Annotated in this window: 93 protein-coding genes, 1 tRNA gene, 1 other RNA gene and 8 pseudogenes (1 of these 103 only partly in view); 26 read left to right on the top strand and 77 right to left on the bottom strand. The window is 37.2% G+C overall.

From position 1 onward, the window contains the following. Positions 1-590 precede the first annotated feature (590 nt). From HBN42_RS08540 to HBN42_RS08490, 10 genes and pseudogenes are all read right to left on the bottom strand, one after another. On the bottom strand, positions 591-1,289 hold the full coding sequence (locus tag HBN42_RS08540) for a hypothetical protein (RefSeq protein WP_165994624.1): 699 nt from the start codon (positions 1,287-1,289) through the stop codon (positions 591-593). Positions 1,290-1,305: 16 nt separating this feature from the next. After that, a complete protein-coding gene (locus tag HBN42_RS08535; RefSeq protein WP_165994623.1) occupies positions 1,306-1,638 on the bottom strand; it encodes a PadR family transcriptional regulator in 333 nt (110 codons plus the stop codon). Positions 1,639-2,540: 902 nt separating this feature from the next. Beyond that, positions 2,541-3,041, bottom strand: a complete 501-nt coding sequence (locus HBN42_RS08530) for a DUF2127 domain-containing protein (RefSeq protein WP_165994622.1) — start codon at positions 3,039-3,041, stop codon at positions 2,541-2,543. Between the two features lie 372 nt (positions 3,042-3,413). Further along, a pseudogene (locus HBN42_RS10005) lies at positions 3,414-3,928 on the bottom strand (transposase); the annotation flags it as partial. Positions 3,929-4,174: 246 nt separating this feature from the next. Beyond that, positions 4,175-4,873, bottom strand: a complete 699-nt coding sequence (locus HBN42_RS08515) for a TraX family protein (RefSeq protein ID WP_165994621.1) — start codon at positions 4,871-4,873, stop codon at positions 4,175-4,177. Between the two features lie 35 nt (positions 4,874-4,908). Further along, on the bottom strand, positions 4,909-6,786 hold the full coding sequence (locus HBN42_RS08510) for an FtsX-like permease family protein (RefSeq protein ID WP_165994620.1): 1,878 nt from the start codon (positions 6,784-6,786) through the stop codon (positions 4,909-4,911). Continuing rightward, positions 6,773-7,528: an ABC transporter ATP-binding protein gene (locus HBN42_RS08505; protein ID WP_165994619.1), complete on the bottom strand. Its 756-nt coding sequence runs from the start codon at positions 7,526-7,528 to the stop codon at positions 6,773-6,775. Before HBN42_RS08505 ends, HBN42_RS08510 begins: the two co-directional genes overlap by 14 nt. 105 nt (positions 7,529-7,633) lie before the next feature. Next, complete coding sequence (locus tag HBN42_RS08500; RefSeq protein WP_165994618.1) at positions 7,634-8,626, bottom strand: sensor histidine kinase; 993 nt, start codon at positions 8,624-8,626, stop codon at positions 7,634-7,636. Then, the gene (locus tag HBN42_RS08495) at positions 8,616-9,308 is read right to left on the bottom strand and encodes a response regulator transcription factor (protein ID WP_165994617.1); all 693 of its coding nucleotides are present in this window, start codon (positions 9,306-9,308) and stop codon (positions 8,616-8,618) included. The genes HBN42_RS08500 and HBN42_RS08495 overlap by 11 nt, the downstream gene beginning before the upstream one ends. An 11-nt stretch (positions 9,309-9,319) precedes the next feature. Further along, positions 9,320-10,336, bottom strand: a complete 1,017-nt coding sequence (locus HBN42_RS08490; protein ID WP_165994616.1) for a YdcF family protein — start codon at positions 10,334-10,336, stop codon at positions 9,320-9,322. Positions 10,337-10,778: 442 nt separating this feature from the next. Here HBN42_RS08490 and HBN42_RS10345 point away from each other — a divergent pair. Next, a pseudogene (locus tag HBN42_RS10345) lies at positions 10,779-10,959 on the top strand (site-specific integrase); the annotation flags it as partial. A gap of 126 nt (positions 10,960-11,085) precedes the next feature. On the opposite strand, the gene rpsI reads toward HBN42_RS10345, so the two are convergent. The 13 genes from rpsI to HBN42_RS08420 form a co-directional block, all read right to left on the bottom strand. Then, the gene (gene rpsI, locus HBN42_RS08480) at positions 11,086-11,478 is read right to left on the bottom strand and encodes a 30S ribosomal protein S9 (RefSeq protein ID WP_018366814.1); all 393 of its coding nucleotides are present in this window, start codon (positions 11,476-11,478) and stop codon (positions 11,086-11,088) included. Positions 11,479-11,498: 20 nt separating this feature from the next. After that, positions 11,499-11,945 (bottom strand): 50S ribosomal protein L13, encoded by a 447-nt coding sequence (gene rplM / locus HBN42_RS08475; protein WP_165994615.1) that lies wholly within the window; start codon positions 11,943-11,945, stop codon positions 11,499-11,501. A 220-nt stretch (positions 11,946-12,165) separates the two neighbouring features. Next, on the bottom strand, positions 12,166-13,026 hold the full coding sequence (locus HBN42_RS08470) for a DegV family protein (RefSeq protein ID WP_165994614.1): 861 nt from the start codon (positions 13,024-13,026) through the stop codon (positions 12,166-12,168). A 217-nt stretch (positions 13,027-13,243) separates the two neighbouring features. Then, on the bottom strand, positions 13,244-13,756 hold the full coding sequence (locus HBN42_RS08465) for an NYN domain-containing protein (protein WP_165994613.1): 513 nt from the start codon (positions 13,754-13,756) through the stop codon (positions 13,244-13,246). 9 nt (positions 13,757-13,765) lie between these two features. Continuing rightward, the gene (gene rlmB / locus HBN42_RS08460; RefSeq protein ID WP_165994612.1) at positions 13,766-14,515 is read right to left on the bottom strand and encodes a 23S rRNA (guanosine(2251)-2'-O)-methyltransferase RlmB; all 750 of its coding nucleotides are present in this window, start codon (positions 14,513-14,515) and stop codon (positions 13,766-13,768) included. Between the two features lie 121 nt (positions 14,516-14,636). Continuing rightward, positions 14,637-15,080, bottom strand: a complete 444-nt coding sequence (locus tag HBN42_RS08455; RefSeq protein WP_165994611.1) for a hypothetical protein — start codon at positions 15,078-15,080, stop codon at positions 14,637-14,639. A gap of 198 nt (positions 15,081-15,278) precedes the next feature. Then, a complete protein-coding gene (locus HBN42_RS08450; RefSeq protein WP_165994610.1) occupies positions 15,279-15,674 on the bottom strand; it encodes a Mini-ribonuclease 3 in 396 nt (131 codons plus the stop codon). Then, positions 15,667-17,010: a cysteine--tRNA ligase gene (gene cysS / locus HBN42_RS08445; RefSeq protein WP_165994609.1), complete on the bottom strand. Its 1,344-nt coding sequence runs from the start codon at positions 17,008-17,010 to the stop codon at positions 15,667-15,669. Before cysS ends, HBN42_RS08450 begins: the two co-directional genes overlap by 8 nt. Positions 17,011-17,043: 33 nt before the next feature. Then, positions 17,044-17,628 (bottom strand): serine O-acetyltransferase, encoded by a 585-nt coding sequence (cysE, locus tag HBN42_RS08440; RefSeq protein WP_165994608.1) that lies wholly within the window; start codon positions 17,626-17,628, stop codon positions 17,044-17,046. 11 nt (positions 17,629-17,639) lie between these two features. Beyond that, positions 17,640-18,395, bottom strand: coding sequence for an SseB family protein (locus HBN42_RS08435; protein WP_165994607.1), 756 nt, complete (start codon positions 18,393-18,395; stop codon positions 17,640-17,642). Then, on the bottom strand, positions 18,382-20,580 hold the full coding sequence (gene pnp / locus HBN42_RS08430) for a polyribonucleotide nucleotidyltransferase (RefSeq protein ID WP_165994606.1): 2,199 nt from the start codon (positions 20,578-20,580) through the stop codon (positions 18,382-18,384). Before pnp ends, HBN42_RS08435 begins: the two co-directional genes overlap by 14 nt. 1,482 nt (positions 20,581-22,062) lie before the next feature. Then, positions 22,063-22,332, bottom strand: a complete 270-nt coding sequence (gene rpsO, locus HBN42_RS08425; RefSeq protein WP_008087108.1) for a 30S ribosomal protein S15 — start codon at positions 22,330-22,332, stop codon at positions 22,063-22,065. A gap of 133 nt (positions 22,333-22,465) precedes the next feature. Next, entirely contained in the window at positions 22,466-23,641 is a 1,176-nt protein-coding gene (locus HBN42_RS08420; RefSeq protein WP_165994605.1) for an MFS transporter, read from the bottom strand. Between the two features lie 87 nt (positions 23,642-23,728). Here HBN42_RS08420 and HBN42_RS08415 point away from each other — a divergent pair, with 87 nt between their 5' ends. Continuing rightward, positions 23,729-24,394, top strand: a complete 666-nt coding sequence (locus HBN42_RS08415) for a Crp/Fnr family transcriptional regulator (protein WP_165994604.1) — start codon at positions 23,729-23,731, stop codon at positions 24,392-24,394. Positions 24,395-25,205: 811 nt separating this feature from the next. Next, positions 25,206-25,820, top strand: coding sequence for a peptide deformylase (gene def, locus HBN42_RS08410; protein ID WP_165994603.1), 615 nt, complete (start codon positions 25,206-25,208; stop codon positions 25,818-25,820). Positions 25,821-26,025: 205 nt separating this feature from the next. Here the strand turns inward: def and HBN42_RS08405 are convergent, their stop codons facing one another. From HBN42_RS08405 to HBN42_RS08390, 4 genes are all read right to left on the bottom strand, one after another. Beyond that, a complete protein-coding gene (locus HBN42_RS08405) occupies positions 26,026-26,640 on the bottom strand; it encodes a nitroreductase family protein (RefSeq protein WP_165994602.1) in 615 nt (204 codons plus the stop codon). A 129-nt stretch (positions 26,641-26,769) separates the two neighbouring features. Continuing rightward, positions 26,770-27,195 carry a MarR family winged helix-turn-helix transcriptional regulator gene (locus HBN42_RS08400; protein WP_165994601.1) on the bottom strand — a complete coding sequence of 142 codons (426 nt, stop codon included), beginning with the start codon at positions 27,193-27,195 and terminating at the stop codon, positions 26,770-26,772. Between the two features lie 108 nt (positions 27,196-27,303). Beyond that, the gene (locus HBN42_RS08395; protein ID WP_165994600.1) at positions 27,304-31,701 is read right to left on the bottom strand and encodes a PolC-type DNA polymerase III; all 4,398 of its coding nucleotides are present in this window, start codon (positions 31,699-31,701) and stop codon (positions 27,304-27,306) included. 286 nt (positions 31,702-31,987) lie between these two features. After that, entirely contained in the window at positions 31,988-32,788 is an 801-nt protein-coding gene (locus HBN42_RS08390) for a DUF975 family protein (RefSeq protein ID WP_165994599.1), read from the bottom strand. 300 nt (positions 32,789-33,088) lie between these two features. Here HBN42_RS08390 and HBN42_RS08385 point away from each other — a divergent pair, with 300 nt between their 5' ends. Genes HBN42_RS08385 through HBN42_RS08370 form a run of 4 tightly spaced genes read left to right on the top strand, consistent with a single transcriptional unit; the run spans position 33,089 to position 36,454 of the window. Further along, complete coding sequence (locus HBN42_RS08385; protein ID WP_165994598.1) at positions 33,089-34,231, top strand: betaine/proline/choline family ABC transporter ATP-binding protein; 1,143 nt, start codon at positions 33,089-33,091, stop codon at positions 34,229-34,231. Next, positions 34,231-34,863 carry an ABC transporter permease gene (locus tag HBN42_RS08380; protein WP_165994597.1) on the top strand — a complete coding sequence of 211 codons (633 nt, stop codon included), beginning with the start codon at positions 34,231-34,233 and terminating at the stop codon, positions 34,861-34,863. The genes HBN42_RS08385 and HBN42_RS08380 overlap by 1 nt, the downstream gene beginning before the upstream one ends. Positions 34,864-34,865: 2 nt before the next feature. Further along, positions 34,866-35,789 (top strand): osmoprotectant ABC transporter substrate-binding protein, encoded by a 924-nt coding sequence (locus HBN42_RS08375; protein ID WP_165994596.1) that lies wholly within the window; start codon positions 34,866-34,868, stop codon positions 35,787-35,789. Beyond that, positions 35,786-36,454 carry an ABC transporter permease gene (locus HBN42_RS08370; RefSeq protein WP_165994595.1) on the top strand — a complete coding sequence of 223 codons (669 nt, stop codon included), beginning with the start codon at positions 35,786-35,788 and terminating at the stop codon, positions 36,452-36,454. The genes HBN42_RS08375 and HBN42_RS08370 overlap by 4 nt, the downstream gene beginning before the upstream one ends. 63 nt (positions 36,455-36,517) lie before the next feature. On the opposite strand, the gene HBN42_RS08365 is transcribed toward HBN42_RS08370, so the two are convergent. From HBN42_RS08365 to HBN42_RS08325, 9 genes are all read right to left on the bottom strand, one after another. Then, positions 36,518-38,371 carry a proline--tRNA ligase gene (locus HBN42_RS08365; protein WP_165994594.1) on the bottom strand — a complete coding sequence of 618 codons (1,854 nt, stop codon included), beginning with the start codon at positions 38,369-38,371 and terminating at the stop codon, positions 36,518-36,520. A 21-nt stretch (positions 38,372-38,392) separates the two neighbouring features. Beyond that, complete coding sequence (gene rseP, locus HBN42_RS08360; protein ID WP_165994593.1) at positions 38,393-39,652, bottom strand: RIP metalloprotease RseP; 1,260 nt, start codon at positions 39,650-39,652, stop codon at positions 38,393-38,395. 33 nt (positions 39,653-39,685) lie between these two features. Further along, positions 39,686-40,480 (bottom strand): phosphatidate cytidylyltransferase, encoded by a 795-nt coding sequence (locus HBN42_RS08355; protein WP_165994592.1) that lies wholly within the window; start codon positions 40,478-40,480, stop codon positions 39,686-39,688. Between the two features lie 11 nt (positions 40,481-40,491). After that, entirely contained in the window at positions 40,492-41,241 is a 750-nt protein-coding gene (locus tag HBN42_RS08350) for an isoprenyl transferase (RefSeq protein WP_165994591.1), read from the bottom strand. Positions 41,242-41,423: 182 nt separating this feature from the next. After that, positions 41,424-41,849 (bottom strand): preprotein translocase subunit YajC, encoded by a 426-nt coding sequence (yajC, locus tag HBN42_RS08345; RefSeq protein ID WP_165994590.1) that lies wholly within the window; start codon positions 41,847-41,849, stop codon positions 41,424-41,426. An 81-nt stretch (positions 41,850-41,930) separates the two neighbouring features. Next, positions 41,931-42,275, bottom strand: a complete 345-nt coding sequence (locus HBN42_RS08340) for a DUF6568 family protein (RefSeq protein ID WP_235925347.1) — start codon at positions 42,273-42,275, stop codon at positions 41,931-41,933. 99 nt (positions 42,276-42,374) lie between these two features. Beyond that, positions 42,375-43,376: a UDP-glucose 4-epimerase GalE gene (gene galE / locus HBN42_RS08335; RefSeq protein ID WP_165994588.1), complete on the bottom strand. Its 1,002-nt coding sequence runs from the start codon at positions 43,374-43,376 to the stop codon at positions 42,375-42,377. Further along, positions 43,376-44,854 carry a UDP-glucose--hexose-1-phosphate uridylyltransferase gene (gene galT / locus HBN42_RS08330; protein WP_165994587.1) on the bottom strand — a complete coding sequence of 493 codons (1,479 nt, stop codon included), beginning with the start codon at positions 44,852-44,854 and terminating at the stop codon, positions 43,376-43,378. Before galT ends, galE (HBN42_RS08335) begins: the two co-directional genes overlap by 1 nt. Before the next feature lie 13 nt (positions 44,855-44,867). After that, positions 44,868-46,031 carry a galactokinase gene (locus tag HBN42_RS08325; RefSeq protein WP_165994586.1) on the bottom strand — a complete coding sequence of 388 codons (1,164 nt, stop codon included), beginning with the start codon at positions 46,029-46,031 and terminating at the stop codon, positions 44,868-44,870. A gap of 149 nt (positions 46,032-46,180) precedes the next feature. On the opposite strand from HBN42_RS08325, the gene HBN42_RS08320 reads away from it, so the two are divergent. Continuing rightward, positions 46,181-47,179, top strand: a complete 999-nt coding sequence (locus HBN42_RS08320) for a LacI family DNA-binding transcriptional regulator (protein ID WP_165994585.1) — start codon at positions 46,181-46,183, stop codon at positions 47,177-47,179. Positions 47,180-47,322: 143 nt separating this feature from the next. Here HBN42_RS08320 and HBN42_RS08315 read toward each other — a convergent pair whose 3' ends face one another. The 12 genes from HBN42_RS08315 to HBN42_RS08260 all read right to left on the bottom strand — a co-directional run bounded on the left by HBN42_RS08315 (position 47,323) and on the right by HBN42_RS08260 (position 62,140). Continuing rightward, on the bottom strand, positions 47,323-48,942 hold the full coding sequence (locus HBN42_RS08315; protein WP_165994584.1) for a glycoside hydrolase family 13 protein: 1,620 nt from the start codon (positions 48,940-48,942) through the stop codon (positions 47,323-47,325). Positions 48,943-49,025: 83 nt separating this feature from the next. Continuing rightward, positions 49,026-50,159 (bottom strand): ABC transporter ATP-binding protein, encoded by a 1,134-nt coding sequence (locus HBN42_RS08310; RefSeq protein WP_165994583.1) that lies wholly within the window; start codon positions 50,157-50,159, stop codon positions 49,026-49,028. 141 nt (positions 50,160-50,300) lie between these two features. Further along, positions 50,301-51,149: a helix-turn-helix domain-containing protein gene (locus HBN42_RS08305; protein ID WP_165994582.1), complete on the bottom strand. Its 849-nt coding sequence runs from the start codon at positions 51,147-51,149 to the stop codon at positions 50,301-50,303. Positions 51,150-51,252: 103 nt separating this feature from the next. Next, a complete protein-coding gene (locus HBN42_RS08300; RefSeq protein ID WP_165994581.1) occupies positions 51,253-52,293 on the bottom strand; it encodes an aldose epimerase family protein in 1,041 nt (346 codons plus the stop codon). 218 nt (positions 52,294-52,511) lie between these two features. After that, on the bottom strand, positions 52,512-54,230 hold the full coding sequence (locus tag HBN42_RS08295; RefSeq protein WP_165994580.1) for an ABC transporter ATP-binding protein: 1,719 nt from the start codon (positions 54,228-54,230) through the stop codon (positions 52,512-52,514). Continuing rightward, complete coding sequence (locus tag HBN42_RS08290) at positions 54,220-55,968, bottom strand: ABC transporter ATP-binding protein (protein ID WP_165994579.1); 1,749 nt, start codon at positions 55,966-55,968, stop codon at positions 54,220-54,222. The genes HBN42_RS08295 and HBN42_RS08290 overlap by 11 nt, the downstream gene beginning before the upstream one ends. After that, entirely contained in the window at positions 55,955-56,557 is a 603-nt protein-coding gene (locus HBN42_RS08285) for an MptD family putative ECF transporter S component (RefSeq protein ID WP_165994578.1), read from the bottom strand. Before HBN42_RS08285 ends, HBN42_RS08290 begins: the two co-directional genes overlap by 14 nt. Continuing rightward, a complete protein-coding gene (locus HBN42_RS08280) occupies positions 56,541-57,962 on the bottom strand; it encodes an ABC transporter ATP-binding protein (RefSeq protein WP_165994577.1) in 1,422 nt (473 codons plus the stop codon). Before HBN42_RS08280 ends, HBN42_RS08285 begins: the two co-directional genes overlap by 17 nt. Next, complete coding sequence (locus tag HBN42_RS08275; RefSeq protein ID WP_268895599.1) at positions 57,959-58,606, bottom strand: energy-coupling factor transporter transmembrane component T family protein; 648 nt, start codon at positions 58,604-58,606, stop codon at positions 57,959-57,961. Before HBN42_RS08275 ends, HBN42_RS08280 begins: the two co-directional genes overlap by 4 nt. Before the next feature lie 40 nt (positions 58,607-58,646). Next, positions 58,647-59,234, bottom strand: coding sequence for a TetR/AcrR family transcriptional regulator (locus HBN42_RS08270; RefSeq protein ID WP_165994576.1), 588 nt, complete (start codon positions 59,232-59,234; stop codon positions 58,647-58,649). Between the two features lie 217 nt (positions 59,235-59,451). Continuing rightward, positions 59,452-59,895, bottom strand: a complete 444-nt coding sequence (gene dtd / locus HBN42_RS08265) for a D-aminoacyl-tRNA deacylase (protein ID WP_165994575.1) — start codon at positions 59,893-59,895, stop codon at positions 59,452-59,454. Positions 59,896-59,920: 25 nt separating this feature from the next. Beyond that, positions 59,921-62,140, bottom strand: a complete 2,220-nt coding sequence (locus tag HBN42_RS08260; protein WP_165994574.1) for a RelA/SpoT family protein — start codon at positions 62,138-62,140, stop codon at positions 59,921-59,923. Between the two features lie 254 nt (positions 62,141-62,394). Here HBN42_RS08260 and HBN42_RS08255 point away from each other — a divergent pair, with 254 nt between their 5' ends. From HBN42_RS08255 to HBN42_RS08235, 5 genes are all read left to right on the top strand, one after another. Beyond that, a complete protein-coding gene (locus HBN42_RS08255; protein WP_165994573.1) occupies positions 62,395-64,842 on the top strand; it encodes a bifunctional 2',3'-cyclic-nucleotide 2'-phosphodiesterase/3'-nucleotidase in 2,448 nt (815 codons plus the stop codon). 302 nt (positions 64,843-65,144) lie between these two features. Then, on the top strand, positions 65,145-65,450 hold the full coding sequence (locus tag HBN42_RS08250; protein ID WP_165994572.1) for a Spi family protease inhibitor: 306 nt from the start codon (positions 65,145-65,147) through the stop codon (positions 65,448-65,450). Positions 65,451-65,598: 148 nt separating this feature from the next. Beyond that, positions 65,599-66,069 carry a class Ib ribonucleoside-diphosphate reductase assembly flavoprotein NrdI gene (gene nrdI, locus HBN42_RS08245; protein WP_165994571.1) on the top strand — a complete coding sequence of 157 codons (471 nt, stop codon included), beginning with the start codon at positions 65,599-65,601 and terminating at the stop codon, positions 66,067-66,069. Positions 66,070-66,158: 89 nt separating this feature from the next. Continuing rightward, on the top strand, positions 66,159-67,196 hold the full coding sequence (locus HBN42_RS08240; protein WP_165994570.1) for a M42 family metallopeptidase: 1,038 nt from the start codon (positions 66,159-66,161) through the stop codon (positions 67,194-67,196). A 3-nt stretch (positions 67,197-67,199) separates the two neighbouring features. Beyond that, positions 67,200-67,712 carry an AAA family ATPase gene (locus tag HBN42_RS08235; protein WP_165994569.1) on the top strand — a complete coding sequence of 171 codons (513 nt, stop codon included), beginning with the start codon at positions 67,200-67,202 and terminating at the stop codon, positions 67,710-67,712. Positions 67,713-67,775: 63 nt separating this feature from the next. On the opposite strand, the gene HBN42_RS08230 is transcribed toward HBN42_RS08235, so the two are convergent. The 6 genes from HBN42_RS08230 to HBN42_RS08210 all read right to left on the bottom strand — a co-directional run bounded on the left by HBN42_RS08230 (position 67,776) and on the right by HBN42_RS08210 (position 72,376). Then, the gene (locus tag HBN42_RS08230; RefSeq protein WP_165994630.1) at positions 67,776-68,801 is read right to left on the bottom strand and encodes an ArsR/SmtB family transcription factor; all 1,026 of its coding nucleotides are present in this window, start codon (positions 68,799-68,801) and stop codon (positions 67,776-67,778) included. A 14-nt stretch (positions 68,802-68,815) separates the two neighbouring features. After that, entirely contained in the window at positions 68,816-69,538 is a 723-nt protein-coding gene (locus tag HBN42_RS10165; RefSeq protein ID WP_235925349.1) for a hypothetical protein, read from the bottom strand. Between the two features lie 31 nt (positions 69,539-69,569). Then, the gene (locus HBN42_RS10160; RefSeq protein WP_235925350.1) at positions 69,570-70,076 is read right to left on the bottom strand and encodes an MFS transporter; all 507 of its coding nucleotides are present in this window, start codon (positions 70,074-70,076) and stop codon (positions 69,570-69,572) included. A gap of 117 nt (positions 70,077-70,193) precedes the next feature. Further along, entirely contained in the window at positions 70,194-70,937 is a 744-nt protein-coding gene (locus tag HBN42_RS08220; protein WP_165994568.1) for a 16S rRNA (uracil(1498)-N(3))-methyltransferase, read from the bottom strand. Then, positions 70,937-71,890, bottom strand: coding sequence for a 50S ribosomal protein L11 methyltransferase (prmA, locus tag HBN42_RS08215; protein ID WP_165994567.1), 954 nt, complete (start codon positions 71,888-71,890; stop codon positions 70,937-70,939). The genes HBN42_RS08220 and prmA overlap by 1 nt, the downstream gene beginning before the upstream one ends. Positions 71,891-71,905: 15 nt before the next feature. Beyond that, the gene (locus HBN42_RS08210; RefSeq protein WP_165994566.1) at positions 71,906-72,376 is read right to left on the bottom strand and encodes a DUF3013 family protein; all 471 of its coding nucleotides are present in this window, start codon (positions 72,374-72,376) and stop codon (positions 71,906-71,908) included. Positions 72,377-72,558: 182 nt separating this feature from the next. On the opposite strand from HBN42_RS08210, the gene HBN42_RS08205 reads away from it, so the two are divergent. From HBN42_RS08205 to HBN42_RS08170, 8 genes are all read left to right on the top strand, one after another. After that, a complete protein-coding gene (locus HBN42_RS08205) occupies positions 72,559-72,846 on the top strand; it encodes a 50S ribosomal protein L7/L12 (protein WP_165994565.1) in 288 nt (95 codons plus the stop codon). 670 nt (positions 72,847-73,516) lie between these two features. Next, positions 73,517-73,720, top strand: a complete 204-nt coding sequence (locus HBN42_RS08200; RefSeq protein WP_165994564.1) for a cold-shock protein — start codon at positions 73,517-73,519, stop codon at positions 73,718-73,720. 167 nt (positions 73,721-73,887) lie between these two features. Continuing rightward, the gene (locus tag HBN42_RS08195) at positions 73,888-75,951 is read left to right on the top strand and encodes an amidase family protein (protein ID WP_165994563.1); all 2,064 of its coding nucleotides are present in this window, start codon (positions 73,888-73,890) and stop codon (positions 75,949-75,951) included. A gap of 101 nt (positions 75,952-76,052) precedes the next feature. Further along, the gene (gene pabB, locus HBN42_RS08190) at positions 76,053-77,816 is read left to right on the top strand and encodes an aminodeoxychorismate synthase component I (protein WP_165994562.1); all 1,764 of its coding nucleotides are present in this window, start codon (positions 76,053-76,055) and stop codon (positions 77,814-77,816) included. Beyond that, positions 77,800-78,372, top strand: a complete 573-nt coding sequence (locus tag HBN42_RS08185) for an aminodeoxychorismate/anthranilate synthase component II (RefSeq protein WP_165994561.1) — start codon at positions 77,800-77,802, stop codon at positions 78,370-78,372. Before pabB ends, HBN42_RS08185 begins: the two co-directional genes overlap by 17 nt. 31 nt (positions 78,373-78,403) lie before the next feature. Further along, a complete protein-coding gene (locus HBN42_RS08180) occupies positions 78,404-79,672 on the top strand; it encodes a replication-associated recombination protein A (RefSeq protein ID WP_165994560.1) in 1,269 nt (422 codons plus the stop codon). Between the two features lie 87 nt (positions 79,673-79,759). Beyond that, positions 79,760-79,955, top strand: a non-coding RNA gene (gene ssrS / locus HBN42_RS08175) — 6S RNA. Continuing rightward, positions 79,956-80,028 (top strand) — tRNA-Lys (locus HBN42_RS08170). 84 nt (positions 80,029-80,112) lie between these two features. Here the strand turns inward: HBN42_RS08170 and HBN42_RS08165 are convergent. From HBN42_RS08165 to HBN42_RS08085, 17 genes and pseudogenes are all read right to left on the bottom strand, one after another. Beyond that, positions 80,113-80,625 carry a GNAT family N-acetyltransferase gene (locus tag HBN42_RS08165; RefSeq protein ID WP_165994559.1) on the bottom strand — a complete coding sequence of 171 codons (513 nt, stop codon included), beginning with the start codon at positions 80,623-80,625 and terminating at the stop codon, positions 80,113-80,115. Positions 80,626-80,642: 17 nt separating this feature from the next. Continuing rightward, positions 80,643-81,203, bottom strand: coding sequence for a histidine phosphatase family protein (locus tag HBN42_RS08160; protein ID WP_165994558.1), 561 nt, complete (start codon positions 81,201-81,203; stop codon positions 80,643-80,645). 22 nt (positions 81,204-81,225) lie between these two features. Continuing rightward, positions 81,226-82,080 (bottom strand): aminoglycoside 6-adenylyltransferase, encoded by an 855-nt coding sequence (locus tag HBN42_RS08155; RefSeq protein WP_165994557.1) that lies wholly within the window; start codon positions 82,078-82,080, stop codon positions 81,226-81,228. 379 nt (positions 82,081-82,459) lie between these two features. Further along, on the bottom strand, positions 82,460-82,984 hold the full coding sequence (locus tag HBN42_RS08150) for a GNAT family N-acetyltransferase (RefSeq protein WP_165994556.1): 525 nt from the start codon (positions 82,982-82,984) through the stop codon (positions 82,460-82,462). A gap of 70 nt (positions 82,985-83,054) precedes the next feature. Further along, the gene (locus tag HBN42_RS08145) at positions 83,055-83,606 is read right to left on the bottom strand and encodes a GNAT family N-acetyltransferase (RefSeq protein ID WP_165994555.1); all 552 of its coding nucleotides are present in this window, start codon (positions 83,604-83,606) and stop codon (positions 83,055-83,057) included. Between the two features lie 194 nt (positions 83,607-83,800). Beyond that, positions 83,801-84,280: pseudogene (locus tag HBN42_RS08140) on the bottom strand (tyrosine-type recombinase/integrase); the annotation flags it as partial. Between the two features lie 57 nt (positions 84,281-84,337). After that, the gene (locus tag HBN42_RS08135; RefSeq protein WP_165994554.1) at positions 84,338-84,787 is read right to left on the bottom strand and encodes a methyltransferase domain-containing protein; all 450 of its coding nucleotides are present in this window, start codon (positions 84,785-84,787) and stop codon (positions 84,338-84,340) included. A 129-nt stretch (positions 84,788-84,916) separates the two neighbouring features. Continuing rightward, positions 84,917-86,488 (bottom strand): ATP-binding cassette domain-containing protein, encoded by a 1,572-nt coding sequence (locus tag HBN42_RS08130; protein ID WP_165994553.1) that lies wholly within the window; start codon positions 86,486-86,488, stop codon positions 84,917-84,919. Positions 86,489-86,510: 22 nt separating this feature from the next. Then, positions 86,511-86,855 (bottom strand): hypothetical protein, encoded by a 345-nt coding sequence (locus HBN42_RS08125; RefSeq protein ID WP_165994552.1) that lies wholly within the window; start codon positions 86,853-86,855, stop codon positions 86,511-86,513. A 96-nt stretch (positions 86,856-86,951) separates the two neighbouring features. Further along, positions 86,952-87,941, bottom strand: coding sequence for a UDP-glucose 4-epimerase GalE (galE, locus tag HBN42_RS08120; RefSeq protein ID WP_165994551.1), 990 nt, complete (start codon positions 87,939-87,941; stop codon positions 86,952-86,954). A gap of 459 nt (positions 87,942-88,400) precedes the next feature. Further along, positions 88,401-89,540, bottom strand: a pseudogene (locus tag HBN42_RS08115) (IS256 family transposase). A 452-nt stretch (positions 89,541-89,992) separates the two neighbouring features. Further along, positions 89,993-90,358: a PTS glucitol/sorbitol transporter subunit IIA gene (locus HBN42_RS08110; protein ID WP_165994550.1), complete on the bottom strand. Its 366-nt coding sequence runs from the start codon at positions 90,356-90,358 to the stop codon at positions 89,993-89,995. A 32-nt stretch (positions 90,359-90,390) separates the two neighbouring features. Further along, complete coding sequence (gene srlE, locus HBN42_RS08105) at positions 90,391-91,380, bottom strand: PTS glucitol/sorbitol transporter subunit IIB (RefSeq protein WP_165994549.1); 990 nt, start codon at positions 91,378-91,380, stop codon at positions 90,391-90,393. An 18-nt stretch (positions 91,381-91,398) separates the two neighbouring features. Beyond that, complete coding sequence (srlA, locus tag HBN42_RS08100) at positions 91,399-91,947, bottom strand: PTS glucitol/sorbitol transporter subunit IIC (protein ID WP_165994548.1); 549 nt, start codon at positions 91,945-91,947, stop codon at positions 91,399-91,401. A gap of 19 nt (positions 91,948-91,966) precedes the next feature. After that, a complete protein-coding gene (locus HBN42_RS08095) occupies positions 91,967-92,443 on the bottom strand; it encodes a transcriptional regulator GutM (RefSeq protein ID WP_165994547.1) in 477 nt (158 codons plus the stop codon). Then, positions 92,443-94,311, bottom strand: a complete 1,869-nt coding sequence (locus HBN42_RS08090) for a BglG family transcription antiterminator (RefSeq protein WP_165994546.1) — start codon at positions 94,309-94,311, stop codon at positions 92,443-92,445. The genes HBN42_RS08095 and HBN42_RS08090 overlap by 1 nt, the downstream gene beginning before the upstream one ends. Positions 94,312-94,333: 22 nt before the next feature. Continuing rightward, positions 94,334-95,134, bottom strand: coding sequence for an SDR family oxidoreductase (locus tag HBN42_RS08085; protein WP_165994545.1), 801 nt, complete (start codon positions 95,132-95,134; stop codon positions 94,334-94,336). 123 nt (positions 95,135-95,257) lie between these two features. Here HBN42_RS08085 and HBN42_RS08080 point away from each other — a divergent pair. Then, positions 95,258-95,947, top strand: a pseudogene (locus tag HBN42_RS08080) (lantibiotic protection ABC transporter ATP-binding subunit). Beyond that, positions 95,944-96,267, top strand: a complete 324-nt coding sequence (locus HBN42_RS08075; protein ID WP_165994544.1) for an ABC-2 transporter permease — start codon at positions 95,944-95,946, stop codon at positions 96,265-96,267. The pseudogene HBN42_RS08080 and the gene HBN42_RS08075 overlap by 4 nt, the downstream one beginning before the upstream one ends. 155 nt (positions 96,268-96,422) lie before the next feature. Here the strand turns inward: HBN42_RS08075 and HBN42_RS08070 are convergent, their stop codons facing one another. From HBN42_RS08070 to HBN42_RS08060, 3 genes are all read right to left on the bottom strand, one after another. Beyond that, the gene (locus tag HBN42_RS08070; RefSeq protein WP_165994543.1) at positions 96,423-97,214 is read right to left on the bottom strand and encodes a PhzF family phenazine biosynthesis protein; all 792 of its coding nucleotides are present in this window, start codon (positions 97,212-97,214) and stop codon (positions 96,423-96,425) included. 9 nt (positions 97,215-97,223) lie between these two features. Further along, complete coding sequence (locus tag HBN42_RS08065; RefSeq protein WP_165994542.1) at positions 97,224-97,565, bottom strand: DUF1648 domain-containing protein; 342 nt, start codon at positions 97,563-97,565, stop codon at positions 97,224-97,226. Positions 97,566-97,758: 193 nt separating this feature from the next. Continuing rightward, complete coding sequence (locus tag HBN42_RS08060) at positions 97,759-98,979, bottom strand: peptidoglycan bridge formation glycyltransferase FemA/FemB family protein (RefSeq protein ID WP_165994541.1); 1,221 nt, start codon at positions 98,977-98,979, stop codon at positions 97,759-97,761. A 418-nt stretch (positions 98,980-99,397) separates the two neighbouring features. Here HBN42_RS08060 and HBN42_RS10255 point away from each other — a divergent pair. Both HBN42_RS10255 and HBN42_RS08050 read left to right on the top strand, forming a co-directional pair. Then, positions 99,398-99,794 (top strand): annotated as a pseudogene (locus HBN42_RS10255) (GNAT family N-acetyltransferase). 115 nt (positions 99,795-99,909) lie between these two features. After that, on the top strand, positions 99,910-100,506 hold the full coding sequence (locus tag HBN42_RS08050) for a uridine kinase family protein (protein WP_165994540.1): 597 nt from the start codon (positions 99,910-99,912) through the stop codon (positions 100,504-100,506). A 116-nt stretch (positions 100,507-100,622) separates the two neighbouring features. On the opposite strand, the pseudogene HBN42_RS08045 reads toward HBN42_RS08050, so the two are convergent. Then, a pseudogene (locus HBN42_RS08045) lies at positions 100,623-100,700 on the bottom strand (IS200/IS605 family transposase); the annotation flags it as partial. A gap of 273 nt (positions 100,701-100,973) precedes the next feature. Between HBN42_RS08045 and HBN42_RS08040 the strand changes: the two are divergent. Next, positions 100,974-101,157, top strand: a pseudogene (locus HBN42_RS08040) (TIGR00730 family Rossman fold protein); the annotation flags it as partial. Positions 101,158-101,195: 38 nt separating this feature from the next. Here the strand turns inward: HBN42_RS08040 and HBN42_RS08035 are convergent. Both HBN42_RS08035 and HBN42_RS08030 read right to left on the bottom strand, forming a co-directional pair. After that, on the bottom strand, positions 101,196-102,152 hold the full coding sequence (locus tag HBN42_RS08035; RefSeq protein WP_165994539.1) for a glutathione S-transferase family protein: 957 nt from the start codon (positions 102,150-102,152) through the stop codon (positions 101,196-101,198). Between the two features lie 133 nt (positions 102,153-102,285). Continuing rightward, positions 102,286-103,360: the 3' portion of an FtsX-like permease family protein gene (locus HBN42_RS08030; RefSeq protein ID WP_165994538.1), read on the bottom strand. The gene runs 248 nt beyond the window's last position; only the last 1,075 of its 1,323 coding nucleotides appear in the window; the start codon falls outside the window, past its right edge — the gene reads right to left on this strand; its stop codon occupies positions 102,286-102,288.

The following is a 103,360-nucleotide window of genomic DNA, read 5'->3' as shown; positions in this document are numbered from 1 at the left end:
CCAGCGTTCGTCCTGAGCCAGGATCAAACTCTCATTAAAAGTTTGAGTCTTTCACTCATTGTTTCTGTCGCTGACAGATTTTTTTCGTTTTTTTATTGACAGGTAATATGCATAATCATATCACCCTACACGTTTGGTTCGTCTTATTCAGTTCTCAAAGGTCTTGTTTCTCTTACGAGACAACTATTTTATTCTATCAGGTGCGGTTAACTTTGTCAATATCTTTTTTACTTTTTTAAGCTTTTTATTTTTCTTTCTTAAGTTACTGGCTCCTGACAGCTTTATTAGTATAGCCATTATAGACACCTTTGTCAAGAGGATTTTGTTCTATTTATGTCATTTTCTTTCAATTCAGTAGAATCCCTCTCAGAAAGATACATAAGCTTTGATATGATCAGTTTCCCCTTTCTCATAAAGATCTGCTTAGCCTTATTTATTATCACAAAACCCTTTAAACAAGTACTGTTCAAAGGTTTTTTTATAATTGCTAATTGCGCTGTAATTAAATCAGCAGGTCTAAATATCATCATTTTTTCAACAATTGCGACATGCCCATATGGGACATCTGCACCAGATTTTCCTGGCCTCTGCTATAATGGCCTATTATAGGTCTTATCATAGTAATAGCTGACTGCAAACTTAGCCAGCGCTAGCAATCCACATAAAGGAAGATAATACCAGATGGGGCCTTCTAGGATATTGGAGTTAATGGATTGGTTTAGAAATAGGAGACTAAAAATAAGAATAAAGATAAGAAGACAATAGAAGATGAACCGTCTTCTCATGACTTTGTCAGATAGGATATAGGTTCCTTTGATAATCATTTTAACTATAGCAATCGATACACCTATAATCACCAGCATAGAAATTAAGTCTAACCAAGTAATGGTCATTCTAAGAGGGACTTGGTTATGTTTCACTAGGTGTTCTAAGAAGAAGGTTAATAGGTCCCCAAAAATGAAAATAAAAGAAAAGTTTAGGATGAGTGTTAAAACCAGGCTTAGTTGGCTTAAAAAATTTTCTGTGGCTGTCATTGTTGGCGCTGAAGCAATAACATCATCAATAAAAGCTTGTTTATCTTGCCCAAAAACATCCTCCAAACTCTCTCCACGCTTTTGACCTTCAAGGAGTAAATTAATCAAATCATTACGGATTTCTTCTTGATGAAACCCATTTATTTTTGTCCCACGCATGTAGACAATCATATTGCTGTAATCATCAGAGTAGACCTTATCTAATTCTTTTTCTAATGTGCTGTTTTCTTTTTGTAGTGCTTTGACTTTATTCATGATTTATTCTACCTCACTAGGATCGTTTTTTTTCATTACTTAAGAGTTGGTTAATCGCAGAGCTGAGCGACAACCAATTTGCTTTAAAGTCTGCTAATTGCTGTAAGCCAGTTTCAGTTAGACTATAATATTTACGTTTTGGCCCTTGCGGAGATGGTTTAGCTATCCCTTCAATTGATTTACTGCTCTGCAATCTTAAAATAATCGGATAAATGGTTCCCTCAGAAACGATACCAAAGCCATAGACTTCCAATTTTTTTGAAATTTCATAAGCATAAGTTTCTTCTTGCCTAATAATTTCTAATATAGCACCTTCCAACAAACCCTTTAACATTTGTGACGGAATCAAGTAGTGCCCCCCCTTTTGTCTATCTTGTAATACAAGTTACTTTATATAGCTATATTGTATTGCAAGTTAGTCTACTTGTCAAGAGAATTAAGATTAAATTTTTTGTGTTCTTAATGACATATTTTGTTCTTGTATGCAATTAAGAATTTAAATATAGAAGAAACTAGTTATGTAGCTTCCTTCTTGACTTATCTGCTTCTGATCAATCAAATTTGACACATTCCAAACATGATAGCAAATACAGCATTCAAGTTCTGCACGACAATGCTTTTGTCATTTCAAAAAGTTGGCTCATTAGAAGATTTCCAAGTTAATGAAAGTAGTACCCATTATTTAAATTCACTAAAAGACCACATGACTTTTCGTTTAGATTATCTGAAAGAATTTCAATAGACAGAAAAAGACAATTCTCTCTTAGCAGAAAGTATTACAAAGTTGAGACAATTATCAGTTAACTAGCTTAAATGAAACCATATTAAAAACTTAGGTAGTTTGCACTACCTAAGTTCAGTTTGAAGAAAAAGTCATTTTTGATACCTTCCTTAGGTGCTGTCGGACAGGTTAAACAGTCAGGGGAGTGACTGTTTAAGAAAACCAAAGAATTCCATACCTAACTTTCGAGCCTAAGGTCTGGCAAGTTCCCGGTGTCTAAAACCCCTATATTAAAGGTATTCTAGATACTTTCAGAACGGCGAAGATATCGTTAATCGGCTCGCGGTTGCTCGCAGAAATAGGAAATCCATTGATAGCCTGCAGAGCTTCTGAGCTTATTGGTCTAGGTAAATAGGGTTTGTCTACAGTCTGAACATTCCCAGAGATGAGAATGTTTTTATCTTATGCAGCTTTATGTTTTACTTTATTAGTGTGATCCAGGGTTAAGCACTGCTAATGAGGCTTGGCCTCTAGATGGTCCAACGTTTTTTTAATTCCTTATATTCCAGCCATGTAAGGATAATGATCAAAAGGTCAAATAGCGTCAAGGCAATCATACTGAAATGATGGGTCAGGAAAAAATCTCTCATTTGGTAAACAATAAATCCCAGGAACAAGAGGATGGACAAGGGGTATGCCCAGAGTTTTTTGCGCAAAAGAAGGATCAAGGTTAGTAATTTCAAAATGCCATGCAATAACAAATAAAGAGCAGCCATGCGCTGTCCTGATAGGGTGATAACAGTTCCCAGCTGAACAAGATGACTGGCAATAAAAGCTTTAGGGTTTGCTTTTAGTTGCCCAGACGTTAGAATGAAGATAAGGTTTTGAATGGTTTGGTGTTTAAATACCAGCAAAAGTATGCCTGATAGCGTCTCACCAATTGCAAATGCTAACTTTGTAAAAATCATTATCTTAAAGCTATGATCCAGAACCTGAACTTTCTTTGGACGACCAGCATTCTTTGGTAACATCTTTTACCTTCCTTTACAACTAACCTATCATAAGCTGCCGTTTCATCCGCATAAAACAAGCCATCTCACAATAAAACTATCATACCATACTTTCTCTCAGCCGTCAGGAGCAAGAAAAGCATTCGCAGTTTGAACTTCCCCCTTAGCTTTTACCTCTAACTTTTAGTCTACAGTTCATCTTCTGTGAATGCTTTTGTATTTCACAATAATTTACGAAAGGAATATTGATAAATAAAACATTATTCTATCAAGATTCCTAGACAATAAACAATTAAGAAATTTTATTTTTTACTCTTTAGGATTGATAATCCCATATAAAGCAATATCTTCATAGTTGTTATTTTTTAAGACCTGGTTTTCTTAAACACCTTCTTTTTTCATTCTAGACTTCATCATTACCCTTCCTTCGACTTGCAGACATTTCTTGATTTTCCTAGCACCGTATCTGGATTTACTCTCGAAGAAAATGTGTTTAATTTTTTCTTCCATTTCGGAATTAGATACAGGAACTACAGTTTTGCAGTAATAGCTAGAACGAGGGATGTTCAGCCAACGACACATGGCTGAAATCTTGTATTTATTCTTGTTAGCAGTGATTATTTCCCTTTTTGTGCCATAATCACTGCCGCTTGCTTTAAGATGTCTAACTGCATTTCAAGCTCTCTGTTTCGCTTCTTGAGTTCAATCAACTCTCGTTGGTCATCACTTAGATTATCAATAGACTTAAATGAGCCTGTAGTTTTGGCTTGTCTGATCCATTTATCAAAGGTAGAAGGGGTTAAATCATATTCACTAATAAGCTCACTCCGTTTCCTACCTGCATTGTGAAGGTCAACAATTTGTTGCTTAAAATCATCGGTGAAGGTACGGCGAATTTTTCTAGACATTTGTTTTCTCCTGTTTTTTCAGTGTAATACACTTTATAATTTCTGTCTAGTTTAGTGTAACCGATTCAAAATATAGCATATTTCTTTATTAATACTAACTATAATAATCATTCTTTAACTTAGGAAATAAAAATAAATCTAATTTTTTTACCTTCGAAGCCATACAAACTAAAAGTTTAATAACTTGAAACTATGATTTTTCCAGTAAAGTATTCTCTCTATTAGTTATCATTAGAGAAACTACTCTCATCCTAAGATAACATAAGACTGTATAATAGCTAAACTCCAAAGATGAAGGGGATAAAAAACATAAAAGAATGATTGGTTAAAGGCTGTTTTCTTCTCAAGTCTATGATTATAACACTCCAATAAAGGAATAACTGTGATAAACATAAAGTCTGCATTAAGCATCATTATCTCTGTTAAGGTCATTGAAGATGGCATGTCCATGACTGAAAACAATAAAAGGAGACTTGATAATAACAAATAACTAATATATTGTTTGATTTTACTTTCTCTAAAAAGATAAGTTAACAACATAAAAGGAATAACGACCATACCACCTTCTGCTAATAGAACACCTAGTGCTAACAAGGCTGATACTGCTAAGATTTTTAAAATCGGTTGTTTGATAGCCCTGATTGCCCATAATGCCGTTAGACCTATCCCTAAGGTCAGTAAAATATTATTTTCAGAGTAAATGCCTAGAGCCCCTAAGGCTTTATTTCCTACAAACATAACGATAGCAACAAGGTACATACGCATGATGTAGCGTTTGACATCACTTGTGTAGCGAAATCCCTCTACTGCTAAATAGGCAAAGCCTACAGCTACAAATCGTGAGATAATGTGAATACCAATACCGTAAGAAGCTGGAAAAATAAAACTAGCATGATCTAAAACCATCACTAACAGCAATAAGATTTTAAATTGATTTCTGTTCATTCGATTGTTTCGTTTCCTTTCATAATAACTAATGTTTACTCATTGCAAATTGCTTTTAATATAAATTTTTGATAATGGCTAACAATCAAGCCATATGAAACTGTTTCGATAATGAGGTAAAGCCCACTACAAGCTAAGACAATATTCCAATAAGAAGCCATACTGTAATTGTTGATAATCATAAATATTCCCCAAGTGACAAACATTGCTGATATAAAAGGAACAATTAAAATCCACTTAACCGTACTTGATAGAATTTTCTTGATATCAGTCACAGATAAGCCAATTTTTCGAAGTGCTTTTAATCGTTCTACCTCTTCTTCTGAAGAATTATAAAGTCTTGAATAAATCAAACTTGTCATCCCTACTAGAAATGAAAAACATAAAATACTTCCCACATAAGAAATTAAACTTCGCGTAAACCACTCATTATTATAGTACTCATAGGCCGAAGAGAGGGAAACCTTTAGTTTTTTTGTATCTTTTTTAAGATACTTCTGCAGCATTTTTGTTTCTTTTCCAGCTTTTTTCCAGTCTAAAATATCAAAAATAGTATAGTGAGAATGAGAGAACTTGTCCTGAATGGCTTGATATTTCTGATCAGAGATGACAATAACTTCTTGAAAGTAGCCTGATAAAGCAATGGTTTTTTTGGTACGGCCTCTTTCATTTGAAATCCCAAGTTTACGAAATGCTTCTCCTTGCATAACTCCCATGACAGGAAGCTTTTTGCCATCAAATCCTGCCAGAAAATACTCATCTGATTTCAAATTAAGTTTAGGATTATCAATTAAAGTGCTCACTTGATTATACGTGGAGTTACTAATAATTCCTGTTACAAAGGGTAAATCTGAGGTCGGATCATCATTGTAGAGATAATTAACCCTTAGTTCTTTGTAGCCTTTTTTAGGAGATAAAACATGTCGGATGTATTGAACATTCTTTTCTGAATGCCCGGTATCTTGCCATTCAGTATAGGTATAAGCCACGGGAAGAATTTTACGTGTGACTTCTTCAACCTTTAATGGCGAGCCAATAATAACAATAAAAGAGGTTAGGATAATCGCTAACAAGGAGAAGACCAAACTCATAGTTTTTAAATTAGATTGAATTTTATGGTTAAAATTACTAACAGTCAGCAGTTGGAGTTTTCGTCTTCTTTTTTGTAACAAGTGTAAAGCATAAGTGTAGGCCTTAAACAGCAGGCCAAAAAAAGTATAGAAAAGAGTTAAGCTAGACGCTCCAAGGAGCGGTAGAAACAAGATACTATCCGTCTGATACAAATAAAAAATGAGCCCTAAAATGACTATAGAAACAAGAGAAAGCACACCTAAGTAACTTTTTTCCGAAACCGTTTCTGTTTTTAATAATTTGATGATTCGTGTTCGACGCAAGATATAAGGTGACACATAGGAAATAAAAAGGAACAGTCCACCCACTACCAAGAAAGTCATTAACATGGCTTTTAGAGGAAGGTAAAAGTCTAATTGAATATTAGGAATCATTTTTTCACTAATCATAAAGAAAAATTTGGAAAAAATAAGACCAAAACCAATACCACATATCAAAGACAAGCCAGATATAATCATGTTTTCATAAAAAATAATGGCTTTGAACTGCTTCTTACTAGCACCAACAAGATTGATAATAGCAAATTGTTTACTTCTTACTTTAAGGAAATTTCCAATGGAATAAAGGGTAAAAACAAAGGCAAAGAGAAGTGAGATAATCTCTGCTGTCAATAAAATCAAACCTATGGTACTACCATCTTCTACTACTTTTAAAGCAGGGTGATAAGCAAAGGCTGAAAAAATAAAGAAAACAAAGACGGAAAAGAGACAATTGATGAAATGATAAAGATAGGTTTTAAAGTCTCTAACCACATTTTTATAAGCCAAATCAAATAAAGTCATTGCTCTCCCCTCCTAACAGAGACATAGTGCTCATTATTTCTTTATAATAAGTGCTTCGGCTATCCTTTTTCAACAGTTCTTGAAAAATACTTCCATCTTTGATGACATAAGTTTTATCTGAATATGAGGCTACATTCGGGTCGTGTGTAACCATTAAAATAGTTATTCCCATTTTGTCATTCAGTAGTTGAAATAATTTCATCACATCTTTGGCTGCTCTCGAATCTAAGTTACCTGTCGGCTCATCTGCTAATAAGAGAGAAGGGTGATTGATAACAGCTCTTGCCACAGCTACACGTTGAGCCTGCCCTCCTGAAATCTCATAAGTTCTTTTCTTCAAAATATTTTCGATACCTAGTAAATGGACTAACTCATTCACTTTCTCTAACATCCGATTGTTTTCTTGATTATCTAAAGCAAGAGGAAGCATGATGTTTTCCTCAACCGTAAGGGTATTGATTAAATTGAAATCCTGGAAAACAAAACCGAGTTCTTTTCTTCTGAACTTAGCTAGCTCTTGATCAGATAAGAGGTGTGGGTCACGTCCATTAATAAAAACCAAGCCACCAGAAGGCTTGTCAACTGTTGAAATGGTATTTAAGAAGGTACTTTTCCCACTACCACTAGGTCCCATAATAGCAATAAATTCCCCTTCTTCAACAAACATACTGATGTCATCTAAAGCCCTATGAGAAACTTTTCCGCTATAAACTTTTTCTAAATGTTCTACTTGTAAAATCATGTTTTGATCCCTTTCTTGTGATGACTTAAGTTTATCATGCTAAACTCTATAGAAAAATCCAAAAACATTACCTAAGCTTACAACTTTGTAATGTTTTTGGATATCTTAACGGTCAAAACGAATGGTAACCTCTGTTCCTTTTCCTACTTCTGATGATAAACTAATACCATGGCCTAAATATTGCGTCAAGGTCTTAACAATGTACAATCCCAGTCCGCTTGAATCCCCATTATTTCTACCATTTTCTCCAATATAAAAAAGGTCAAATACTTTAGACAGCTCTTCTTTAGGGATGCCATCACCTTGATCCTTAATGGCTAAAATAGTGCTTTTCTCAGAATATTTTAAGGTAAAATTAAGCTGTTGATTAGGATTGCTATACTTGATGGCATTGGTCACCAATTGGAAAATGATAAGCTTCAACCATTTGGCATCCGAATAAACCCTGACAGAAGGGTCAATCTCTAGCTTAGGAAATACTGATTTTGCAATAAAATAGTCCTTCAATTGATTGATGACGTCCTTACAAATAAGAGAAAGATTAACCGATTCCACCATAAAATCATTTTTTAAATCATCCAGACGATACACTTCTAAAAGCTGATTTAAATGGTATTGAATAGTTTCCACCTGCTTGTTGGCAATCTCAAAATCTCCCACAGTCTCATTTTTTTCAGAGAGTAACTTTAAGACAGAAACAGGTGTTTTTAATTGATGGACAAAGCGATAAATAAGAACTTTTTGAACTCTTTTTTCTTTTTTTTGCTGATTCTTTTCCCTGTAGTAAAGCTCTAACATTTTAGAAACTAGGGCGTTATGAGTCTCTTCAAAGGAATTTCTTGGAGAATCTAGTAAAAATTCTTCTAAAGTCTTTTGCTCCTCAAAAGAAAGGCTATAAATACGAAAGAGCTTGTAAAAACGACTTAATAGATAAACGATTAAAGAAATGAAGACTAAGAGTAAAAAGTACCAAAACTCCCTAAACCAAATGCCTTTAATGAGAAAAAGGCTACCAAAAAAGAAAAGTTGAACCAAACTGACCATCACAAACAAGCCTAAGTAATGTTTTAAAAAACGTTTCAAAACCTTAATTGTCATCTTTTAGCTCCAGCTTATACCCTAATCCCCTAACCGTTACGACTCTTAAATCCGATTGCAAGTCAGTCAATTTTTTTCTGATTCTACTAATAGAAACATTTAGAGTGTTTTCTTCAATAAACATATCCGTATCCCATATTTCCGAGAGGATTAATTCTCTTTTGACAATATTAGGGGAGTTTTTGAGTAAGACTCGCATCAAAATAGCTTCGTTTTTGGATAAATCCACAGTCTGATCAGCTACACTTAAGGTCAGTCTGGCTAGATTAAAACTAGTGTTACCATACTGCAAGGTCTCAACCTCTTTCGTAGCGTACTCACCATATACCCTTCGAAAATGAGATTGCACTTTAGCTAGTAGCAACTCAAAAGAGAAGGGCTTTGTGATATAATCATCACCACCACTCATAATGGCCCTGACTTGATCATAGTCTTCTGTCCTAGCAGACATAAATAAAATAGGCATTAAAAATTGTTTTCTGATTTCATTTGCCCAATAAAAGCCATCATGGCTTGGAAGGGTGATATCAAGCAATATCAAATCTGGAGAGTTAGCTTCAACAAACGTAACAATCGACCTAAAATCTTCTGCCATAATAACTTGAAAATCATACTTTTCCAAATACTCTTTAATTAGCTTGGCTAAATCCTTATCATCTTCAATTAAAGCAATTTTATTCATTTTTTCTCCCATCACATGTAACTAATGACGTAAAAAATCAGATAGACCATGGCTAAGGCTAACAAGACGTATTTTAATTTCAGTAAAATGGCGACATACTCACGAATAAAAGCACTAGGCAAGTAATAACGAGCTGTCTTTGAACCCACACCTTCACCTTTCATCTTGAGCTTTCTAGCATAGAGACTAGCTCTAAACACATGGTAATTATTACTGATAAAGATATATTTAGGGTCGTCTAGCTCTTTTTGGGCCATGTCTTTAGAGTATTTTAAATTCTCAAAAGTGGTTCTCGATTTATCTTCTAATAATATGGCTTCCTTTGGAATTCCTCTACTTAATAAATAGTCACTGATGGCCTTGGCCTCAGAGATCTTTTCATCTGGCCCTTGGCCTCCACTTGCAATAAACTTAACCGTCTTTTTCTCTGCTAACTGATAGGCTTCTATCCCTTTTTCGATGCGACCTTTTAACAAGGGAGTTACTTTATCGCCGCCCAACAAGCCAGAACCATGGATAATAATAAAATCATAGTCCTTTTTTAAAGGCATGGTGACATAGACAAATGTATAAATCCAAAAAGCTACAAATATAATTGTCACTACCGCAAAAAGAAAACTAATTAAATGAAATAACTGATAAGAATAGAGATTAATTTCACCTATGGGTCTTTTCGACGCTTGATTGAGATAAATGCCTAAAAGAAAGAAATAACCAAGTATGGAGATCCCGATTGCCAAGGACAAAGCATTTGCTAGAGATTTTCCTTCCTTACGTAAAATGATTATCCCGTTTACAATCATTAGCAGGGCAAAACCCAAAACAGCTACCGGCAAAACCTTATAAAGTATGGTTAGCAAAATCTCATGTAATTGCGGAGCTCTTTCGTAGGCCAAAGAAATCAAGCTGAGATATGTTCCTACTAAAGCAAAAAACAAGAGGAAGATATTAATCAATTTTCTCGCATCTCTTTTGATCGAAATAATAGAAAGTAACACCAACACAATCGTTAAGCCATATAAAATCATTCGATTACCTCCATTATGTATCCTTTAAACCCATTATAACACATTTTATATTTGGTCATTTTAATGATAGCTAATGGAAATGTCTAATGATTTTCCGAAAGAGGACTTCGAGTTTTCTGAGTTAAGTTTACTTGCTACACTAAATTCTAGGCATTTAGTGCTGATAAGCCATATTTGTTTTAGTAAAAACTTCTTGTTTATTTGTTAGGGAACTTTTACTTTTAGTTATATATATAATTTTATAAACCAGCACTATAACACATTCTCCTCATGTTTCTATCTTGAACAATTGATGTTTTATAGCCAATCAACATTAGAAATCAATCGGATTATATTACAAAATATACTAGTATCATTGGACTTCGTTTGTTGTAATAGTCCTCTTGGAACCTTCTCGTCTTCTAAAAATAACAAATCTACCTAATAATAAGTTCTTAAACGCCCACATGAATTTCCTCACGCTACTCTTATGACAGAAATCGGAATTGACCCAACTAACACCTCTAAACGTTTAGGGCATGCAAGTAGTCAAATGACACTTGATATTTACACCCATACAACAAAAACTGGAGAGCAAAACTCCATCAAAAAAATTTGCGGACTATCTCAATCAAGCAAAATAACAATCAAAAAAGATGTAGAAGTTTTTCCAGAACGGTATCAAAAAAGGTATCAAAAGCAAAAAACAACAAAAAAGCACCTTGCAAGAGACTTGCAAAATGCCTGTAATCGTTGATGTAAAGCGGTTCTTAACGTTTTGAGAATTGGCTTGCTTTACGTGCTTTCTTAAGACCTGGTTTTTTACGTTCAACCATACGTGCGTCACGTGTAAGTAGGCCAGCGCGTTTCAATGAATCGCGGAAGTCTGGATCTACTTGTAACAATGCGCGAGCGATACCATGACGGATCGCACCTGATTGTCCACCGTATCCACCACCTACAACGTTAACCATAACGTCGTATGAACCTTCAGTTGAAGTCACTGCGAATGGTTGGTTGATAACAAGACGTAAGTCTGCGTGTGGGATGTATTCTTCAACATCTTTTTTGTTTACTGTGATTTTACCAGTACCTGGAACCAAACGAACGCGTGCGACAGCGTTTTTACGACGGCCAGTACCTGCATATTGTGCTTGTGCCATTATATAATGCTCCTTTCCTCTTAGATAAGTCCTGAGATATCAAGTACTTCTGGTTGTTGTGCAGCATGTGTGTGCTCAGCACCAACGAAGACTTTCAATTTCATACCTTGTGCACGTCCAAGAGTGTTATGTGGAAGCATGCCTTTAACAGATTTTTCGATCAAACGAACAGCATTTTTAGAACGTAGTTCACCTGCTGAGATTTGTTTTAATCCACCTGGGTACAATGAGTGAGTGTAGTAAATTTTATCAGTTGCTTTTTTACCAGTTAATTTAACTTTTTCAGCGTTGATAACAATAACAAAGTCACCTGTATCAGTGTGTGGTGTGAAAGTTGGTTTGTTCTTTCCGCGAAGTACGCTAGCAACTACTGCAGAAAGACGTCCAAGAGGTACATCTGTTGCGTCAACAATGTACCATTTGCGTTCAACTTGGCCTGGTTTAGCCATGAAAGTTGTTTTGTTCATGATTTCTCCTATACGAATTCGTAATATGTGTTTACAAGTGTTGGTGGGTGTTCCGTCCCACGCAAAGGTATTTGGAAGGTTCCGGGGCCTTTCAAATGGGGTAAACAATACCGTCTATTATCATACCAAAGAATGAGGCTTCACGTCAAGCAATTTTACGCTCTTTTTCCTTATCTTTTGAAATGGCTGAGCTTCTCAAGCTATGAAAAAACAGGGTAGCTCATTTCCTTGCTTCTTGCCCAATACTGAATACCGCTAGCGTCCCTTCCCCTAGATGGGCTGAAACAACAGGTCCAATTGGCAGAATCAGTACCTCTTTTACAGCTGGCACTTGGAGGAATTCTTCCTTTAAGCCCTCTGCGCTGTCAATAGAGCCAGTATAAGAGATAAGAAGCTTTTCTGAAGAGAGGTTCTCAACTGTCAGCTTAAGCAATTCCTTACTTGCTTTTTTGCGGCCACGAAACTTAGCAATTGGCACTAGTTTACCTTCTGCTGAGATCGATAAGAGAGGCTTGATATGGGCTAAACTTCCTAAGATGGCTGAACTTTTAGAGAGTCGTCCACCTCTTTCTAAGTGGTGCAAATCGTCCACTAAAAAATAGGAACGCAGACGAGGGGATAGGTCTTCAATCAACTGTCTGGTTTCTTCTATAGTTTTACCTGCTTGACGAGCCTTGGCTGCTTCCATTACCAAAAGACTTTCGCCACCAGCTGCTGCTAAGGTATCAACAATCTCAATAGTGGCTTTTGGATAGTCTGCCAAAACCATCTCTCTTGCCATTACAGCACTCTGGTAAGTTCCTGAGAGAACTGATGAAAAGGCTAGGTAGAGTAAGGCTTGATTTTTCTTGGCAAAATCTCGAAAAACTTCTTCAAACTGACCGACATTAATTTGGCTAGTCTTTGGTTGACTGCCTTTTTTCATTTGTTCCAATAAATATTGGGTAGATAGAGCATCTTCTCCCAATGTCTCATAGATTTTTCCATCTAGTTCAACAGTTAGACCGAGCCTAAGGATTGGATGTGTTTCAAGCCAATCTTTTGTTAAATCTGCAGTTGAATCCGTCATTAGTGTAAACATGCAGTACCTCAATTACAATCTTTTTTAATTTATTTGATAGTCAAACTATTATCAAAACATTCTACCAAATTTTCACATCCCTAGCAAGTTTTCTCTCCTTCACCTGCCTATCATCAGATTCTTCAAGACATAGAAAAAACACCCTGCTTAAGTTTTAGGATGTTTGGTTGACAACCTTGTCAAGTTACGAGGTCAGCCTTTTAGGAGCTCATTCTACTCATAGATCGCCCAATAAGTTTTTAAGTTGGTCTATTTGTCCTTGATTCCAAGGTCTCAGTTTAGGTTTTTTAGAATCAATAGACTCAGACATTTTATCCAAATCTGCCTTAACAGTATTGACTCGACGCTCCAGTTCTCGAGCGGGAACCCTTAGGGCACCTTGGGAAAAAATCGTCCACTGTTCATTCAAATCACTGGTTGCCACTTCCACTAAGTGTAAGGAGGTGTTTAACTCAGCAGCTGTACGCTCAATATAGGCATCCGCCGTCTCGTCTTCTTCTGTAAAAACAACTGAAATCATGTACTGATCGTAACGCTGTCTTAGGCCAGGGACAAACTGGGCATCAAAGACACAGATGATTTCGATCTTTTCAAAATGAGCATAATTATTCAATTTGTTCAGCAGAACCTCTCTAGCCTGATCCAGTTGGTCACTTTTAAAAAGCTGCTTGGTTTCCTGCCAAAAGGCAATCATGTTATAACCATCAACCAGTAAAATCTTTTTCTTCATCTAACTACCTTATCGTTTATGTCGGTACACTTCATACATAAGCACAGCTGCAGCCACACCAGCATTTAAGCTCTGCACATGTCCAGCCATGGGAATAGTAATCATTTCATCTACTTGTTTTTTGATATTTTGGGAAATACCCTTGCCTTCACTACCAATAATTAGGGCAAGTTTACCAGATGTGTTCCATTGTGGTGAGGGAGTGCCTTCCATATCTGTTCCAAAAATCCAAAAGCCGTGTTCTTTTAAAATAGCAATGCTTTGACTGATATTTGTAACACGCGCAATTGGTACGTATTCTGCTGCACCAGTTGCCGTTTTTGCAACCACCGGCGTAACCCCAACTGCGCGATGCTTAGGGATGATAACACCACAAACCTTGGTAGCATCAGCTGTTCGTAAGATGGATCCAAAGTTATGAGGATCTGTAATCCCATCAAGAATTAAAATGAGGGGATTTTCTTCTGCATTTGCAGCTTCAATAATGGTAGTTAAGTCACTATAGGAAAAAGCAGAGACTCTCAAAACAAAGCCTTGGTGAACAGCACCATCAGTCATCTCTGTCAAGGTTTTCTTAGAAGTCCAAGAAATAGAGACCTTCTTTTCAGTAGCTAAAGCCTTAATTTTATCAATATTCTTGCCGCGCAAGTCTTCTTGCAAGTATAGTTTATTTCCTGTGTTAGCTATCAAGCTCTCTGTAACAGCGTGAACGCCATATACAATATCCTTATTCTCTTCTTTAATTTCAGTATTTTTCATAATTCATATTATAGCATGAATCTGAGAAAATAGTCCTATTGATCTGACAAATAAAATAAGTAAAAAAGGACCAAAGTCTTAGATTTCAGTCCTCTTAAACGTAATGCTACTAGCAAGCTCCTTATTTCTGTACAAAATGAATTGTCTCTGTTGTTTTTTGATAGCTGTTGCTGGCAGTTTTTATGGTCACTGTCACCTTATAGTCACCAGTCTTTTGGTGGCTCATATCAAACCAGGCAGTCATGTTATTTAGACCTGCTGCCATTTGGTAGTTAATGATACTTAGGTCATTACCCTTTGTATCCTGAAGGCTGATCATAGTTTGACCTTCACTTTCTAAGGGGCCTGCTAATGTGACAGCAATATCAAAAATAGGTTGGTCTTTCCTTATTTTTCCAGTAACTGTCATAGGATCCGCTTTTTTATCCTCAGCATTGACTTTTTGAGCTTGTCCAGCCATTGTGTTTTCATTGGCTTTGACAGTTGGACTGACTAGCATAGCAGCTAAAAGCAAGCTTGAGAATGTAATGGCTGTGTAAACTTTTTGTCTTCTCATATTTTTCATAGTAAAGCCTCCTTAATATTCTTACCTACCTTTAGTATAAAACAATAGCTAAAAAATTCAAGTATTTACCACATTTATATGAAATTGTATGGTCACTGTACCAGCAGCTAGCAAACATCTATTTCCCTTGATCTTTTTCTTTAGCCCTAGGTAGTCAAAAGCTTAGAAAAAAGAGGGGCTGTCTGGCCTCTCTTTTTTCTAAGTTTTTTCAATGGTTTGGATGCACCAGGCCACAAGTTCTTCCAAGCGTTCCTTGTTTTCTGTCATATCCAGATAACCCATAACAGCCTCAAAGCCCGTTGACATGCGATAGGTAACAATATTTGCATTTTTTGCCTTGGTATGACTGTGGGTATTGCGACCACGTTTATAAATATCTAATTCTTTGGGGCTTAGAATATCATCTTCTAACATCTTCTGAATGAGATTAGCCTGCGCCTTGGCAGAGACATACTTTGTCGCTGAGTGATGAAGCTGGCTAGGCTTTGTTTGTCCCTTGAAAATGAGGTGACGACGAATATAGTAAGAATAAACAGCATCCCCTTCAAAGGCTAAAGCAATACCATTAATCAGATTAACATCAACCTTAGTCACGTGTCCACCTCACACCATCTTTGGTATCAAGGAGTTTGATTCCTTGAGTTGCCAGCTGATCACGAATGGCATCTGCTTGAGCAAAGTCACGATTGGCACGGGCGCTTTGCCTCTTTGCAATCAAAGCTTCAATTTCTGAATCAAGCACTTCTTCTTCAAAAACAATTCCAAAAACAGCTAGCATCTTTTCAAACAGGCTTTTAACCTCGCTTGTATAGTTGCCTGAATTAATCCATTTGGCAAAGTCAAAGACTACTGTAATTCCATTTGCTGCGTTGAAATCATCATCCATTGCTTCTGTAAAGGCAGTGGCGTAGCTCTGCAGTTCTTCCATAGAAGCTGAATCAGTTAGGGGTTGATTTTGGGTGTTCTTCAGGTACTTCAAGTTAACTTCGGCATCATGAATGGCCTTATCAGTGAAATTAATAGGTTTTCGATACTGTTGGGTGGCAAGAAAGAAGCGAAGAGCCTGACCGTCTACCTTTTGCAACATATCATGGACAGTTACGAAATTCCCAAGAGATTTGGACATTTTCTCGTTATCAACATTGACAAAGCCGTTGTGCATCCAATAGTTAGCAAAGGTCTTTCCTGTTTTTGCTTCAGATTGGGCAATCTCGTTGGTGTGGTGTGGAAATTCTAAGTCTGCACCTCCACCGTGGATGTCAATGGTGTCACCTAAGATTTCAGTGGCCATAACAGAACATTCAATATGCCAGCCTGGACGTCCTGAACCCCAAGGACTTTCCCAGGAAATTTCATCTTTTTTAGCTGCTTTCCAGAGGGCAAAGTCTAAAGGGTTCTCCTTTAAGGCCATTTCACTATCAGTACGTCCTGAGGCACCGATTTCAAGGTCTTCTGTGGTTTTATTAGCCAGTTTAGCATAATTTTCAGACTTGACTACTCGGAAATAGACATCTCCTTGTGATTCATAGGCAAATCCTTTTTCAATCAAGACAGACACAAAGTCAATAATGGCATCCATATAATCCATGACCCTTGGGTTTTTACTGGCTGGCTTGATGCCCAAGCAAGCAGTATCTTCCATAAAGGCTGCTATAAATTTGTCGGCCAAGGCCTTTGGTGACATTCCTTGCTCAGCTGCTGCCTTGATAATCTTATCATCGATATCTGTGAAATTAGAAACATAATTAACAGTATAACCACTGTATTCAAAATAGCGACGGATTGTATCAAAGGCTACTGCCGAGCGCGCATTTCCAATATGAATATAATTGTAAACCGTTGGCCCACAGACATACATATTCACCTGGTTTTCATTTATAGGAATAAATTCCCGTAAGCTGCGTGTCATCGTGTCATATATTTTGATCATTCATTATTTCCTTTTTTATTTCTTGTCAAGGCCTTACAGTTTAGAAGAATAATAGGATTCTTCTCTTTGATGTTCAATGCTTTTGATTTTAAGTTCATCTTTTTGCCCGTGTACGCGGACAACTTTTGCTGGTACCCCAACCACTGTCACATCTCCTGGTACATCTGATAAAACAACTGCTGCTGCGCCTACCTTGGCATTTTCACCAATTTCAATAGGGCCAATAATCTGCGAGTGAGCTGAAATCAAAGCACCCTTACGAACGGTTGGATGACGTTTGCCTGTATCCTTACCAGTTCCTCCTAAGGTAACGCCATGGTAGAGCATTACACCTTCTTCTACTACAGCCGTTTCTCCAATAACTAAGCCTGCTCCGTGGTCAATGAAGACTCCAGGAGCAATAGTGGCACCAGGATGAATTTCGATATTGGTCCAAAAACGCCAAAATTGGCTGTGCATTCTAGCTAATAAGAAAAATTTATGAACCCACAAAAAGTGAGAAAGGCGATGGGCTGCCAAGGCTTTGATCCCAGGATAAGTAAGGATAACCTCAAGTGAATTTCTTGCAGCTGGATCCAACTCTTTTACGATATCTATACTTTTCTTCCACCAGCTCATTCATTCTCCCCTTATTGCTCTATATCTTTCCAGTCAATTAAAACTTGTTGCTCATCAAAGGGATTGACTGCCACTCCTTTGCTTTCATCTATATCATTTTCACCATTTCTTGGCTGGTAAATATCGTCTATGGTCCAGGTTAGAATGACCCCCTGCGCCTTGCGGAAGGCACCACCAAAGTCCTCTTGGTTATACCATTTGGCAAAGCTTTGCAAGTTTGAAAAAGCTGGAATATAAGATTTCCCTTCAGGCGTAGACATGGTTGGGAAAAAGCGATCATAATGCTGATCGTCTTTTATAGTTACAAAAGCAGGAACCAAATAGACTTTTTCCATCAGTTCTGCCTTTTGATTGTCTTCACTCATAAGGGTGTTAAGAATAGTGGTGTAATTATTGAGGAATTGAATCATATCACTACTCTTAAAAATCGTAGAATTCCCAAAATCACCTTTTTTCTTCAGATTGAAAACCAGACCTGAAACTCCTGTTTTAATAACCTCTTCCAAGACGGCAATGGCAGAGCGCTCCAGCCAGTATTGACTCTGTGCACTCTTTTGTTCTTCTTTGAAGATAGCCATATCATCTTTGTCTGTAAAAACAGGTGTGACGCTTACCCCTTCAACCTCAATAGCATAAGGCTCCTTACTAGCCCACACAGGAAAATTGTGAAAGGCATTAACCAAGGCAACACTATCTAAAAAATTATCTGGTGCATTGATAAATGCTCTTAGTCGTTGATCAATTTCATTACTTTCAGTCTTTATCATGTTTTTCTTCTTTTTTATGGTCTTTACTTGGGGCAGAGTGCTCTTGATCTTCCTTGGTATCTGCCTTGCCCTTTTTCTCAGGTCTTGGTGGACGAGGTAAGAGTGCCTTCATAGAAGCATCTACTCTTCCCTTATCATCTACTTTAATAACCTTAACATCAATTTCTTCACCTAATTCTAAGACGTCAGCAACATTTGTTGTTCTTGTCCAAGCAATCTCAGATATATGGACTAGGGCGTCAGTTTTATCAAAGAGGTTAACAAAGGCTCCAAATTTTTCAATGCGAACAACCTTAGCATGGTAGATTTCACCGACCTTAGCTTCACGGACCAAGTCAGCAATGATTTCTTTGGTACGGTTAATGGCTGCTTGGTCACTAGAGAAGATTTGAACCATTCCTTCATCATCAATGTCAATTTTGACGCCTGTTTCAGCAATGATCTTGTCGATGGTTTCGCCACCCTTACCAATAACAACCTTAATTTTGTCCACATCAATTTTAATGGTATCGATTTTTGGAGCTGTTGGTGCTAATTCTGGACGTGGTGCTGGGATTGTCTCTTCAATTAGGTCTAAGATTTCAAAACGTGCTTTCTTAGCTTGGGCTAGAGCTTCTTCTAGGATTTGCGGTGTGATACCTTCAATTTTAATATCCATCTGAAGAGCCGTGATACCTTCTCGAGTCCCTGCCACCTTAAAGTCCATGTCGCCAAAGTGGTCTTCTAAGCCTTGAATATCAGTCAAGACAGTGTAATTAGTTCCATCTGAAATCAGACCCATGGCAATACCTGCTACAGGCGCTTTGATTGGTACACCGCCGGCCATAAGGGCAAGAGTGCCTGCACAGATTGAGGCTTGTGAAGATGATCCATTGGATTCTAGAACTTCTGCGACCAAACGGATGGCATAAGGGAAGTCTTCTAGACTTGGAAGAACTTGTTCAAGGGCACGTTCACCTAAAGCGCCGTGACCAATTTCACGACGGCCTGCTGCCCCGTAACGACCTGTTTCCCCTACCGAATATTGAGGGAAATTGTAATGATGAAGGAAACGTTTTTTGTATTCTGGCGCTAAGCCATCAATGATTTGCGTTTCTCCCATAGGTGCCAAAGTAAGAACTGAAAGGGCCTGGGTTTGTCCACGTGTAAATAGACCTGAGCCGTGAACTTGTGGTAAAAAGTCAACTACTGCATCCAAGGGACGAATCTCATCGACCTTACGGCCATCAGGACGGATCTTATCTTCAGTAATTAAGCGACGGACTTCTGCATGTTCCATTTGTTCTAAAATTTCGGCAACGTCTCGCAAGATTGTGTCAAAATTTTCATCTTCGGCATGGCGGACTGTGTATTCAGCGATGACTGTTTCTTTTACTTCTTCTGTTGCAGCCTCACGAGCCTTTTTCTCTTCAACCTGAACAGCCTTTTGTAAAGCAGGGTTATACTTGGCAACAATTTCAGCCTGCAAGTCTTTATCAACTTGCAAGAGTTCCACTTCTGCTTTTTCTTTACCAACTGCTGCTACAATTTCTTCTTGGAAGGCTATAAGCTCTTGAATGGCCTTATGCCCACGAAGAAGAGCTTCCAACATAATATCTTCTGATAATTCTTTAGCACCAGATTCAACCATGTTGATAGCTTCTTTGCTACCAGCGACTGTTAATTCTAATAGCGAAGCTTCAAGCTGTGCTTTATCTGGGTTGATGATGAATTCTCCATCAATGTAGCCTACCTGTACTCCAGCAATTGGTCCATTAAAAGGAATGTCTGAGATTGATAGGGCTAATGATGAACCGAACATAGCTGCCATTGGGGCGCTAGCATTTTCATCATAGGAAAGAACAGTATTGATGACTTGGATTTCATTACGAAAACCTTCCGCAAACATGGGACGAATAGGGCGGTCAATAAGGCGAGCCGTTAAGGTAGCATCCGTTGAAGGACGTCCTTCACGTTTCATGAAGCCTCCTGGGAATTTCCCTGCCGCATACATTTTTTCTTCGTAGTTTACTTGAAGGGGGAAGAAATCGCCTGTTGCCATTTTTTTAGACATAACAGCTGCTGTAAGCACTGTTGAATCACCATAGCGTACGATAGTAGCACCATTGGCTTGTTTAGCCAATTGGCCGATTTCAACAACCAATGGCTTACCTGCAAAACTTGTTGTAAAGGTTTGTTTTGACATAACATTCTCCATTTTTTATTTTACGTGTTTCCTACAAAGCTCAATCTAGCTGTCCCTAAACTCAACTTTGTATAAAACCACGTATAGGTATTATTTTAACACAATTCAGATAAATAAAAAACGCCCAACTTAGGTTGAGCCATATAATTTTTAATAGCCAATCCACATTCTTTTAAGGTCAGATTTTGTGAGTGGGTATCTGTATTTCAAAAGAAGAATGCTGACAATGATTGTTGGTAAAACAAGGTATAGCGGCAAGTACCAGCTCTTTTCCCAAAGCTCAGGATAAGTAAAGTAAAAGAAAATCAAAAATAGGAAGGCCGTTAAGATCGACAAAAGCTTCCATAAGCGAAAACCTACAGGATTTAAAAACTAAATCGGATAATCTAAAATAAGCCAGAGTAAAAAAGGATTTAAGACATACCAAGTTTGAAAGGTCACTAGACTTATAACCGTCTCCACTAATAAGAAGAAATCAGATGCACCAAGAACCATTTCCAGTAAATTTCTAATTGTTTTATCATCACTTATCACGTTCTTCTGTACCATCTCCTGGGAAAAGCCATCTTTGAAAAGAAAGCTCAGAAAGCGTCCTTTTAAGTAACCCAGAACAATGACCAGACAAACTCGTAACCACTTCTTCTTTGGTCATGACCAAGCTAAGATAGTAACAAAAATAAAAGGGGAAAAGCCACCAATCCGAATATCTCTGTAACCCCAAAAAAGGGAAACCAATAGATCAAGCACACAAAAGAATAAGATAGAAGACAAAACATAGTCTATCAGATCTTTTATTTGCCTCACATTTGGTTTTTTCATATCTATACCTTCCAATATGATAACGCTTACCATGTTATAACATGCTTAGAAAGCAAGAAAAAGAGCCATCAAAAAAATATATCAGTTGATTTCTTTTAAAATATAAAAAGATTGAAGGGGGGAGGCAGCACGCTGCGGGTATAACCTAGGTAAAACAAAAAAAGTCTTCCAAATGGAAGCCTCAGACTGTAGACAAAGCCTATTTACCTAGACCAATAGGCTAAGAAGCTCTGCAGCCTATCAATAAATTTCCTATTTTTGCGAGCAAAAGCGAGCTGATTAAGGCTACCTCCGCCGTGGTTTTAGTAGCTGAAATGATCTTTAATTTTCAGATACAGGGAAGCTTTGAGACCTGGGACTCAAAACTTAGGCATGGAATTCTGAAAGAAGTCGCTGCCGTTCCCACCACCTAAGAAAGGTATCAAAAAATGACTTTTTCTTCAAACTGAAGCCTGAAGGAATTTTAGCCTAAAATTTCTTGATAGCTAGACACAGAAGCGACGATAATACTGAAGTATATCAAGAAAACAAAAAAGCCTCCATTTCTGGAGACTCTTCTTATTTTTTCAGATAAAATTTTTCTCAGGCAAGGCAGCGCGCTGAAGGCATAACTAGAGTTAGCCGAAGCAAGCTAACGAAGCCTGAAGAAATTTTAGTGAAAAATTAACGACGAAGACCTAAAGATTGGATAAGCTCACGGTAACGGTTAACATCTGTACGACGTAGATATGCTAACAAGTTACGACGGTGACCAATTTTTTTCATCAAACCACGGTAAGTTGCGTGGTCTTTTTTGTGCTCTTTAATGTGAGTGTTAAGGTGGTTGATTTCCCAAGTAAGAACTGCTACTTGAACTTCAACTGAACCAGTATCACCTTCATGACGTGCATATTGAGCGATGATTTCATTTTTTTTCTCTTTTGAGATTGCCATAATATTTTCTCCTTTTTTGCTTAATCCGAGTCCTAGGATTGGCACTCCTAAAACCAAGAAAAAGTTGGTATGTCTCACGACCACTCTATTCTAGCAGAATAGCTAGCCCAGGTCAACTTCTTGAGAAAGTTTTCTATCTTGCTGGCTTTATTAGTTTTTTAGATAGGGTGAAGACAAGCATGAGGAGACCCAGGCCTAGACTCATTAGGGCATAGATAAGGTAGGGTGTCATAAGGGATTTGGAGATTGAGCTGAGGAATTGCAGAATAATGGCTGCTCCTCCGCCGCCTATATTACAGCCAATCAAAACCAGGGTTGTGGCGGTAGTCAGTTGATGACTGGGAACTATCTCAGATAGATTATGGAAAACTATTGTGACACCTATACTGTAGACAAAGCCTGTTAAGATGGCGCCAAGCCCTACTAGGAAAAGATTGGTTCCCTGCCAAAGGATCAACATCCCTAGACCAAGTGAAATAGCAATAGCTGGCATAAGATAAGAATGAAGCCAATCTAACAGATAGCTAAAACTAATACCAGACACAATCCCCATAAGCATCATCAGGCTTAGGATAAAACTAGATTGGGCGGCACTGCCGATCTTAAACTGATCAATAACCACTGGTATCCTCAAGGTATTTGATGTATTGACAACGATAACAAATCCTGCATAAGTAGCCATTCCTAACAAGATTAGCAACTGTTTAAACCTTAATTTGTCAGCCTTGATTGGCTTAGAATCTTCAGGAATTTCTTTTGCTAGGTCTGGAACAAAGAGTAGATACATCAGAAGGATGATAAGAGCAAATGCATAGATAAGAAAGGCCTTTGTCCAACCAAAAGTGATTAAATAACCAGCACAAAAGGTTAAAATAGCGGAGCCCAGAACTTCGGCAGAAGACCGATAACCCAGCATCTTGATGCGTTCCTTACCAGAAAAGCGTTCACTCATCATATTGATGGCTTTGGCATTGATCAAACCTATACCAGCACCTAAGAAGAGCCGAGAGAAAAAAACAGGATAATAGGATTGGATTAAAAGGGGAGTAGCTCCTCCAAATGCTATTAAAAGTAAAGCAAGGATGATAATTGTTTTTTCCTTCAAATAACGATTAATGATCGGATTGACAAGAAGGGTCGCAAGAATAGCAAAAGAGGATAGCGAAAAAAGGATGGTGACTTGATTAGAGCTATAGCCAAGCTTTTGGTAATAACTGAGCATCTTAGGGAGGGCTGGGGAAACAGAAAAAGGTGTTATCATCATTAGCGAGAGGCTAAGAAGACTTGTTTTTTCTAGAAAATTTTTCATTGATAGGTATCCTCATTTTTCTTGTCTTTTGATCTTATATTCAGTATAATCAATTGAAAGAAATAAAAATAGGACCTAGGTCATAAAATGAAAATCATTAATGATTACAAATTATTACAATCCTTCTTATATAATAAGAAACTAGATGGATTTTTCCCAGAAGCCTATCATCAAAACTTGCAACTTCTTCTCTACCAAAAGGGTGAAACCATTTGTCAGCAAGGACAAGATGTCAAAGCTCTCTCTTATACTGTCACAGGTTCTGTCAAAATCACGCGCCGACTAACAAATGGTAAAGAACACATTTTGGAAACCCATGCCAGACCCTGCATTGTAGGTGATATCGAACTGATGACAAATCAGCAGGCTGTAACTTCAGTCATTGCCCTAGAAGAAACTTATCTTATCCAGATGCCTCTGACAGATAAGGAAAATCTCTTAAAAGATCCTCAATTCCTCTATCAAATTGGACAAAAACTGGCTGACAATTTCTACCAGCAAAACATTAGATCAACCACAAATATTAGCTACACGGTCAAGGAAAGACTGGCCAGCCATATCCTAAAAAATGCCGATACAAACAGATTTATCTTGAATTTGCCTTTACTGGCTGATTCTTTTGGCACCAGCTACCGCCACCTGCATCGTGTCATTCAGCAATTAGTCAGTGAAAATATTATTGAACGCTCTGCCTTTAAAGAATACCAGATTCTTGATCACAAAAAATTAGAAAATCTGGCAAGTGATGACTAAAAAGCCTTAGAAAGCATTTGAAAAGGTTAAAAAGCATAAAAAATAAGGAACCCTCCCCAGGATTCCTTTTGTCAGTGTCATCTTCTTCTCTCTCTTTGAAGAATCTATTGTTTGGAGATTAGAAGTATCATACCTTCTTTCAGTCATTAAAACAAGTCCTTTTTAAGAGAAAACAAAGATTTTTTTAGACTTGTATAGACTTGTCTGCAAAATACAAGACATCTATACCAATTACATCATAGCCATTGGCCCAGCTACTTGTTCGGATTGGACCACTACTTCTTTTTCTGAGAGATTATAGTTATCCATTAATAAGTGGCGCAGTTTCTGATCATTTACTTTTGATTGAACTCTTTAAGAATTAAGGTTCTTAGCGTGGGCAATGATTTTGACATCTTTTAAAAGTTTTCTATTAGCGCCAAGGTCAATGCTTTTGCTCCTGTCCTTAAAAGCAATATAGTAGTCATAACCTAGCTTTTACTTACCAACAATTTAGCCTTTATAGCTGAACATAGGGCATAGATGACACCTAAAATCAGTAAGGATCCTATAATAAGGTTCGTTTGATCAGTCATAGAATCACACTTTCTTCTTGTAAAGATAAGTATTTTTGATCTTTTCTTAAATAGTGAGTTTATTATAATCTTTTATCTAAGCCCTGTCACTTAAATGATCAGTCAGTTCTGCAAGATTTAGGAACTTATTTTTTACTCATTTTATGAGAAGCTTGTTCTTTTTCACCATTGTAGATCCTTTAAAAATGCTATTTTTTATGATATAGTTAAGCCATTGAATAATTAAAGGAGTTAAAATGTCTGTACAAGATAAATTAATCAAAGCAGCCCATATGATTAATATGGATGATATTATCCGCGAAGGAAATCCTACCTTACGGGCAAAAGCTAAAGAAGTGACCCTTCCCCTTAGTGACCAGGATATTATTTTAGGGGAAAAGATGATGCAATTTCTTAAAAATTCTCAGGATCCGGTCATGGCTGAAAAATTAGGGCTTCGTGGAGGTGTTGGTTTAGCTGCGCCACAATTAGATATTTCAAAACGCATTATTGCTGTTCTTGTGCCAAATATGGCAGACAGTCAAGATAACCCGCCTAAAGAGGCTTACAGTCTAAAGGAAGTGATGTATAATCCTAAAATCGTATCTCATTCTGTCCAAGAAGCAGCTTTGGCAGATGGTGAAGGCTGTTTGTCTGTGGATCGTGTGGTTGAAGGCTATGTAGTCCGTCATTCCCGAGTTACTGTAGAATATTTTGATAAAGACGGGCAAAAGCATAAAATTAAATTAAAGGGCTATAATGCCATCGTTGTGCAACATGAAATTGACCATATCAATGGCATCATGTTCTATGACCGTATCAATGAAAAAAATCCTTTTGCTAAGACAGAAGACATGCTTATCGTTGAATAAGTATAAGCCATTTCAAGCATTAAGGTAAAAGGAATACAAAAAGGCAAGAGTTTTAAGGCCCTTGCCTTTTTACATATTTTAGTAAGTCTTATAAATAATATTGACAGCCAAGCAGAAAGACTATCTCCTGCCTTTTACGAGAAAATCATCTGCTGTGCACTATAAAAAGAGTGGTCACCAGACGATGATCACTCTTTTACTATTCTTAACCAATGACTTTGAAACGGTCTTCGTCAGCCATGAAGTCTTTATCTCCAGCTGCTGCTTCGATAGAACCAAAGTTTAATTGGGCACGTAATTTCCAATTAGCTGGCACACCGTAAGTTGATACAACTGAAGCATCAATAACAGGATTGTAGTGTTGTAAGTTAGCACCTAATCCAAGTTCGGCAGATAAGGCTGTCCAAGCATTGACTGATGAAATACCAGATGCTTGTTCAGACCATACTGGGAAGTTGTCGGCATAAAGGGCAAATTGTTCTTGAAGATTGGCTACGACATCTTGGTCTTCAAAGAAAAGGGCAACTCCCTTAGCTGTGCTAAAGTTTGCTAATTTCTCTTTTGTAGCATTCATGGCATCCTCAGGAGCACCTTGTTCTTTCATGATTGCTAGCAGATCAGTTGCAACTAATTCATTCCAGAATTTTGTAACTTGATCATTTAAGAGGATCAGAACACGCGTTGTTTGACTATTAAAGGCTGAAGGTGATTGACGAACAGCTTCTTTGATAACTTCCACAATTTTTTCATCTGAAACTTCGGTATTGCGACCTAAGGCATAGATAGTGCGACGATTTTTCAATTCTTGTAAAAATGACATATTTTCTTCTCCTTTAAAGATATGTGATAACTTAGTCAAAATTGACATATGAGTCCTCTTTCTAAAAACTCTTTTTATTACTATATAGTAATTATATTATTACTAATTCGTAAAGTCAACTCAGACGACTTATTGATTTTTAAATTTTTTCAATAGTCTTATCAGCTCTTCTTGCTCTTCTTCTGTTAAAACGGAAAAAGCTTCTTCAACACGAGCAATATGATCAGGCAAGGCTTTGTCAATGATAGCTTGGCCTTGGTCTGTTAAGGTCACCAAGAAAGCACGTTTATCGTTTGGACAGGTATGTCTTTTAATCCATCCTTTTTTTTCCATATTTTTGATAACAACTGTCATATTACCAGAAGTTGCTAGCATGCTATTAATCAATTCACCGATTTTCATTGTTCCTTTTGCCTTTAAAACATCTAAAACAGCAAATTGTGTATTTGTCAGTTCATAGGTTCTGAAGGATTCTGAGACCTTAGTATCAATAGTGCGAAAGGCTTTTCGCATGACTACCATGGATTTTACGGCTGAATTTTTAAATTTTCCCATCTGTTCTCCTCATTTTAGTTTTTATTTTATCACTAATGAGCATGGTTAGGCTGATTAGCTTAAAATAAGGGAAGACTCTTATCTTTTAGTTTTTAAGCCTTCTTCATTTTAGAAAAAATCTTCAAAGAGACTTAGCTGATTATCTTCAGGCATATTTCCTAAGATTCCCATATCATCCATTTTTTCTACAAGTGTTGATGAAGCTCCGCCACGCTTTCGCAATTCCATTTTTGAGAGGAATTCCCCTTCTTGACGGGCTTTAACAATCTGTCTGGCCACGTTTTCGCCAAGACCTTCCAAGGCGACAAAAGGTGGGATGAGGGTGTCACCCTCTATCTGAAACTCAATGGCATCACTCTTGTAAAGATCCAATTTACCAAACTTGTAACCACGTTCCAACATTTCGTTGACAATTTCAAGTGTTGTAAACAAATCATTTTCGACATTTGAGGCTTCGTTATTTTTCTTTTTAAAGGCTATTTCTTCCATGCGAGCCTTGACAGCATTTAAGCCGCCACTCATAGTTTTTAACTCAAAGGCCTTAGCTCGAATAGAAAAGTAGGCACAGTAATACATGATTGGGTGATGCACCTTGAAATAAGCAACCCGCAAGGCCATCAAAACGTAGGCTGCCGCATGGGCCTTAGGGAACATGTACTTGATTTTTCCACAGGATTCAATGTACCAGTCAGGAACATTATTCTCACGCATGGCCTGAATATAGCCATTACGTTCTTCTTCTGAGATCTTAAGCCACAAGCCCTTACGCACACGTTCCATGATGGTAAAGGCCATCTTAGGTTCTAAACCAGCATGCATGAGGTAGACCATGATATCATCACGACAACCAATAACTGTTTTTAGAGTAGCAATGCCATCTTTAATCAGATCCTGAGCATTACCTAGCCAAACATCTGTTCCATGGGATAGCCCTGATAATTGCAGCAGCTCCGCAAAGGTTGTTGGTCTGGTTTCATTTACCATTCCACGAACAAAGTTGGTTCCAAATTCAGGAATACCCAACATTCCCGTTGGTGTGCCTATTTGTTCTGGACTGACCCCAAGAATCTCTGTCCCTGAAAAGAGAGCCATAACTCCTGGATCATCAGGGGAGATGGTCTTAGGATCAATACCAGACAAATCTTGGAGTTTTCGGATCATGGTGGGATCATCATGACCCAGGATATCAAGTTTTAAGACGTTCTCATCAATATCATGGAAGTTGAAGTGGGTGGTCTGCCATGAGGCTGTCACATCTTCAGCAGGATATTGAACAGGAGTGAAATCGTAGACATCCATATAGTTTGGAATAACAACGATTCCCCCTGGGTGCTGTCCGGTGGTTCTTTTCACTCCTGCCGCCCCTGCTGCCAGACGGTCCACTTCAGCATCAGGATAATACTTGCCATAGTCTCGTTCATAACCTTTGACAAAACCATAGGCAGTTTTCTCAGCAACCGTACCTACAGTTCCTGCACGAAAGGCATATTCTGCTCCGAAGATATCTCTGACATCCAGGTGGGCACTTGGCTGATCATCTCCAGAGAAGTTCAAATCAATATCGGGTACCTTATCACCATCAAAACCAAGGAAGGTTTCAAAGGGAATATCTTGACCATCTTTTTGATAATTTGTTCCACAATGAAGACAAACCTTATCTGGCAGATCATAGCCAGAACCGACAGAACCATCAGTGATGAATTCAGAATGTTGGCATTTAGGACAGATGTAGTGAGGTGGCATGGGGTTAACCTCAGTGATCCCGATCATGGTTGCCACAAAGCTGGATCCGACAGAACCACGTGAACCAACCAGATAGCCCCGTTCATTTGATCTGTTAACCAGCATCTGAGAGGCCAGATAAATCACGGCAAAACCATTCCCCAAGATAGAGCTGAGTTCCTTTTCAATCCTTAAGTCAATGATATCTGGCAAGGGATTGCCATAAATCTCAAAGGCTTTTTGGTAGGTCAATTCTGCAACGGTTTCTTCTGCTTTATCAATATATGGGGTGTAAAGATCGCCCTTAACAACTTCTACTTCTTCGATTTTATCAGCCAGATCTTGTGTGTTTTTAACAACAATTTCAAAGGCCAATTCTTCCCCTAAAAAGGCAAAATCATCTAGCATTTCATTGGTCGTTCTGAAATGAACTTTAGGCAGTGGTGCTGGTTGTGCACCTTCTCCTCTGCCAATAGGTCTATTAATCAGAGCACCTTGTCCTAAACTGCGGACAATTATTTCACGGTAGATTTCATCTTCAGGCTCAATATAGTGAACATTACCAGTTGCTAAAACTGGTTTGTTGAGTCTACGGCCCACTTCAATTAAATCTTGAATTGTTTTTTGAACGCCTTCTTGGTCTTTGATTAATTCACGCGCAATAAGAGGTTCATAAACAGCCGGTGGCATTACTTCAATAAAATCATAATACTTAGCAACATCAACGGCAGCTTCAATCCCCTTGGTTAGAACAGCATCAAAAACTTCCCCATCAGAACAAGCTGTTCCTAAGAGTAGTCCTTCACGGTAAGTATCCAAAACCGTTCTTGGGATCCGAGGAACGCCTTCAAAGTAGACAACATTTGAAAGACTGACCAGCTTGAAAAGATTTTTCAAACCAACTTGATTCTGAACATAGATGGTCGCGTGTTTGATCCGAGCTTTCTTATAAGAATCTTCTGCCACCAACTTGGTATTAAGATCCTTTAAGTTGGTCACCTGGTGTTTTTCTCTAGCTTCTTTTAAGAAAATAAAAAGTAAGCGACCAGTGGCTTCAGCATCATAGTTGGCCATATGATGGTGGTCAAGTGAAACCTGGAAACGTTTTGTCAATGGTCCCAGACCATGTCTCTTGTATTCTGGGTAAAGGTTTCTAGCAAATTCCAGTGTGTCAATGACTGGCTGCGTAATTCTTGGCAAATCGTGCCGTTCGTAGTTAGCATTCATAAAGCCAACGTCAAAGCTAGCATTGTGAGCCACTAAAATAGTATCCTGACAGAAGGATTGGAATTCCTCAAGGACTTGTTTTAAGGGCTTGGCACCCAGCAAATGATTGTCTGTAATACCGGTCAATTCCGTTGTAAAGGCTGATAAGGGATGACCAGGATCAATAAATTCATCAAACTGTTCAATGATATTGCCCTTATACATCTTAGATGCAGCTATTTGAATCAGATCGTTATTAAGAGCAGACAGTCCTGTTGTTTCCACGTCAAAAACAACGTAGGTTGATTCGTGCAGATCCATGTCCACTGGATCATAAGAAATAGGCACCTTGTCCTCAACGATATTAGCTTCTAAACCAAAGATAGCTTTAATACCTGCTTTACGCGCCCTATGGTAGCCATGGGGAAAGGATTGAACATTGGCATGATCGGTAATGGCAACTGCCTTATGACCCCATTTAGCCGCGGTGTCAATCAAGCTTTCAACAGTTGGCAGAGCGTCCATTGTTGACATGTTGGTATGAGCATGAAACTCAACCCTCTTTTGGTCTTCTGGCATCAAATCTTTACGATCATGATGAACAATTTCTTTAACTTGTTGGACGTTCATGGTCAAGCTTTTGGTAAATTGATTGTTTTCAATATTTCCTTGAACTCTCAACCAGGCACCCTTTGCGATCATATCAAACTTGTGCAACTCATCATCATCTTTGGCCCATTTTTGCATGGCAAAGCTGGAAGTATAGTCTGTCATCTTAAAGTTGATAATATGGCGACCAGTTCGCGTTGTCTTTCTATCCACATCAAAAACCAAGCCTTCAAAGACAATCCGATTTTCTTCTGTTTCCACTTCTTTCATCGGTGTGATGCTTGCTTTTTCAAAACCAGCCTGTCTCTTGGCTACTCGTTCCTTATAGTCGTAAGTTGGTTTACTTGCACTTTCTTCTACGCTAGGTTGCAGAGCTTCTAAGGATTTTTGAGCTTCAAAGTTTTCTTTGGCAGCTTTTTCTAAGAGTGCTTTTCGACTACTTGTAAAATTCTCTTGCAGTTCTTGGGTCATCCCCTCATCAGAGACCATGTCAATATCAAGCTTTCCAAAGCCAAACTTCTCAAATTGTTTGGCTAAATTAGGGATATGGTTTTTACGAAAATGGTCGTTGTTGACGAACTTTGGCGCATGAATAAGCAAGCGATTGTCTTCAAAGGAAACCTTGAGTTTTGCAAAGGAAGATTTAAAGCTAGCTCCATTACAAGGAGCATGCTCAAAGGCTTCTTGATAATAGTCTTGTAAGAGCTCATCAGAATAATCAATCTGGTCAACCTGGATATCAAAAGAAGTCTTGATGTCTGCCTCTTCAAAGGTTCTTCTTAGCCGATAATCCAATTCTCGGTAAATAGCAATTGGCAATATGTGGGCAAATGAAAAATGAAAGTCCCAGAGACGAGAGATGGAATGAACCTCAACTTCAATAATATCAGCAGACGAAAAAGCACTTGAACTTCTCATTTCAAGCGGCATTTCTATTTGTTCCATCAATTTAACCAATAAATCTGACATAGTTTTCTCCCGATTTTCTTAAGCTTTATTTTACCACAAATCACTAGACTTTTCGAGCCCTTGCCTATCTTAAAAATTTTAAAAAGACAATAAGCTTGCAGCTACAGACTTTGTCTTTCAGTCTTTTCCTTTTGTTTTTTGGTCTTCCATTTCATACAAAAAAGCGTAGTGAAGAGTTAATTAAAGCTGGCAAGCCTATCAGAAAAGAAAAAGATTGAAGAAGGACTTTTCTTCTTCAATCTGCTCTATTTTCTTCATTTAGGATAAGGAGGGATAGTCCTTATGATTACTTGAGAGTGGCATCATTTATTTCAGGTTGACCCATTAGTGGTACATCTGAAATAATGTCTTCTTTTTCTGTTCTTACTTCAGCTTCTTCTGGCTGTGTTTGGAGGTTTTCTACCACACTATTTAAGCCCTGATCAACCAATAAATCTTCATAGAATGCAGCACTGGTAACTAACATATAAGGATAGAGCCAGATAAAACCAATTCCGAAAGTCAAGACTGTTAAGATAATCCAGCCAATGAAACTCAATTCTAGGACAAAGAATTTCCACTTATAGCCATTCATTAAGTGACGGCTTTTTGTAATAGGTTCTGTAGCAGAAGTTTCTAAGCCAGCTTCTAGGCGATCTATTAACACATAAAAGGACTGAGCATAGGAATAACTTTTAATCATCCCTGGAATAACCAGTAGCAATGACCATAGGTAGACAAAGATAGCGATTAGTAAGTTTAAGATAAAGAACTTACTGTAACGACCTTCTTTAAATCCATAGAAAATGGTTTCTTTAGCACCCTTCTTTTGGTTCCTGATAAGGTCAATAGAAGCCTTGTAGACCCCAGTAGCTAAACCAATCTCTAGAAGGCCAAACAAGAGATAAAGGATGACTGTCAAGCTTATGGCTAGAGGATTCATTCTTTCGGCGTCCAGATCAACACCTGACCAGGACAAGATACCAGAGAGTATGACATAAATCACAGCAAGTACAAATGTGGGAACTATAGTTACTAAGATAGCCCACTTCCAATTGCCCTTAAGGGCAGCCTTGGCTTCCTTTTTTAATTCTGCTCTTGATTTCATAAAAAACTCCTTTGCACTTTCTTTTAGTATAGCACTTTTTAGAAAAAATAGGGCTATAGATTATTTTAAATTATCACATTATAAGACTAACTCTCAGCCGGTGGCGTACTCTTTCTTCTTATAATAGCAGAGTTCTTTAACCTGCTAAATGGCAGCTAAGAAAGTAAACTTAGAAGCAACTAATAAAATCAGCAGCAGAGCCTTATAGCGACAGCAAATGAGATTTTCTAAGAAGAAAAGAGTATAATATTACTAATAGAAAAATTTAAGTAATACTAGCTATAGAAAGAGAGAATAGATATGGACAAGCCAATTATCGAGTTTCAGGGAGTCAGTAAAATATACGGCAATAATATTGCAGTAGAAAAAATGAGCTTAACGGTTATGCCTGGTGATTTTATCTGCTTTATTGGTACCAGTGGATCCGGTAAAACAACCCTCATGAGAATGGTTAACCGCATGCTCAAGCCTAGTAGTGGAAAGATCCTCTTCAAGGGTCAGGATATCGCCAACTTCAACCCTGTTCAATTAAGACGAAAAATTGGCTACGTTATTCAAAATATTGGCTTGATGCCTCATATGACTATTTATGAAAATATTACCTTGGTTCCCAAATTATTGAAATGGTCAGAAGAAGATAAAAAAGCAAAGGCCAAGGAATTAATGAAACTGGTCGAATTACCAGAAGACTTCCTAGAACGCTACCCTTCTGAATTATCTGGTGGTCAGCAGCAGCGTATTGGTGTTATCAGAGCATTAGCTGCCGAACAAGATATTATTTTAATGGATGAACCTTTTGGTGCTCTTGACCCTATTACCCGTGAAGGGATTCAAGATCTGGTCAAATCCCTGCAAGAAAAAATGGGGAAAACCATCATTCTAGTCACACATGATATGGATGAAGCTTTGAAATTAGCCACAAAAATTGTTGTTATGGATAAGGGAAAAATGATTCAAGAAGATAGTCCTACTGATTTACTGCATCATCCGGCTAGCAATTTTGTTGAAAAAATGATTGGAGCTGAACGGCTCATCCGTGCTCAATCAGATGTGACACCTGTCAAATCCATAATGCTAACGCATCCCGTATCTATCACAGCGGACAAGCCCTTATCTGAAGCTGTAACCCTGATGAGACAAAAACGTGTTGACTCCCTCTTAGTCACTGAAAATGAAAAACTGATTGGTCTGATCGACTTAGAATCCTTGACCAACCATTACCAAAAGGATCTTTTTGTCTCTGATCTAATGACAAGCATCAGTTTTACGGTGCAAGAAGATGCTATCCTTCGTGACACCGCTCAAAGGATTTTGAAACGCGGACTGAAATTTGCCCCTGTGGTTGATAGGGAGAATCGCCTTAAGGGAGTTATTACCAGATCCTCTCTGGTGGATATGCTCTACGACTTTATCTGGGGCAGCCAAGAAAAGGAGGAAAGCTAATGCTTGATTTTCTCACACATTATGGCAGCCGTTTACTAGTCAAAACCTGGGAACAGACCTATATATCTGCCATGGCCTTAGCCTTTGGTGTACTCTTGGCTGTCCCTTTAGGTACCTTTCTGACACGCTTTCCTAGGACAGCAAGGGTGGTTATTGCTATAAGCAGCATGCTACAAACCATTCCCTCCTTGGCACTTTTAGCCATGATGATTCCTTTATTTGGTGTCGGCAAATTACCAGCTATCGTCGCCTTGTTTATATACTCCTTACTTCCTATTTTAAGAAATACCTATATTGGCTTAAGGGGTGTAGATAAGGATCTAAAAGATAGTGCCAAAGGCATGGGCATGAGACCTATTCAATCCATTCTTCAGGTTGAGTTGCCACTAGCTATGCCTGTTATCATGACTGGGGTTAGACTCTCTGCCATTTATGTTATTGCCTGGGCAACCTTGGCTTCTTATATAGGGGCAGGTGGTTTAGGGGATTTAATCTTTAGTGGCTTAAACTTGTTTCAGCCTGAACTGATCATTGGAGGAACCATTCCAGTCATCCTCTTATCTTTAGTGTCTGACTGTCTCTTGGGAAGATTAGAAGATCGGCTCGTCCCTAAACAAAGAAGGGAGGCTTAAGGATGACCAAAAAAATTTATATCCCACTGACAATAGTTCTTCTTGTCTTGGCAGCTTTTATAGGTTATAGAGCCTTCAAGGAAAAGGAAAAACCACAAATCAGGATCTCTGCCCAAAGCACCACTGAATCTAGTATTATGGCCAATATGGTGGCTGAATTGATTAAACATGAAACAGACTATCAGGTAACAATCATTCCTAATCTAGGTTCTTCAAATGTTTCCCATCAAGCTCAGTTAAGGGGTGATGCTGATATCTCTGCCACACGTTACACTGGAACTGATATTACTGGTGCTCTTGGCATGCAAGCCATTAAAGATCCCCAAAAAGCTAGTAAAATTGTTAAAAGAGAATTTACAAAACGTTTCGATCAAAGCTGGTTTCCAAGCTATGGTTTTTCTGACACCTATGCCTTTATGGTAACCAGTGATTATGCTAAGAAAAATCAACTAGAAACTATTTCTGATATGGCAAAGATTAAAGACAGTGCAAGAGTAGGAATTGATAGTACCTGGATGAACCGCAAGGGTGATGGTTACCCTGATTTTACCAAGACTTATGGCTTTTCCTTTGACCACATTTCTCCAATGCAAATCGGATTGGTCTATGATGCAGTAGCCAGCAATAAAATGCAATCTGTCCTTGGCTATTCAACAGATGGGCGCATTAAGAGTTATGACTTAAAAATCCTAAAGGATGACAAGCACTTCTTTCCTCCCTATGAATGTTCCATGGTGGTTACTAATAAATTGCTCAAGCGTTATCCCAAGCTAGAAAAGCTCTTACACCGTCTAGATGGCAAAATCAGCTTAGAAAAGATGCAGGAATTGAATTACCAAGTTGATGACCAATTGCTAGAACCATCTCTGGTCGCAAAACAGTTCTTGGAAAAAAATGATTACTTTAGGGAGGGCCACAAAAAATGAGAGATTTAAACATCTGGCAACAATTAATCTATTATTTTAATCATAATGGGGCCTACATTCTAGCACAATTTTTGAAACACTTTTTAATCTCTGCCTACGGTGTGATTCTTGCTGCTATAGTGGGCATTCCCTTAGGGATACTCATTGCAAGAAGGCTGTCCCTACGTAAATTTGTTATGGGAGCCGCCAACGTCCTACAAACCATCCCCTCTCTGGCAATGATTTCTATCTTAATGCTTGGGCTGGGCCTAGGCACTAAAACAGTTATAGCAACCGTCTTTCTCTACTCCCTCTTACCCATTATCAGTAACACCTACACGGGTATTAAAAATGTGAACGAGGATCTTATTGACGTTGCAAAAGGCATGGGAATGACTAAAAGTCAGCGTCTCTTTATGGTTGAACTACCCTTATCCTTATCTGTTATCATGGCGGGAATTCGTAATGCCCTAGTTCTTGCCGTTGGAATCACAGCCATCGGAGCCTTTGTTGGAGGAGGAGGACTAGGAGACATCATCGTTCGTGGGACAAATGCAACCAACGGAGGAGCTATTATCCTTGCTGGATCATTACCAACCGCCCTAATGGCCATTCTATCTGACAGCATCCTAGGCTTTGTCCAAAGACTGCTAGAACCACGAGGCAATGCGAGAAAGAGCAATTAAGACAATAGGTAAGTGATTTTAAAAAAGCAAACTACTTCTTAGGAGATAGTTTGCTTTTTTATCTTATTTACTTGTTAGAATGTCAAGGGTTTCGATAACATTATCAGAATGAACCTCAATGCTATCACCACTTGCTTTAATCTTAATTTCAACAATACCATCTGCAGCTTTTTTACCAACTGTTATACGGATTGGTAGACCAATAAGATCACTGTCAGAGAATTTAGAACCGACCCGTTCATTACGGTCATCAGTTAGGACTTCATAGCCCTTATCCACTAACTCTTGTTCAATTTTCGCTGTCAAATCTTGGGCTTCTTGATCCTTGGTGTTAACGGTGATCAAGTGCACATCAAAAGGAGCCAATTCTTTAGGGAAATTAATTCCCCATGCAAAACGGTAATCTCCCTTTGGTGTCTTGCTGACAAAGAGACGGGCATGCTGTTCAATCACAGCCGATAGGATCCGACTGACACCTATACCATAGCAACCCATAACAATTGGAATAGCTCGGCCATTTTCATCTAAGATCTTTGCACCCATACTTTCAGAATAACGGGTACCTAGTTTAAAGATATGACCAATTTCAATACCACGTGCAAATTGGAGAATGCCATGTCCATCTGGAGAAATTTCTCCTTCTTTGACCTCACGAATATCAACATATTCAGCTTGGAAATCACGTCCTGGGTTGACCCCCTTAAAGTGGTAACCATCCTTGTTAGCTCCTGAAACAGCATTTGCCAGATTTTCAATGGTACGGTCAGCAACGATGCGAACTTCTTCTGGTAAATTAACAGGGCCTAAAGAGCCAAAATGAGCACCAAATAATGCAAAGGCCTCTTCTTCTGTTGCCGCTTCTAAGAAGTCTGCGCCTAGATAATTTTTAAGCTTAACTTCATTAACTTGGTCATTACCGACAAGTAAGGCAACTACAGCTTTGCCATCAGCCATGAAAAGTAAGGTTTTAATAGTTTCCTTCTCATCTATAGCTAGGAAAGAAGCCACTTGATTAATGGACTTGCAGTCTGGTGTTTCAATTTCCACCAAGTCTTCTGCAGCCTCTACCTTGGTGCTTGGGCTGAACTGATTGCTAGCCATTTCCAAGTTAGCTGCATAGCTAGATTCACTAGAATAAGCAATGGTATCTTCACCTGAGATCATCCAGGTATTTAATTCAGCCTTAATGTCTTCAAGGACATCTTCTGGAATATCGTCAATAGAAGGAATTGACTTATCAAGTACTAACCAACGGTTAAGATCTGTACGGGCTGGGGTAATGGCCATAAATTCTTGAGAATCCTTACCACCCATAGCTCCGCCATCTCCAATAATCCCCTTAAATTCCAGACCTACTCTGGTAAAGATTGCCTCATAAGCCTGACGGTAATCTTCATAAGTAAGATCTAAATCTTCATAATTTTGGTGGAAGCTATAGCCATCTTTCATAATAAATTCGCGGGTACGAAGTAGGCCATTTCGAGGACGTTTTTCATCACGGTACTTGGACTGAATTTGATAAAGGTTTAAGGGCAACTGCTTATAAGACTTGACCGCATCACGAACAAGGGTTGTGAAGGTTTCTTCATGGGTTGGTCCTAAAATGAAGTCAGACTGGTCTCTATTTTTAAGTTTATAAAGATCTTCTCCGTAAGTCTCATAACGGCCTGATTCACGCCATAAGTCGGCTGTTAATAGGGCTGGGGTAAACATTTCAACCGCCCCAATTTTTTCAAATTCCTGACGCATGATGGTCTTGAATTTTTCAATAGTACGATTTGCCAGTGGTAGGTAGGCATAGATCCCAGCAGAAACCTGACGAACGTAACCTGCTCGTAGCATCAGCGCATGGCTAATAACCTGCGCATCACTTGGCATTTCCCTTAAGGTAGGGATAAGCATTTTTGATTGTTTCATTTATTCAATTCTCCTATCAGCTTAGAAAAAAGCTCTCATAATATCATTCCAGGTAACAGCAACCATTAAAACAAACATAATGGCCACTCCTGCTAAGGTAATGTAAGTCTCCGTTTCCCGTTTGATGGGTTTGCGGCGAATAGCTTCTATCACATTCATCAATATCTTGCCACCATCAAGGGCTGGAATCGGAATGAGATTAAAAATACCTAAGTTGATCGATAGCATAGCCATTAGATAAAGGACAGACTCAAGCCCATTTTGCGCTGCTTGATTGGACATTTGGTACATGGCCACAGGGCCTCCAAGCTTGTCTAAACTAAAACCAGTAATAAGATTTTTCAAGGCTACAACAATAATCAAAGCCCCATCTGCTGCCATCTTAAAACCGCCTAATAACTTGTCTTTTAAGCCTGTTTTGAGGGCTGTTTTTACGCCGAGAGCATATCTATTGCCTACCTTTTTAGGTTGAACAGCTACTGTTTTAACATGCCCGTCTGATTTGACTTTAATAGGAAGCTCCTGGTGCTTTTTAAAGCCTTTGGTTGATTTCAAGACAGCTTCTGATAAGTCATTCCAATTCTTCACTGGGTATTTCCCAACTTGGAGGATTTGATCATCTGTCTTGATCCCAGCCCTTGCGGCTGCCCCATTATCCACAACTCTGACATGGTTACTTGTAGGGTCAGCAGCTCCACCTTGAAGAAAAACAAAAAGTATAAAGACCACAATCCCTAGGATAAAGTTGTTCATAGGACCCGCAAAATTAGTTATTAAACGTCCCCAAATACTTGCATTTTGATATTGAACGTCTAAAGGAGCGATCCTAATTTCTGTACCATCTTCTTCAACAATAGTGGCATCATGATCAACCTGATAAGTCTTAGATTCATCAATGACCAAACCACTAATAGTGAGCTTGTCCTCTAGATCATAAGAGGTCACATTCATGGGAAGACTTGTTGGATCAACTTTATGAGAAGACAGGTTGATCCTTTTTACAAGACCAGCATCATTTAAAGTTAAACTTGCTGGAGTTCCTGTTTTGATCTCTGTTTTATCATCTCCCCAACCAGCCATACGGACATAGCCGCCCAAGGGCAAGATCCTGATGGTATAAAGGGTGCCTTCTTTGTCAACATGGGAAAAGATCTTTGGTCCCATGCCTATGGCAAATTCTCTGACAAGAATGCCAGATTTCTTGGCAAAATAGAAATGCCCAAATTCATGGACAACAACTAATATTCCAAAAATAATAATAAAGGTTAATAATCCTAACATAGATTTCCTTTCAGTCTATTCTTGTAATGTCGGTTAAAACAAACCGAATAAATGCATAATAGGAAAAACGAAAATCACTGAATCAAATCGGTCTAAAATCCCGCCATGGCCTGGAATTAACTTTCCAGAATCTTTGACACCAAAGTGTCTTTTAATTGAACTTTCTACCAAATCACCAAATTGTGCAAAGATGGAGAAAAAGACCACAAAGATTAACATGACTAAGAAATGATGAGGAGCATAGACAGACTTATCCACCAACATGAAAACAAAAGCAATAACTACTGCTGAAGCAATGCCTCCCAGGCTGCCTTCAATGGTCTTGTTGGGAGATACCCTCTCTAGTAATTTGCGTTTTCCAATCTGACGACCAATGAAATAAGCTCCCATATCTGTTGCCCAAACGATAAACAAGGCTAGGAGCACTTTGTCAATTCCTGACATCCTGGCATTAACCAGATTTTGAAAACCAATTCCCACATAGAGGCTTGAAGCAATAGGAAAAGCTGCATCATCAAAAGAGTAACGGTCACTGTTTAAGACTGTACCTGCTAAAATCAAAAAGACAATAAAAGCAAAGCAGGTCAAATTTCCATCAATGGGTAAGAAGGTTAAATAATTATCCATGGGAACAGTTAAGACAAAAGCTGCTAGCATGGCTAAAACACCTTCAAATGAAAAAATTTCTAATCTTTTCATTTTCATCATTTCGGATACACCAATCATGGCCAAGAGACCGACAAACAGTTGAAAAGGTAAATTGCCCATTATTAAAAAGGGTATGAAAATCAGTGCGGCAATAGCACCCCAGATAATACGTTCTTTCATTTACTACTCTCCTATACTCTACCGAAGCGTCTTTTACGGCGATTGTATTCCACTAGAGCCTCAATGAATTCTGACCTTCTAAAATCAGGCCAAAAAACGGGTGTGAAATAAAATTCGCTATAAGCTGATTGCCAAAGCAAGAAATTACTCAAACGCAACTCTCCACTTGTCCTAATAATCAAATCAGGATCCCTATAAAGATAAGGTAAGTGATCTGTCATTAAATAATTGGCAATTAAATCTTCTGTAATATCATCTGGGTTGAAGCTAGCTTCCAGCACATCCTGAGCAATCATTTTTACAGCATTTGTAATCTCTGAACGACCCCCATAGTTTAAGGCAAAGTTTAAAACCAGACCGGAATTTTTTCTTGTGGTTTCAATAGCGTCATTGAGTGCCTTCAAGGTTTCTTCTGGTAAGGCTTGGGTATCACCAATCATCTGAATACGTACATTGTTTTTCTTAAGCTCAGGGACATATTTATCAAAGAATTCTACGGGAAGATTCATAATAAAATTAACTTCTTCTCGAGGACGAGACCAATTCTCTGTGGAAAAAGCATAGACTGTTAAGACTTTTACACCATAGTCTGATGCCGTAATGGTTACTTCTTGAAGAGCATCCATTCCTGCCTTATGACCAAAAATCCTTGGTTGTAATCTTTTTTTTGCCCAGCGGCCATTTCCATCCATGATAATCCCTACGTGCTTTGGGACCTTTTCAATTTTGACATCTTTTGATTTTAATTTTAACTTAAACATTTTACTTCCTTATAGATAAGCATACTTACCTTTTATTCTACCATACTTCAGGCCATTTGACTTGTCTTTTATTACTGAAAACACGAAAAAGAGCTAGTTATGGGGAAAATAAACTGGATTTTCCCTTAACTAACTCTTTTTGCTTTTATATGTCAAAACTACTGTTACTTGCCTATAAAAGCCTAGTTTGAACTGATAGCTCCATCTTTTTCTTCTTGAGCTTCGATGGCTGTCTCAGCTTCTACATCAGTATCTGCAACTTTTGTAGGTTCAACTGCAGTTTCTTCAACAACAGGTATGCTTTCAGCTTCTGGCATGGTTTCATCAACTACTGGATTAGTTGGAGCACCAGTACTCGTGATAACACGTTTAATAGCTGATAATTCAAATGGTAAAAAGACACCATCTACATCTAAAACCACACGATTAGCTTCTTTGTCCACTTCGTCTACCAAAGCATACATGCCACCGATAGTTACAATTTCATCACCCTTTTGCAAAGTGTTCAATTGGTTTTGACGTTCCTGTGCTTGTTTCTTTTGTTGACGTTGCATGAAGAAAATTAAACCAATCATAACAACAAACATCAATATTGTAGATAAACCCATAATATCTCCTTTATATATAAAAGTCATGAATAACTATATCAAAATTAACCAGACATAGCAAGGAAAGTTCGCATTTCTCAACTAAAACGCAAGAAATTGTTTGATTTGGTCAATGGTCAATGAGGAATCACACTTGCTTTTAAGCTGCCCATCTTTACGAACCAGTAAGGCTGGTACAGTTTTTAATTGGTGCTTTCTTCTAAAACTTTGAATCTCTTCAAAGTCGGCTGACTCTTCTGTGTTCACATAGTAGGGCTGCTTTTTCTGATCAGCAAAAGCCTGTGCTAGCTTAGGGGCAAAGAGACGACAGTAAGGACAGCTCGGACGTCCTAAAAAGACGACCAGGTCTTCATCACTCGCCATTAAGCTACTTAAACGATCACTATCTATTTTTTCAAATGCTTTGACAGCTTCTTCAAATTCCAATCTTACAACTTCCTTTCTCATTTAAAAATAAGGTCATGTAAGCTTCACCTTCTTCTCATTGACAAAGATCAAGAAAAAGATCAGCTTGTCACTTTCCTTCTACTTTTTGTCTTCATAACCTTTTGGATGACTGGAGTGCCAGGTCCATGCACTTTCAATTATTTTTTGAATATTATCAAATTCTGGCTTCCAGCCTAGTAGTTGACGGGCCTTGCTTGAATCAGCAACCAAGATATCTGGATCTCCTGGACGTCTTGGGCCTACTTGGGAGGGTATGGATTTTCCTGTCACCTGACGGGCTACCTCTAAAATTTCTAGGTTTGAAAAGCCAGTTGATGAGCCCAAATTAAAGGCGGTAGAATCATTACCTTGACGCAAATAATCCAGTGCTAGGCTATGAGCCTGTGCCAAATCAAAGGGATGGACATAGTCACGTATATTTGTACCATCTGCTGTTTGATAGTCATCTCCAAAAATCGTGATCTTTTCTCGACTGCCTTGAGCTACCTGTAGAATAATAGGAATCAAATGGGTTTCTGGATGATGATCCTCTCCAATTGTCCCATCAGGCTTATCACCTGCAACATTAAAATAGCGAAGAGCTACGTATTTGATGCCATAGGCCTTGTCAGACCAAGTCATGATTCTTTCCATCATAAGCTTACTCTCCCCGTAAGGATTGATAGGCTCTTGCGGTGTGTTCTCTTTTATTGGCATTTCTTTTGGAATACCATAGGTGGCAGCGGTGGATGAAAAGATGATTTTCTTCACATCATATTCATTCATAACTTCAAGGAGTTTAATCATCCCAGATGTATTATTGTCAAAATACTTTAAAGGATCTTCCATTGACTCCCCAACTTGGGAATAGGCTGCGAAATGTATAAGGCTATCAATGTCTGGGTTTTCCTTGAAAACCTTTCGCATAAAGTATTGATCTGCAAGATCGCCCTGATAAAAGCGAGCAGCTTTATGTACAGCTTTTCTATGCCCTGTGACTAGGTTGTCAACAACAACGACAGTTTCCTTGTCCACTTCAATCAATCGATCGACCATGTGAGAACCAATGTAACCGGCTCCTCCCAAAACTAAAATTGCCACTAGAATTCTCCTTCTATACCAAGGCTATCAATAAAACGATCGAATGCTTGACGCCCTTCTTGGTTTACTTTATAGACACCAGCATCTTCTAAAACTCGGACAAAGACCTTAGCCACTTCTTTTTGGACCAGATTGTGTACCTCTTGCGCTTTAATATGCTGGCTTTCTTTAATCTGATCAGCCCAATCCTTATGATAGTCTGCAATCTTATTATACCTACCTAAGAGATAATTTTCAACTTCACGCAGTTCCTCTTTCAATCTTGCTGGTAAAATAGCCAAGCCCATCACTTCAATTAAACCAATGTTTTCCTTCTTAATATGGTGGAGCTCTGGATGAGGATGATAGACGCCATCTGGAAAGTCCTCGCTAGTGTGATTATCTCGTAAAACAATATCCAGTTCAAACTGTCCAGCTCTTTTTCTAGCAATTGGTGTTACAGTATGGTGTGCTGTCTCTCCACTATAGGCTACAATATCCACAGCTGGATCAGAATAGTCACGCCAGCTCAAACGAATTTTCTCTGCCAGCTCCACTAAGTGAACTTTATCAGTCCCCCTCAAACGAATAACTGACATTGGCCATTTGACTATAGCTGCCTCAATATCTTCAAAGCCCTTAAAGGTAAAACTTTTCTCAATATCAGCTAGGGCCATGGGAAATTCATGACGGCCCCCCTGATAATGATTGTGTGTCAGTATTGAGCCGCCCACTATAGGTAGATCAGAATTAGAGCCGACAAAGTAGCCAGGAAATTGCTCAACAATAGTCAAAAGCTGAGTAAAGGTGCTTTTACTAATAGCTAATGGTACATGCTCTGCATCCAAAAAGATACAATGTTCCTTAAAATAAGCATAGGGTGAGTACTGAAAGCCCCACTTTTGACCAGTCAATTCTATGGGTATAATCCGATGATTAGCGCGTGCAGGATGGTCAATACGCCCTTGATAGCCCTCATTTTCCATACATAATTGGCACTTGGGGTATGAAGAGGACTTGACTAACCTAGCAGCCGCAATGGCCTTTGGATCCTTTTCTGGTTTTGAAAGGTTGATAGTAACTTCCATATCACCATATTTGGAGGGACTTGTAAAGGCAATGTTTTTGGCAATAGCAGAGACTTTAATGTAGTCATTATCCTGACTAAGCTGGTAAAAATCAGCAATAGCCTTTTCCGGTGATTCCTGATAAGTTTGCCAAAAGGTGCGATTTAAGAGACTGGGAATCGGTGTGATAAAATTCATCAGCTCTGCTCCCAGACAGTCCTTTTCTTCTAAGAGGGGGCCTACCTTACCATTTTGCACAGCCACCTCTAGCAAGTGATCCTTCAAAGCAATGATATTACTTTCTTGACTAGGAATCTGAGATCCTTCTTCGCCAACTAAGGCCAATACTCTGTTGGTCAGGTAAATACGATCCTCTTCTTCATAGGAGGAGCGGGCAATAACAGCACTTACGAATTCATTAATTAAGGTCATAGTAGGTCTTTCTTTAGAGAGCATGTGCAGCTTGGGCAATTTCTGCTATATAAAAGGATGGGGCGTAGCCTATCACTTTAGTATAGGTCTGACCAACTGACTTTGTAAATTGATCAACCTTATCCTTTGAAACAATGGCAATAGCACAGCCACCAAAGCCTGCCCCAGTCATACGAGCTCCAAGAACACCCTCTTCTTGCCAGGCAGTGTGAACAAGTGTATCAAGCTCAATACCTGTCACCTCATAGTCATGTTCCAAAGAAATATGTGAGGCATTTATCAGACGGCCAAATTCTTCTAAGGCTCCTGATTCAAGGGCTTTCCTTGCCTTCAAGGTGCGTTGATTTTCTAGGACAGCATGCCGGGCACGTTTGATTCGATTAGCGTCTTTAATAAGATAGGCATACTGATCAAAGCTGTCTGCATCTAACTGACCCAGGGTCTCAATAGCTAGACCCTTATTTAATTCTTCTACTGCTTTTTCACATTCTAAACGGCGTTCATTATATTTAGAATCAGCAAGTTCACGCCTTTTATTTGTATTCATGATAACGATGACATTGTCTCCTAAATCAAGTGGTACAAGGTCATATTCCAGGCTATTGGTATCCAGATAGATGGCACATTTATTAGCTCCCATTCCGATGGCGAATTGATCCATGATACCTGAGTTTACGCCGATAAATTTATTTTCAGTTTCTTTGCCAATTTTCACCAGATCCAAGCGATCCAATGTCAAATCAAAGAGTTCTTCACAAATAATCCCAATCAGAAGTTCTAAGGAAGCAGAAGATGAAAGGCCGGCACCATTAGGAATATTACCATAAATATAAATGTCCATTCCCTTATCTATAGTATGTCCTGCTTCTTGCAAGAATTTGATGACACCTTTTGGATAATTGGTCCAATTGTCTTTTTTATCAAAAACCAGAGTCTTTAAATCCACTTCAACTATGCCTAAAGCTTTGAAATTCTCTGAATAAAAACGTAAGGTCTGATCACTGCGTTTTCTAGCTGCTCCGTAGGTTCCTAGGCTGATAGCTGCTGGAAAAACATGACCTCCATTATAATCTGTGTGTTCGCCAATCAGATTGATACGACCTGGTGAAAAAAAGAAGCCATCAGCTTCTTCCTGAAAAATGTCCTTGAATGCTGCCTGTAATTCTTGCTTTTTCATAATAGTCTCCTTACTAGTGATTACTATGATTCTATTGTAAGGTTAGAGATTTTTTTAGTCAATATTTTTACTAAAATTTTACTAAAACAAGTAGAATGCCTCTTTCCTATGCTATAATATAAGTATTTTAAAGATGAAAAGAGTTTATTATGGCAACTTTAAAAGACATTGCACAGTTGGCAAAGGTTTCGCAGGCAACGGTTTCTCGGGTACTTAACCAGGATGAGACTCTCTCTGTCAGTGAAGAAACAAGACATCGCATTTTAACCATCACAGATGAGCTGGGCTATTCTAAGCATCAAAAAGTGACCAATAGTCCAAAAATCAAGCAGAAAATTGCTATTTTTCAGTGGTACAGCCAGCAAGAAGAGCTCAATGATCTTTACTACTATTCTATCCGCATTGGAATTGAACAGAGGGCTCAAGAACTGGGTTATGACATTGTCCGCTTTTTTCAAAATGATCACTTGCTGTTAGATGATACTGTTGTTGGTATTATTGCTATTGGTAAATTTAGTTCCCTTCAAATTAAGCACCTAGAGGGCCTTAGTGAAAATCTGGTTTTCGTTGATTCTGATACTCTTAATAGGGGGCACCACTGTGTCACAACGGATTTTGACCATTCTGTTATGATGGTTCTTGATTACTTTTTATCCAAAGGACTTACTCAGATTGGCATGATTGCTGGCGAGGAAAAAACCAGTGATCAAGTAGAGCACCTTATTGACCAGCGTTTTCGTACCTTTCGTAATTATGCCTTTGAAAAGGGGATCTACCATTCCAAATATGTTTTTGTAGGTGACTTTTCAGCTGATTCAGGTTATCAACTGATGAAAGAAGCTATTACTAGCTTAGGAGACCAGCTCCCACAGGCCTTCTTTATTGCCAATGACAGCTTGGCTGTTGGGGCTTTACGTGCCCTCCAAGAAGCTGGTATTTCTGTGCCAGACCGCCTTAGCCTTATTAGCTTTAATGACACAGCAATCACCAAACAAGTTTTCCCTACACTAAGTAGCATCACCGTCTTTACCCAAGAAATGGGGGCAAGTGCAGTGGATATCTTAAACAAACAATTGATCCATCCAGGCAAATGCCTTACAATGACCAGGTTAGGAACCAAACTGACCCTGAGAGGCTCAAGTATTTAAAAAGAAAAGACCTACTGAAGAAAAACTCTTACTCCTAGCAAGGGGGGATTCCAAGCAGACAGACAAAAAAACCTTGATCATCCTAGTAAGTAGAATGACCAAGGTTATTTTTTTGGATGGCTTTAAAGGAAAAGAAAAATCAGTTAGTTTGTCTGTTTCTTAACACAAAAGGCATCCCAAGGCTTTAATTTTTTACTTGTAATAAAGGCTTCAACGTCAGTATTGCTAATGATGATTTCATCTTCACTGCTAATGGCATGGTCAAAGTCTTCTTCATTTTCTGAAAGATTGACGACTACCAGATAGCTGTCTTGGCCAAAGTTTCTTTGGTAGGCAAAAACATTATCAGCTGTTTCTAATAGTTCGAAATCAGCCTCTACCAACCAGTCTTGACTTTTTCTTAGATGGATCAGTTTTTGGTAGGTATAAAATAGTGACTCTTTATTAGCTAGTGCCTTTGCGACATTGATTTCCTTATAGTTAGGATTGACAGGCAGCCAGGTACTCCCAGCGTCAGAGAAACCAGCATTCTTTGAATCATCCCACTGCATAGGCGTTCTAGCATTATCTCTTCCTATATGGCGGATATTTTCCATGACGGTATCCATGGACACGCCTTCTTTTAAAGCTTCTTGAGCATAGCGGATTGACTCAATATCATTGACTTGTTCAAGGTTTTCAAAGGGGAAATTGGTCATCCCGATCTCTTCTCCTTGGTAAATATAAGGAGTCCCGCGCATGAGATGCAGTAAAATGGCAAAAGCTTTTCCAGATTTTTCACGCTTATCCTGATCATTTCCCCAGATAGAAAGAACTCTTGGCAGGTCATGATTATTCCAAAAGAGTGAATTCCACCCCTGGCCCGGCTTCAATTCTGTCTGCCATTTATTAAAAATCCTTTTCAAGGCAGCCACATCTAAGCTATCTGTGAAGTTCCATTTGGGCTGATTGGCCTTGTGTTGGAGGCCAATATGTTCAAATTGGAAAACCATTGACAATTCTTTGTTTTCTGGGCGTGAATATTGTCTTGCAATTTCAGGCGTTGCCCCCCAGGTCTCACCAACAGTCATAAGATCATGGCTGCCAAATGTTGCCTGGTTCATTTCCTTCAAATACTCATGCAGTTTTGGTCCATTCCCAGTAATCTCTTGATCAGGTAGCTTACCAATCAGATCAATAACATCCATTCTAAAACCACCAATGCCCTTAGCTATCCAAAAGTTCATCATGTCATAGATCTTTTGACGAAGATTAGGATTTTCCCAGTTCAAATCAGGCTGCTTTTTACTAAAAATATGTAGATAATACTGACCAGAACTCTCATCTAACTCCCAAGCTGAGCCTGAGAAGATCGACATGAGATTATTAGGTTGATCACGCCAAATATAAAAATCACGCTCAGGACTTTCAGGGTTCTCTCTTGCTTCAACAAACCAGGCATGCTCATCTGAGGTATGGTTAACTACTAAGTCCATCACAATTTTAATGCCACGTTGATTAGCTTCTTTAAGCAAATTATCCATATCAGACATATCTCCAAACATATCTGCTATGTTCTGATAATCTGAGATATCATAACCATTATCATCCATTGGAGATTGGTAGACAGGAGAAAGCCAGATAGCTGTGATTCCTAGTTCCTGCAAGTAGTCTAACTTACTTGTAATACCTTTTAAATCACCTATCCCCTTAGCACTTGAATCCCTGAATGATTTGGGATAAATTTGATAAATTGTTGCCTTATGCCACCAGTGTTTTTCCATTGTTCCCTCTTTCTTTATCTTTTCAAACAAAATCCTCAAAAGATTTATTTTGAGGATTTTTACTATTCTAGGAGAAGCCTATCCTAACGAATTGCTGCTTCTGTCTCAGGGTCAAAGAAATGACCTTTTGCCACGTTAAATGTCAAGCTCACTAACTCACCTGGATTATGGAAGTCACGCGCATCAACACGAGAAGCAAATTCCGTTTGACCTAACTTAACATACAACATTGTTTCTGAACCAAGTAGTTCTGATACTAAGACTTCTGCCTTAACATTAGCAGTTGGGAAGGTATCTTCTACAATTTGATTACTTGAAATATCCTCAGGACGAATACCGAAGGTTACTTTTTTACCCTTATAACCAGCTGCTTCCAGAATTTTTTCCTGACCTTCTGGAATAGCAATATCTAAGCCATCTTCGCTGGTGATCCGACCATCTTTAACAACCACTTCAAAGAAGTTCATTGAAGGGCTACCTATGAAGCCGGCAACAAATTTATTAGCAGGTTGATTGTACAACTCTTGAGGTGTACCCACTTGTTCAATTTTACCAACAGTACCATTACCTTGAGGATTTTTGGTTGCACTCATGATAACAATACGATCTGCCAGTGTCATAGCCTCTGTCTGGTCATGTGTAACGTAGATTGTGGTTGAACCAATACGACGGTGAATTTTAGCAATTTCAGCACGCATAGACACACGCAATTTAGCATCAAGGTTTGATAAAGGCTCATCCATCAAGAATACTTTAGCATCACGGACGATAGCACGTCCCATGGCAACACGCTGACGTTGTCCACCAGAAAGGTCAGCAGGTTTACGTTCTAAGAACTCTGTCAAACCAAGAATGCCTGCTGCTTCTTTAACACGTTGATCAATATCGGCTTTTTTGTATTTGCGTAGTTTTAAACCAAAGGCCATATTGTCATAAACGGTCATATGAGGATAGAGGGCATAGTTTTGGAAAACCATAGCAATATCACGATCCTTAGGAGACTTGTCATTGACTACTTCACCATCAATTTTAAGTTCACCTTCTGAAATGTCTTCAAGTCCTGCAATCATGCGCAAGGTTGTAGACTTACCGCAACCTGAAGGTCCAACAAAAACGATGAATTCCTTATCCTTGATATCCAAATCAAAATCTTCAACAGCGTAATGTGTTGTGTTAGGGTACATTTTATAAATGTGATTTAAATTTAATCCAACCATGCTTTACTCCTTAAATATGCCAGTTAATCCTTAGGAGGATACAACTGTAAACGTTTTATTATCTTGACTCTATTGTAGCAAAGTAAAGGCTTTCAAAAAATAGACAAGCCGCCCAAATTTCTTTGGGCAGCTTGCACAGACCTATTGTTTCAATAAAAATAAATAAGCAAAAGCCAAATCATCAAGGTTTTTTAAGTTGAGACCTGTTTGAGCTCGCAACTTATCCAACTTATATTGTAAAGAATTACGGTGAATATACAATTTTTGAGCCGCTTGAACCAGATTTCCATGAGAATTCCACATGCTTGTAATCACATCAGTAAGGTCGGGATTTTGAAGCATGTAGTGGTTAAATTGCATAGAAATAGCAGGTAGACTAAGATTATTAAGTAAAGACCAGAGCATGAGTTCTGAAAAACGCATCATCTTATTTTTACCTTTTTGGACAAAGTAGGCTGAAAATAGGGTGTTTTCTTCTTCAAAACATTCTCTAAGAGTAGAAAGAGGCAGGTTTTGCCACTCATTACCCACAAAAAAGGCCAAGGGCATGCCAAAATCACTTTCTAAGGTTGGTAAAAGTCCTTGTAAAATGCTAAAGCTATCCTTTTGAAGACTGATATCCGTCAGAATAACTGTCCGTTTTTGGCTAAGGGGAACAAGCTCTACCACATGTGGCAATACAGAGCTTAGAATCTGGATAAAGTCAGCTGCCAAGGGGCTTTGATGGTTGATATAAATGAACTGACAAGACTCGAGACCCTCTGGACTAGGACCCTTCTTGTCCACCAAATAGGAGTACCAGATAGAGCTTAATTTTCTATGATGATTAGTATCTACCGCAATCAAATCTAAGAGGGCTAATTCCCGTTGGCTTAATTTATCCTTTGGAAAATGAAGACAGGTCTCATCTTTTTCAACAGTAATCCATTCCTCGTCACTCATGGGAAAAGGACTAGCTTGCATTTCAGGAAAGTAATTTTCTAGTTCCATCTTATTTCCTTTCTCTTTTATGTTCTTCTTTAGTCATTATAACATAGACAAACACTTTCAAAAGATGGGACTTTTCTTGGCAGATCACTTCTGCAGTCCTCTTTTATTTTTTGGGAAATAAGGAAGGAAGATTAAACTGATAGCGAATAGTATAGGAAAGATCCTGGTTTTTGAGTAGGAAAGTATCCCCAAAATTTTCATGATTAATGGCATCTGGTAATGTCTGAGCTTCAAGAGCTAGGCCTTCATGTTTAAGATTGAAACGTTCCTTACTGCGTTCAAAAACGACTCCCTCCTCAGGGTAATTAAAACTGTAAACAACAATGGCATTTCTCTCTGAAAAAATAGAGACCTGATCACCACTGTCATTGTCCGTCAAAGTAGCTATAGGATCTTCCAGAGAACTCTTGACGAGAAAGGCATCATCTAGACCCCCAATATGTTCAATGCGCTTTTGCAGTGGACTTGCTATTCTAAAATCATAGGCCGTATCTTCAACTGGTAAAAAACGCCCTGTGGGAATCAAGTGCTCGTCCGTTTCAAGACGCTCATCGGCTGCAAGGTAAAGGCTATGGCTAGTCAAAGTCGCTTCTTTACTGAGATTAAAATAAGCATGACAGGTTGGATTGAAGAGAGTGTCATGATTAGCCTGAAAAGCTCGATAAGTCACACTTAGACTATTATCATTAGCCAATCGATAGACCGCTTGGACAGTCATATCTGCTGGAAAACCATCCACTTCTTCCTTGGCTCTATAGGAAAAGGTCAGTTCAAGAAAATCATCGGTTTGTCTGCTATCAAAATCCCAGTTTTGCCTATGAAAACCTTCTGGTCCACCGTGGAGACAATTGGAAAAGTTATTCTGGGGTAACTGGTAAGTCTTCCCAGATAGGGTCACCTGTCCCTTGCCTATTCTTCCAGCCACACGACCAATAGATTGACCAGCACAAATGTTATTAGCTAGGTAATCACTGGCTTTTTCATGACCAAGAACTAAATTCTTATAGCTTCCGTCATTTTGTGGCACAAGGTATGCCTGCCAGGTCGCTCCAAGTGTCAAAAATCTTGCTTGGACACCTTGGTTATTGATCAGGCTAATCTGACTAACTTCTTCTCCATCAATTACTTTAGATACTATCTTCATAAAAACGACTTTCTCTGCCTTTCTATTCTTTTTTAAAACGCTTTCTTACCCTTATTTTACTCTTTCTAAGGATATTAATAAAGAACTAAAATCACTCAGTCCTTTAAAAAGATAGCCTCCAAGCACTTTAACTTGGCAAAAGCCTTTAGACCAGTAAGAATTAACAGATATAAAGGCACTTTCTTGGCAAATGAAGCTATAGCTGATAAGCATTAATATTAATAGACAAAATTTTCTGTTTTATGAGTTTTTGCCAGCATAGTCTGGTAAATAGGTGACAGCTTCATTAGTTCCTGGTGCTGTCCTAGGCTTTCTACCTGTCCCTGATCCAAGACAATAATTTGATCAGCATTTTCAATTGATTTTAGACGGTGAGATACTGTTATAACTGTTTTATCCTTGATTAAGCGGCTGATACTTTTTTGGATAGCCATTTCATTTTCCACATCTATGGAAGCCGAAATTTCATCTAATAAAATAACAGGGGCATCCTTCAAGAATGCTCTAGCTATAGAAATCCGTTGACGTTCCCCACCAGACAACTTAGAACCATTTTCACCGATAACTGTTTGATAGCGCTCAGGTAAGTTCTCAACAATCTTATCAACATTAGCTAGTTTAGCAGCTCTTAGAACTTCCTCATCGCTGGCAGATTTCCGACCAACCCTTATATTTTCTAAAATACTGGTATTAAAGAGTTCGGTCTCTTGAAAGACAATCGAAATCTTATCATAAAGACAGGCTGTATCCATCTTCTTAATATCAACTCCCCCCAGACTAATAAGACCACTATCATAATCATAGAGTCGGGATAAGAGCCGTAAAACAGTGGTCTTTCCACAACCAGAAGGTCCAACTAAGGCTGTTACTTGTCCCTGTTTAGCTGTGAAAGTAAGATCCCTAATAACTTCTTGATCACCGTAAGCAAAATGAACACCTTGACAAGTAAAGTCGTAATTTTCCAACTGATAGTCTTGCCCTTCTTGAACAGGCTGGGCATAGAGGTCTCTAACCCGCTTGAAACTATCTTTAAAATAGAAGATCATTTTAAGAAAGTCACTTAAAATACCATACTGGGTGGCTAAAGCCGTTGCCGCCATCAAATAACCAATATAGTAAAGTAAAGTGATTTGATGGGAATGCAATAAATCAACACCGACTGTAGCTGTTAAAACTGGTGCCAAGTAAGGCAGCAAGCTAATCAGAGTAGAAAGAACAGCCATGGGCATATCAGAAGTGAAATGGATCTTTTCAGTATCGCTTAATTTTTTTAAGAGTTCCTTTTCAGTAGATTCTTGCAAAGAGTAACTTTTTATTTCCTTTTGCAGTTCAAAGGCTTCTTGAAAAGCATCGGCATTCTCTAGTAGACGCTGATAATACTGTGAAATCAGATAGGTTTGTAAGTTGCGGGTCAGTAGCATGATCAGTAAAGTTAGCCAAATGGGGCCCACCACAGTCAATCCTAAGCTTAGGTTATTCCAAAGAAGTAAGAAAGTCACAAGTACTAAAAAGCCTATAAAGCCCATTGACTGCGCTAAGGCATGAGAAATCGTCATCTCAATATTATTGACGTCCATCATAATTGTTTGTGACAGGTCAGTAAGGTTATGTTTTGAAAAATAAGATAAAGGCAGTGCTCTTATTTTATCTGCTAAGTTGATTCGTAAACGAACACTCTCTTTATAGGTGACATCATAGTTGAGACCATATTCTCTATATAATATAAGAAAGATCAGACAGCTAATGCCCAATAAAATAGCCAGATACAGCTGTAATCCTTTTAATTGATGGCTTAACATATCCTGTAAAAAAGAAAAAACTAAGATGACAGGAAACATAAAGCTAATAAATTTCAGCAGGGACCAAAATGCAGCCTTGAAGACATTGTTAATACCTTGGTCTGTCAGAGAAAAATAGTTTTGTATTTTAGCCTTCATTTGCTATCCTCCATTCATTAGCCTGTGCATACAAATCCTGTAATTTCTGATATTTACCCTTAGCTGCATATAGGCTAGCATGCTGGCCTCGTTCAATAACCTTTCCATGATCAATAACCAAAATCTCATCTACATTTTTGATACTTGGTAATCGGTGGGCTATCATAATAACTGTTTTATCCTTCATCAAAGCTTCAAAGGCCCTTTGGATTTCATATTCATTTTCAGGGTCACTGGCAGCACTTGCTTCATCCAGTATTAGAATTGGTGCATTTTTAAGAATGGCTCTGGCAATAGCAATACGTTGTTTTTCACCACCAGATAAGTGGACTCCCTGACTACCAATAACAGTCTCTTCTCTTGTCTCAAACTTAGCCAATATACTGTCACATCTTGCTAGACTAAGAGCTTCTAATACCTCTTCTCGGCTAGCCTTTGGCCTTGCTAGCTGGACATTTTCAAATATAGTGGTCTTGAAGAGTTTGGCATCTTGAAAAACAAAGGCAATGGATTCTTCTAAAGTTTTAGCTGTGTAATCACTGATGTCGTAACCACCAATCTTTAACTGTCCTTTATTAATAGGATAAAAGCCAGAAATCAATTTAGCTATTGTTGATTTACCAGATCCTGACGAACCGACAAAAACATAGGTCTTCTTTTCTTCCAAATAGAGATCCAAGTCTTGAATAACAGGTAAACCTTTCTCATACTCAAAGCTAACCTGAGAAAAACTAATGGAATAATTAGGCATATGGTCACGATTCCCATAGCTTAACTGGTCTTTATCCATTTCTACAAATAGACCTTCCAGTTTATCAATAGCATCCTTTGCCAGTTGAAAATCTTTACTAAAAAGCATGATTTTTGAAAAGGCTGTGCCTAATAAGGCTGAAAAGGTCATAAAGAAGACAACTAAACTAATAAGCTCACCACTCCTAGCAAGGTTCCATTGGCTGTAGGCGTAGACAATAACCAGGGAGCCAAAAGACATGGTCAGAGTTTGAAAGAGGGTAAAAGGAAGTTTACAATCCTGACATTGTTTATTAACAACTTTTGCATAGTGAACAATAGCCGTATAAAGCTTGTCAAAGGATTCAATGACCACCCCAAAAATCTTGATTACTTGGATTCCTCTGACGTACTCAACAGTTTCAGAATTAATATCTTCTAGACCTCGCATATAATCTTCCATCATATTTGGGTCACTATACATAAATTTAAAGCATAAAAGAGACAAAGCAATGGTTACAAGAACCAATAAGCCCAGCATCCAGTTAGCTACAAAAGCTAAAATCAGTAAACCTATAGGAAACAAGAAGGCATTTACAGCATCCGGCAAGAGATGTGCAATGACTGTATGGGTATTTGAAGCATTGTCATCAATAATTTTTCTGACCTTGCCAGATGATTCCTTATCAAAGAAGGAAAAGGAAGCCCCAAGCAAATGCTTTAACCCTTCTTTTCGCATATTACTTTCCAGGCGAAAAGCATAGATATGACTGCATATTAAGGACAAGAGATAGGTTAGAGAGTAAAGTACAGTTGCTAGAAAGATTAAAAAAGATAAGTGTCTAATGTGGTCAGCTTGATTGCTGCTTGTTACTTCTTTTAAGAGCTGCCAAAAATAATAATAGGGAAGAAAGGAAAAAAGGGTTGCTAAGGCTGATAAAATCAAAGAAGCGATCATAGCTAGTCTTTTTTCTCTAGCATAAGCAAATAATCCTTTAAAAGTGTCCATCATTTCCCTCCTGGAGATGTTTTTTCAAGATAAGATATCCCAGATAAACACCAGCAAAGGCTAGGATAAAAACAATGGCACTAGAAGCAAAGCCCCATAGTCCAGAAGTGTATTTGATGTACTGATCCATGTCTGCTGCACTTTGTCCTCTTTTTATCCAGTCTTCTCGGTACTGACTAACAAAAAATAAAGAAGGAATAATAGCTCCCAAGGCTTGTCCCAAATGCATTAGGCCAGAGGCTAAAGCTAACTTGAAAAGACTAAATTTGCCAGATCCTGATACAAGTAGGTCTGCCAGCACAGCCATTATCAAAGAAGATAAAAGCCATGGGAGATAGCCACCACCCATCAAGGTGAAAACAGCCATTATTAGAGCTGTCATCAGTGTCAATTGCCACATCTTGCCTACTTTTTTAGAGAGGAAGTAAAGAACAGGCCCTGCAAGAAAGGCGCAAAGTCCTGGGCTAATGGCGTGACCAAAGGCTCCTAAGGGGGCACTAAGGGGTACAATGATAAAATAAATGAGCATATAAACGGCAGTTAATAAGGCAATTAAAAGAAAATCTTTAAGTTTAAGTTGTTTTGTCATAATGTTCCTCCATTTGTTTAAATATATTATCTAAGTTTTCAACCTGATCACTAGTCAGGTAAAAATCTTTTTCTAAGCTATGATTGTGAATAAAGATGATACGGTCAGTTACTTGCCGAATGAATTCATAGTCATGAGAAATGAGAATAATGGTTTTCTCTGACTTTAGTTCCTTCAAATAGGCCATCACGTTTTCCATGTTAGCCTTATCCATCCCACTGGTCGGCTCGTCCATGATAATAATAGGGCGATCACTAACCAAAGCAATGGCTAATTGTAAAGCTTGTTTCTGACCACCACTTAATAAATGTGGGTGCTTGTTGGCATATGCTTCTAGGCCAACTGCTTTTAAGGCTTCTAGATTCCTTTTGTGATTGGAGCAGGAAATCTCAAGCTCTTTTAAACAGGTCGCTCCAAATAACTGAAAATCTGCATCCTGCATAAGATATAAGGGTTGGCTGCTACTTTCAATCTGGCCCTCATCTGCCTTTATTAGCTGGCACATTAAGCGAGCTAAAGTCGTTTTACCAGCCCCATTGACACCTAGAATGGTCGTCACCTGAGACTGATGAAAGCTAAGTGTAATATGCTTCAAGATAGACTGATAAGTCACATCTTTTAGTGAAAGGCTGGGATCTGGCCTGCTAACAATTTCTCTGTCAGGATAATCTCTAGTGAACAGGTCAAAGCGTCGCTCTCTGTCTGCTTTTCTTTCAAAGAAAACTGAGCCAGGAACTTCACTGATACTTCTATTTTCCATGAGCCAAACCTTATCTACTAAACCAGTTAAGTAAAAGGGCCGATGATCCGCCACAATAATGGTTTTTCCAAGGCTCTTCAAAGTCTGTAATTCTTTTTTTAAACGCATGGTGTTACCATAATCAAGGTTGGCAGAGGGTTCATCAAAGATTAAGACCTGTGGCTCCATCATTAGGACAGAAACAAGAGCCAGATACTGGCGCTCTCCAGAAGATAAGGACAAGATATCATGGTCAAGATAGGCTGATAGACCAAAGCGCTGACTGAGCTCCTGCAATCTTTTTTCCATTTGTGAATAGCTGAGCCCAAAGTTTTCCATCTCAAAGACCAATTCTGAGGTGCTATTATTAGTAAAAAATTGGCTGCGCGGATTCTGAAATACACTTCCAATAAGCTGGCTTCTAAGATATATTTCCGGGTACTCATTTCCGTCAAGAAAAAGTTGACCAGATAAATCACCTTCAATAACTTCTGGAATACTGCCATTTAGAATATTAAGCAGAGTTGACTTGCCCGACCCACAGGATCCTGTTAAGAAGATCAACTGCCCAGCCTCCGTTGAAAAAGTTAGATCTTCTAAGGATGAACTTCTCTCACAAGCATAAGTAAAGCTGAGCTTATTAGCATCAATTAGTTTTTTGTTCATAGTTGACCTCCAATGATTAGGGCATATCCTCCAATAAAGACAAGACCCACCAAGAAATCAAGCAAGGTCCAAGATTGATCAAAGTAAGAGGTCCTCTTAGCTGGAGCACTTATTCCCTTTGTTAAACAGGCAATGGTCAATTCATTACTCAAGTTCAGACAACGAAATAATTGAGGAACCAACAAATATTCAAAACTTCTTATGGGGTGTTTGAGAGAAAAGGTTACTCCTCGAACTGCCATAGCTTCTTTAATCAAACGAAATTCAGTTCTAAAACAGGACATATAGCGGATGGTAACCATCAATCCAATGATGAACAATTTGGGAAATCTTAATTTTTGAAGGGCAGATAAAATTTCTGAAGTATTGTACTCACTACACAAAAGCCAGGCCATCAAGATACAAGGCAAAAATAGCAAGGTCATCCGAAACATTGTAAGTAATAAGCCCAAACTATAAATCAGCGACAAAGCATATAAGCTGAAAAAAGCAAACAAGAAAAGCAGGGCCTTTAAAAGCTTCCCAAAAGCCCTAGAAAAGATAAAGAGTAAAAGGCAAAGAATGATAGAAAAATAGTGACCCTTTTGACTTGGAAAAAAGGTATTAATAAGTGGGATTAAAAAGTTTAGCAAGATAATAGTCAAAGCCGATAAGTGCCTCTGACAGTGCTTAGTCGTTTTTGGCTTAATTGAGTACAGTTTTAATCATCTCCTTCAGGTAAGCTTTGTTCTCTCGAAAGAGGCTAGCTGCCTCCAGTAAATGGCAACCTAAAATCAAACTATTTATCACTTCTGTTAACAAGATTTGCCTTTGTCTGCCTTCTTTAGAAGATGAAGCAAAGCTTGGAATCAGCTGGGAGAAATCTTTAAGAGACTCTTGAACAAGTTTTTTATAAATATGATTTAAATTAGGGTTAAACCTTTTTTCCGATAAAAAAATAGCATAGAGATCCATCAATTCATTCTGATCAATAATCTTTTCTACAATAACCTCTGAGAAAAGCTCAGGATCAGACAGATCTGCCCAAGTTAGCTGATGATCTAAGAGATACTGATCAATAAGATCTAGACGATAATGTTGTCCTTTGATAAAGAGAGCCAACATAATATCATCTGTACTTTTATAGTAATGGTAAAAACCTCCCTTAGATAAACTTGTTTCCTTGATAATATCTTCCATACTAGCTTTTGAAAAGCCTTTTTTCAGAAAAACTTTCATGGCCGCTTGATGAATTTCTTCTAAGCGAACCTCTGTAGATTTACGTGTTATCACTTAATCCTCCTTACCGACGCAAAAGTATATAACTCATCATATACCTGACACTTATTTTTGTCAAGTAAGCTTAATTTAAAAATTAAGTTATTATAAATTCTTTAATAAAAAATAGCTAGGAGCAATTTCTATACTCCTAACTATTTATCATTTAAGATAAGGTCTATCTTTTGTCCAAGTCTTCTTTTAAGTGCAAGCCAAGTAAACTATTAAGCTTTTACCGATTCTTGCTATCTAAGATAATGGTGACTGGTCCATCATTAACAAGGCTTACCTGCATATCTGCACCAAATTGTCCTTTTTGAACAGGGCAGTGGGCTGATAGGGCCTGATTAAAGTTGTCATAGATTTGTCTGGCCAATTCCGGACTGGCTGCCCCCGTAAAAGCTGGTCGCTTGCCTTTTTTGGTATTAGCATAGAGGGTGAATTGTGAAATGGATAAGATACTTCCCTTAACATCCTGAACAGATAGGTTCATCTTATCCTGATCATCTGAAAAGATCCGCATGTTAACAATTTTTCCTACCATGTAATCCACATCTTCTTGCTTGTCCTCAGGACCCACACCCACTAGTAGCATTAGCCCCTTTTCAATAGCGCCAACTATTTGAGAATCAATGGAGACACTTGCTTTACTGACCCTTTGTATAATAATTTTCACTCTTCATATTCCCTTCTAACTGTCTTTATCCATTGGTTCGTTTAACATTATAAATATCTGGAACAGCCTTGATTTTTTCCACGACTGTTGTTAAATGAGAAAGATTAGGGATACCAAAACTCACGTGAATATTGGCAAATTTCATATCCTTAGTTGGCTGGGCATTGACACTTGAAATGCTTTTTGTTGAATTTGATAGGATTTGTAAAACATCATTAAGGAGACCCGTCCGGTTTAAGCCATAGATATCAATTTCTGCCTGATAGTCTTTGACAGACGTCTCCATATCCCATTCTACATCAATCAGGCGCTGCTCATAGCCTTCTTGACTTTTAATATTGTTACAATCTGCGCGATGAATGGCAATCCCTCGTCCTTTTGTAATGTAGCCTTCAATAGGATCACCAGGGACTGGATTACAACATTTGGCAATACGCATGAGAAGACCCGTCGCTCCTTGGATAATAACCCCATTTTCACTACGAACTTTCAGAACGTCACGATTTTCGTGCTTGACTTCGCCGCCATTAACCAGCTCTTCTGCTTCTGCTTTGGCCTTGGCCCGTTCTTCTTCACGCCGTTCTTTTTCTGTTAGTTTATTAAAAACTGAAATGGGACTGATATCTCCAAAACCGACAGCAGCATAGAGTGATTCAACACTTTTGACGCTAACTCTTGGTAGGATTTCTTCCATTCGTTTGCGGTCCAAGTATTTGTTGGCAACATAGCCTTGCTCCTGAAAATAATTGACCAGAAGTTCACGACCCTTGTTAACAGACAATTCCTTATCTTGATTTTTAAAGAATTGACGGATCTTATTACGTGCCTTGTTTGTTTTAACAATCTTTATCCAATCACGACTTGGTCCAAATGAATTGGGATTGGTAACAATTTCAACAACATCACCTGTTTTTAACTTGGCTGTCAGAGGAACCATCTTACCATTGACCTTAGCACCAGTTGCTTTTTCACCGACCTGAGTATGAATAGCATAAGCAAAGTCAATGGGACCTGATTCTTTTGGCAACTCTTGGACTGCTCCGGTTGGCGTGAAAACGTAGATGCGCTCTGAGAAGATTTCTTCCTTAACAGCATCCACAAAATCCCTGGCATCGCCATTTGAAGCATCTTGCAACTCGACAAGTTCATTGATCCAGTTCATGCCGACTTTTTGCTCAATCTGATTAACCTTTCCTCTGATCCCCTTTTTATAGGCCCAGTGAGCTGCCACACCATATTCTGCAACCTGGTGCATTTCCTTGGTTCTAATTTGTATTTCAATAGGACCTTTAGGACCATAAACAGTTGTATGGATAGACTGATAACCATTAGCCTTAGGAGCCGCAATATAATCCTTAAAACGCCCTGGCATTGGACGCCACAGCTCATGAATGTAGCCCACCATGGCATAAACATCACTTTGAGTTTCCATGACACAACGAATAGCAATGAGGTCAAAAATCTGGTCAAAGCGTTTCTTTTTATCACGCATTTTCCGATAAATCGAGTAAATATGCTTTGGTCGACCATAAACATCCCCGTAGAGCCCCTGCTCATTGGTGTAGCTTACAATCTTTTCAACAATCTCATCCACCAGAGCTTCACGTTCCCGACGTTTTTCCCTCATCAAATGCGAAATACGATAGAACTCAGTTTCGTTTAAATAACGAAAGGCCAAGTCTTCCAGCTCCCATTTTATACGACTAATCCCCAAGCGATGTGCTAAAGGTGCGTAGATTTCCATGGTTTCGCGGGAGATTCGTTCTTGCTTATCTTTTCTCAGATGCTTTAAGGTGCGCATATTATGCAAACGGTCTGCTAACTTAACCAAGATAACCCGAATATCCTTTGACATAGCCATCAACATCTTCCGGTGGTTCTCAGCAAGTTGTTCCTCGTGGGACTTATATTCTACCTTACCTAGTTTGGTCACACCATCTACGATGTCACGCACATCTGTTCCAAAATCAGTTTCAATATTATCAAGGGTAATGTCTGTATCTTCGACAACATCATGTAAAAAGCCACAAGCTACTGTGACAGCGTCTAAATGTAGATCGGCAAGTATGCCGGCAACCTGAATAGGATGAATAATATAGGGCTCGCCTGATTTTCTAGCCTGATAAAAATGAGCTGCTGTTGCATAGTTTAGAGCAAATTTGACAAGTGCAATATCAGATTCACTCATGTATTTTGCCGCAATTGCAACAACCTCATTTCCTGTTAAATTGATTTCTTTTGCCATCCTCATCCTCATTAAAAATTCTTTTCCCTATTTTAACACTTTAAAAGCAAAAGAAAAAGTACAAGTCTCTGATTAACAGTCTCTGACAGACCAGTGATAAAACTTTTAAAAATCTCCCTTTGCTTTTTTTCTAAATAACTGGATATTTTTCGTCTTCATGTCATAAAATGTTCGTTATTTATATTGATTCAAGTCCTTTCTTCGGGTATACTAATAATCCACCTTATTTTTTACAAAATTTTAGGAGATTTATAATGAAAAGACACTCTATTTCTAAAAGTGCCATTTTTTTGAGCCTTTTACTAGCTACCGGCGCTACTCATATGGTCAGAGCAGAAGCTCCCTCAAATGAAGGAACTAGCGACCTATTAAGTAATGACCCAGCAGCAAATGCAGTTGCTTCAGCTTCAGATAGCACAAGTACAGCAGCAAGCACTAGTAATCAAGACTCTTCCACTCCCTTAGCCCAAGATGATACAGGCTTAAAGGCCGTAACTCCAAATAGCCAAGGAGCAGCTGCTTCTCAAGCTTCTGTTTCTGATGCTAGCTTAGCGACCAATGCGACTGCCAAAACCAAGGCTCCAGTAGAAGGAGACAATCTTTCTGTTCAAATCGTCTCAACCACTGATTTACACTCAAATCTGGTCAACTATGATTACTATCAAGACAAGGATTCCCAAACAATCGGTTTGGCAAAAACCGCCGTTCTTATTGACCAGGCCAAAGTAGAAAATCCAAATACTGTTTTGGTAGACAATGGAGATATCCTCCAAGGAACTCCCCTAGGAACCTACACCGCACTGATCAAGCCTGTAGGAGCTACTGAAACTCACCCTATGTATGCGGCCCTTAAAAAGCTGGGTTACGATGCTTCAACCCTTGGTAACCACGAATTTAACTATGGACTAGACTACCTTAAACAAGTTATTAGTACAGCCGGCTTGCCAATTGTCAATGCCAATGTTATGGATGCCAAAAGCGTCCTCCCCCTTTTTAAAACCTACGAAATTCTTACAAAAACCTTTACAGATAAAAATGGCAAAGCTCTTAGCCTCAGGATCGGTATAACTGGTATTGTCCCACCCCAAATTATGACTTGGGATAAGGCCAACCTTGAAGGTAAGGTCACCGTTAAAGACTCTGTAGAAGCAGTGTCAGAAATCATTCCTCAAATGCGCCAAGCTGGGGCAGATATCGTACTTGTCTTAGCTCATACTGGTATTGGAGATCCAGTCTATGTTAAGGGCGAAGAAAACGTCGGTTATCAAATTGCCAGCCTTGCAGGAGTTGACGCTGTTGTTACAGGCCATTCCCATGCTGAATTTCCTTCAGGAACAGGTAAAGGCAGCTATGAATCTTATCAAGGTGTTGATGGTGTTGCTGGACTCATTCATGGCACACCTGTAACCATGGCTGGTAAATATGGGGATCATATAGGTCTGATTAACCTCAACCTCACTTATACAAATGGATCTTGGCAAGTTAACAAAGACTTGAACCATGCCGAAATTCGAAAGATAGATACCAAATCTAATCTGGCAGATCCTGATATCATCGCCCTAGCCAAAGAAACCCATCAAGCCACCATTGATTATGTCAGAAAAGAAGTTGGACGAACTACTGCCCCAATCACCAGCTACTTTGCTCTGGTCAAGGATGATCCTTCCATCCAAATTGTCAACAATGCTCAAAGATGGTATGCAGCTCAGCAGCTTGCTGGTACTCCTGAAGCTAAGCTTCCCCTGCTCTCAGCAGCAGCGCCATTTAAAGCAGGTACACACAATGATCCAACGGCTTACACAGATATTCCAGCTGGACCTATAGCCATTAAAAACGTCGCAGACCTTTATTTATATGATAATGTCACCGCAGTGGTCAAGGTTACAGGCGCTGATTTAAAAGAATGGTTAGAAATGGCTGCAGGTCAGTTTAATACCATTGATCCTAAAGTCAAGAGACCTCAAAATTTGGTTAATACAGATTATCGAACCTATAATTTTGATGTTATTGATGGCATTAGCTATGAGTTTGATGTCACACAGGCCAACAGGTACGATAACAATGGCAAATTGATTAACCCGCATTCTAGCAGGGTAGTTAACCTAAGATACCAAGGCAAAGCCATTAAAGCAGATCAAGAGTTTATGGTTGTCACTAATAACTACCGAGCTAGTGGAACTTTCCCTGGTGTGCGAAATGCCAGCCTCAACCGTCTCCTTAATCTAGAAAACCGCCAGGCAATCATTAATTATATTGTCTCTGAAAAAACAATTAACCCAAGTGTCGATAATAATTGGTATTTCTCTGACAGCATCAAGGAACTTGATCTTCATTTCCTAAGTGCAGATAAGGCTAAGGACTTAATAGCCCAGTCGTCAGATATTACTTACCTGGGCCCATCAACTACAGAAGGCTTTGGAGAATTTGTCTTTACCTATGCTCCTTCTGAAGCTTCTATTGTGACTGCTGCTACCAATGGCACAGCCCAAAACACCAATAGTCTAAGAGCAGAACAAAGACAAGAGATCCATCAACTAGCTGCCCGCATCTACCAAGAAACTAAGGCAGTAAGGGCTAAGCAAGAACAAGCTAGCTCTCAGGATAAGCTGCCTCATACCGCTGATAGAAATACTCACTCTTTCATCTTAATGGGACTTAGCCTTCTAGGACTAGCAGCCCTATTCCAAAGAAAAAATAACTAAAAAAAGAAACCGAGAAAAACTCGGTTTTTTTAGATTGTAGACAAATGACTTTTTGGGCAATGAGTATTGCATTTTACAAACTCAAATGTTACACTTACCGCAAAAATAGTTTACTGTACTTAAAAAATTACTTGTTTGCTAGGAGGGCCCAGTCCTAAGCAGGCTAGAAATAAAAGTGGAACAGGAGATCTAAAAAGAAAAACCACTGCTAATCTAAAATGATAAGTAAGTTTCTCTTAATAAGCAAGGACAGGAGGTTTCAACCGCGGCCAAAGTGCTGTTGTAGGAATTAAAGCTTAAATATGAATAATGACTTTGTTAGAACAGAAAATCAAGCACGTGACATAGCTGAAACATTTTGTGAAGAACAATTAATGAACAAAAATAGCGCACGTATACAGCAATTGATTTATCCTTTGGATAATGATCATTTGAGTAGTGAATTATATATCTATTCTCTATCTCCCATAGGCTTTATTATTGTGTCAGGTGATACTAGAGCTCATACTATTTTAGGATACTCTTTTGATAATGCACTGGACATCAAGAAACGAAATGTATGGAATATGATAGAAACTTACAAAAATCAAATCAAACATATTGATTAATAAGTGCTTTAGCGACTATCATTGGTGAAGCCTCATCCTTTAAATGCTTCTTAAAAAGCAAGGGCAGAGCACTTTTCTCGTCTTGTTCATCACTATATATTGTGCTAAAATGTAAATTGACTAACAAGATATAGTACAAGGAGATCATATGTCTGATTTAACTATCCTTTTTATTAGCCTGAGCGGCAATACCCTCAGCTTTGTTAAACGCCTATCCCAATACCTAGAAACACATGAACAGATTAAAACCAAAGCAATCAATATTAAGGACTTACAACACCAAACCTTTCCCATCGAAGATGATTTCGTAGCTATCTTACCCACTTATTTAGAAGGTGGTAATGGCCTCAATAATGGTGATGTTGAAATTTTAACCAATCCACTTGGTGACTTTATCGCTAGTCACGATAATTACAAGCATTGTTTTGGCATTGTCGGTTCTGGTAATAAAAATTTCAATAATCAATACTGTCTAACCGCAAAACAATATGCCAAACGTTTCGGATTCCCAATGATTGGAGATTTTGAAATGCGAGGTACCCTTAGTGATATCCAGACTTTAGCTAAAATTATCTTGGATACAAAAGCCAAATTTCAAGAAAAAAGCAGAACTCCCTAGGCCAGATTTTTCTGGTCTTTTACTGTTTTTAAGGCTTGTAAATGGTATAATAGTTGAGTTGACAATCCATTACATGTTTAGGAGTTACTATGAAAACAACTGTTGACTACATCACGAAATTAACAAGCATCCCTTCTCCAACTGGCTTTACAAAGACTATCATGGATTATGTGGCTGAAGAATTATCTTCTTTTGGTTATCAACCTAAAAGAACAACCAAAGGTGGACTCATGGTCACTGTTAAAGGTGAAAACGATGACAAACACCGTCTGGTAACAGCACATCTAGATACTCTTGGTGCCATGGTACGTGCCATCAAACCTGATGGACGTTTAAAGATGGATTTGGTTGGGGGCTTTGTCTACAATGCCATTGAAGGTGAAAACTGTACCGTACACCTTGCTAAAAATGGTGAGGAGATTTCAGGAACGATCCTTATGCACCAAACCTCAGTTCATGTATATAAGGATGCTGGGAGTGCTGAACGCAATCAGACCAACATGGAAGTTCGTTTAGATGAAAAAGTATCTAGCGCCGAAGAAACACGAGCTCTTGGGATTGAGATTGGGGACTTTATTTCTTTTGATCCTCGGGTCTTAGTGACCAAATCAGGCTTTATCAAATCTCGTCACCTAGATGACAAGGTTTCTGCAGCCATCCTAATGAAACTTTTAAAAACTTACCAAGAAGAGAAGGTCAGTCTGCCATATACGACTCATTTTTATTTCTCAGCCTTTGAAGAAGTTGGCCATGGCGCAAACTCAAGCCTGCCTAAAGAAACTGTTGAATACCTTGCCGTTGACATGGGAGCCATGGGAGATGACCAAGCAACAGATGAATATACCGTTTCAATCTGTGTCAAAGATGCCTCAGGACCTTACCACTATGAACTCCGCCAACAAATGGTCTCACTTTGCCAAGAACATCAAATTCCTTATAGACTAGATATCTATCCTTATTATGGGTCTGATGCTTCTGCTGCTATGCGCTCTGGTGCTGAAGTTCGACATGCCCTACTAGGAGCTGGCATTGAATCCAGCCACTCCTATGAAAGAACCCATACAGATTCCGTAGAAGCAACAGAAAAACTGGTAGATATCTACCTTAAGAGCCAAATGATTGACTAAACTGTGAAAAAGAACAATAAAACCACACTCATTATCATTCGCGGTAACGCTGCCAGTGGGAAAAGTAGCCTCGCCACAGCCCTACAAAAAGAACTCGGTGAAAAGACTCTACTACTATCTCAAGATTATCTTCGACGAAACATGTTGGCTGCCAATGATGGCTTTGACACACCAACCATCCCACTTCTAATCTCACTCTTAGAGTATGGAAGTAAAAACTGTGATCATATCATTTTGGAAGGCATACTCAAAAAAGACTGGTACCAACCTCTCTGGGACTATCTTGAACAAAAAGAAGGTCTTCAGATCCAAGCCTATTATTATGATCTCCCTTTTGAGGTCACACTTGAGAGGCATACAGGTCGTCCTAAAGCTAATGACTTTGGAGTAGAAGCCTTACAACGATGGTGGAATGAAAAAGATTATCTCAACCTCTTTAATGAAAAATATTTTACTGCGGACATCCCTATCAAGCAAGCCTTAGACATTATTCTAAAGAATATCTATCAACAATAAAAGTCAATTACCTTTCATAACAAAGAACACCTCATATAGCAAAATGCTATATGAGGTGTTCTTTTATAAGTCAAAATCAGCTTTAATTTTATCCAACACCTGATTGAGCAAATTCTTATTGATCTGGTATTTATTTTCTTGTTCATTAGCAGTAAATTGTAAGATCTGAGCATTGATAAGCTTTTGGGTATGAAAGGAAACTGCAGCCCCAGTAATAGCTAATTCCTGCGCAATAACTTTACTTTTCATATGTGGTTTTAATACTTGCAGGAGAATACGGTATCTTGTGGTATCACTCAGTAATTTTAAAACCATAGAAAAATCTTCATGATCAAGTTCTCTCTTATCCGTCAGCAATTTTTCAACCTGACAACTTACTATTATAGCTAGTTGAGCATCTTCTCTAGGCTCTAGTGAAATAAGGGATAGTCTGGTCAGCCAGGGGCTAAGGATAAATAAGCTGATTTCCTTCTTATCTTCTAACATGGACTTAAGATTTAGAAATGGAGTCTCCTTAGCTAAGGTATCTAAATTAAAGGATTTAGCATAGTGCCTTCTTTCAAGCAAGCCTTTTTCTAAGTAGGGCTGATAAATTTTTACAAGTTGTCTAGATAGGTGGATCAGCTCCTTCATACTATTTTGGGGCTTACGATAGAATTGGCTGTAGTACCACTTTCTATCTTCTTTCAAGGTACTGTCATCAAGTAAGTCCCAAAAATCTTTTTCAAAATCGCTATCTTCAGTCATCAAAAGAAATGCCAAACACTCCCGTATCTCAGAATCAGAAAACTTTAAGGCATAGTTATGGACTTCTTCGACAGTTTGACAAGAGCGACCTGTCCTTTCTAGGTAGAAATAGACAGAATGTAAAAGGCTACAGCCAACCCCCATTAAATAATAAGACTGAATCTGATCTTTAAAGGGGATCAAGAGATCTTTTATTTCTCTTAACATTGCAAAGCTATCTTTTAATATTTCCTTTTCTTTGCGCGTGAAATCCCATATCTCTTCTTCATCTGCAAAAACAAATAAGGGCAGAAATAATTGTTCCACAATGGAACTAGCTTCTTCTGAATAGGTATAATGCATGTCTATCATCTTTCCTAACTAATTTTGATGGCTACCACTCTAGTATTAATAATAGTGTACCCCAACAAGACTAGAGAAAGCAAGAATAAAAGTGCAGACAGATTTTTGGCACTAAAGTAGATCAGTAGGAGTGAGATGATTAGCCGACTAAAGATCATCCCCAGGGTAAAGAGGCTTGTCAGTCCTCCTTGTATTGTTGCCAGTTGATTTTCAGGTACGGTATTAGCAATCAATGCTTCAATTTTAGGATTAAAGTAACCAATAAGAACGGTCAATCCAAAGGTCATTAAGAGCACCAGATAAATTATTTGCAGCCATAAGGCCAATAATAAAAGACTTAAAAACAAGGCAGAAAAAAGCAAGAGAGAGACCACTGAAATACTATGTTTATTTTTTGAAACAAGAATACTACCTAAGCAAATCCCAAGCATGCCAACAATGGCTATGATGGCCAAAGTAGCTGCAGGCGTCCCTAAACTAAAGGACTTATTTTCCCTTATAGTTAATATAATAAGGGTGTCTTCTACAGTGAGAATAGCATTGAGGCCAACAATAGTCAGAATGGACCTTTTTAAATCAGACAACTTCTCCAAAGCCTTAAAAGCTACTGTCATTTCAGTAACCAAGACATTCTTAAAGCCCTGACATTGAGACTTTTGCTCTATCTTTATGGGATTCACTTCTAATTTTCTCTGAAGCTGAGAGCGTAGAACTAAGATAATAAAAGCACTTGCCAAAAAGGTTCCTGAATTCAAAAAGGCGAGTTGACTATAAGCTCATCATGGTAATGAGTAAAGCACCGCTACTTTGAAATAGGAGTTGAAAAACAGAAAAACCAGCCTGGCGGAAAGCAAACATAGCTTCGCGCTCGCTAGCAGCCACTAATCTTAGACTGACTGGTGTAAACAAGGCATTTTCAAATTGACCAGACAGATCTGATAAAATATTAACCGTTACCGCTGCCAAGACAATCCAAAGGGCAGGCTTAAAACCCATCATAATACCCACAATAGAGTACAGGGCTAGCCTGAAAAATAAGGTTGCAAGAATAGCATCAACTTTCTTTTTGACCCGGTCTGCCCATATCCCCATCAGCAGTGCCGTCAGCAGGGGGATGGTTTCAGAAACGCTCACCAGTGCAATGGCAAACTTTGCTTCTGGCAAAAGAAGAACATAGTTCATTAAAGCCAAATAATACACAACATCACCAAAATTGGAAAGAAGATCCGAGAAAAAAGTTGCCATAAACAAGTGATTCTTCACCATCGTTTTCATAAATATCCCCTTAATATAAATCAAATAACCATTTAATAAATATTATACAAGGATTTTATTTAAAGCCAACACTTAATTTTTTTAAAATAAAAGCAAGCGTATATTTAACCGCTTGCTTTATCTATTTAATTCAAAAACATAACTGATAGCACTGAGGGCGTAGAGGGGCGCTGTCTCCGTTCGCATAATGCGCGGTCCTAAGCCAACCTTCAGTGCCCCAGCCTTTTCATAGCTTTCAATTTCTTGAGGCGAGATGCCACCTTCTGGGCCAAAAACAAAGAGAATCTTCATGCCTTTTTTGACTTTTGTTAAAGCTTGCGCCAAAGCAGCTTGTTCACCACTTTTAGCAGACTCTTCATAGGCTACAAAAATAGCATCAAATTCAGAGAGCCGAGCTAAAAAATCTGTCTTCTTTTCAAAAAGTCTAATTTCTGGTATAAGATTACGTTTGCTTTGTTCTGCAGCTCCTAGAGCTATCTTAGCTAACTTATCTGCTTTTTTAGCTAGTTTTTTACCATCCCATTTAACAACAGACCAATCAGCAGGATAGGCCCAAAGGGCGCAGGCTCCCAGTTCTGTTACCTTCTGGGTAATCACATCCAATTTATCCCCCTTTGGAAAACCAGAAACAATGGTTACTTCAAGAGGGAGTTCAACATCCTCTGACAAGTCTTCAAGAACTTCTAAGAGATGCTTCTGACTATCTTTAACCTTTGCTAGTCTCTTTTTCTTATCTTCAAAGACTAGGACAAGCTGATCACCTTCTGTCAGACGCATAACCTGAAACATATGCTTTAGGGTATCTTTATCAGTCACTTCTATTTCCTGTGAAGCCTTGCCCTTTACAAAATACTGTTGCATTAGCCTCCAATCACTCCTTGCCTATTATCAGTTTTTTTGAAAAGACAGGCATTCCATTCCCCTTGAATCATATGGGTTTCAAGGAAAAATCCTGCTTTTTCTGCAGATTCACGCACTATATCCCATTTTTCAGAGATAATACCAGACATAATCAAATAGCCTTCATCCTTTAGTAAGTTGTAGGCATCATCTGTTAGATGGATGAGGATATCAGCTAGGATATTTGCGACAATGACATCAGCTTTGATCTCTACCCCTCTTAAGAGGTCACCAGTAGCCAGCTTGATGTTATCAGTACCTTCATTCAAGTCAACGTTTTCCTGAGCCACGCGCACCGCAACTTCATCCAAATCATAGGCATAGATCTCTTTTGCTCCTAAAAGAGAGCTAGCAATAGAAAGGACACCCGATCCTGTTCCAACATCAAGGACAGTTTCTCCTCCGCGAAGGACTTGTTCCAAGGCAAACAGGCTCATTTTAGTGGTTGGGTGTGTGCCCGTTCCAAAGGCCATGCCTGGGTCAAGCTTAATGACCTTCTCTTCTGGTTTTGCTTCATAATCTGTCCAAGAAGGTACAATGGTCAGATCATGGGTAATACGAGCTGGTTGGTAATATTTCTTCCAGTTATCAGCCCAGTCTTCTTCTACTAATTCTTGACTTCTGATACCTAGTGGTCCTGTTTTTAAACCAGAGTCTTTTAAGTGCTCTAATTGCTCTGCTATTTGTTTTTGCAGTTCCTTGACTTCCATTGTATCTGGGAAATAAGCTCTTACAGTGATCATTTCTGACTGTTCCACCTCTGGAAATATTTCTCCAAAAAGTCCTACAGGTCCTAAATAGTCTGCACTATCATCAATAGCCACACCCTGACTACCCGTTTCAATTAGGATATTTGAAACCGCCTCTTCGGCCTCACGATGGACGGTCACAGTTAATTCTTGCCATGTGTTCATAATATTTTTCCTCTATCAATATCTAGGATAAGCGAAGAACTCTTTTTCTTCCAGTCCTTCTTGGCCTTCTTCAAAGACTTCTTGGTTCCACTCTAAGGCAAAGTCAATTTTGCTGTCATCTTCTAGGAAGTCCATCAAGTCAGATAGCCCTTCTGTTGCTACATCATTTAAATAGTGAGCAAAGTAAGCTAGAAACTCACGTGACAATCCTTTTTTAGGTTCATAAGGAATAGCAACTAAATAGTCTTCCTTGTTAAAGGTGCTTTTAGCAGGATTGTAAAAGATCACATAGTCTTCAAAGACAATATCTTCTTTTGTGACTTCCCCTTGGTCGTCAATGGTTTCCACCGCAGCCCCATTTTGTGCTTCCAGAATAAAGGTCACTTCCACGGCATGGTTTTTCTTATCCCAATCCATAGCATAATCATAATGAAAATGCTTATCCATTTCCTCTTCTAAAACTGTTAAAAAACCATATTTAGCCATTGTTTTATTACCTATTTTTCTTTATATTTTTAACTATTGTAGCATAATTCAGCAGTATTTTCAGGTTCCCCCTTTTAGGAGATAAATAGCAATATCTTCTCAATAAATTTCATATACTCTATACTTATAATATCAATTAGTTTAAGAATTCTGCTATAATCACTGTTCTAAAGGAGGAGTTTATGGACTATACTTGGTTGTTCATATTGGGTTTATATGGAATTTTGGTTACGAGTTTGCTAACTAATTCAAACAAAGATAAAAAAATAAAGAAAATGCAAAAACAATTAGATGAACTCTGCCGTTTAACTGGTCATGAAGAAATAGTGTCGCTCAATCTTTCTGAGAACGAAGAAGCTTTACTATTAAGTCTGAAAAATGAAGGGAAAAATATTGAAGCCATTAAAAAAATAAGAGAATTAACAGGAGCTGACCTAACAAAAGCAAAAGAATATATTGATAACTTGTAATCTTATGATTTATTTCAAATATAAACGTAAACTTCTCTTAAAAAGAAGAATTTTTGTACAAAATTAAATAGATAAAATTCTCTCATCTTCCTCAATTCCCTTGCTTAATTAAGTTGCTAATAGTATTATTATTGTAAAATAAGGAGAAAGAAACCATGAGTAAGTGTAAGTCATTAAACCAAGTCCGTTTTTGTAAACTAATGCAAATTATATTAATTTTAATTGGCTCCTATTTCATTGCTTTCTATAATCCTCCGTTTCTTTTTCTCTTTGTATTTTTGGCCTATTTTGCAATAGAATGGTTTGTTCCAAATGTATATAAAGGTCGAAAAGATGCCCATCAAAAAAATGTTTTCTTAAATAGTGTCACCCCCTTTCAAGAAAATAAGATTATGACAACAATTGAGATAATCTTCATTTCTAGTGTATTTATCTTGAAGTTAGTCCTTTTTTAACTTTTATTTTATTATTTATTTAGCACCACAAAACGCCTAGGTATGGTCTAAGTTAACTGTTTTCCTCTAATCGTGGAATTTTTCCTATTGACTTCTGCAACTTATTCTGTTAGAGTGAAGACTGTAATTAAGTTTTTTGAGTCAAAGTATCAGTTTATCTTTTGTTTTCCCTCTTAATAAGTTTTTTACAAATAAAAAAAAGAGGTATCTATTACATGGCTCAAGGAACAGTAAAATGGTTTAACGCAGAAAAAGGCTTCGGCTTTATCACACAAGAAAACGGTTCAGACGTTTTCGCTCACTTCTCTGAAATTCAATCAAATGGTTTTAAATCATTAGATGAAAATCAAAAAGTAGAATTTGATGTTACTGATGGTCAACGCGGCCCTCAAGCATCTAATATCATAAAATTATCATAAGATTTTATTAACCATAACTTATAAGTTATGGTTTTTTAGTAGTCTCAGGCTTTTTGACAGCAGTTGTCAAAAAGTCTTTTTTCTCAACTTTTATTTTGGAAAACGTTTCACTTGAAATTTATGGCGATAAGATTACAATAAAAGTATTGATTTTAAGGAGATTAGAAATGACTATCAAAAAACACCTTGCTCTGAAGTCCCGTCCTATCCTAGTAGCCACTATATTACTAGGCAGTGCTTTCTTCTTGCCTCAGACTACCCAGGCTAATCAAGTTGAGCCCAAGTCCAATGCTACTGTAGCCCCCATTGTTCAAGAAACTTCTCCAAGTAAGCAGGGATCACTGACTGATAAGCCATCTGATAGTCAGCTAATTCTTACAAGTCCAAATAACAGCCCTAGAGAAGCCAGTCTAACAAAGGCAAGTGACGCTACTAGTCCTAGCAAAGAAAATCTCTCAAGCCCAAAGCCAGCTAATATTGTCAGTCTTAATTCTTCCCAAGTTCAAGCAAAGACCCAAATTAGTATTGAGGATTTTCGTAAAGCCAGCGCCTCTCAACAGGCTCAATGGGTTCGCAGCCAACAGATTACTGGTGATCAACTGCTGACTTATGCCTTGGAGACAATTAAAGCCACTAATCCTGATCTTAACAATGTCATTAGCCTTAGAGAAGCTGCTGCACGCCAAGAAAGTGCAGCTATGACTGATACTGGTCAACCCTTTTATAAAGTTCCTATTTTGGTTAAAGGTCTGGGTCATACCATTGCAGGTGGGCAAAATACTAGCGGTCTATCTTTTATGGCAGGGCAGACCAGCAAGGGAACAAGTAGCTTTGTTAAAGCTCTTCAGAGTGCTGGTTTTGTCGTTATCGGCCAATCTGCTTTTCCTGAAATGGGATGGATAAATGTTACCAATTCTGACTTATATGGTAATAGTCACAATCCTTGGAATATTAATAATAACCCTGGTGGCTCTTCTGGAGGTTCTGCTGCTGCGGTCGCTTCTGGTCAGGTTGCTCTAGCTAGTGCCTCTGATGGTGGTGGTTCAACACGGATTCCTGCTTCATGGACAGGGCTGATCGGCTTACATCCAACGCGTGGAATTTTAGAAGCTAATAGCTCTGCTAGCACAAATAATGTCAGCCATTTTGCCCTAACAAAAACCATGGAAGATACGCAAAAACTCTTTGAATTTCTCTTAAAAGATCAAGCTAAGGCCAGTCAAACCAGTCAACACCTGTCTAAAGATATGCCTATTGCTTACAGTACCAAAACACCGGCTGGAACCCCTATTAGTGACGAAGCCATAAGGGCAGTCAAGGAGGCCGTCGCATTTTTAAATAAGGAAGGCTTTAAAACAGTTGAGGTCAATTATCCAGTAGATGGTAAAAAAATGATGGAAGCCTACTATACCATTGCTGCCAAAGGGGCACTGACTATTGATTTTCTGGCCACTCAAAAGCTGGGCCGCCACTTGCAAAAAGAAGATGTTGAACCGCTCTCTTGGGCCCTTTATCAAACAGGGAAAGACCTAACAAAGGCAGACCTTGATGCTGCTTGGGCGCAGGTGGGACAAATGACTGAAGACTTAAACAACTTCTATAAAAAGTATCCTATTTTCCTAAGTCCAACCACAGCTTACTCTGCCCCAAGTGCTGATTACCATCATATCCCAGAAAACCTAAAACCAATTCTGGCAGATATGTCTTCTTATTCAAAAGAAGAAAAATTGAATCTCATTTACCAGCAATGGCTGCCAGCTTGGACCTTAACTCCCTTTACACAGTTAGCCAATTTGACTGGAACTCCGTCCTTGTCTCTACCAACTCACCTGACTAAGGATGGTCTACCTTTAGGGATTTTGTTTAATAGCGCAGCTAATCAGGACAGACTTCTTTTAGAATTAGGTAAACTTTTCGAAGATAAACAGCTTTTTCAAACATTCTGGTCTCATCAGGTAGTCCAAACTCCAAAAGAATTGACAGATGCTAAAATCAGTGACCATCTGATCAGCCCTGCTATGATCCAAGTCTCACCAAGTCAAAAAATTCAGACCTTAGCAGCCACTCGAACCTCTACCCCTTCTACCAGTAAGAAAAAACCTTTGGAAGCTACTGCTTTCTTTTTACCAAGCACTGGTCAAAAAGAAAGTTCTCTCCAGCTAGCTGGGATCAGCCTATTCTTAGGCTCTATCGCACTTGGAAGCCTTGCAAGTAAAGAAAAGAAAAACTAAGCAAAAGCTCTTAAGCCTGGGCCTTTCTAGATCCTGGTTGAGAGCTTTTTTAAGCCTAAAAATGGCCCTTCTCAAGAAGGAATTTATGTTATAATTGGGGCATGCATAGAAAAACAATTATTGATTTTAAAGATCTGGGTTGCCGCTACCAGTTTGTCAATCCAATGAAAGAAATGATTGCCCAACGATTAGAAGACGTGGGACAAGTGATTGCTGAAGTAGAACATTATCAAAAACTAGGCTATTATGTCGTTGGTTACTTGAGTTACGAAGCCGCTCGTTTTTTTGATTCCAAGCTGGCCACACATCCTCAAGTGCTAGGACAAGAATATTTTGCCTACTTTACTGTTCATGACAGCTGCCAAGAAGAAGCTATCCCCACAGATTATCAAGCTGTTGATTTGGGAAGCCATTGGCAGAGCTCTACTTGTCAAGAAACTTACCAAAAAGCTATCCAAACCATTCATCATGAGATGAGACAGGGCAACACCTACCAAGTCAACTACACCATTCAACTGACTCAGGAGCTCAACCAGGCAGACAGCTTAGCCATTTACAACCAATTGGTTGTCGAACAAGGAGCTGGCTACAATGCCTATGTTGCCCATGATCAAACGGCTATCATTTCAGCTAGCCCGGAATTATTTTTTGAGCAAAAAGGGGAGGAATTGATAACACGTCCCATGAAAGGAACGACCAAGCGTGGTGTCAATAGCCTTGAAGATAAAAAAGAAAAGAAATGGTTAGCCCAGGATCCTAAAAATCGCTCTGAAAATATGATGATCGTTGATCTCCTACGCAATGACATGGGAAAAATCTGCAAGACAGGCAGTATCAGTGTTACTAAATTATGTGATGTGGAACAATATTCAACTGTCTGGCAGATGACTTCTACCATTAAGGGGCAATTAAAGGAGAATAGTTCCTTATCAGATATTCTCCAAGCACTTTTTCCTTGTGGTTCTATCACAGGTGCTCCCAAGCAGGCCACTATGGCTATCATTAACCGCTTAGAACCTAAGCCTCGCGGTGTTTATTGTGGTAGTCTAGGTATTTGCTTGCCTAATGGTCATAAGATTTTTAATGTTGGGATAAGAACTATCCAGCTCTTTGGTCATCAAGCCATCTACGGAGCTGGCGGTGGTATTACCTGGGACAGTAATTGGCAAAGTGAATATGAGGAAGTTCATCAAAAAACAGCCGTCCTTTATCGTAAACGGCTACCCTTTACTCTTAAAACAAGAGCTCTTGTTCAAAACAATAAGCTGAGCTTTTTAGAAGAACATATCAAACGTCTTAAGGACAGTGCTTCTTATTTTGCCTACCCTTTTGATGAAGAAAAGTTACGTCTGCTTATTGCCCAGCACGTCAAAAAACTTGACTGTCAGACTTACAATTTGGGCATTGAACTCAATCGGCAGGGGGACTTCTCACTGGATATTAAACCCTTGAGTGACTTATCAGAAAGCTTTTTACAGGCTGACTTATGCTTACAAAAATTAGACCTGGCTCAACTTCCCTTTGCTCATTTCAAAACCAGTCACAGACCCCATCTCAGCACAAGTGATCATGAGCACATCTATCACACAGCTGAAGGCTTTCTGCTAGAGACCTCCATTGCTAACCTCATTTTAGAAATAGATGGACAACTTTACACCCCACCTCTATCTCTTGGCATTTTAGCAGGTATCTTCCGCCAATCTCTCATTGACAGCGGGGATCTGATTGAAAAGAGACTGACTGTTGAAGATTTGCAAAAAGCAGAGCATATTTATGGGGCAAATAGCGTCCGTGGACTTTTTGAACTGACACTTAGCTCTAAAGCCTTGACCAGAAAGGAAGAATCAGATGATACTATTAATTGATAACTACGATTCTTTCACTTACAATTTAGCACAATACCTGTCTGAAAAAGCACAAGTTCAGGTTCTTAAAAACGACGATCCCAAGCTGTTTCATCTGGCTGAGAAAGCACAGGCACTGGTCTTCTCACCCGGACCCGGTTGGCCGGAGGATGCAGGGCAAATGCCCGCTATGATCAAACAATTTGCTGGACAAAAGCCCATTTTAGGTGTCTGCCTGGGTCACCAAGCCATTGCCCAAAACTTTGGCGGTCAATTATGTTTAGCTAGTGAGGTCATGCATGGCAAACAAAGCCGCATATCAGTTACAGCTCCCTGCCCACTTTTTGAAGGGTTACCGACTTCCTTAACTGTAATGCGTTACCATTCTATTATTGTTGATAGCTTGCCAGATGACTTTATCGTGACAGCTCGAGATGATAAGAACGGCGATATTATGGCCTTCCGTCACAAAGATTATCCCCTTTATGGCATGCAATTTCATCCAGAAAGTATTGGAAGTCCACAAGGAATGGCAATGATTGAACACTTTGTCGACCTTATCCCTAAGCACCTATAAGTCAAATTTTTCATCAAAGGAGGTGACAGCTATGTCCGACAATTTAGCCTTGCGCATGCGCCCCAGAACAATTTCAGAAGTCATTGGTCAAAAACACCTGGTTGGCGAGGGAAAAATTATTCGCCGTATGGTGGATGCCAATATGTTGTCATCCATGATTCTTTTTGGCCCTCCGGGAATTGGTAAAACCTCCATAGCCAGTGCTATTGCTGGCACAAGCAAATATGCCTTTCGCACCTTTAATGCCACTGTAGATACTAAAAAAAGGCTTCAAGAAATAGCTGAGGAAGCCAAGTTCTCCGGTGGACTGGTTCTTCTACTGGATGAAATCCACCGATTAGACAAAACTAAACAGGACTTCCTGCTGCCGCTCTTAGAAAATGGCAAGATTATTATGATTGGTGCCACTACTGAGAATCCTTTCTTTTCAGTCACTCCAGCCATCAGAAGCCGTGTTCAAATTTTTGAGCTGCAACCCCTTTCAAATGACCATATCAAAGAGGCTATCAGCTCTGCTATTTCCGACAAAGAAAGGGGCTATGACTTTGAGATTACTCTTGATGAGGAGGCTCTTGATTTTATTGCCACCGCGACAAATGGGGATCTGCGTTCAGCCTATAATTCCCTTGATTTAGCTGTCATGTCAACTAGGCCAGAAAAAGACGGTAGTCGGCATATTAGTCTGGACACCCTGGAAAATAGTTTGCAGCGTAGCTATATTACCATGGATAAAAATGGGGACGGTCACTATGATGTCTTGTCTGCTCTGCAAAAATCGATTCGGGGTTCTGATGTCAATGCCAGCCTACATTATGCTGCAAGATTAGTTGAGGCTGGAGACCTGCCTTCTTTAGCACGCCGCTTGACAGTCATTGCTTATGAGGATATCGGCTTGGCCAATCCTGATGCTCAGATCCACACCGTCACGGCCCTTGATGCCGCTCAGAAAATTGGCTTTCCTGAAGCTCGGATTATAATTGCTAATATTGTTATTGATTTAGCCCTTTCACCAAAATCCAACTCTGCTTATTTAGCAATGGATGCAGCACTCAGTGACTTACGGAAGTCAGGCAATCTGCCTATTCCTAAGCATCTACGTGATGGCCATTATTCCGGCAGTAAAGAATTAGGCAATGCCCAAAATTACCTTTATCCCCACGCTTATCCTGAGAAATGGGTTAAGCAGCAATATTTGCCAGATAAATTGCGCCATAAGAATTATTTTGAAGCCAATGAAACGGGCAAGTATGAGCGGGCGCTGGGAACAAATAAAGAGCGAATTGACAAGCTTTCTCACTAAAAAACATAAAAATTAGCAACCGTTTACAAAAAAACCTCTCTATGCCTTGAAAAAATTTCAAAAAATGGTATCATATATATAAAGAAAAAATTGCTGTGGCATACGAGTTCACATCTAAGTGTTGACCGACTATTTCTTTGTATTTTCGGGAAACAAAGTTCCACTCTAGTCTGCAAGCCGTATCACGCGGAAGCAACTTCCAAGAGAGGGCGCGTTACCCACCTGCTTATATTGTGCGGGATCAATACAAATCGTGAACCACCGGTGCCAATACAGCATTCTTGCCTCCTTAGCTCAGTTGGTAGAGCAGTAGACTCTTAATCTATGGGTCACAGGTTCGAGCCCTGTAGGGGGCATAGTGCAAAAATGAAAAAAAAGCCTTATTTATAGGGCTTTTTTGCTTATCTAAAGAGGATTTGTCCCATCATTTGTCCCCGAAATTATTTATTATATTTTTTGATGTCAAATTGAAAATCTGAAATTTTCTGACGTTCAATTACTTCAAAATTTTCTTTTTGAAAATCTTTACGAATAGTAATTGAGTTTAGACAATCAAAGCCTAACTCTCTATATAATTTCATTGCTCTCAAATTTCTTGAAGCTACTTCTAAATACAAAGAGTCCGAGTATTGTTTTACTTTATCTTCTAATATATTGATGACTTGTGTTCCTAGTCCTCTATTTTGAAATTGCTCATCTATATACAAATCTTCTAACCAATTAATTTTAGCACCTCTATTTCCTAATCTTGCGAAACCAATATAGTGGTTTTGAAATTTTACTAGATAGAAAAGATTACCCTCACTTTGCCAATCCTTGAAGTCTTCCTTACTCTCTTTATCAGTTTGAATATAGTTGCTATGTATCTTCCAAAAGCTCTTTATCAGTTCATAAGCACAATCAATAATATCTTGATTAGATTGAAGATTCACTTCAATTAGTTCAAGTGACATGTGAGTACCTCTCTTTATTATATGATGATTTCTATATTTTTCTTTCCACTTTCATTAAACTCGATTTTAACGATCCACGGAAACTCATGTTTGTATTTATCAAACATCTCAAACTTAAAGTCTTCTTGATAATAATTTATTATTGTTGATAAAGCTGTTCCATGTGTTCCTATTACAACTGTTTCATTTCTTGAAGTTGCTAAAATAGAATTTAATGCTTCAATATTTCTTTCTTGAACTTCTTTTAGACTTTCACCATTTGGCAACTTATAATTAAAGTCTTCCCATTGTTTTCGTGCCACTTCATTGAAATTATCAATCCATCCATCAGAGAGTTTTCGCTCTCTTAATTCATCAATTGTTGTAATTTGTTTATTCTTACTATCTGCTAGAGGCTTGATAGTATCTATTGATCGTCTATAAGGGCTTGAGTAAAATTTATCAATTACAATGGATGAAAATTGATTAACTAATTCTTTACTTGAATTTATCCCTACTTCAGTTAATTCTCTTAATACATCATCATGATTTTTATAATTAGGTTCAGCATGACGTATAAAATAAAGTGTAGTTGTCATATTATCCCTTTACGCAATAATGTTAGTTGAAATCTTGATATGAATTTGTCAAAACATTATTCATAAATTTCATTGCTGATTGGTATTCTCCTTGATTCAGATTAAGTTTCCTATTTATAGAAATATATTTCGCCATTTGATTTGTTTCATCCAACATAAATCGTAAATTTGCCTCAATGTCTTTTAAAGATTTATTTGATAAAATTTTCAATAGTTGATCTTTATCTGTAATATATTGTAAGATATCCTTATCGAGCTTTCCAAAAGATAATGAATCTAGCTCTTTTTCTATTAATATTTTTTGTTTTAGAAGTTTGATAAAGGCATTTTTAATAGGATTAGATATCATAAACTCTGAATAAATAATATCATTTCTTGCTATCCCTTTAACTACATAAGTACTAACCCAATATATTTCATTTAGAATTTTGTTGATTTCATCTTCTGACAATTGCTTTGTTTCGTACAGTGAACTTCTTTCAAAATTATAATCAAGATATTTATTCTTTTTATCTAAAAGTACTTTTGAAAAAGCATCATCTAAATGATCCTCCAAAAATTCTGGTTTAATGAGCCTTAAATCAATCCTCGTCATATCCTGAAACTGCATTAAGTAAGCAAAACAATTGTATTCCGTCTTATTTCTAACCTCATCTGGTTTTTGTATTATAAGAATATCACCGAATTTTTTATGATAATCAGTGTCAGAAATAATATCTTCTATAAAACTAGTAACAAATACAATATCATAATCTTGAAAATCATCTTTCGGTACCTTTGGGTTTGCCCGAGAGCCATTCAATAGTACAGCTTCGATTCTCTTATCTCGATTTGCTATGTTTAAAACCAAATTATATATTTCTTGCTCATCTCTCATAATGACTACTTCCTACTTCACTTTATATTACCATATTTTTTCTAATATCTTTATACTATCCTTGTATTTTTCTACAAGTATGTAGTCACAAACTTAAATTAGCATGGAAATACCTTTATGCCCACCAAAGATTCAATTTTTTATATTTTTGAACATCAGATTACGATTCAAAGATTTTTAAAAAAACTAATATCATAATTTTCCATACTTTGAAGAACTTTGGTTTCATCTTGTAGAGGACATCCATACTATACATAAAAAAACCTTTGTTTAAAGGCTTTTACATGTCTAAAGGGTAATTATCCCGTCATTTGTCTCCGAGATAGTTTAAATAAATTCTTTGTTCTTAAACTGATAAAAAAAGATATATTCGTATGAATCAAAGTTGAATCCAGTATCTTTGCACAATCATTCCATTCTCTTCCACTTCATTCTCTAAAACACCACCAACATTAATGATTGATTTAGCAGAACCAATATTACCTTTATCACAACTCATTAAGACTCTATCGATACCCATTTTCTTACACTCAATTAAGGCAAGCTTAAGCATAGCTGTAGCATAACCTTTTCTTCGTTCACTAGGTCGAATACCATCTCCAATATGACCTCCTGTCCTTAGTAGTCCTTCATTTAGATAGTGTCGAATATTTACAGCCCCTACAAAAATATTACGATCTGTATCCAGACAAAACAGTGTTGTATCCGGAACTCTACCGTCGTCTGTTTCTTCTTTAATTTCCAGATTTTCTAAATAGTAATCAAAATGATTAAAGTCATTTCTAAATATCATCCAGGGAGAAGAATCGGTATGATTAGTCTCAATATCTTCCTTCCATTCAGTAAGCATATCAACGAGTTGATCTTTATAATCATATGATAATTTCACGAGTTTAATATTCATTCAATATTCCTTTCTAAATTTCATACTTGAATTTAAATTTACTTATGTTTTCTTATTTTCTGTGTGTTTTTTAGAATTCTTTTACCATTGAGTATTCATTCAATAATTTTCCATTTCTTAATCGAATTGCATTTGGTTTCACACCTGTTATTCTAAAACCAAATTTTTCGTATAAAGCTCTGGATCTCGAATTACCTTCGACAAAGTCTAGTTCTATTTGTGTAATATCTTTATTATGACTGGCAAGCCTAATTGCTTCTGTCAGTAATTTTGAGCCTACTCCTTGACTCCAATATTCTTGTAAAATAGCAATTGAAAGACTTGCTCTGTGTTTTGTCTTTATTCTCTTATTCCATGAGATACGACAATCTCCAATCACCTCGTTATCTTTTAAACATAATAACATAGCTTCAGTTTCAGATTCATTTATTGTTTTAAATAGTTGTTTCGCTTTTTCAGGAGTATAAACATGGCATTCTTCAGGATATCTGTATATGAACTCAGTCTCACCAGCAGTTTTAAATAGATAAGAAATAAAGTTTTCAGAATCGCTTTCTTTAGGACTCCTTATTTCTACCTCTGAGCTGTTTTTTGTGTTGAAAAAAATTTTTGAAATCTCCAAAGCTATACCCCGTCCATATAAAATAATACTATACTATATTTTGTTATATTAAAAATATAAAAACCTCAAGAGATTAAACGAATATCAGTTTTATGGAATTAAACGTTAATTTTAATACATCTATTCTATAAAGTACTCTGAATCCCAAATATCATTATAAATTTATCCCATAAAAATTTTAATATTCTCTTATATTACCATAATTCTTTGATACTAGTATATTCTAAAGCAATTTTTTCTTCAAGTGTATGTCCGTAGACTTCAATAAGCATAGATATATCTTTATGACCAAGAATTTTCGCAATGATTCCTAAGTCGTATCCTCGATGCCATAGGAAGCTTCCATAGGTGTGCCTAGCACCTTTTGTCGTAATAACTGGTTCAATATTCATCTCTTGAACAATACATCTTAGAACTTTATTTGTACCGTTTGTACTTGGTACACTATTAGGATAACCAAAGTGTTGGAAAACCATATTGTTTGTATTTTGTAATCCAAGCTCTTTATTTGATCGATTTTGCTCAATCTGGAGATTTTTCAAAATTTCAAGACATTCATTATCAACTGGAACAATTCTGATTGAAGTTTTATTCTTTGGTGGAACAAACTTACTCGTTTCAGAATTAAATCTTCTATATGTTTTAAAGATTCCCTTATCAGAATCAATATCTTCCTAAGAAAAGGATTCCTTAGTTTGGAATCCTTCAGAGTGAAGACAAAGTTCTTGTCTTCACTCTGATGAAATCAATTTTCTTCCAATATATAAATCATTCCTAATCAATTTTTTATAAAACGCTTCAGCTGTATTAAATTTTTTGCTATGAACGGGGAAAGGATAGATAATATCTATTTTTTTATCAATATCAAAAATCCCAATTTTTCCTTTAGGCTTTAAAACCCTAAAAATTTCTGCAATAGCTAAATCTGGAGTTCTGAGGTGTTGAAAGAGGAATCGAGAGTAGCACAGATCAATACTATTACTTTCAAAGGTTAAGGAATAACAATCACTATGAACAAAGGTTAGATTTTTTTGATCGGAGTATTTCCTTATGTTTTCGGCAATAAACCTATTTTCTCTGTCTAGACCTATCACACGAGAATTTGGAAAAAATCTCGCTAATGCCAAAGATATTTCACCTATTCCACAGCCTAAGTCTAATATAAGAGATGGATTTTCCATTCTCAAGAAATTAAAACTATTGAGAATACCAACTTTATTTATTCTTACAGATTCTGATAATCTTTCACTTTCTTGAATAAATAACTTCTTATCAAAGTAAGTTGTATCATATGAATCATGGAACCATTTTTAAACTCCTATATCAACAATATAATTAAATAATTCTCTATTTTCATCATATAGATGATGAGTAATCATAATAACAGTCAAATCTTTTGATTTAAGAAGTTTTTGCTCAATATCAATAGCAGTTTCCTTATCTAAATTAGAAACACCTTCATCCATAATCACAATTGGTTTATTTCCAAGTAATTCTCTCGCAATAGAGACTCTTGCTTTTTGACCTCCAGATAAGTTATCTTCATATTTACGTTCCAAACGTCCTTTAATAAAATTATCTACATGTGAAGTTTTTAAAATATTGGCAAAAAAGGTCTTATCTACAGAACGTCCCAATGTTAAATTATCAAGCAAGGTGTCTTTAAAAATGTGCGGACGTTGTGGAATTAGGGCAAATATTTCTTGTAAACTTTTAAGTGAAATTTTTTTATAATTTTTATTATCTAAAAATATTTCACCTTCATAATTTATCAACTCTCCTGTTAATAATCGAATTAGCGTTGACTTCCCTGAGCCAGATCCTCCTACAATAGCAATCTTATCCCCCTTCTTAATAGTAATATTTGGATATTGGATAGTATTGTCATTATCAAAAATTACAGAAACATTTCGTAAAGTGAGTGTTTCTGTAAAATTTATCCTATCACTAGTGTATTTTTTTTCAGCTTTTTTAGGATATTTTTCTAACAATTTAATAGTTGCTTTAAAAGTAACAATATTATAGGCTGCGCCTCTAGTATAGTTAAATAGACAACTTGTCAGGTTAGCGATAGAAAATATTACCCCTGTGGTAATATCCCCTTTGACAACAAGATAACCGGTTGTAATAAAAATTATGACCTGAGCAATTATACTTGACATCATGGAAAGCGAATTTGCACTACTTGAAGTCTTTGATAAGCTTACTTTAGATTTTATCAACTGTGTAAAGTCTTGTAATATTCTTTTTTTGAAGTAGGAGGTCTGATTATTATGGAAAAAAACTTCAAATCCACTTAAATAATCGCTTGTTCTATTGAGTGCAGTGGTAGAGTCCGATGAAACTATTTCAGTTTGCTCAGCAATTCTCTTTTCAAAAATTTTAGGGACAAAATAAACCAAACCTGTCATTATAACACTCACCACCAATAATACCCAGTGAAAATAAATTATAGCAAAAGCATTAAATAGGACCGTTGTAATACTCTCAACAGTATTATAAAACTGCATAAACCCATTATCTTTTAACAAATTCATGTCATTTATTAACCATGAATTATATTCTCCTTTACTATGATTGTTGCTACCAGCATACGAATTAGTAATTAAAGAATCTAGTAAATCATTACGTATAAGATTGATTTCTTTTTGACATAGTTTTTCTTTTAAAGTATCTTTCCAAACTTGAAAAAGACTATAGCCTCCCCAACAGAGTATATCTACTATACTCCACAGAATAAAATTATCCCAACTACCTTTAATTAATGAATCTAACATCCATGTTAGAGATAGTGAGCTCATTACATTAGATATTACCCAAAAGGCAATGATAACAAGCAGCAAGGAATTATCTTTCTTAAATTTCCACAAATATTTAAACATAGATCTAACCTCACGCTTCAATTTACTCAGCAAAGAAATCAATTATTATTTCAAAAAGAGTATCAATTTTTTGACTATCATCAATTAAGAAGCATTTTTTCCCAGTTCTAACTTCAACTTCTTCCTGAAAAACTAATACTTGTTTCTCATCATAATCCGAAACATAATTTCCTAATACAGATAATCTTGTATCTTTGTTTATAGGATATAAGACAATAGCTATAACCTTAGTCTCCTGAAGTGTTTCTATATAATTTATAGTGCGTATTATATAGTCATAGGGATCATCATAATTAACTACCAAAACAACACCATCAGGATCCGTTCCTAATAGTAGTTCTGTATTTTGAATTGCATAATAACCCATATTCCCATTACTATAATGTATTGTCTGGGATTGAGAACTGGAAAGGCAACAGTTTTCTGTACACATTTTATAAAGTGTTTTTTTGTTCCATTATATTCATTCTATAAAACCTTCTGGATTATTTTTATGCCAATTCCAAGCACTAGTTATAATATCTTTCATATTGGTAAATGTAGGATTCCAACCTAAAACTTCTTTTATTTTATCACTTTTTGCAATTAGTACGGCTGAGTCTCCTTGCCTTCTTCTTTCAATTGAATAATTTACAGTACATCCAGTATACAACTCAATATTCTTGACTATCTCTAATACTGAAAATCCTTTGGAACTTCCTACGTTAAAAACATTATTACGCTTTTCTTTGTTAATGTATTCCATTGCTAAAATATGTGCTTTTGCTAAGTCAACAACATGAACATAATCCCTAATACAGGTTCCATCATGAGTGGGATAGTCATCACCATATACACTTAATTTTTCTCTTTTATTATTTGCAACTTGAATTGCTATCGGGATAAGATGAGTTTCACATGTATGATCTTCTCCTATATTAGAGTCAAAAGAAGCTCCAGCAACATTGAAATATCGAAGGGCAACATAGTTTATTCCATATGCATCTGAACACCATTTTATTATTTTTTCCATCATTAATTTACTCTCCCCATAAGGATTCTTGGGAATTAAATGAGATTCTTCTGAAACTAATGCTGTTTTGGGTTCTCCATAAACTGCTGCAGTTGAAGAAAAAACAAGATTTTTTACTTTAAAATCTCGCATAACTTCTAATAAAGAAATCATACCTCCAACATTATTATTAAAATAAAGAAGTGGTTCACTCATAGATTCCTCAACTAATAGATTGGCAGCAAAATGTATTACTGCTGTAACACAATTTTCTGAAAAAACTTTGGTGACTAATTCTTTATCTCTGACATCACCATAATAAAATTTTATTGATTTGGGTAATGATTTAACATGACCAGTCTGTAAATTATCAATAACTATTACTTCATAATTATTTTTGATTAATTCCTCAATAGTATGTGAACCAATATATCCTGCTCCACCAACAACTAAAATTGACATAAAAAACCTCCTAATCTTTGATAAGTTAAATGATACCACTAATATATTATAGCTACAAAATTTCAAAAAATACTATATTAAATAGTTGATTAACCTTTGGGAGTCTGTCAATAATCGTATATTTGATAAATAATATTATTCGTAAAGTAATCTTTAAATATAGATTCATATAGTTTTTTTAAGAATATATGATTACTTTCAAAAAGATCAAGTAGACATAACCACCAACCTACCATGATTAAACTTGGAAATCATTGAAATATCTCATAGTTTTTTGCATTCACTTAAAAAACTGCCTTTCTATGTTATCTATTTTAGAATATTATTTAATATTTAAATGTTTTTGATGTTTACAATTAATTATAACAGAAAACGGATACTGTCAATAATTTTGTGTAAACACTCCAGTAGAGTTGCTAACTATTAGTCAAATAAACTGTCAAGTGTATCAAAACATGCTCAAAAGTCTTTATGAATACGACATCCGAACTTGGCATTATAGTCATCAAAAGTGTTTACAAGGCATCGTTCTAAAGCATCTTCATTCGGAAAGACTATCCTCTTCTTGTTTTGTCGTTTAATTTCTTTATTAAGCGATTCAATCAAGTTTGTAGAATATATGCTGGACCAAATGTGATGTGGAAATTGGTAAAAAGTTAGGAGATTCCCTGTCCTTTCAAGTGCTGACATGACCTTTTAGTAACGAGGTTTCCATTCAGAGACAAATTGTTCTAATAATTTACTAGCTTCTTCTGAGCCAGTGGCACGATAAATCTGCTTGAACTGATTCAGAATAGGTGCCCTATCTACTCGCTTGACCTTACGGGAAATATTACGACCAATGTGAACCAGACAACGCTGTTGTTTTGCCATTGGATAGGCTTGTTGAATGATTTGGTCAAGACCGTTGAAACCGTCCGTAACAACTAGAGAAACTTGTTTAAGTCCTCGATTTTGTAGTTTCCTAAGAAGATCTGACCAAGAGACATTATTCTCATTAGGGGCAATCTCATAGCCAAGAACTGATTTGTAACCTTCTGGAGTGATTCCGAGCGCAATGTGAACACATTCTTTACTGACTGTTCCTCGTCGTAAAGATAAATAGGTTCCGTCTAGATATAAAACTGAGTAGTTCGTTTGAAGTGACCGTTCATGAAAGGCAGTGACATTCTCTTGAGTCACTTTAGTGATATTTGAAACAGTTGTCGGACTATAATGGTGTCCATACATGCCTTCAATAATATCGCTGATTTCACGCGTTGTTACCCCTGTCTGATAAAGTTTAATAATCATCTCTTCTAGCTGGTCATCACGTCTAGCATAAGATGGCAATAAAACCGGTGAAAACTCGTCATTTCGATCTCTTGGAATTATCAAATTTACTAAACCATACTTTGTTTCAAACTGACGAGAATAAGTCCCATTACGACTATTACCTGTGTTGTAACCTTCTTTTTCATAAGGTTCATAACCAAGAAAAGCTGATAGTTCAGCCTGTAAGAAGTCATTCATAGCTATTTCTAAAGAGGAGCGAAAAAATTCATCAATATCTTGTTTTTGTGCTAGGAAGCTAAGTAATTCTGTGATAAACTGAGTCATGGGAATAAATCTCTTTCTAGTAAGTTTCGCAACTCTACTATACAGGATTTATTCCTTTTTGTGTTTACACAAGATATTTTACACTACCGTGTTTTCAGATACGCTAGAAATAATATATAATTAATAAATCAGATTATTTATTGTTATTTATACAAAATTTCTGACTAATACTGCTCTAAGAGATAGTGAAATTACATTAATAATCTATCTAGTTATGTAGAGAAAGTTATTTTCCTTTTTGATATCAGTTTAGAAAAAATATTATTTTTGTTTACAACATAATTTCAACATATAACAAAAGAGAACTTCTAGAGTTCTCTCAAAATCAATAGCTTTTTATATCAAATAAAGTTAGCATATAAAATTAAAATTATAGTCTTCACATTTATATCCATTATGGGGTCAAATTTTGGATCATGGGAAAATTGTTAATGATAAAAGATTATTTTCAATTACTCAAAAAATGCAATAGTTGTACCCTCAGAAATTTTAGGCATTTCTGAGCCAACAACATGTAATGTACCTGGTAACGAACCTTCACTTGAACCATCAAATGAGATCGTAATATGTCCAAGATTTATCAAATTTTTTTCGACAACATTTCCAATTGAAGTAACTTTATAATTATTTTGATTAATTAGTAATGTACTTCCTTCTTGAATATGACCATCTAGATTTTTACTGTCAATGGTATAACAAAATTCTGCAAGATCAGCTGGTGCCCCTTGACCGAATAATATCAACATATTAGCATTTTCTATCATTCCATCGGCCTCTGCACCAACAGATGTCACTTTGGTTTCAAATATTTTTACCATTCAAACTCCCCCTTTTATTGATTCATATTTTTTTATTTATAAAGTCCAATACTTGCAATCCAAGCCACGATAACACGTGGAACACCATTTAAGAAACGAGAATATAAGACTGACGGTACCCCAACTTCAACAGTTTCTGAATTTGCCTCAGTCAAGCCAAGAGCAACAGGAATAAAGTCACAACCGTTTTGTGTGTTAATCGCAAATAGTGCTGGCAATGCCATTTGTGGCGGAATATTACCTTTACCAATTTCAACCCCGATTAGTGTTCCAATAATTTGAGAAATAACTGCTCCAGGACCCAATAATGGTGATAAGAAAGGTAGAGAACAAATAAATCCAATCAATACTAAACCCCAAATATTACCTGCTAAAGGAACCATTAATTTAGCCAACCAGTTCCCAATACCTGACCCTTGGATAATACCAATTAATAATGATACAAAGGCCATAAACGGAAGAATAGTATTCAGCATTGTTTGAATCGCATCACGGGCAGCCTGGTTGAAAGTCGCTACAACTTTACCCGCACCCATACCAATGCGTGCTACAAAACTTGATTCAGCACGTTGTTCTGTGATTTTTTTGCTTGTATCATAAGTTGCTTTATTTGTATCATTTTGAGCACGATTTTCAAGAGATGCAGACTCGTCTGTTGCTGTAATTTGGTTAACCCCAACGGCAGAAACATAAATTTCTTCTGTAATATACTGTGCCAATGGACCACTCTTACCAGTTGCTACAACATTAATTGTTGGAATTCCTTTTTTAGGATAAATTCCACAACGCAATGTACCACCACAGTCAACAATCGCTAGTGCAATTTCTTCATCTGGAATAGATGTTTTAAAACCATTTACAGCTTCCATACCTGTTAAAGCTACAATCTTATCTACAATTTCAGGCTTTTCACCACCACCTGTAATATAAATGAATTTATGTTTTTCTTCAGTTGGTGTAATAATAAGAGGTCCGCCGTAACCACCACTACCTTTGACTACTTTAATACTTTGATAAGTCATTTTTCTACTCCTTCTTTACTAATCTAATTCAACTGCTTTACTTAAAGTGATACCTTGTTGTTTTGAAACATAGGCTGTTGTAAAGTCTGTTACCCAACCACTTACAAAGTTCATAATTAAACCAACTAGTAAGTAACGAATAGCAAGTTCCATTTGACTTAATCCTAATGTTTTAATACCACTAGCAATACCTAGCCAAACAAACAATTCACCCGGATTGATATGCGGGAATACCCCATTTGAAGTATGGCAGAATTGCATTTGTGAAGCAATATAGCTTGGCTTATAATATTCAGGCATAAAACGTCCCATACTGATAGCCATCGGATTCCCAAGCATAAAAGCTGAGATAAATGGAAGGATCATATAACGACTAATAGGATTTTTAGCAGAAACTTCAGCTAACTTATTAACTCTTTCTTCTCCGAGAAGGGCAATAAGTGCATTCATTGCAACTAAAAGCATCAAGACGACTGGTACAATCCCTGTCATCCAACTAATAAAGGTTTCGCCACCTAATTGGAAAAGCTTCATAAAGCCTTCTGCGAATTTTGTAATGTAATCCATCATAAACTCCTTTGTTTGTTTATTTTTTAAATTGTAATTTTAATCGATTTTTCCATGTTTTCAAATGGAAATCCAAGTCAAAAGCTGAATTATACTTTGAAACATCTTCATATGTTCCAGCTTCTGTTCTTAAAAATAGTTCTCTTGCATCTTCAATTGCAATCTGTACTAACTTATTTTCTTTCCGAACTAAAGGATTATAACTGTCAAAATAATGAATATCTTGACCTACGAATTGTGGCATTTCCTTAAAACGAGCAGCTACTGTCACACCTTGCATACGCCTTGCATCTAAAACATGACCTGTTTTATCTAAAGCGAACATAACAATTGTCCCAGATTTTATTTTCCCAGACCGTCTACCAATTGCCACACGCCCTTTTTCGCGAAGTTGCGCATAAATAGTATTAAAATGCTTTAGTTGTTTCATTCCTAAAAAGATTTGAAAAATATAAGCAGATATCACAATAGTTGCTAGTACAATAATACTATCCATTAAAAAATCCCTCTTTCCTCCGTAAATTGATAAAAAGTTTTCTCTGACTCTAGTAGACGCAATTCACCTCTTAATAACTCATCACTAGCAATCCTAAAAATATTATCATAAAGTTCTAGCATTTCTGCTTCTAAACGAGTTTCAACTTTCTCAGGGATTGCTACCATAAAGATTATAGCAACTTGATTATCTCCTTCTTGAAATATTTGGTCTAAAACCCCGACTAGGAGGATTGGCTTATCAGAATGATAATTAATTGCATGAGGAAAAGCAATCTGATTACCAAACATTGTAGATTGTTTCACTTCCCTTTGGATAATTCGTTCAGAAAAACCAAGGTCGACTAAATTTGCCTTAACTAATATCTTAACCATATTTGACAAATAACTATAATATGAGTTTTCAGGTTCTAAACGAACAAAGCGAATGATACTATCTTGAATCTTTCTTTGATGAAAGAGATGAACTTTTTGCCATTCGTTTTGCAACCATTGATCATTGAATAAATTAGTAATTTGAACCAGTGGAGATTTTAGCTGGCCAAATTTTAGAGGTATGGTTGTAAAAATTGCAAAATAATTATCATCTTTTTCAGGATTAAACTGTTCTTCAGAAAATTGAGAAATTTCAATATCTGGACCAAGAACCTTTATTAACCTGCGGCAAATCATATTTGCCGTCCCACGTCCAGTAGTACAAACAACAGCAATACGCTTTGATCCATTTTCAACAATTTGTTCTTTATCTCGCATAATCAGTTCAAAGTATAATGCCAAATAACTACATTCGGATAACTCCAAATGTGTCGAAAAGGTTTCTTCCAATATCTTTCCAGCTGTTGTTGCCATTTCAAATGCTAATGGGTATTTATGTTTAATTTCTCCATGGAAAAGATCATTAGCTTGAATATGAAAAATTAATCGATTAATTAAAAATTTTAAATGTGTTTGAATTTCAACAAATAATTTTTTCTCATCAAAATTTATCAATAGGCTTTCTTTCACTTCTTTAATCATCTTTTGATAAAGTTGAAGAAAATCAGAATTTAATAAACCTTCTTGATAAGTCAAACCTTCTACATATTGGGTGTTTAAGGCGAAAGAAATAAAATCCCGTTCAAATTGACTCAAGGAAGTTTGATATTCTAATTCTAAGTGATAAACAAGTTCCTCCATAAAAGAATCTGAGTTAACCTCATTGCTATAAAATGGAATATAACCTGTTAAATGATTATTGTCATGAATACGCTCTATTGTTATTGCAATCGTTTTAGTCAGAATCTCTTGAATTTTTCGTGGTAAGCGGTAAACTTTATAAAGATTTTCTAAAAAAACAAGACTCTCTTTTTGTAAATAATCAGTATCAAAATAGACATAAACATGATGGATAAATAAGAGTCTAATTTCTAATTCTGACCCTAAAGCTTGAATTCCTCTATTAGGGATTCCTTTTATTTCAATGTGATAATGGTTTGCTAATTCTTTTGCTGTTTTTAAATTTTTATTTATGGTACTTCTACTTACACCTGTTTCTTCTGCAAGATCATCTATTACGATTGGTGTGGGAGATTTCAATAGGCGTTTTAGTAAATAAGCAACACGTTTACTTGCTGAATTGAAATCACTAGTCTTTCTAAGGCTACCGGCTAAAATTATTTCAAGTCTAGCATAGTCATAGACAGTCAACTCTAGTTGGTTATTTATTTGAATAATTTCAATATCACCATCTAAAAGATCATTTAATTGCTCAATACTTTTTGTTAAAGTTTGTGGGCTAATTTTCATACGTTGTCTCAAATCATCAAAAGCCATCTGGTTTTGAATCAATAAAGTTTCTAGTATGTCATACCAACGGTTAACTAATACCATGACTATCCTTTCTAGCTGGATGTCATCCTCTTGTTTTTCCACCTGCTACATTTGTTGTAATTCCAGTAATATAGCTTGAACGATCTGAAATATAATAAGCGGCAAGATCTGCAACTTCCCTTAATTTCCCACTACGTCCAAGTGGTGTTGTACTTGTAGATGAATATCCTGCACGAATCTCTTCAACAGTTTTTCCTCTAGTATATCCTAATGCCTCTTCATACACCAATGTTCTTAGCCCAGTAGCTTCCATAATCCCTGGTGCAATACCAACAACACGAACACCATATTTTCCTAATTCTTTTGACCATGATCGCGTATAAGAATACACTGCTGCTTTTGTTGCTGCATAAGCACTTTGCCCTTCAGATCCTTCCAGTCCAGCTTCAGAAGCCATATTAATAATCACTCCTGACCTTTGTTCAACAAGTAAACGTCCAACTGCTTGACTTACTAAAAATAGGCCTTTTTGGTTAATTGCTGTAATTTTGTCAAATGTCTCATCATCTAATTCATATTTCCCATGAGGATCATTTGGATCCACAAGTATTCTAGGGACATTAATACCAGCATTATTAATTAATGCGTCAATTTTACCAAAATGTTCAACTACCTTTGCCACTCCGTCTTCAACTTCTTTACGAGACGTAACGTCAACCTTGACAAACATTAAGTTTGGATGAGCTAAATCGTTGTCTACGACATCAAAATTAGCTACTTTGACATCTAGTTCTAGAAGTTCTTCAACAATTGCTCTACCTATACCAGATGAAGCACCTGTAACAATTGCTGTTTTACCAGCAATATTTAACCAATCAGTCATAAATTTCTCCTTTATTTTTTTATAAATCTAGTATAAAACGCTTTCACTATTGAATTAAGACAGTTTTTTTTAAAACTCAAAAAAAAAAAAGAGACTATTTTTGTTAAAATAAAAAAAGATTAATTGATTTTGATTCTGTCAATAATCTTGTGTAAACACACTAGCAAAGCTGTGATTGTTAATCAAGTCTCTTTACAGGTCAAAAAAAACAGTATCTATGGACTTCTTGGACCAAATGGAGCAGGAAAATCAACAACTTTAAAGATGATTATTGGCCTTTTAAAACCAACTTCTGGTCAAATATTTTTTGACCAAGAACTTTGGAACCGTAGCCACCTCAAAAATACTGGCTCATTAATTGAATCACCATCTATTTATCTAAATTGAACAGCATCAGAAAATTTAAAAGTTTACGCAACCTTACTAGAAATATCATCAGGTAGAATTTCAGAGGTTTTGGAGATTGTTGGCTTAGGTAAGGTAGGTAAAAAAACAGGAGATTTTTCTATGGGTATGAAGCAGAGACTTGGTCTCGCCATTGCCCTATTAGGTAATCCAAGTCTATTAATACTTGATGAACCAACTAATGACCTTGACCCGTTGGGGATTCAAGAACTTAAAAATTTAATCAAATCTTTTCCAAGACGAGGAATTACAGTAATTATTTCAAGCCATAACTTGGCGGAAGTAGAACATATTGTAGATACTGTTGGAATAATTTGCAATGGTCAATTACTGTATCAGAGACCAAAAAAAGAAGAGCAGGACTTAGAACAACTATTTATGTCTGTAGTTGGAGGAAAAATCGAATGAATTATTTACAATCAGAACTATTAAAGTATATAGGTATTTCCATAGTTGGTGCTCTCAATGCTGCCTTAATTGGTGGAACTAGTTACGGAAAGCATTTATGGCAATATAACTTTTGGGCTCTACCCGTTAGGCTAGCAAAATCTGTTTACCCTTATCTCCTCTTCACCAAAGAAAAGGTACTACCTCCAACTGAAATTTCTTCTCATTTAGTACATCATACTATATTTGTAGGGATAATCGCAGCAATTCTATTCTCCATAATATTGTTAACTGCTAATTATCTTTGGTTTAAAAACTGGGAAGGACGAACTTCGGATTAAATGTATTAACACCTTTTCTCCAATTATTTCTTTTATATCAATCAATTTAATAATCTCTTTGAAGGGACATTTTACTATACAAAAAAAGCCTTTTTACAGGCTTTAGAGTCAAGCTAACAATCTCAATTCCTTAGCTATTTTTAAATAGTTTCATACTAAATGACCAACCGTCCTTCTAAATATAAGCTAGCTTTACCCGTAATCTTAACCATTGTTCCTTCCAATTCAACAATCATTATGCCTTGTCTTTCAGATAATTGCTTTGATATTAACTGTGTTTTTCCTAGCTTTTTTGCCCATAATGGTGCGAGGCGTGTTTGTGCTGACCCTGTCACTGGATCTTCATTAATCCCATAATTAGGTGCAAAATAGCGAAGCACATAATCACTATCGCTTTCATCACTTTTTGCAGTAACTGTCACACCGTGGGGAGCTAATTGTCTCATTTTATCTAAATCAAGCGGAAGATTTTCTAGTAATTTATAGTTTTCCATCACTAAGATAAGATGCTCTTGGTCATCGGTTCTATAGGCTTCTATAATTTTCACTTCAAACACCTCATTCATCATTGAGGTAATTGGTACTTGATTAATTGTGACCATTGGAAAATATAAGGTCATTTCATCCTTATTGATGATTACTTCTAAAAAGCCTGATTTGGAAGAAAAAGTGATATGTTCTAGACTATTTTCAAGGAAATATGAGACTACATAAGCACTTGCAAGAGTCGCGTGACCACAAAGATCTACTTCTTTTTGAGGAGTAAACCATCTAATATGATAATAGTCATTTTCTTTTAAAATAAATGCTGTCTCAGAGAGATTATTTTCTTTAGCAATTTTCTGCATCAATTCTTCTTCAATTGGTTTATCTAAAACAACAACCCCTGCAGGATTTCCTGAAAATGATTTATCGGTAAAGGCATTAACAATATAATACGGTAACATTTCTAATTCCTATCTTTTTAAGTAAAACAATTGATATATCATAGCAACTAGGAATGCCAAAGCAACCATTGCAAGAATTTGAAAAAATCTTATTTCTTGCCAATTTAACATGGGAGAGTCTTCCATTCCTGTTTTCTTTCTTTGGTATTTGAAATAAGCAATTCCTAATTCACCTACGATTATTGTTATCAATGAAAATACATACAAAGAAATCTTATTCCCATAGCCATCAGGCAAGCCGCTACTATTAAAATGAACTATGATGGTATTTGGAGCAATGATAAATAATGTTATGGTAATAGCTAAAATTAACAGCTCTACAGATCTAATAAACAACTTTAACTTTTTCATATGAGTACTTTCTGTTACTTTATCCTTTACATTTCTTAAGAAGATTACTTACTTAGATGGTTACCATATAACCCTATGATACTTTGCTGTTATTATATCAAAAGAAATCAATTCCAATATCATTTTTCAAAAATAATCCTCAGTTTTTAGACTTCTTACTTAAAATAAATAAGCTAGGAATGACCATCCTAACTTATTTGTTTTTTAATCTTCTTAATTGTTTTCTAAATTTGAATATGGTTTTACCTAAATCATAAAAGTATTTATTCCCAACCAAATTAAATTCTCCAATGTATTCTTCAATATTTGGATTAAAAGATAGTTTAAAAGTTGACAGTCCTCCTTTAAGGTCTCCTTCAACTCCTCCCATATTTGCCCATTCAAGGCCTTTTTGATAGCATCTGTTAAATATTTCCATATCTAGTAAATATTGGGGATAATAATTTTTAAAACGGTCATCCATACTTGCATATAATAATTCTATTCCTTTAGCATAATGAATCCCTAAAACCCCAGCAACAATAACCTTGTCAGTGTCTGATTTTTCTATATTAGACAATTCTTCAAGCTGTCTAATAACCGAAAGCTCTTGTTGTTTTAAATCTTTTAAACGATTTTTTTGATCTACCGGCGTATCCTTTCTTGCTTTACTTAAATCAGACAAACGATCTTTCAAAACTGTTTTTTGTTTTTTAGTATCAATCTGAGCAAAATAAAATTCAGCATTGTCTCCAAAAACATCTTTTATTTTTTTAAAATAATCGAAATTTCTTAGTCTTATATTTTTTCTTTGCTCAGTATAGACCACAAGACCGGAAAATATCTTAACCTCATCCTCGTGACCATTAATAATTTCAACCCCTTTTTTACTTGCGTTATTTTTTAAACGTTTAGAATGTTTTTTGTAATCTGTAATTGTTTGGTCGCTAAGGTATTTATTAGCTTGAAAACGTGGTTGAACCATATCAGACAGATTCATTGTTAATCCTGACCAACGGTAACCCATTTTTTCCAATGCACTAATGGTCTGCATACAATATTTCGTTTGCTTGGAATCATTTCTATCAATTAGGAAACTCGGATCGCATTTTATCAATAAAAACTTTTCTTTTTTAGCATAATTCTTTAAAGCTTTAAAGACATTAACCACTAATTCTGCATCACTGTAATCAACTACTGGACCTCTAGGTATATAAGCTACTTTGATTTTTTTAAAAAACCTTTTGATTAATAAAGAAGCACATGCCACTAGTTCATGATCCGGTTCAGAATAGAACATCAGTTGTCGAGACTCCCAATCAGTCTTAACTTTTGCCCAACTAGTTGTCTGTAATAGATTACCATATTTATTTTCTTCAACAAATAAATCAAAATCAGCATTATCTAGTTTTTCATCTACCACATATATAGTCAATTTTTAATATTCCTTTTTCTCAAAATTCTTATTTATTATATCATAGGCAAGAAAAACCTGGTTATTATTAGTATTATAAGTAGACCAATAATGGCTAAATTTTCTCGTTTTTTTAATTTTATTTATCTTATAGTGTGATTTTGTGTCTAATGATTAAAATTTAAGAACTTATCAAGAAACCACGAAGGAAAAGTTAACCTGCTTTTTTGTTTTACACTTAGAGCCAGCTGTCCACCAAAACTTCATTGTAGACCCAATTTGTCAACAATTGTCTTTCCAATAGGAGGTATCCTATTATACATTAAAAAGGCGTTGTTTTGCTGCTTTGAAGAGGAATGGTTACATTTGTCTGCGAAAAATATTTCCTTTATGATATTATATAAATCAAAGCATTTAATAGTAAGATGGTAGAGTGGTTATGAAGATAATAAATTATGAAGAAAATTATAGGGATGATTTAATTTTTATGATTTTACAAGTAAAAGATGCTTTAGGTAAAGTCCCCAGTATTAATCCTGATTTACTCGATATTCCTAAAAATTATTTAAAAAAAGGTGACTGTTTTTGGATAGCCATAATGAATATAACAGAGTCATAGGTTCCATCGTTTCTTTGTCAAAGCTAATATTAAAAACCAAGGAGTTGGTAGTCAATTATTAAGTTTTACAGAAGATTACTTAAAGAAAATAGGTAAAACTCATATAAGAATTCATTTAGGAGAACCTAAAGAACAATGGTTCGGGTCATATCATTTTTATCCCAAGCATGGCTATGAGTTTTATGATCAGACACACTTAATTAAAACCATTATCTAGTCAAAAACAGATATTGTCTAACAAGAGATTTGTTCTCAAAAATAAAATGTTTATATTAGGCAAATTTTAGATACTCTTTACCACTATCTAAAAAGCTGCTTATTAAAGGAGTTTCATGGAAATTTTTGACAAATACATAAAAGTGATTAAAGGCTATGTTGAAAAGAAAGAAAAAATTGTTATCAGAATATATGGACATGGTGCTTCTGGTAAATCTACCTTTTGTAAAATATTAGTAGAACAATTAGATAACAATGATATCAATCTATTAGAGACTGATCCCTATATCATATCTAGTGAACATAGAAACTTAGCTATTCCGAAACAGTTCCCAAATCAAAAGATAACAGCTAATATGCCTCTTTCACATGAACTCAATTCTTTAAAAAGGGATATTTTAGCCTTAAAAAATGGATTGGATATCTTAACAATAGAGGAGCCTTGGAGTAAAAGTAAGATATTAAAAGCAGCAAAACCTATACTTATTGTCGAAGGAATGTCATCAGCTTTTTTATCAAAAGACCTCTTTGACCTTTCTATTTGTTTAAAAACTGATCCTGAAACTGAATTTAAGAGAAGAACTATTAGAGACACAAGAGAAAGAAATCAAGATATAGAATTTATAAAAAACACTCAAAAATCCCGAAGAGAGCAATACCAAAAATTCTACGAACGGTTTGAAAATGATGCTAATATTATGATTGAGACCTAATAAGCACCCGTCTAAGGGGGGGTGTACAAAAGCTATAAACCCATATCACCAGCCAGCGCCTAAAGACGCTGGCTTTCACTTTGTTCAAGCCTCATTGATTTTGACTTCTCATCCATTCAAGAATCTAGTGCTATATCGTGTTTCTCTTGTTCTTCTATGTACTTCTTTATAGTAGCTTCCTTAAGCCCAATGCTCTACGAAGTATATAATTACAAAAAAGCCCATGATTGAATTTATAGACTTTTAACCCTTTTATTGATAATATCTGTTTACAAGGAAGATGTATTCTTAGGAAAGAAAATTACAGGCCTGATGAGCCTGTAAAATCTGATAATGAAAATCTTAATGGCATCAAAAAGAGCTTGGAGACGTTTTAGGTAATAGCCTTATCCTTTCTGATCAGTATATTTCTTCCTAGAAGAAATTAGTGAAACACCTAAAAATAAATTAGAAAAGAGAATTGAAGAATGAAAATGACAATTTTTTGTGGCGCCAGTTCAGGAAACAATCTCTATTTTGTCAAAAACAGTGGAGCTTTCTGAGTGGAAGAGCACAAATAAGCATGACTTAGTTTATGGTGGGGGAAAAGTTGGTTTGATGGGAGTAATGGCAGACACCATTATTGAAGATGGTGGTCATACAATTGGGGTGCAGGTCACGACAAGGGATTCTTTTTGTCCTCTTATAACCTATAGTGACCAATCTAAGTTTGGTCCTTTGGGAACGATGCCATTAGGATTGATGGTTTTATGGCTACCGTAATAATGTTCTTTGATGTGTTCAAAATTAACCGTGTCAGCTATTTTAGGCATATTGTAGATGCCTTTGGTGTAAACCCACAAGTTCTTGTAGTCTGTTAACGGTTTAAGATTACATTTGAAGTGACCAAAATAGACTGAGTCAAAACGCACCAGCGTGGTGAATAATCGGATATCAGCTTCTGTGAAGGTATTGCCCACTAAGTAATCTTGCTTTTCTAATAAGGCTTCCACTTTATCCAAGGCTTTAAAGAGATTATCAACTTCTTTTTCGTAGACCTTTTGGGTGGTGGCAAAGCCCGTTTTGTAAACGCCATTGTTAATATTAGGATAAACAAAATCATTCATGGCATCAATGTCATCTGCTAGGGCGTCAGGATAATAATCATAGTCATTATCTTGGAAAACTTCAAAGGCTGAATTGAACATTCTGATAATTTCAGAAGATTCATTACTAACAATGGTCTGTGTCTTTTTATCCCATAAAACGGGCACAGTCACTCTTCCTGTGTAGTCTGGATCAGCTTTTAAATACAATTCGTAGAGGTAGTTTAAGTCAAACAAATGATCTTTAACACCACTGCTTGAGGGGTCAAAGGTCCAACCATGCTCCAACATTAAGGGATGGACGATTGATACAGAGATAATATCTTCTAATCCTTTGAGGGCACGCATCATTAAGGCCCTACTAGCCCATGGACAGGCTAAAGAGACATAGAGATGATAGCGGTTTGCTTCTGCCTTAAAACCGCCTCTCCCACTGGGTCCTTTTTCTCCATCCTTTGTGACCCAATTTCTAAATTGAGATGCAGACCTGATAAAATGTCCCTTGGTAGACTTGGTATCATACCATTTGTCCTGCCACTTGCCATCAACTAATAATCCCATAGTCCTTCTCCTTTACTTGTGGTTTGATAAATCTATTGTAGCACTGACACAGCTTTTTTACTACTATTTAGTAATAAGCAAACCCTAGAACATCAGCTACTTTTTCAGGCTTGCCATAAAGAAGTTTCCTTTGTTAGTCCTTGTTCTCAAGGCTATAATCATTGGCCAGCTTTGTGACTAAAATGACTAAGAATAGCAGGAAACAGATAATAAGATTGGGTAGCCAAAGACTAACACTTGTGCTCATTTCTAAACCTAATATGGCCACTCCTTTTAATACCATCAGCCAAATCACCAGATTAAAAAATTGAGAAATGAAAGCAACAAGAAGTGATTGATAAAAGGCTTCTGCTACTCTAATCCAAAATAAATGACCTTTTGAAACGCCTAAGCTTTTCAATTGTGCAACGTCTGCCTTTTCTTGGCTAGAAACAAGAAGGGTGATTGAAATAGCATTGGCTATAATAAGAAGTATCGGGGCACCTAGATAAACTAAGAAAGAAACCTTTGCTTCTGTCATCGCCCTGGCTTGATTTCCTACATAGGTATTTTGAATAAAAAGGAGAAAGCCCGAAACCAAACTGACCCCCATAATCATGGAAGCTTGCAAACTTTTAAGATAGATAGGTTTATCTAGGATCATCCATCTTGCTGTTACCGGAGCATAATGAGAGGTCGGCACCTTATTGAATAAACGGAGCAAACTGATCTGAACAGCTGGGGAGATCATTTGAATGATAAATAAATGTAATATTAAGAGTAAGAAAGTAACTGCTGTTCGTTGAAATTTGGCCATAAATGATAGATCGCTAGGAGTGGAAAATAGGCTATAAACACAAGCTAGCCATAAGAGACAAATCCCTGCTGCTAACACAGCCTTTATCAGATAGGAGGACTTGCCTCTTTTTTTAAGTGAACCTTCCAGCCCTTCTTCAGCCTTTAACAATTTCATAGAATAGTAATAAGAAGCTAGCATTGCAATCATTGGCACAAGAAGAAGGCACAAGCCTAAAATAGGTAAACTAGAGCTAATCTTCAAGGGAGGTAATTCATTGGTTCCAACAAAGTCACGTAAAAACTGATAATAGGGGTTAACTAAAAATACTGCCGAAACTGTTCCAATAAAACTAGATAGCAGAGCAATCAGTCCAAATTGTCCACTAATCAGTAAGGAAAGCTGTCTACGACTGGCTCCAAGGATGGTCCAT

It is taken from the genome of Streptococcus catagoni (assembly GCF_011421425.1).
GTDB lineage: Bacteria > Bacillota > Bacilli > Lactobacillales > Streptococcaceae > Streptococcus > Streptococcus catagoni.
The sequence above is the reverse complement of the archived record's forward strand: the minus strand, read 5'-3'. Positions and strand labels throughout refer to the sequence as shown.

Coding starts and splice junctions, on each gene's coding strand:
- HBN42_RS08220 (WP_165994568.1), bottom strand. CDS start 70,937: ATGCAACAGTATTTTGTAAAGGGCAAGGCTTCACAGGAAATAGAAGTG.
- HBN42_RS08495 (WP_165994617.1), bottom strand. CDS start 9,308: ATGAATAAAATTGCTTTAATTGAAGATGATAAGGATTTAGCCAAGCTA.
- cysE (WP_165994608.1), bottom strand. CDS start 17,628: ATGAGCTGGTGGAAGAAAAGTATAGATATCGTAAAAGAGTTGGATCCA.
- HBN42_RS08165 (WP_165994559.1), bottom strand. CDS start 80,625: ATGTCACTTGAACTAATTGAAGTGAATCTTCAATCTAATCAAGATATT.
- HBN42_RS08530 (WP_165994622.1), bottom strand. CDS start 3,041: ATGTTACCAAAGAATGCTGGTCGTCCAAAGAAAGTTCAGGTTCTGGAT.
- HBN42_RS08395 (WP_165994600.1), bottom strand. CDS start 31,701: ATGTCAGATTTATTGGTTAAATTGATGGAACAAATAGAAATGCCGCTT.
- HBN42_RS08185 (WP_165994561.1), top strand. CDS start 77,800: ATGATACTATTAATTGATAACTACGATTCTTTCACTTACAATTTAGCA.
- HBN42_RS08250 (WP_165994572.1), top strand. CDS start 65,145: ATGAATAATGACTTTGTTAGAACAGAAAATCAAGCACGTGACATAGCT.
- HBN42_RS08200 (WP_165994564.1), top strand. CDS start 73,517: ATGGCTCAAGGAACAGTAAAATGGTTTAACGCAGAAAAAGGCTTCGGC.
- HBN42_RS08470 (WP_165994614.1), bottom strand. CDS start 13,026: ATGTTTACACTAATGACGGATTCAACTGCAGATTTAACAAAAGATTGG.
- HBN42_RS08455 (WP_165994611.1), bottom strand. CDS start 15,080: ATGAAAAATATGAGAAGACAAAAAGTTTACACAGCCATTACATTCTCA.
- HBN42_RS08260 (WP_165994574.1), bottom strand. CDS start 62,140: ATGGCAAAAGAAATCAATTTAACAGGAAATGAGGTTGTTGCAATTGCG.
- HBN42_RS08515 (WP_165994621.1), bottom strand. CDS start 4,873: ATGAACAGAAATCAATTTAAAATCTTATTGCTGTTAGTGATGGTTTTA.
- HBN42_RS08085 (WP_165994545.1), bottom strand. CDS start 95,134: ATGACTGATTGGTTAAATATTGCTGGTAAAACAGCAATTGTTACAGGT.
- yajC (WP_165994590.1), bottom strand. CDS start 41,849: ATGGGTTTATCTACAATATTGATGTTTGTTGTTATGATTGGTTTAATT.
- HBN42_RS08415 (WP_165994604.1), top strand. CDS start 23,729: ATGAAAATCATTAATGATTACAAATTATTACAATCCTTCTTATATAAT.
- HBN42_RS08315 (WP_165994584.1), bottom strand. CDS start 48,942: ATGGAAAAACACTGGTGGCATAAGGCAACAATTTATCAAATTTATCCC.
- HBN42_RS08160 (WP_165994558.1), bottom strand. CDS start 81,203: ATGACAACTACACTTTATTTTATACGTCATGCTGAACCTAATTATAAA.
- HBN42_RS08075 (WP_165994544.1), top strand. CDS start 95,944: ATGAATTATTTACAATCAGAACTATTAAAGTATATAGGTATTTCCATA.
- HBN42_RS08205 (WP_165994565.1), top strand. CDS start 72,559: ATGGACTATACTTGGTTGTTCATATTGGGTTTATATGGAATTTTGGTT.
- HBN42_RS08375 (WP_165994596.1), top strand. CDS start 34,866: ATGACCAAAAAAATTTATATCCCACTGACAATAGTTCTTCTTGTCTTG.
- HBN42_RS08490 (WP_165994616.1), bottom strand. CDS start 10,336: ATGATTTTATATGGCTTAACGATTGTGTTGGTGTTACTTTCTATTATT.
- HBN42_RS08135 (WP_165994554.1), bottom strand. CDS start 84,787: ATGGAAAATCCATCTCTTATATTAGACTTAGGCTGTGGAATAGGTGAA.
- HBN42_RS08240 (WP_165994570.1), top strand. CDS start 66,159: ATGAAAACAACTGTTGACTACATCACGAAATTAACAAGCATCCCTTCT.
- HBN42_RS08180 (WP_165994560.1), top strand. CDS start 78,404: ATGTCCGACAATTTAGCCTTGCGCATGCGCCCCAGAACAATTTCAGAA.
- HBN42_RS08310 (WP_165994583.1), bottom strand. CDS start 50,159: ATGGTTGGATTAAATTTAAATCACATTTATAAAATGTACCCTAACACA.
- HBN42_RS08320 (WP_165994585.1), top strand. CDS start 46,181: ATGGCAACTTTAAAAGACATTGCACAGTTGGCAAAGGTTTCGCAGGCA.
- HBN42_RS08540 (WP_165994624.1), bottom strand. CDS start 1,289: ATGAATAAAGTCAAAGCACTACAAAAAGAAAACAGCACATTAGAAAAA.
- HBN42_RS08365 (WP_165994594.1), bottom strand. CDS start 38,371: ATGAAACAATCAAAAATGCTTATCCCTACCTTAAGGGAAATGCCAAGT.
- rseP (WP_165994593.1), bottom strand. CDS start 39,652: ATGTTAGGATTATTAACCTTTATTATTATTTTTGGAATATTAGTTGTT.
- HBN42_RS08285 (WP_165994578.1), bottom strand. CDS start 56,557: ATGACAAAACAACTTAAACTTAAAGATTTTCTTTTAATTGCCTTATTA.
- HBN42_RS08070 (WP_165994543.1), bottom strand. CDS start 97,214: ATGTTACCGTATTATATTGTTAATGCCTTTACCGATAAATCATTTTCA.
- HBN42_RS08090 (WP_165994546.1), bottom strand. CDS start 94,311: ATGGTATTAGTTAACCGTTGGTATGACATACTAGAAACTTTATTGATT.
- HBN42_RS08290 (WP_165994579.1), bottom strand. CDS start 55,968: ATGGACACTTTTAAAGGATTATTTGCTTATGCTAGAGAAAAAAGACTA.
- HBN42_RS08035 (WP_165994539.1), bottom strand. CDS start 102,152: ATGGGATTATTAGTTGATGGCAAGTGGCAGGACAAATGGTATGATACC.
- HBN42_RS08095 (WP_165994547.1), bottom strand. CDS start 92,443: ATGGATAGTATTATTGTACTAGCAACTATTGTGATATCTGCTTATATT.
- HBN42_RS10160 (WP_235925350.1), bottom strand. CDS start 70,076: ATGAAAACGATGGTGAAGAATCACTTGTTTATGGCAACTTTTTTCTCG.
- HBN42_RS08500 (WP_165994618.1), bottom strand. CDS start 8,626: ATGACAATTAAGGTTTTGAAACGTTTTTTAAAACATTACTTAGGCTTG.
- HBN42_RS08355 (WP_165994592.1), bottom strand. CDS start 40,480: ATGAAAGAACGTATTATCTGGGGTGCTATTGCCGCACTGATTTTCATA.
- pnp (WP_165994606.1), bottom strand. CDS start 20,580: ATGTCAAAACAAACCTTTACAACAAGTTTTGCAGGTAAGCCATTGGTT.
- galT (WP_165994587.1), bottom strand. CDS start 44,854: ATGACCTTAATTAATGAATTCGTAAGTGCTGTTATTGCCCGCTCCTCC.
- HBN42_RS08300 (WP_165994581.1), bottom strand. CDS start 52,293: ATGAAGATAGTATCTAAAGTAATTGATGGAGAAGAAGTTAGTCAGATT.
- HBN42_RS08230 (WP_165994630.1), bottom strand. CDS start 68,801: ATGCATTATACCTATTCAGAAGAAGCTAGTTCCATTGTGGAACAATTA.
- HBN42_RS08370 (WP_165994595.1), top strand. CDS start 35,786: ATGAGAGATTTAAACATCTGGCAACAATTAATCTATTATTTTAATCAT.
- HBN42_RS08050 (WP_165994540.1), top strand. CDS start 99,910: ATGGAAATTTTTGACAAATACATAAAAGTGATTAAAGGCTATGTTGAA.
- HBN42_RS08405 (WP_165994602.1), bottom strand. CDS start 26,640: ATGTCATTTTTACAAGAATTGAAAAATCGTCGCACTATCTATGCCTTA.
- HBN42_RS08400 (WP_165994601.1), bottom strand. CDS start 27,195: ATGGGAAAATTTAAAAATTCAGCCGTAAAATCCATGGTAGTCATGCGA.
- HBN42_RS08195 (WP_165994563.1), top strand. CDS start 73,888: ATGACTATCAAAAAACACCTTGCTCTGAAGTCCCGTCCTATCCTAGTA.
- HBN42_RS08155 (WP_165994557.1), bottom strand. CDS start 82,080: ATGAGAGATGAGCAAGAAATATATAATTTGGTTTTAAACATAGCAAAT.
- HBN42_RS08510 (WP_165994620.1), bottom strand. CDS start 6,786: ATGACTTTATTTGATTTGGCTTATAAAAATGTGGTTAGAGACTTTAAA.
- rpsI (WP_018366814.1), bottom strand. CDS start 11,478: ATGGCACAAGCACAATATGCAGGTACTGGCCGTCGTAAAAACGCTGTC.
- HBN42_RS08255 (WP_165994573.1), top strand. CDS start 62,395: ATGAAAAGACACTCTATTTCTAAAAGTGCCATTTTTTTGAGCCTTTTA.
- HBN42_RS08505 (WP_165994619.1), bottom strand. CDS start 7,528: ATGATTTTACAAGTAGAACATTTAGAAAAAGTTTATAGCGGAAAAGTT.
- pabB (WP_165994562.1), top strand. CDS start 76,053: ATGCATAGAAAAACAATTATTGATTTTAAAGATCTGGGTTGCCGCTAC.
- rplM (WP_165994615.1), bottom strand. CDS start 11,945: ATGAACAAAACAACTTTCATGGCTAAACCAGGCCAAGTTGAACGCAAA.
- cysS (WP_165994609.1), bottom strand. CDS start 17,010: ATGATCAAAATATATGACACGATGACACGCAGCTTACGGGAATTTATT.
- HBN42_RS08380 (WP_165994597.1), top strand. CDS start 34,231: ATGCTTGATTTTCTCACACATTATGGCAGCCGTTTACTAGTCAAAACC.
- HBN42_RS08325 (WP_165994586.1), bottom strand. CDS start 46,031: ATGAAAAAGCAAGAATTACAGGCAGCATTCAAGGACATTTTTCAGGAA.
- rpsO (WP_008087108.1), bottom strand. CDS start 22,332: ATGGCAATCTCAAAAGAGAAAAAAAATGAAATCATCGCTCAATATGCA.
- HBN42_RS08435 (WP_165994607.1), bottom strand. CDS start 18,395: ATGATAAAGACTGAAAGTAATGAAATTGATCAACGACTAAGAGCATTT.
- prmA (WP_165994567.1), bottom strand. CDS start 71,890: ATGAACACATGGCAAGAATTAACTGTGACCGTCCATCGTGAGGCCGAA.
- HBN42_RS08295 (WP_165994580.1), bottom strand. CDS start 54,230: ATGAAGGCTAAAATACAAAACTATTTTTCTCTGACAGACCAAGGTATT.
- nrdI (WP_165994571.1), top strand. CDS start 65,599: ATGTCTGATTTAACTATCCTTTTTATTAGCCTGAGCGGCAATACCCTC.
- galE (WP_165994551.1), bottom strand. CDS start 87,941: ATGTCAATTTTAGTTGTTGGTGGAGCAGGATATATTGGTTCACATACT.
- HBN42_RS08150 (WP_165994556.1), bottom strand. CDS start 82,984: ATGAATATTAAACTCGTGAAATTATCATATGATTATAAAGATCAACTC.
- HBN42_RS08065 (WP_165994542.1), bottom strand. CDS start 97,565: ATGAAAAAGTTAAAGTTGTTTATTAGATCTGTAGAGCTGTTAATTTTA.
- HBN42_RS08305 (WP_165994582.1), bottom strand. CDS start 51,149: ATGGAACTAGAAAATTACTTTCCTGAAATGCAAGCTAGTCCTTTTCCC.
- HBN42_RS08125 (WP_165994552.1), bottom strand. CDS start 86,855: ATGGGTTATTATGCAATTCAAAATACAGAACTACTATTAGGAACGGAT.
- HBN42_RS08465 (WP_165994613.1), bottom strand. CDS start 13,756: ATGAAGAAAAAGATTTTACTGGTTGATGGTTATAACATGATTGCCTTT.
- HBN42_RS08280 (WP_165994577.1), bottom strand. CDS start 57,962: ATGAACAAAAAACTAATTGATGCTAATAAGCTCAGCTTTACTTATGCT.
- rlmB (WP_165994612.1), bottom strand. CDS start 14,515: ATGAAAAATACTGAAATTAAAGAAGAGAATAAGGATATTGTATATGGC.
- HBN42_RS08130 (WP_165994553.1), bottom strand. CDS start 86,488: ATGTTTAAATATTTGTGGAAATTTAAGAAAGATAATTCCTTGCTGCTT.
- srlA (WP_165994548.1), bottom strand. CDS start 91,947: ATGGATTACATTACAAAATTCGCAGAAGGCTTTATGAAGCTTTTCCAA.
- HBN42_RS08110 (WP_165994550.1), bottom strand. CDS start 90,358: ATGGTAAAAATATTTGAAACCAAAGTGACATCTGTTGGTGCAGAGGCC.
- HBN42_RS08420 (WP_165994605.1), bottom strand. CDS start 23,641: ATGAAAAATTTTCTAGAAAAAACAAGTCTTCTTAGCCTCTCGCTAATG.
- HBN42_RS08210 (WP_165994566.1), bottom strand. CDS start 72,376: ATGGCTAAATATGGTTTTTTAACAGTTTTAGAAGAGGAAATGGATAAG.
- HBN42_RS08350 (WP_165994591.1), bottom strand. CDS start 41,241: ATGTTTAAGTTAAAATTAAAATCAAAAGATGTCAAAATTGAAAAGGTC.
- def (WP_165994603.1), top strand. CDS start 25,206: ATGTCTGTACAAGATAAATTAATCAAAGCAGCCCATATGATTAATATG.
- HBN42_RS08390 (WP_165994599.1), bottom strand. CDS start 32,788: ATGAAATCAAGAGCAGAATTAAAAAAGGAAGCCAAGGCTGCCCTTAAG.
- HBN42_RS08385 (WP_165994598.1), top strand. CDS start 33,089: ATGGACAAGCCAATTATCGAGTTTCAGGGAGTCAGTAAAATATACGGC.
- srlE (WP_165994549.1), bottom strand. CDS start 91,380: ATGACTTATCAAAGTATTAAAGTAGTCAAAGGTAGTGGTGGTTACGGC.